The organism is Pseudomonas sp. PvP028 (genome assembly GCF_017832255.1).
Lineage (GTDB): Bacteria > Pseudomonadota > Gammaproteobacteria > Pseudomonadales > Pseudomonadaceae > Aquipseudomonas > Aquipseudomonas syringae.
In genome coordinates this window covers 1815858-1930740 of record NZ_JAFIBL010000001.1, presented here as the reverse complement: position 1 = coordinate 1930740, position 114883 = coordinate 1815858, and the positions used below count along the sequence as shown (strand labels likewise).

The 114883-nt window shown below is 60.1% G+C and carries 102 protein-coding genes (2 of these 102 only partly in view); 51 read left to right on the top strand and 51 right to left on the bottom strand.

Going from position 1 to position 114883, the window contains the following annotated elements:
• Positions 1-15, bottom strand: partial view of a helix-turn-helix transcriptional regulator gene (locus tag JOE34_RS08545; RefSeq protein WP_003316216.1) — the beginning only. It extends 309 nt beyond the left edge of the window; only the first 15 of its 324 coding nucleotides appear in the window; the start codon lies at positions 13-15; its stop codon lies off the left edge, out of view.
• Between the two features lie 310 nt (positions 16-325).
• On the opposite strand from JOE34_RS08545, the gene JOE34_RS08540 reads away from it, so the two are divergent.
• The 11 genes from JOE34_RS08540 (at position 326) to JOE34_RS08490 (ending at position 12954) form a co-directional block, all read left to right on the top strand.
• A complete protein-coding gene (locus JOE34_RS08540; protein ID WP_003422666.1) occupies positions 326-1411 on the top strand; it encodes an FUSC family protein in 1086 nt (361 codons plus the stop codon).
• Positions 1412-1421: 10 nt separating this feature from the next.
• Complete coding sequence (locus JOE34_RS08535; RefSeq protein WP_003395085.1) at positions 1422-1883, top strand: Lrp/AsnC family transcriptional regulator; 462 nt, start codon at positions 1422-1424, stop codon at positions 1881-1883.
• Positions 1884-2034: 151 nt separating this feature from the next.
• Entirely contained in the window at positions 2035-3714 is a 1680-nt protein-coding gene (locus tag JOE34_RS08530) for an NAD(P)/FAD-dependent oxidoreductase (protein WP_209995550.1), read from the top strand.
• Positions 3715-3729: 15 nt separating this feature from the next.
• Positions 3730-4524, top strand: a complete 795-nt coding sequence (locus JOE34_RS08525; protein WP_074909515.1) for a carbon-nitrogen hydrolase family protein — start codon at positions 3730-3732, stop codon at positions 4522-4524.
• Positions 4525-5459: 935 nt separating this feature from the next.
• Entirely contained in the window at positions 5460-7748 is a 2289-nt protein-coding gene (pqqF, locus tag JOE34_RS08520; protein WP_057444936.1) for a pyrroloquinoline quinone biosynthesis protein PqqF, read from the top strand.
• A gap of 135 nt (positions 7749-7883) precedes the next feature.
• Positions 7884-7958, top strand: coding sequence for a pyrroloquinoline quinone precursor peptide PqqA (gene pqqA / locus JOE34_RS08515; protein WP_003422658.1), 75 nt, complete (start codon positions 7884-7886; stop codon positions 7956-7958).
• Positions 7959-8046: 88 nt separating this feature from the next.
• Entirely contained in the window at positions 8047-8958 is a 912-nt protein-coding gene (pqqB, locus tag JOE34_RS08510) for a pyrroloquinoline quinone biosynthesis protein PqqB (RefSeq protein WP_003316206.1), read from the top strand.
• An 8-nt stretch (positions 8959-8966) separates the two neighbouring features.
• Complete coding sequence (gene pqqC, locus JOE34_RS08505; RefSeq protein ID WP_003402120.1) at positions 8967-9722, top strand: pyrroloquinoline-quinone synthase PqqC; 756 nt, start codon at positions 8967-8969, stop codon at positions 9720-9722.
• Entirely contained in the window at positions 9719-10003 is a 285-nt protein-coding gene (gene pqqD / locus JOE34_RS08500) for a pyrroloquinoline quinone biosynthesis peptide chaperone PqqD (RefSeq protein WP_003393568.1), read from the top strand. Before pqqC ends, pqqD begins: the two co-directional genes overlap by 4 nt.
• Entirely contained in the window at positions 9996-11165 is a 1170-nt protein-coding gene (gene pqqE / locus JOE34_RS08495) for a pyrroloquinoline quinone biosynthesis protein PqqE (RefSeq protein ID WP_003393569.1), read from the top strand. Before pqqD ends, pqqE begins: the two co-directional genes overlap by 8 nt.
• On the top strand, positions 11128-12954 hold the full coding sequence (locus JOE34_RS08490) for a S9 family peptidase (RefSeq protein ID WP_046266862.1): 1827 nt from the start codon (positions 11128-11130) through the stop codon (positions 12952-12954). Before pqqE ends, JOE34_RS08490 begins: the two co-directional genes overlap by 38 nt.
• Positions 12955-13009: 55 nt before the next feature.
• Here the strand turns inward: JOE34_RS08490 and JOE34_RS08485 are convergent, their stop codons facing one another.
• From JOE34_RS08485 to bioB, 10 genes are all read right to left on the bottom strand, one after another.
• The gene (locus JOE34_RS08485; RefSeq protein WP_002555565.1) at positions 13010-13171 is read right to left on the bottom strand and encodes a YqaE/Pmp3 family membrane protein; all 162 of its coding nucleotides are present in this window, start codon (positions 13169-13171) and stop codon (positions 13010-13012) included.
• Positions 13172-13574: 403 nt separating this feature from the next.
• Positions 13575-15353, bottom strand: coding sequence for an acyl-CoA dehydrogenase C-terminal domain-containing protein (locus JOE34_RS08480; RefSeq protein WP_004415706.1), 1779 nt, complete (start codon positions 15351-15353; stop codon positions 13575-13577).
• A gap of 169 nt (positions 15354-15522) precedes the next feature.
• Entirely contained in the window at positions 15523-16821 is a 1299-nt protein-coding gene (locus JOE34_RS08475; protein WP_003422647.1) for a GGDEF domain-containing protein, read from the bottom strand.
• Positions 16822-17405: 584 nt separating this feature from the next.
• The gene (locus JOE34_RS08470) at positions 17406-19211 is read right to left on the bottom strand and encodes a phenylacyl-CoA dehydrogenase (RefSeq protein WP_046266863.1); all 1806 of its coding nucleotides are present in this window, start codon (positions 19209-19211) and stop codon (positions 17406-17408) included.
• A gap of 333 nt (positions 19212-19544) precedes the next feature.
• A complete protein-coding gene (locus tag JOE34_RS08465; protein WP_003316196.1) occupies positions 19545-19841 on the bottom strand; it encodes a hypothetical protein in 297 nt (98 codons plus the stop codon).
• A gap of 152 nt (positions 19842-19993) precedes the next feature.
• The gene (bioD, locus tag JOE34_RS08460; RefSeq protein ID WP_046266864.1) at positions 19994-20674 is read right to left on the bottom strand and encodes a dethiobiotin synthase; all 681 of its coding nucleotides are present in this window, start codon (positions 20672-20674) and stop codon (positions 19994-19996) included.
• A 25-nt stretch (positions 20675-20699) separates the two neighbouring features.
• Positions 20700-21509, bottom strand: coding sequence for a malonyl-ACP O-methyltransferase BioC (gene bioC / locus JOE34_RS08455; RefSeq protein ID WP_010413121.1), 810 nt, complete (start codon positions 21507-21509; stop codon positions 20700-20702).
• Positions 21502-22233, bottom strand: coding sequence for an alpha/beta fold hydrolase (locus JOE34_RS08450; protein WP_003422640.1), 732 nt, complete (start codon positions 22231-22233; stop codon positions 21502-21504). The genes bioC and JOE34_RS08450 overlap by 8 nt, the downstream gene beginning before the upstream one ends.
• Entirely contained in the window at positions 22226-23416 is a 1191-nt protein-coding gene (gene bioF, locus JOE34_RS08445) for an 8-amino-7-oxononanoate synthase (RefSeq protein ID WP_046266865.1), read from the bottom strand. The genes JOE34_RS08450 and bioF overlap by 8 nt, the downstream gene beginning before the upstream one ends.
• 64 nt (positions 23417-23480) lie before the next feature.
• Positions 23481-24539 (bottom strand): biotin synthase BioB, encoded by a 1059-nt coding sequence (gene bioB / locus JOE34_RS08440; RefSeq protein WP_003316190.1) that lies wholly within the window; start codon positions 24537-24539, stop codon positions 23481-23483.
• A gap of 90 nt (positions 24540-24629) precedes the next feature.
• Here bioB and JOE34_RS08435 point away from each other — a divergent pair, with 90 nt between their 5' ends.
• The 3 genes from JOE34_RS08435 (at position 24630) to JOE34_RS08425 (ending at position 28267) form a co-directional block, all read left to right on the top strand.
• The gene (locus tag JOE34_RS08435) at positions 24630-25364 is read left to right on the top strand and encodes a ComF family protein (RefSeq protein WP_032659689.1); all 735 of its coding nucleotides are present in this window, start codon (positions 24630-24632) and stop codon (positions 25362-25364) included.
• A 140-nt stretch (positions 25365-25504) separates the two neighbouring features.
• A complete protein-coding gene (locus JOE34_RS08430; RefSeq protein ID WP_024664086.1) occupies positions 25505-26269 on the top strand; it encodes a TOBE domain-containing protein in 765 nt (254 codons plus the stop codon).
• 81 nt (positions 26270-26350) lie between these two features.
• Positions 26351-28267: a PhoX family phosphatase gene (locus JOE34_RS08425; protein WP_029571682.1), complete on the top strand. Its 1917-nt coding sequence runs from the start codon at positions 26351-26353 to the stop codon at positions 28265-28267.
• Between the two features lie 268 nt (positions 28268-28535).
• Here JOE34_RS08425 and JOE34_RS08420 read toward each other — a convergent pair whose 3' ends face one another.
• From JOE34_RS08420 to JOE34_RS08395, 6 genes are read right to left on the bottom strand one after another with little or no spacing between them, the layout of a single operon-like run.
• Complete coding sequence (locus JOE34_RS08420) at positions 28536-29369, bottom strand: phosphodiesterase (protein ID WP_024684126.1); 834 nt, start codon at positions 29367-29369, stop codon at positions 28536-28538.
• Positions 29370-29394: 25 nt separating this feature from the next.
• Positions 29395-30426 (bottom strand): ABC transporter ATP-binding protein, encoded by a 1032-nt coding sequence (locus JOE34_RS08415; RefSeq protein ID WP_032659691.1) that lies wholly within the window; start codon positions 30424-30426, stop codon positions 29395-29397.
• Positions 30423-31217 carry an ABC transporter permease subunit gene (locus JOE34_RS08410; RefSeq protein WP_003316181.1) on the bottom strand — a complete coding sequence of 265 codons (795 nt, stop codon included), beginning with the start codon at positions 31215-31217 and terminating at the stop codon, positions 30423-30425. The genes JOE34_RS08415 and JOE34_RS08410 overlap by 4 nt, the downstream gene beginning before the upstream one ends.
• Positions 31214-32083, bottom strand: coding sequence for an ABC transporter permease (locus JOE34_RS08405; protein WP_046266866.1), 870 nt, complete (start codon positions 32081-32083; stop codon positions 31214-31216). Before JOE34_RS08405 ends, JOE34_RS08410 begins: the two co-directional genes overlap by 4 nt.
• Positions 32083-33084, bottom strand: a complete 1002-nt coding sequence (locus JOE34_RS08400; RefSeq protein WP_209995541.1) for an ABC transporter substrate-binding protein — start codon at positions 33082-33084, stop codon at positions 32083-32085. Before JOE34_RS08400 ends, JOE34_RS08405 begins: the two co-directional genes overlap by 1 nt.
• Positions 33068-34087, bottom strand: coding sequence for a substrate-binding domain-containing protein (locus tag JOE34_RS08395; protein ID WP_024649924.1), 1020 nt, complete (start codon positions 34085-34087; stop codon positions 33068-33070). Before JOE34_RS08395 ends, JOE34_RS08400 begins: the two co-directional genes overlap by 17 nt.
• A gap of 194 nt (positions 34088-34281) precedes the next feature.
• On the opposite strand from JOE34_RS08395, the gene JOE34_RS08390 reads away from it, so the two are divergent.
• The 4 genes from JOE34_RS08390 to JOE34_RS08375 all read left to right on the top strand — a co-directional run bounded on the left by JOE34_RS08390 (position 34282) and on the right by JOE34_RS08375 (position 37266).
• Complete coding sequence (locus tag JOE34_RS08390; RefSeq protein WP_161421587.1) at positions 34282-35256, top strand: serine/threonine protein kinase; 975 nt, start codon at positions 34282-34284, stop codon at positions 35254-35256.
• A gap of 202 nt (positions 35257-35458) precedes the next feature.
• Positions 35459-36346, top strand: a complete 888-nt coding sequence (gene rarD / locus JOE34_RS08385; RefSeq protein WP_046266867.1) for an EamA family transporter RarD — start codon at positions 35459-35461, stop codon at positions 36344-36346.
• Between the two features lie 264 nt (positions 36347-36610).
• Entirely contained in the window at positions 36611-36964 is a 354-nt protein-coding gene (locus tag JOE34_RS08380) for a type II toxin-antitoxin system RelE/ParE family toxin (protein ID WP_046266868.1), read from the top strand.
• Complete coding sequence (locus tag JOE34_RS08375; protein ID WP_003393594.1) at positions 36964-37266, top strand: XRE family transcriptional regulator; 303 nt, start codon at positions 36964-36966, stop codon at positions 37264-37266. Before JOE34_RS08380 ends, JOE34_RS08375 begins: the two co-directional genes overlap by 1 nt.
• 19 nt (positions 37267-37285) lie before the next feature.
• Here JOE34_RS08375 and JOE34_RS08370 read toward each other — a convergent pair whose 3' ends face one another.
• Positions 37286-37804: an ACT domain-containing protein gene (locus tag JOE34_RS08370; RefSeq protein ID WP_046266869.1), complete on the bottom strand. Its 519-nt coding sequence runs from the start codon at positions 37802-37804 to the stop codon at positions 37286-37288.
• Positions 37805-38126: 322 nt separating this feature from the next.
• On the opposite strand from JOE34_RS08370, the gene JOE34_RS08365 reads away from it, so the two are divergent.
• On the top strand, positions 38127-40304 hold the full coding sequence (locus JOE34_RS08365) for a malate synthase G (protein ID WP_046266870.1): 2178 nt from the start codon (positions 38127-38129) through the stop codon (positions 40302-40304).
• A gap of 66 nt (positions 40305-40370) precedes the next feature.
• On the opposite strand, the gene JOE34_RS08360 is transcribed toward JOE34_RS08365, so the two are convergent.
• A complete protein-coding gene (locus JOE34_RS08360) occupies positions 40371-40817 on the bottom strand; it encodes a response regulator (protein WP_003316174.1) in 447 nt (148 codons plus the stop codon).
• Between the two features lie 231 nt (positions 40818-41048).
• Here JOE34_RS08360 and JOE34_RS08355 point away from each other — a divergent pair, with 231 nt between their 5' ends.
• Entirely contained in the window at positions 41049-42983 is a 1935-nt protein-coding gene (locus JOE34_RS08355) for a DUF294 nucleotidyltransferase-like domain-containing protein (protein ID WP_024649927.1), read from the top strand.
• Positions 42980-43693, top strand: a complete 714-nt coding sequence (locus JOE34_RS08350; RefSeq protein ID WP_024961459.1) for a 3'-5' exonuclease — start codon at positions 42980-42982, stop codon at positions 43691-43693. The genes JOE34_RS08355 and JOE34_RS08350 overlap by 4 nt, the downstream gene beginning before the upstream one ends.
• Positions 43694-43718: 25 nt before the next feature.
• Here the strand turns inward: JOE34_RS08350 and JOE34_RS08345 are convergent, their stop codons facing one another.
• Positions 43719-44021, bottom strand: coding sequence for a cell division protein ZapA (locus tag JOE34_RS08345; RefSeq protein WP_003316170.1), 303 nt, complete (start codon positions 44019-44021; stop codon positions 43719-43721).
• Positions 44018-44251 carry a hypothetical protein gene (locus JOE34_RS08340; protein WP_003316169.1) on the bottom strand — a complete coding sequence of 78 codons (234 nt, stop codon included), beginning with the start codon at positions 44249-44251 and terminating at the stop codon, positions 44018-44020. The genes JOE34_RS08345 and JOE34_RS08340 overlap by 4 nt, the downstream gene beginning before the upstream one ends.
• A gap of 411 nt (positions 44252-44662) precedes the next feature.
• Between JOE34_RS08340 and JOE34_RS08335 the strand changes: the two genes are divergently transcribed.
• Complete coding sequence (locus JOE34_RS08335; RefSeq protein WP_046266871.1) at positions 44663-46288, top strand: methyl-accepting chemotaxis protein; 1626 nt, start codon at positions 44663-44665, stop codon at positions 46286-46288.
• Between the two features lie 822 nt (positions 46289-47110).
• Here the strand turns inward: JOE34_RS08335 and JOE34_RS08330 are convergent.
• Positions 47111-47569, bottom strand: coding sequence for a transposase (locus JOE34_RS08330; protein WP_046266855.1), 459 nt, complete (start codon positions 47567-47569; stop codon positions 47111-47113).
• 124 nt (positions 47570-47693) lie between these two features.
• A complete protein-coding gene (locus tag JOE34_RS08325; protein WP_003402189.1) occupies positions 47694-48797 on the bottom strand; it encodes a GlxA family transcriptional regulator in 1104 nt (367 codons plus the stop codon).
• A gap of 782 nt (positions 48798-49579) precedes the next feature.
• On the opposite strand from JOE34_RS08325, the gene JOE34_RS08320 reads away from it, so the two are divergent.
• From JOE34_RS08320 to fdhA, 10 genes are all read left to right on the top strand, one after another.
• Positions 49580-50527: a choline ABC transporter substrate-binding protein gene (locus JOE34_RS08320; RefSeq protein ID WP_209995539.1), complete on the top strand. Its 948-nt coding sequence runs from the start codon at positions 49580-49582 to the stop codon at positions 50525-50527.
• 64 nt (positions 50528-50591) lie between these two features.
• Positions 50592-51440, top strand: coding sequence for a choline ABC transporter permease subunit (gene choW / locus JOE34_RS08315; RefSeq protein ID WP_170855970.1), 849 nt, complete (start codon positions 50592-50594; stop codon positions 51438-51440).
• Positions 51437-52615: a choline ABC transporter ATP-binding protein gene (gene choV / locus JOE34_RS08310; protein ID WP_198705029.1), complete on the top strand. Its 1179-nt coding sequence runs from the start codon at positions 51437-51439 to the stop codon at positions 52613-52615. Before choW ends, choV begins: the two co-directional genes overlap by 4 nt.
• A gap of 260 nt (positions 52616-52875) precedes the next feature.
• Positions 52876-54129, top strand: coding sequence for a serine hydroxymethyltransferase (gene glyA, locus JOE34_RS08305; protein WP_003427686.1), 1254 nt, complete (start codon positions 52876-52878; stop codon positions 54127-54129).
• 17 nt (positions 54130-54146) lie between these two features.
• Complete coding sequence (locus JOE34_RS08300; RefSeq protein ID WP_003316161.1) at positions 54147-55397, top strand: sarcosine oxidase subunit beta family protein; 1251 nt, start codon at positions 54147-54149, stop codon at positions 55395-55397.
• A gap of 15 nt (positions 55398-55412) precedes the next feature.
• Positions 55413-55709, top strand: a complete 297-nt coding sequence (locus tag JOE34_RS08295) for a sarcosine oxidase subunit delta (RefSeq protein WP_003316160.1) — start codon at positions 55413-55415, stop codon at positions 55707-55709.
• Positions 55706-58726 (top strand): sarcosine oxidase subunit alpha, encoded by a 3021-nt coding sequence (locus tag JOE34_RS08290; RefSeq protein WP_024665605.1) that lies wholly within the window; start codon positions 55706-55708, stop codon positions 58724-58726. The genes JOE34_RS08295 and JOE34_RS08290 overlap by 4 nt, the downstream gene beginning before the upstream one ends.
• A gap of 50 nt (positions 58727-58776) precedes the next feature.
• A complete protein-coding gene (soxG, locus tag JOE34_RS08285; RefSeq protein WP_003393613.1) occupies positions 58777-59409 on the top strand; it encodes a sarcosine oxidase subunit gamma family protein in 633 nt (210 codons plus the stop codon).
• 208 nt (positions 59410-59617) lie between these two features.
• On the top strand, positions 59618-60475 hold the full coding sequence (purU, locus tag JOE34_RS08280) for a formyltetrahydrofolate deformylase (RefSeq protein WP_003319123.1): 858 nt from the start codon (positions 59618-59620) through the stop codon (positions 60473-60475).
• 115 nt (positions 60476-60590) lie between these two features.
• Complete coding sequence (gene fdhA / locus JOE34_RS08275; protein ID WP_003393616.1) at positions 60591-61790, top strand: formaldehyde dehydrogenase, glutathione-independent; 1200 nt, start codon at positions 60591-60593, stop codon at positions 61788-61790.
• Between the two features lie 86 nt (positions 61791-61876).
• Here the strand turns inward: fdhA and JOE34_RS25815 are convergent, their stop codons facing one another.
• The 3 genes from JOE34_RS25815 to JOE34_RS08260 form a co-directional block, all read right to left on the bottom strand.
• Positions 61877-62959, bottom strand: coding sequence for an RHS repeat-associated core domain-containing protein (locus tag JOE34_RS25815; protein ID WP_235664503.1), 1083 nt, complete (start codon positions 62957-62959; stop codon positions 61877-61879).
• Between the two features lie 317 nt (positions 62960-63276).
• Positions 63277-64287, bottom strand: coding sequence for an RHS repeat-associated core domain-containing protein (locus tag JOE34_RS08265; protein WP_209995536.1), 1011 nt, complete (start codon positions 64285-64287; stop codon positions 63277-63279).
• 119 nt (positions 64288-64406) lie between these two features.
• The gene (locus tag JOE34_RS08260; protein WP_046265641.1) at positions 64407-70223 is read right to left on the bottom strand and encodes a hypothetical protein; all 5817 of its coding nucleotides are present in this window, start codon (positions 70221-70223) and stop codon (positions 64407-64409) included.
• A 180-nt stretch (positions 70224-70403) separates the two neighbouring features.
• Here JOE34_RS08260 and JOE34_RS08255 point away from each other — a divergent pair, with 180 nt between their 5' ends.
• Positions 70404-70967, top strand: a complete 564-nt coding sequence (locus JOE34_RS08255; RefSeq protein WP_010407119.1) for a DUF2780 domain-containing protein — start codon at positions 70404-70406, stop codon at positions 70965-70967.
• Between the two features lie 403 nt (positions 70968-71370).
• Here the strand turns inward: JOE34_RS08255 and JOE34_RS08250 are convergent, their stop codons facing one another.
• Entirely contained in the window at positions 71371-72264 is an 894-nt protein-coding gene (locus JOE34_RS08250) for an acyltransferase (RefSeq protein ID WP_046265640.1), read from the bottom strand.
• Between the two features lie 193 nt (positions 72265-72457).
• Here JOE34_RS08250 and JOE34_RS08245 point away from each other — a divergent pair, with 193 nt between their 5' ends.
• Positions 72458-72961, top strand: a complete 504-nt coding sequence (locus JOE34_RS08245; RefSeq protein WP_003393621.1) for an ATP-dependent zinc protease — start codon at positions 72458-72460, stop codon at positions 72959-72961.
• Between the two features lie 206 nt (positions 72962-73167).
• On the opposite strand, the gene JOE34_RS08240 is transcribed toward JOE34_RS08245, so the two are convergent.
• From JOE34_RS08240 to JOE34_RS08195, 10 genes are all read right to left on the bottom strand, one after another.
• Positions 73168-73797 carry a glutathione S-transferase family protein gene (locus JOE34_RS08240; protein WP_024664141.1) on the bottom strand — a complete coding sequence of 210 codons (630 nt, stop codon included), beginning with the start codon at positions 73795-73797 and terminating at the stop codon, positions 73168-73170.
• A 69-nt stretch (positions 73798-73866) separates the two neighbouring features.
• On the bottom strand, positions 73867-74049 hold the full coding sequence (locus tag JOE34_RS08235; RefSeq protein ID WP_003316145.1) for a hypothetical protein: 183 nt from the start codon (positions 74047-74049) through the stop codon (positions 73867-73869).
• On the bottom strand, positions 74046-75179 hold the full coding sequence (locus tag JOE34_RS08230; protein ID WP_046265639.1) for a PepSY-associated TM helix domain-containing protein: 1134 nt from the start codon (positions 75177-75179) through the stop codon (positions 74046-74048). Before JOE34_RS08230 ends, JOE34_RS08235 begins: the two co-directional genes overlap by 4 nt.
• A gap of 121 nt (positions 75180-75300) precedes the next feature.
• Positions 75301-76284 (bottom strand): FecR family protein, encoded by a 984-nt coding sequence (locus JOE34_RS08225; RefSeq protein ID WP_024664139.1) that lies wholly within the window; start codon positions 76282-76284, stop codon positions 75301-75303.
• Positions 76281-76799, bottom strand: coding sequence for an RNA polymerase sigma factor (locus JOE34_RS08220; RefSeq protein ID WP_046265638.1), 519 nt, complete (start codon positions 76797-76799; stop codon positions 76281-76283). Before JOE34_RS08220 ends, JOE34_RS08225 begins: the two co-directional genes overlap by 4 nt.
• A gap of 283 nt (positions 76800-77082) precedes the next feature.
• Positions 77083-78789 carry a choline dehydrogenase gene (betA, locus tag JOE34_RS08215; protein ID WP_046265637.1) on the bottom strand — a complete coding sequence of 569 codons (1707 nt, stop codon included), beginning with the start codon at positions 78787-78789 and terminating at the stop codon, positions 77083-77085.
• 140 nt (positions 78790-78929) lie between these two features.
• Complete coding sequence (gene betB, locus JOE34_RS08210) at positions 78930-80402, bottom strand: betaine-aldehyde dehydrogenase (protein WP_003393629.1); 1473 nt, start codon at positions 80400-80402, stop codon at positions 78930-78932.
• A gap of 101 nt (positions 80403-80503) precedes the next feature.
• A complete protein-coding gene (gene betI, locus JOE34_RS08205) occupies positions 80504-81097 on the bottom strand; it encodes a transcriptional regulator BetI (protein ID WP_002555619.1) in 594 nt (197 codons plus the stop codon).
• Positions 81098-81421: 324 nt separating this feature from the next.
• A complete protein-coding gene (locus tag JOE34_RS08200; RefSeq protein ID WP_046265636.1) occupies positions 81422-82810 on the bottom strand; it encodes a GTPase/DUF3482 domain-containing protein in 1389 nt (462 codons plus the stop codon).
• Positions 82803-84182: a DUF2868 domain-containing protein gene (locus JOE34_RS08195; protein WP_046265635.1), complete on the bottom strand. Its 1380-nt coding sequence runs from the start codon at positions 84180-84182 to the stop codon at positions 82803-82805. Before JOE34_RS08195 ends, JOE34_RS08200 begins: the two co-directional genes overlap by 8 nt.
• 109 nt (positions 84183-84291) lie before the next feature.
• Here JOE34_RS08195 and JOE34_RS08190 point away from each other — a divergent pair, with 109 nt between their 5' ends.
• Both JOE34_RS08190 and JOE34_RS08185 read left to right on the top strand, forming a co-directional pair.
• Positions 84292-84804, top strand: a complete 513-nt coding sequence (locus tag JOE34_RS08190; protein WP_003393634.1) for a dihydrofolate reductase — start codon at positions 84292-84294, stop codon at positions 84802-84804.
• Between the two features lie 190 nt (positions 84805-84994).
• On the top strand, positions 84995-86053 hold the full coding sequence (locus tag JOE34_RS08185) for a hypothetical protein (protein WP_010407183.1): 1059 nt from the start codon (positions 84995-84997) through the stop codon (positions 86051-86053).
• Positions 86054-86094: 41 nt separating this feature from the next.
• On the opposite strand, the gene trmB is transcribed toward JOE34_RS08185, so the two are convergent.
• The 4 genes from trmB to JOE34_RS08165 all read right to left on the bottom strand — a co-directional run bounded on the left by trmB (position 86095) and on the right by JOE34_RS08165 (position 88381).
• Positions 86095-86742, bottom strand: a complete 648-nt coding sequence (gene trmB, locus JOE34_RS08180) for a tRNA (guanosine(46)-N7)-methyltransferase TrmB (RefSeq protein WP_213589853.1) — start codon at positions 86740-86742, stop codon at positions 86095-86097.
• Between the two features lie 97 nt (positions 86743-86839).
• A complete protein-coding gene (locus JOE34_RS08175) occupies positions 86840-87634 on the bottom strand; it encodes a thiazole synthase (protein ID WP_003304387.1) in 795 nt (264 codons plus the stop codon).
• 51 nt (positions 87635-87685) lie between these two features.
• Complete coding sequence (thiS, locus tag JOE34_RS08170; RefSeq protein ID WP_003341343.1) at positions 87686-87886, bottom strand: sulfur carrier protein ThiS; 201 nt, start codon at positions 87884-87886, stop codon at positions 87686-87688.
• Positions 87887-88000: 114 nt separating this feature from the next.
• Complete coding sequence (locus JOE34_RS08165; RefSeq protein WP_010407204.1) at positions 88001-88381, bottom strand: DUF423 domain-containing protein; 381 nt, start codon at positions 88379-88381, stop codon at positions 88001-88003.
• 80 nt (positions 88382-88461) lie between these two features.
• Between JOE34_RS08165 and mtgA the strand changes: the two genes are divergently transcribed.
• Positions 88462-89172 (top strand): monofunctional biosynthetic peptidoglycan transglycosylase, encoded by a 711-nt coding sequence (mtgA, locus tag JOE34_RS08160; protein WP_010407207.1) that lies wholly within the window; start codon positions 88462-88464, stop codon positions 89170-89172.
• 351 nt (positions 89173-89523) lie between these two features.
• The gene (locus JOE34_RS08155; protein WP_209995143.1) at positions 89524-90471 is read left to right on the top strand and encodes an IS110 family transposase; all 948 of its coding nucleotides are present in this window, start codon (positions 89524-89526) and stop codon (positions 90469-90471) included.
• Positions 90472-90603: 132 nt separating this feature from the next.
• Here JOE34_RS08155 and rpoH read toward each other — a convergent pair whose 3' ends face one another.
• The 4 genes from rpoH to ftsY all read right to left on the bottom strand — a co-directional run bounded on the left by rpoH (position 90604) and on the right by ftsY (position 94760).
• Complete coding sequence (rpoH, locus tag JOE34_RS08150; RefSeq protein WP_002555629.1) at positions 90604-91458, bottom strand: RNA polymerase sigma factor RpoH; 855 nt, start codon at positions 91456-91458, stop codon at positions 90604-90606.
• A 118-nt stretch (positions 91459-91576) separates the two neighbouring features.
• Positions 91577-92611 carry a permease-like cell division protein FtsX gene (gene ftsX / locus JOE34_RS08145; protein WP_003393643.1) on the bottom strand — a complete coding sequence of 345 codons (1035 nt, stop codon included), beginning with the start codon at positions 92609-92611 and terminating at the stop codon, positions 91577-91579.
• Positions 92608-93279 (bottom strand): cell division ATP-binding protein FtsE, encoded by a 672-nt coding sequence (ftsE, locus tag JOE34_RS08140; RefSeq protein WP_002555631.1) that lies wholly within the window; start codon positions 93277-93279, stop codon positions 92608-92610. The genes ftsX and ftsE overlap by 4 nt, the downstream gene beginning before the upstream one ends.
• Entirely contained in the window at positions 93276-94760 is a 1485-nt protein-coding gene (ftsY, locus tag JOE34_RS08135) for a signal recognition particle-docking protein FtsY (protein ID WP_046266229.1), read from the bottom strand. Before ftsY ends, ftsE begins: the two co-directional genes overlap by 4 nt.
• Positions 94761-95016: 256 nt before the next feature.
• Between ftsY and JOE34_RS08130 the strand changes: the two genes are divergently transcribed.
• From JOE34_RS08130 to JOE34_RS08115, 4 genes are all read left to right on the top strand, one after another.
• Complete coding sequence (locus JOE34_RS08130) at positions 95017-96369, top strand: pitrilysin family protein (RefSeq protein ID WP_003316318.1); 1353 nt, start codon at positions 95017-95019, stop codon at positions 96367-96369.
• A complete protein-coding gene (locus JOE34_RS08125) occupies positions 96366-97856 on the top strand; it encodes a pitrilysin family protein (RefSeq protein ID WP_046266230.1) in 1491 nt (496 codons plus the stop codon). The genes JOE34_RS08130 and JOE34_RS08125 overlap by 4 nt, the downstream gene beginning before the upstream one ends.
• Entirely contained in the window at positions 97856-98446 is a 591-nt protein-coding gene (rsmD, locus tag JOE34_RS08120; protein ID WP_003316320.1) for a 16S rRNA (guanine(966)-N(2))-methyltransferase RsmD, read from the top strand. The genes JOE34_RS08125 and rsmD overlap by 1 nt, the downstream gene beginning before the upstream one ends.
• A 267-nt stretch (positions 98447-98713) precedes the next feature.
• Positions 98714-99748, top strand: coding sequence for a hydrolase (locus JOE34_RS08115; protein ID WP_080341332.1), 1035 nt, complete (start codon positions 98714-98716; stop codon positions 99746-99748).
• Positions 99749-99762: 14 nt separating this feature from the next.
• On the opposite strand, the gene JOE34_RS08110 is transcribed toward JOE34_RS08115, so the two are convergent.
• Both JOE34_RS08110 and JOE34_RS08105 read right to left on the bottom strand, forming a co-directional pair.
• A complete protein-coding gene (locus tag JOE34_RS08110; protein ID WP_046266231.1) occupies positions 99763-100620 on the bottom strand; it encodes a sulfurtransferase in 858 nt (285 codons plus the stop codon).
• A 54-nt stretch (positions 100621-100674) separates the two neighbouring features.
• Positions 100675-101337 (bottom strand): TetR/AcrR family transcriptional regulator, encoded by a 663-nt coding sequence (locus JOE34_RS08105; protein ID WP_003393649.1) that lies wholly within the window; start codon positions 101335-101337, stop codon positions 100675-100677.
• Between the two features lie 368 nt (positions 101338-101705).
• On the opposite strand from JOE34_RS08105, the gene coaD reads away from it, so the two are divergent.
• Positions 101706-102185 carry a pantetheine-phosphate adenylyltransferase gene (gene coaD, locus JOE34_RS08100; RefSeq protein WP_003348749.1) on the top strand — a complete coding sequence of 160 codons (480 nt, stop codon included), beginning with the start codon at positions 101706-101708 and terminating at the stop codon, positions 102183-102185.
• Between the two features lie 98 nt (positions 102186-102283).
• Positions 102284-102535: a YfhL family 4Fe-4S dicluster ferredoxin gene (locus JOE34_RS08095; protein ID WP_003316325.1), complete on the top strand. Its 252-nt coding sequence runs from the start codon at positions 102284-102286 to the stop codon at positions 102533-102535.
• 9 nt (positions 102536-102544) lie between these two features.
• On the opposite strand, the gene JOE34_RS08090 is transcribed toward JOE34_RS08095, so the two are convergent.
• The 3 genes from JOE34_RS08090 to JOE34_RS08080 all read right to left on the bottom strand — a co-directional run bounded on the left by JOE34_RS08090 (position 102545) and on the right by JOE34_RS08080 (position 104651).
• On the bottom strand, positions 102545-102883 hold the full coding sequence (locus tag JOE34_RS08090; RefSeq protein ID WP_003348751.1) for a hypothetical protein: 339 nt from the start codon (positions 102881-102883) through the stop codon (positions 102545-102547).
• Between the two features lie 97 nt (positions 102884-102980).
• Positions 102981-103793, bottom strand: a complete 813-nt coding sequence (gene mutM / locus JOE34_RS08085; RefSeq protein WP_209995533.1) for a bifunctional DNA-formamidopyrimidine glycosylase/DNA-(apurinic or apyrimidinic site) lyase — start codon at positions 103791-103793, stop codon at positions 102981-102983.
• A gap of 45 nt (positions 103794-103838) precedes the next feature.
• A complete protein-coding gene (locus JOE34_RS08080) occupies positions 103839-104651 on the bottom strand; it encodes an HDOD domain-containing protein (RefSeq protein WP_170855983.1) in 813 nt (270 codons plus the stop codon).
• Positions 104652-104890: 239 nt separating this feature from the next.
• Between JOE34_RS08080 and JOE34_RS08075 the strand changes: the two genes are divergently transcribed.
• Both JOE34_RS08075 and JOE34_RS08070 read left to right on the top strand, forming a co-directional pair.
• Positions 104891-105430 carry a type 1 glutamine amidotransferase domain-containing protein gene (locus tag JOE34_RS08075; RefSeq protein ID WP_003348756.1) on the top strand — a complete coding sequence of 180 codons (540 nt, stop codon included), beginning with the start codon at positions 104891-104893 and terminating at the stop codon, positions 105428-105430.
• A gap of 85 nt (positions 105431-105515) precedes the next feature.
• A complete protein-coding gene (locus JOE34_RS08070; RefSeq protein WP_003393654.1) occupies positions 105516-106712 on the top strand; it encodes a class I SAM-dependent rRNA methyltransferase in 1197 nt (398 codons plus the stop codon).
• A gap of 514 nt (positions 106713-107226) precedes the next feature.
• Here JOE34_RS08070 and JOE34_RS08065 read toward each other — a convergent pair.
• Positions 107227-107973, bottom strand: a complete 747-nt coding sequence (locus tag JOE34_RS08065) for a TraX family protein (RefSeq protein WP_209995532.1) — start codon at positions 107971-107973, stop codon at positions 107227-107229.
• A 99-nt stretch (positions 107974-108072) separates the two neighbouring features.
• On the opposite strand from JOE34_RS08065, the gene JOE34_RS08060 reads away from it, so the two are divergent.
• From JOE34_RS08060 to JOE34_RS08040, 5 genes are all read left to right on the top strand, one after another.
• On the top strand, positions 108073-109113 hold the full coding sequence (locus JOE34_RS08060; RefSeq protein WP_003316332.1) for a low specificity L-threonine aldolase: 1041 nt from the start codon (positions 108073-108075) through the stop codon (positions 109111-109113).
• A gap of 123 nt (positions 109114-109236) precedes the next feature.
• Positions 109237-110679: a TldD/PmbA family protein gene (locus tag JOE34_RS08055; protein ID WP_209995530.1), complete on the top strand. Its 1443-nt coding sequence runs from the start codon at positions 109237-109239 to the stop codon at positions 110677-110679.
• Entirely contained in the window at positions 110679-112004 is a 1326-nt protein-coding gene (locus JOE34_RS08050; RefSeq protein WP_024961226.1) for a metallopeptidase TldD-related protein, read from the top strand. Before JOE34_RS08055 ends, JOE34_RS08050 begins: the two co-directional genes overlap by 1 nt.
• A gap of 9 nt (positions 112005-112013) precedes the next feature.
• Entirely contained in the window at positions 112014-113426 is a 1413-nt protein-coding gene (gene mdtD, locus JOE34_RS08045; RefSeq protein WP_003393661.1) for a multidrug transporter subunit MdtD, read from the top strand.
• 250 nt (positions 113427-113676) lie between these two features.
• Positions 113677-114883 carry the 5' end (the start) of a GGDEF and EAL domain-containing protein gene (locus tag JOE34_RS08040; RefSeq protein ID WP_003427484.1) on the top strand. The gene runs 1487 nt beyond the window's last position, so 1207 of the gene's 2694 nt are visible here — the first part of the coding sequence; its start codon is at positions 113677-113679; the stop codon falls past the right edge of the window.

Sequence of the window (114883 nt, the reverse complement as noted above, 5' to 3'; positions counted from 1 at the left end):
GAAAAAAGCCTTCATGAGCAGTTACCAGCGGGCAGGCGCAGGAGTTCGAGAAAAAACAAAGTAACACGGATAGCTACGTGGACCAGAAAATAATAGATCACGAAAGAACACATTAACCCTCATAAAGTGTCATTAAGTGACATCTTAATTACACATAAAAATCGTGATCACTGCCCTCGGCGCTTCATTCCTACACCTTAAGTGCGCAATGCCACGTCACTGATCATCGACATACCCCACCCATACCCCATCAAAATGTGGCTTACTGAGGACTGCCATCATCCAATCAGGGAATCTCTTCCCTACCCTCGCGGTCTCTTAACGCATGACGAATTCGCGCTCTGCTTTCATACCCTCCTGGCTTCGCCCTGTTCTGCGTCCTTTGCTGGACCCGTATCGCCGTTATCGGCATGCGCGGCTGATCCACGCGGCGCGGATTGCGGTGGGCCTGCTGGTGACTATTCTGCTGACCACTGGCCTCAACCTGCCCCATGGCGAGTGGGCGTCGGTGACCATGCTGATCGTGATCGGCGGTTTGCAGCATCACGGCAATATCGGCAAGAAGTCGGTCGAACGGGCCTACGGAACGTTGATCGGTGCCGGTCTCGGTCTGATCGTGGTGGTCCAGCAGGGCTATCTGGAAATGCCGTTGCTGACCTACGCAATGATGTCGGTGATGTGCGGTTTCTTCGCCTATCACGCCATTGGCAAAGGCGGTTACACCGCGCTGCTGTCGGCGATCACGTTGTTCATCGTTGCCGGTCATGGTTACAACCCGATCAGTGACGGCCTGTGGCGTACCGTCGATATCCTGATTGGTATCGCGCTGGCCCTGGCGTTCTCCTTCGCCCTGCCGCTGTATGCGGTGTTTTCCTGGCGCTACAATTTGGCCAGTGGTTTGCGTGACTGCGCCAAGGTCTACGGGCGCATCGTGCAGGGCCAGCCGGTTACCGCTGACGAGCATTTGAAACTGACCGCCAGGCTCAACGGAACGATGCTGCAATTGCGCTCGCTGCTGCCGTCGGTGTCCAAGGAAGTGAAGATGTCCATGGTCGAGCTGGACGCCATTCAGGGCCACTTCCGCATGTGCCTGAGCACCCTGGAGATTCTTGCCAATATTCGCCCGGCGAACCTGAATCAGCTTGCTGACGAGACACTCAAGGCATCGTTGGACGCTGACTACCGCCAGATTCGCCGGCAACTGATCGGCATGGCGCGCGCCCTGCAAACCGGGGCCACCGAGCGTCTGGAACGTACGACGGAAACACCAGAGACACCAGCGACACCTGCAGTGAAGGCCGTCATCCCTACCGAGCTGAAGGGCTACCACTTGATGACTCAGCAGTTGGCGCTCAACCTCGACGGCCTGCAGGCGCGTCTGGCCAAGACCGCCAAACGCTGGAAGTTTTAAGGAACCGCCCGTGCCCGATACCCGCCCGCCTGTACTGGATGAAATTGATCGCCAGCTGATTGCCGCGCTGCAAATCAACGCGCGTGAAAGCGTCGCCATGCTCGCCAGGCAACTGGGCATCGCCCGCACCACCGTCACCTCGCGGCTCGCGCGCCTGGAAAGCAGCAAAGTGATTACCGGTTACGGCGTGCGCCTTGGCCAGCGCGTGGTCAGTGGCGGGTTGCAGGCGTATGTCGGCATCACCGTACAACCCCGCTCGGGCAAGGAAGTGGTGCGGCGCCTCAGTGCCATGGCGCAGGTTCAGCAACTCTGTGCGGTGAGTGGCGAGTTCGATTATGTCGCCTGGCTGCGCACGGATTCTCCCGAGCAACTGGACCAGTTACTGGACCTGATCGGCAGCGTGGATGGTGTCGAGAAGACCACGACCTCGATCATCCTCAGCAGCAAGATCGACCGCGGCCAGCCGGTGTAACTGAACGCCTCGATCGATCAACCATACAAACCGACCAGCATATTCGTCACTTAGCCAAAACAAACAGCATATCGACGACACTTTGCGTCTTATTAACGTGTCCGCCCTTCTCTAGACTGTTGTTTTTCGCCGTTGCCCATCAAGGTCCGTCATGAAGAACAACCGTCACCCCGCCAACGGCAAAAAGCCAATCACCATGTTCGGCCCCGATTTCCCCTTCGCCTTCGATGACTGGATTGAGCACCCGAAAGGCCTGGGCAGCATCCCTGTGGAGAACCACGGCGCTGAGGTGGCAATTATCGGTGCCGGGATAGCCGGTCTGGTGGCGGCCTACGAATTGATGAAGATGGGCCTCAAGCCGGTGGTGTACGAAGCCTCGAAAATGGGTGGCCGCCTGCGCTCGCAGGAGTTCGAAGGCGCCAAAGGCATCGTTGCCGAACTGGGCGGCATGCGCTTTCCGGTGTCCTCGACAGCGTTCTTCCATTACGTCGACAAGCTGGGCCTTGAGTCCAGGCCCTTCCCCAACCCGCTGACTGCGGCGTCCGGCAGCACGGTTATCGACCTGGAAGGCACCACCTACTACGCACAAATGCTCTCGGACCTGCCGGCGCTGTTTCAGGAGGTCGCCGACGCCTGGGCCGACGCACTGGAAAGCGGCTCGCAGTTCGGGGACATCCAGCAGGCCATCCGCGATCGCGATGTGCCGCGCCTCAAAGAACTGTGGAACAAGCTGGTGCCGTTATGGGACGACCGCACGTTCTATGACTTTGTCGCGACCTCCAAGGCCTTCGCCAGCCTGTCTTTCTTTCACCGCGAAGTGTTTGGCCAGGTGGGCTTCGGCACGGGCGGCTGGGACTCGGACTTCCCCAACTCGATGCTGGAAATCTTCCGCGTGGTGATGACCAACTGCGATGAGCACCAGCATCTGATCGTCGGCGGCGTGCAGCAAGTGCCGGTTGGCTTGTGGAGCCATGTACCCGAGCATTGCGCGCACTGGCCCAAGGGCACCAGCCTGTCGTCGTTGCACCGCGGCGCACCACGTCCCGGCGTGAAGCGCATTGCACGCGCCGAGGATGGCAGTTTTGCGGTGACTGACAATTGGGGCGACACCCGGCAGTACGCTGCCGTGCTGACCACCTGCCAGAGCTGGCTGCTGACCACGCAGATCGAGTGCGAAGAGTCGCTGTTTTCGCAGAAAATGTGGATGGCCCTGGACCGCACCCGCTACATGCAGTCGTCAAAGACCTTCGTGATGGTCGACCGCCCGTTCTGGAAGGACAAAGACCCGGAAACCGGTCGCGACCTGATGAGCATGACCCTCACCGACCGGCTGACCCGTGGCACTTACCTGTTCGATAACGGCGACGACAAACCCGGCGTGATCTGCCTGTCCTATTCGTGGATGAGCGATGCTCTGAAGATGCTCCCGCAGCCCATCGAGAAGCGGGTGAAGCTGGCGCTGGACGCCTTGAAGAAGATCTACCCTAAAGTGGACATCGCAGCGCGGATCATCGGTGATCCGATTACCGTGTCATGGGAAGCCGATCCGCACTTCCTGGGTGCGTTCAAGGGTGCATTGCCGGGCCATTACCGCTATAACCAGCGCATGTACGCGCACTTCATGCAGCAAGATATGCCCAGCGAACAGCGCGGCATGTTCATCGCCGGCGACGATGTGTCCTGGACACCGGCGTGGGTCGAAGGCGCTGTGCAGACTTCACTGAACGCCGTGTGGGGGATCATGAACCACTTCGGCGGCAAGACTCACGCCGAGAACCCCGGCCCCGGTGATGTGTTCCACGAAATCGGCCCGATTGCACTGGGCGACTGACATAAGGAAAACCCCATGCGCGTTGCGCTGTATCAATGCCCGCCATTGCCGCTGGATGTCAGCGGCAACCTGACTCGCCTGGAACAGCAGGCTCAGGCCGCCGCCGAGCAAGGGGCACAGCTGCTGATCTGTCCGGAAATGTTCCTCAGCGGCTACAACATCGGCGCTCAGGCTGTCGGTGAGCTGGCGCAGACGCAGGACGGTCCGGCAGCGACGCGCATTGCCACCATCGCACAGGCCAGCGGCATTGCGATCCTCTACGGCTATCCGGAACGTGCTGCCGATCGGCAGATCTACAACGCTGTACAGTTGATCGACAGCCAGGGCACACGCCTGTGCAACTACCGCAAGACACATCTGTTCAGCGATCTGGACAAGTCGATGTTCGCCGCAGGCGACGATCATTACCCGGTGGTCGAATTGAATGGCTGGCGCTTGGGCCTGCTGATTTGCTACGACGTGGAATTCCCTGAAAACACCCGTCGGCTGGCCCTGGCAGGGGCCGAGTTGATTCTGGTCCCCACCGCAAACATGCTGCCTTACGATTTCGTCTGCGACGTGACGGTTCGGGCGCGGGCCTTCGAGAATCACTGCTACGTGGTGTATGCCAACTACTGCGGCAGCGAAGGCGCGATTTGTTACTGCGGGCTCAGCAGCCTCTGCGCGCCGGACGGCAGCCGTCCATTGCTGGCAGGTCAGGACGAAGCGCTGCTGGTCGGCACGCTGGACAAGTCACTGCTGGCCCAGGCCAGAACCGCGAACGACTACTTCATGGATCGCCGCCCGGCGCTTTATACGTCGCTGACTTGATCAGATCAGCCGGATGGATCATTCCCACACCAGAGCGTGCGGAATAATCCTATAACTATCGTGCCCACGCTCCGCGACCATCGTCATACACAAGCCCGCTTTTGATTCTGGCCGGAGCCCGTAGCGAACGTGTTCGCGAAGACGCTCGCTCAGGCGATACATTTTTGGAAACTTTAACGGCCCCTTCGCGGAAAAGTCCGCTCCTACGCCCGTTGGGCAGAATCAAAAACAGCCTCCTGCCCGAGGGGTAGGAGCGAACTTGTTCGCGAAGACGGTCTTTCAAGCGATGCATTTTCGGAAAGCTTAACGGCCCCTTCGCGGACAAGTCCGCTCCTACGCCCGTTGGGCAGAATCAAAACGGCCTCCTGCCCGAGAGGTAGGAGCGAACTTGTTCGCGAAGACGCTCGCTCAGGCGATGCATGTTCGGAAGGCTTGGCGACCCCTTCGCGGGCAAGTCCGCTCCTACGCCCGTTGGGCAGAATCAAAAACGGCCTCCTGCCCGAGGAGTAGGAGCGAACGTGTTCGCGAAGACGCTCGCTCAGGCGATACATTTTTGGAAACCTTAACGGCCCCTTCGCGGACAAGTCCGCTCCTACGCCCGTTGGCCAGAATCAAAAACAGCCTTCTGCCCGAGGGGTAGGAGCGAACGTGTTCGCGAAGACGGTCTTTCAAGCGATGCATTTTCGGAAAGCTTGACGGCCCCTTCGCGGACAAGTCCGCTCCTACGCCCGTTGGGCAGAATCAAAAACAGCCTTCTGCCCGAGGGGTAGGGGCGAACTTGTTCGCGAAGACGGTCTTTCAAGCGATGCATTGTCGGGAAGCTTGGCGGCCCCTTTGCGTCCTCTATTTCGCAGCTTTGAGCAGCAGGCTCGCGATCAGGTCAGCTAATCCGCTAGCATGACGCCTCGCCTCGCACAGCTTTCCGGACGCCCCTCATGCCTGCCGCACACGCCACTGACACTCAACGCCTCACGCTGGCCAACGGTCTGAATGTGGTGCTGTGTCACGAGCCACGGCTCAAGCGCTGTGCGGCCTCGTTGCGCGTGGCAGCCGGCAGTCACGATGCGCCTCGGGCTTGGCCAGGGTTGGCGCATTTTCTGGAGCATCTGTTTTTCCTCGGCACCGAACGCTTCCCGGCCGGGGACAACTTGATGACCTTTGTGCAGCGTCATGGCGGGCAGGTCAATGCCAGCACCCGCGAGCGCACCACTGACTTCTTCTTCGAACTGCCGCAAGCCGCCTTCGCCCAAGGGCTGGAGCGCCTGTGCGACATGCTTGCCAAGCCGCGCATGGACATCGCAGATCAATTGCGCGAACGCGAAGTGCTGCACGCCGAATTCATCGCCTGGCTCGGCGATAGCGCATCCCGCGATCAGGCGCGCCTACTGACAGCGATCAACCCACAGCATCCGCTGCGCGGCTTTCACGCCGGCAATCGCTATAGCCTGCCAGTGCCCAACCCGGCTTTTCAGCAAGCGTTGAAAGACTTTTATCGAGGCTTCTATCAAGCCGGACAGATGACCCTGTGCCTGACTGGCCCGCTGCCGATCGCTGAATTACAGGCGCTGGCGACAAACCACGGCACAGTTTTCGCCAGCGGGATGAAGCTCAAACAGCGCCCGCCTCCAGCATTGATGGCCAGTCCTCGACAGGCTGGCGAGCAAAACCATCTGCTGTTTGCTGTTGAGGACTTGCCGGACAAGGCTGACGAAGCGGTGGCCTTCTTCTGTCACTGGCTCAATGCAGCGCAGCCTGGCGGACTGGTTGCCGAGTTGGTCCGCAAGGGGCTTGGCACTTCACTGCACGCCGCGCCGCTTTACCAGTTCGGCGGGCAGCTTTTGCTGGATATCGAGTTTACGGGCGACCTGGCGAACGCGACCCCTATCAGCAGCCTGCTTTTCAGCTGGCTCGGTTTCTTCAAGGCTCACTGGCCAACGCGAATCGAGGAATACCACCGTCTCGAACAACGCCGTCTGCAGATGTGCGGAGCATTGGCTCTGGCAAACCACCACTGTCGCCAAACGCCCGCGCAGTTGAGCGAGCAAGGCCAAAAAGCCTTAAGCGCATTACTGTCGAAGCTCACCGCTGATGTGGATAACCTCGATCCAGAGCCGGTCACTTGGCACCTGCCAGCGCCGAATCCGTTTCTTGGTACGGCAGCGGACGACCCCGCTGAAGCCGCGCTGTACCTGCGCTGGCAACTGCCGTCCCCGCAACCCGCTTTCTGGCGGAGACTCGATGCCGCGCTCAAGCCACTGGTCGAAGACGCACGTCAGGCCGGGGTAACCCTGACCTTCACTGCGTACGGCCCTTATTGGCAGCTTCAATTGAACGGCTTGCGCGAACCGATGGTGGCGGTCCTGCAACAAAGCCTGCAGCGCTTGCAGCACCCCGATGCACACACGCTGGAACACGACGAACCGGTATTGATCCCGATTCGTCAGTTGCTCAAGCAGCTTGCCGATCACTACCTGCGCAGTGACCCGGAGGTGGCCATAAGCGACCTTCCTGACGTATGGGCGGCTTCGCGCTGGAGCAGTTTAACCAGCGGCTTCGACCCGGCCCGCCAGTCAATGCTGGACGCGGTGTTGAATGCGGCACCCGGCGTTCGGCAAACCTCCCCGCCCGATCTGCCGACCATTCGCGCTGGCAAGCACTGGGCGACGCAAGTATCGTCCTCCTCGGAAGACGCCGTGCTGGTGTTCTGCCCCGCGCCCACGACTTCCATCGAAGATGAAGCCGCCTGGCGTCTGCTCGCGCACCTGGCCCAAGCGCCGTTCTATCAGCGGCTGCGGGTCGAACTGCAATTGGGCTACGCGGTGTTCAGTGGCCTCAGGCAGATCGACGGACGGACCGGCTTGCTGTTCGGCGTGCAATCACCCACCAGCAGTGCCCAACAGCTGTTTGCGCACATCGGGGCCTTTATCGGCAAACTGCCGCAACTGGTGCGCGACGCAGATTTGCCTGAACAGGCAAACGCCCTTGCAGCGCAGTTCGAGCCGTCGAGCCTGCCGCAGCAACAGCGTGCCGACCTGCAGTGGCAGGCTCAACTTGCCGGGCACCGGGGTGACCATGCGCAGACCTTGCAGGGGGCTCTGTCAAATCTGGATACACACTCGTTGCTGGCCTCTGCGGATCAGTTGATCAGCGCCACAGGGGGCTGGCTGATCGTGGCCAATCGCCCTGCCAGCGCGGCCGTTCCGCAATCCTTACCTGAACAGTAATGGTCTTTTCTGCAGATTCCGAACCTGTCCAATTGTGAAATTGAGTAACATAGCTCCCTAAGCATCTGAACGTATGCCTCCAGCGATGCACTAAGATGTAGTCACCCAACGCTGCACTTATCCGAGGAGATTTTTATGTCGTGGACTAAACCTGCTTACACTGATCTGCGTATCGGTTTTGAAGTCACCATGTACTTCGCAAGCCGTTGATTTCAGTGCGCTGTGAAGCCTCGGTTCGCCGGGGCTTTTTTTATGGTTATGGCTGTTTTTTATTTCAGAGCGTGTCCCGGGAGCTGTCATGTACATCCAGATTCTAGGTTCTGCTGCTGGCGGTGGATTCCCCCAGTGGAACTGCAACTGCGTCAATTGCGCAGGTTTTCGCGACGGCAGCCTGCGTGCCCATGCGCGGACCCAGTCGTCCATTGCGCTGTCCGACGACGGTATCAACTGGGTGCTGTGCAACGCCTCACCGGATATTCGCGCGCAATTGCAGGGCTTTGCGCCGATGCAGCCCGGGCGCACATTGCGTGACACCGGCATCAGCGCGATCGTGTTGATGGACAGCCAGATCGACCACACCACCGGCCTGCTCAGCCTGCGTGAAGGCTGCCCGCATCAGGTGTGGTGTACCGACATGGTTCATGAGGACCTGAGCACCGGCTTCCCGCTGTTCGAAATGCTCAAGCACTGGAACGGCGGCCTGACCTGGAACCGCATCGAGTTGCAGGGCAGCTTCGTGATTCCGGCCTGCCCGAACCTGCGCTTTACGCCCTTCCCGCTGCGCAGCGCCGCCCCGCCCTACTCGCCACACCGTTTCGACCCGCACCCGGGCGACAACATCGGCCTGCTGGTCGAAGACACCCGCACTGGCGGCAAGCTGTTCTATGCCCCAGGCCTGGGCAAGGTCGATGAAGCACTGGCCGAGAAGATGCGTGACGCCGACTGCCTGCTGGTCGACGGCACCATGTGGGACGACGACGAAATGCAGCGCCGTGGCGTGGGCACGCGCACCGGCCGGGAGATGGGCCATCTGGCACAGAACGGCCCCGGCGGCATGCTGGAAGTCCTCGAAGGCTTCCCCGAGCAGCGCAAGGTGCTTATCCACATCAATAACACCAACCCGATTCTCGACGAAGACTCCCCGGAACGTGCGGAGCTGGTTCGTCGCAACGTCGAAGTGGCCTTCGATGGCATGAGCATCGAGCTTTAGGAGCTGACATGAGCGAAGCGACTGCGCTGTCCCCCGCCGAATTCGAACAGGCCTTGCGCGCCAAGGGTGCCTATTACCACATCTATCACCCGTTCCATGTGGCGATGTACGAGGGCCGAGCGACCCGCGAGCAGATTCAGGGCTGGGTCGCCAACCGTTTCTACTATCAAGTGAACATTCCACTCAAGGACGCGGCGATTCTGGCCAACTGCCCGGATCGCGAGATCCGTCGCGAGTGGATTCAGCGCCTGCTCGATCATGACGGTGCGCCCGGCGAAGACGGCGGCATCGAAGCCTGGCTGCGCCTGGGCCAGGCCGTGGGACTGGACCCGGACCAGCTGCGCTCGCAGGAACTGGTGCTGCCAGGCGTGCGGTTTGCCGTCGACGCGTACGTGAACTTCGCCCGCCGCGCCAATTGGCAGGAAGCCGCCAGCAGCTCGTTGACCGAACTGTTCGCACCGCAGATCCACCAGTCGCGTCTGGACAGCTGGCCGCAGCACTACCCGTGGATCGATCCGGCCGGCTACGAATATTTCCGCACTCGCCTGGGTCAGGCCCGACGCGATGTAGAGCACGGCCTCGCCATCACGTTACAGCACTACACTACGTACGAAGGTCAGCAGCGTATGCTGGAAATCCTGCAGTTCAAACTCGATATCCTGTGGAGCATGCTCGATGCGATGTCCATGGCCTATGAGCTGAACCGCCCGCCGTATCACAGCGTCACAGACCAAAGGGTCTGGCATAAGGGGATTACGCTATGAAGCACGATCCGCAGTTCCGAGCGTTGACACCCAAATGGCATCAGGGCTATCGCTTCCAGTACGAGCCTGCGCAAAAGGCGCATGTGGTGCTTTACCCTGAGGGCATGATCAAACTGAATGAAAGCGCGGCCCTGATCGGCGGGCTGATCGATGGCAAGCGCACCATCGCCGCCGTCATTGATGAGCTTCATCAGCAGTTCCCCAATGTTCCCGAACTGGGCATGGACGTCGACGAGTTCATGGAAGGCGCCAAAAAGAAAAACTGGATCGATCTTGTCTGACATAGCACCCGTCACCAACACCCCGTACATACCGCCCACTCCCGAGGTCGGCCTGCCACTGTGGCTGCTCGCCGAGCTGACCTATCGCTGCCCGCTGCAGTGCCCGTATTGCTCAAACCCCCTGGATTTTGCCAAACAGGGCCAGGAGCTGAGCACCGAGCAGTGGTTCAAGGTCATGCAGGAAGCGCGGGAAATGGGTGCGGCGCAGATCGGCTTTTCCGGCGGCGAGCCGCTGGTGCGCCAGGACCTCGCCGAACTGATCGCCGAGGCGCGGCGTCTGGGCTTCTACACCAACCTGATAACCTCGGGCATCGGCCTCACCGAAGAGAAGATCATCGCCTTCAAGGAAGCAGGCCTGGACCACATCCAGATCAGCTTTCAGGCCAGCGACGAGCAGGTCAACAACATGCTCGCCGGCTCGAAAAAAGCCTTCGCGCAGAAGCTGGAGATGGCCAAGGCGGTTAAAAAGCACGGCTACCCGATGGTGCTGAACTTCGTCACCCACCGGCACAACATTGATCGCATCGACAAGATCATCGAGCTGTGTCTCGCGCTGGAAGCGGACTTCGTCGAACTGGCGACCTGTCAGTTCTATGGCTGGGCGCACCTGAACCGCCTCGGCCTGCTGCCGACCAAAGATCAACTGGTCCGCGCCGAAGCCGTCACCAACGAATACCGCGCCCGGCTGGAGGCAGAAAATCACCCATGCAAACTGATTTTCGTCACTCCTGATTATTACGAAGAGCGTCCCAAAGCCTGTATGAACGGCTGGGGCAATATCTTCCTGACCGTGACACCGGATGGCACGGCGCTGCCCTGCCACGGTGCGCGGCAGATGCCGATCCAGTTCCCCAATGTGCGCGATCACAGCATGCAGCACATCTGGTATGACTCGTTCGGCTTCAATCGCTTTCGCGGTTACGACTGGATGCCCGAGCCGTGCCGTTCGTGTGACGAGAAGGAAAAGGATTTCGGTGGCTGTCGCTGCCAGGCCTTCATGCTGACCGGCGACGCCGCCAATGCCGACCCGGTGTGCAGCAAATCCTATCACCACGGGATCATCACTCAGGCTCGTGACGAGTCCGAAACCGCTACTCAAACCATTGAAGAGCTGGCCTTTCGCAATGACCGAAACTCACGACTCATCGCAAAATCCTCCTGAACGCCTGAGCGCTGCGCAAGCGGTCGCGGCAGGCGTTGACTTCGCCGAACTGGATGTCAGCTCGGCGGGCCTGTTCTGGAACGAATACCGCCCCGAAGACGGCGCCAGCCGCATCTGGCACTGGTACGCCAACAGCAAGCGCTGCCTGACGCCACAAGGCTTCAGCGTACGCAGCCGGGTGTATGAGTATGGCGGTGGTTCATTCTGCCTCGCCGACGACGCCGTAGTCTTCGTCAACGAGCGCGATCAGCAACTGTATCGACAGGCACTGGACGCCAGCGAGCCGGTGGCGCTGACCGAGGGCGACAAGCGCTACGGCGGCGTGTTCTTCAGCGGCGGCCAGATTCTGGCCGTTGAAGAGGACCGCAACACGCATCGACTGGTGGCTATCGAGCTGACTGACGGCAAGCGCCAGTTGCTGGCCGAAGGCGCTGATTTCTACTCATCGCCGATTGTCAGTGCCGACGGCGGACGCCTGGCCTGGATCGAATGGCAGCGCCCGCATCAGCCGTGGACCAGCACTCGCTTGATGTGTGCAACGAAACAGGACGACGGCAGTTGGGCCACTGCGCAGTGCATCGCAGGCGATGGTGCGCAAGAGTCTCTGCAACAACCGCGCTTCGATGCCCATGGGCGTCTGTATTGCCTGACTGATCGTGCAGGTTACTGGCAGCCGTGGGGCGAATCGCCTTCCGGGTTTGCGCCGCTTCCCGCCCGTCCGGCGGATCATGCGTCAGCGCCTTGGCAAATGGGCAGCTGCACCTGGCTGCCGATCAACGATGGTTACCTGGCGAGCTGGTTTGCAGAAGGTTCAAGTGTTCTGGGGCTGTGCCAGGCCGACGGCAGCGTCGAGGATTTCAGCGCAGGCTACAGTCGCTTTCGCAGCCTCGCCATTGACGAAGAGTTCGTCTATTGCATTGCGGCCTCGGCCATAAGCACCTCTGCGGTACTGGCCATTTCTCGCCACGACGCCAGTGTTCACGTACTTGCCGGAGGCGGGTCGCCGCTGCCGGCCGACCAGATCAGCCGTCCTCAGACGTTGCGTTACCCCAGTGGCGGGGCCGAGGCTTATGGCTACTTCTATCCGGCCATGACCGGCGCAGAAAAACCGCCGCTGGTGGTGTTCATCCATGGTGGCCCGACCTCTGCCTGCTACCCGGTGCTGGACCCGCGCATTCAGTACTGGACACACCGAGGCTTCGCCGTCGCAGACCTCAATTATCGCGGCAGCAGCGGCTACGGTCGCGTGTACCGGCAAGGCCTGCACCTCACCTGGGGCGTGGCGGATGTCGAAGACGCCTGTGCAGTCGTGAAGCATCTGGCCGAGCGCGGCCTGATTGACGAACGACAGGCTTTTATTCGCGGCGGCAGTGCAGGTGGCTACACCACGCTCTGCGCGCTGGCCTTCCACGACGTATTCCGCGCAGGTGCCAGTCTGTACGGGGTCAGCGACCCGGTGGCACTGGCCAGGGCGACGCATAAGTTCGAAGGTGATTATCTGGACTGGCTGATCGGCGATCCCGACAAGGACATAGAGCGCTATCAGGCTCGTACACCCCTGCTGCACGCCGACAGCATCAGCGTGCCGGTCATTTTCTTTCAGGGCGAACTGGATGCCGTGGTGGTTCCCGAACAGACCCGGTCCATGCTCAAGGCCTTGCAGGACAACGGTATCAAGACCGAAGCGCACTTTTATGCGGACGAGCATCATGGGTTCCGCAAGGCAAATAACCTGGCAGATGCGCTGGAGAAGGAATGGCGTTTCTATCGGGATGTGCTGGATGCCTGATCAGGCCGTGTGATCGTTCCCGCATCAGGGAACGATCAGCGAGTGCGACGAGGTATTACTTACGCGAAACGATGATGTAAATCGCGTGGATGATGCCCGGGATATAACCCAGCAGGGTCAGCAGGATATTCAACCAAAAAGCGCCAGCAAAGCCTACTTGCATGAACACGCCTACCGGAGGCAGCAGAATGGCGAAAATGATACGAATGATGTCCATGAAAAGCTCCTGATTGATTGGCTCTGATTGGCCATACAGCTAATCGACCCTGGCCGGCGGTGAGGGTTCAACCGGCTCTGGCACCGCGCCATTATTCTTTAGCGGGAGGGGCTCAGGACAAGCATTGCAACACGGGCACAGCAGCGTGTGCTGCGAGCGGAAAGAAAACAGAATTGTCAAAACGCAAACAAAGAAAACCCCGCCGAAGCGGGGCTTTCCAGACTGTTTCCCTGATTTCCCTTTCACCCCGCCATCCTGGCAGGCTTCCCTACGTGTCCCTGTTATGTCTTGTTGCGCTTCCTGCGCTACGTCCATGAACAAAGATTAACTTTGGATCCCTTTCTTGGGAAGAGGCCAATTGGCGTCACGTAGTGTAAGCAAATGCTTACAAGACTTTTCCGGGTCAGAATTGTGACGCCTTCAACAGGTACAACGACTCGCTGCCCGCGCGCACCGAGGCATCCAGCGAGTGAATACGCGGCAGCAGACGTGCGAAGTAGAAGCGTGCGGTCCCCAGTTTGCTTGCGTAGAACTCCTCCTGCTGCTCTTTACCCAGTGCTGCCTTGGCCATCATGGCCCACATGTAGGCATACGCCGTGTAACCGAACAGATGCAGGTACTCCACAGAGGCTGCGCCAATTTCATTGGGGTTGTTGCGCGACCGATCCAGCACCCAGCCGGTCAGTTCATCGAGCATGTTCAAGGCTTTGCTCAGCGGCTGAGTGAACTCGCTGAGCGCGTTGCTTGAGCCGTTGATGAACTGGCGGACTTCATCGGAGAACAACTGATAGAGCGCGCCATTCGAACCGACGATCTTGCGCCCGACCAGGTCCAGCGCCTGAATGCCGTTGGTGCCTTCGTAGATCTGCGTGATACGCACGTCACGCACCAGTTGTTCCTGGCCCCACTCGCGGATGTAGCCATGGCCGCCGAATACCTGCTGGCCATGGATGGTGGTTTCCAGACCGATATCACTCAGGAACGCCTTGGAGACCGGTGTCAGCAGCGCCGCCAGATCATCGGCACGCTTGCGCGCGGTATCGTCTTCGCTGAACTTGGCAATATCCAGTTGCAGAGCGACGTAGCTGGAAAACGCCCGGCCGCCTTCGTTGAAGGCTTTCATGGTCAACAGCATGCGACGCACGTCAGGGTGGACGATGATCGGGTCAGCGGCTTTGTCCTTGTTCTGCGCACCGGTCGGGGCACGACTCTGCAGACGGTCCTGCGCATACTCAACGGCGGCCTGATAAGAACGCACGCCAGACGCAAGCCCTTGGATACCCACGCCGAGGCGCTCGTAGTTCATCATCGTGAACATCGCCGCCAGGCCCTTGTTCGGCTCACCGATCAGGTAACCGGTGGCGGCATCGAAGTTCATCACGCACGTTGCAGACGCCTGGATGCCCATCTTGTGCTCGATCGAGCCACAACTGACGGCGTTGCGCTCGCCGACGCTGCCGTCGTCACCGACCATGAACTTGGGCACCAGAAACAACGAGATGCCTTTCGGGCCGGGCGGTGCATCCGGCAACTTGGCCAGCACCAGATGGATGATGTTTTCGGTCAGGTCGTGTTCGCCACCGGTGATGAAAATCTTGCTGCCGGTGATCTGGTAAGCGCCGTCCGCCTGGGGTTCGGCGCGAGTGCGAATGATGCCCAGATCCGTACCGGCGTGAGCCTCGGTAAGGCACATCGACCCGGCCCAGACGCCTGAATACATATTGGGCAGAAATTTGGTCTTGAGCGCTTCGGTCGCGTGGGTGTCTATCGACACGCAGGCGCCGGAGGTGAGCATCGCGTACAGACCGAACGCCAGGCTGGCAGAGTTGAGCATCTCTTCGACCTGAGCCGACACCACCTTGGGCATGCCCATGCCGCCAAATTCGGGGTTACCGCCCACACCGACCCAGCCGCCTTCTGCGTAGATCTTATAGGCCTCGGGAAAACCTGCAGGAGTGGTGACGACGGTGTCCTTCCAGTGGCAGCCCTCCTCGTCACCGTTGCGGCTCAGCGGCGCAATGGTCTTGCTGGTCACTTTACCGGCTTCTTCGAGAATGGCTTCGACCGTTTCAGCGTCGACGGTTTCGGCCAGCTCGGGCAGTTGAGCCCAGAGCTTGGACACCTCGAAGACTTCATTGAGGACGAAGCGCATATCGCGCAGTGGCGCTTTATAGTCAGCCATGGCAAACCTCGTGAACACGGATCGAAATGCTTTGGGAAGCCGATCGATACATCCAGCGACGCAGATCAGCAGTCGAGTTCCACGAGTCTAACCGAACAACATTTCAGAGACATAGGGTCGTGTCATGACTGAATAGTCATAACAGGTCACGGGAAGTGCCAGGGTTTGATCAGGTTGCGGCTTCAGTTGTGCGCACAGCGCCGCGTCGGTTCAACTGCCCATAAGCCACCACACAATTGCGCCCGGCACCCTTGGCCGCATACAGCGCCTGGTCGGCGCTCTTGAGCACTTCTTCAGGCGTGCGATGCTCCGGCTGGCGTTCGGCAACGCCGATACTCACCGTCACCGACACGCTGCCTGCCTGCGCGCCACTGCGACGCTGCCGGCCTTGCTGATCGTCCTGGGGACGATCGTTCTTGTTGCGCAGCTGAATCTCGTAGCTGGCGATGGTCTCGCGGATAGCTTCCAGGTGCGGCATGCACTCATCGATACTCTTGGCAGCGAAAACGATGGCGAACTCCTCACCACCGTAGCGATAGGCCTTGCCGCCACCATTGGTGATTTTCGACAGCTTGCTGGCCACCAGACGCAGCACCTGATCGCCCACATCGTGGCCGTGGGTATCGTTGAATTTCTTGAAGTGATCCACGTCACTCATCGCCAGCACATAGTTGCGACCCAGACGCTGCATGCGCTCATTGAGCGCCCGACGCCCAGGTAACCCGGTTAGCTCGTCACGGAAGGCCATCTGATAGGCCTCGTGAGCGACCGCAGCGGCAATCATCAGCATCACCTGACTGCAGAGGATGTTCAGCGTGAACGGCAGGATAAAGGTTTTCGGCAATGCCCAGAACAAACCCAGCAGGCCGACAATCTGGGCCGCATGCAGCGGTCGCGGTTTTTCCAGGTATTGCCAGATCAGCACCGCGAAGGACACCAGAAACATCGCATAAGACAACTGAATCAGGCTCATCCATGCGCCATGCAGGGCAGGCCAGCGGATGTCCGCCAGCCAGACTTGCAGCTCGACCGGATAACTTTGCTCCAGTCCCACCGCCACACCTCCCAGCGCTACAAGCACCGCGAGCCGCGCGACCATGTCCTGGAACAGATGGGTTCGTTCCTCCCATGCCGCATACAGCCCGAACAGCACCGGCAGCAGCAGGCAGACCAAGTGAAAGATCACCGCCGCATCTTCGCGGACCTTGCCATGGTCACGGTAGTAATCGGTCTGAGTGTCCAGCAGGTAGTAGGCGATATACACCGTGAGCATCAGAAACAGCTCGCGCTGACGTCGATAAACAAAGCAGTACGCCCCGCCCAACAGCAGAACCAGGGTCGGAAGCACATTGAACAACGAAGTGAAGAAGACGTTCAGGTCCTTTACGTACGCAGCCGCGAGCCCCGCCACCAGCAAACCCAGTGAAGGCAGAAAATGACTCAAGCGTGCAGCTGATGGACGCAACAAAAGGGGTTATCTCCTACCCGGCATCTGGATGACTGGCTGGGCTGATGGCATTGTGCCCCTCCCCAGCAAACAATGCATCGGCAGGATCAACAAACAACTTAATTTCTGTAACGGCAGGAAGTGGGAAATGTTTATTGCGGGCGTCTAGCGCCCATGCGTTGGCATGCATTGGGCAACGCTCCGCGTCGTGCTGCAGCGCAACGTCATGCTTTGCCTGTCATCACTGCACATAAAAGCGCTTTTTTATCGCGATGTTACTGACGACGCAGATCGCGACGTAAGTGACAGGGGCTTTGGTCACTTTGGCCCCATCAAAGTGACTCGCCGAGGGGCGAAAAGGTGACCTGAGTCGAACCCAAATCCACCTGACAAAGAAAACCCCTGTGTGACGCAGAGCGTCACGAACTGCATTCCCACGCGTGCGTGAGGAACGAGAGGTGTCCTGGAGAACATCGTGACTATGCACGGGGCCTGAGCGCCTTCTCAGGTCTCGCCGGGAATTCGAATACAGCCATGCGCTAAAACGCACCCATAAAAAAACCGCCTGATCAGCGATCAGGCGGTTTTCATGACGCCAGCGAAGCTTAGTAAGCCAGGCCGAAGTCTTCTTCTTTCATGTCCATCAGGTTGGCAGCACCCGACAGAATGGTCGCCACGTGAGTACGAGTACGCGGCAGGATGCGCTGGAAGTAAAAACGCGCGGTCTGGATCTTGGCGCGATAGAACGCCTCGTCCGACGCACCGGCCGCCAGTTTCTCGGCCGCAACACGCGCCATGTCGGCCCAGAAATACGCCAGGCAGGCATAGCCGGAGAACATGATGTAATCCACCGATGCAGCACCCACTTCTTCGCGATCCTTCATCGCCGCCATGCCCACTTTCAGGGTCAGGTCGCCCCACTCCTTGTTCAGCGCAGCCAGTGGCGTCACAAACTCCTGCACAACTTCGTTGCCTTCGTTGCTCTGGCAGAACTTGTGAACGATCTTGGTGAAGCCCTTGAGCGCTTCGCCCTGGGTCATCAGCACCTTGCGGCCCAGCAGGTCGAGCGCCTGAATACCGGTGGTGCCTTCGTACAGCATCGAAATCCGGCTGTCGCGAACGTTCTGCTCCATGCCCCACTCGGCAATGAAGCCGTGGCCGCCGTAAACCTGCACGCCGTGGTTGGCAGCTTCGAAGCCCACCTCCGTCATGAACGCCTTGGCGATCGGAGTCATGAACGCCAGCAATGCGTCAGCGGCTTTCTTTTGCTCCGGGTCTTCGCTGTACTTGACGATGTCGACCTGTTTGGCCGTGAAGTACACCATGGCACGCGTGCCTTCGGCGAACGCCTTCATGGTCAGCAGCATGCGACGCACATCAGGGTGAACGATGATCGGGTCAGCGGCTTTTTCCGGTGCCTTGGGACCGGTCAGCGAACGCATTTGCAGACGGTCACGGGCATATTGCAGACCACCCTGAAAGGCGACTTCAGCGTGCGCCAGACCTTGCAGTGCCGTGCCCAGACGCGCGGTGTTCATGAACGTGAACATGCAGTTCAGGCCCTTGTTGGCCGGGCCGATCAGGTAGCCGGTAGCGCCGTCGAAGTTCATCACGCAGGTGGCGTTGCCGTGGATGCCCATCTTGTGCTCGATGGAGCCACAATTCACCGCGTTACGCTCACCGATGCCGCCATCGGCAGCCGAGAGGAACTTGGGCACGATGAACAGCGAAATGCCTTTGGTGCCAGCCGGTGCGTCCGGCAGGCGGGCCAGCACGATGTGGACGATGTTATCGGCCATGTCGTGTTCGCCAGCAGAAATGAAGATCTTGGTGCCGGTAACCTTATAGGTCCCGTCAGCCTGAGGCTCTGCGCGGGTACGCAGCATGCCCAGGTCGGTGCCGCAATGCGACTCGGTCAGGCACATGGTGCCGGTCCATTCGCCGGATACCAGCTTGGTCAGGTACGCGTCCTGCTGCTCGGGCGTGCCGTGCTCGGAGATCGTGTTCATCGCACCGTGCGACAGGCCCGGGTACATGCCCCACGACCAGTTGGCTTCACCGACCATCTCGCTGACCGCCAGGCCCAGCGACTCGGGCAGACCCTGACCGCCGTGCGCGACGTCATGTGCCAGACTCGGCCAGCCGCCTTCGACAAACTGTTTGTAAGCCTGTTTGAAGCCGGTCGGCGTCTTCACGCCCGACTCGCTCCAGGTGCAACCCTCGGTATCGCCCACGCGGTTCAGTGGAGCCAGAACCTGCTCACAGAACTTGGCACCCTCTTCCAGAATGGCGTCGACCATGTCCGGAGTGGCGTCATGACAGGCTGGCAGACTCTGATAGTGCGCTTCATAGCCGAGCAGTTCATCACGAACAAAACGAATATCACGCAAGGGGGCCTTGTAGTCAGGCATAGCGATAACCTCTGCTGATGAATCCTGGAACGAATGACCGGGCGGTCGCTGGAGAGATACCCTCAAGCGCCAGACAATCTCGTATGCCTCGCGGTCAAACAGGTGTTTGAAACATACGTTTACGCCCAAACCTTGTCAATAGCGAAGCACGCACCATTCGTCCACGGCCCATGCATAAGCCACGCAGGCGTACGTCGTGCGGGGGCGAGAGAAGCGTAAGCAAAAGTCTAGTGGAGGGCGAAACCGGGTGCAGGTGAGATACAGGACAATGATGCGGAGAAATTCAGGAAGCAACGCCGTGCGCGGATGGCACGGCGGGAATTGACGCGAAAATCAGGCGTAGGTGTCGATCAGCGTGCCGAGCATTTCATTGCTGGCTTTCTGCGCAGCCAGCCCGGCTGCAAACTGGTCCTTGCCAGCCTCGAGTTCGACGATGTTGGACGGCAAGTCGGAACGCTGGCTGCGATCAACAGAGCGCAGGTTCTCGAGCTGAAAGTCAGAAGACTGGCTTCTGCCCGACACTTCGATATTGGAGCTGGCAATCTGGGTGGCCGCCTGATCCACACGACTTTGCCCGACCTGCATTGCGCTAAGGCCTGGGTAGAGGGTGTTGTTCATGGTGATTTGCATAAGCCGATCCTCAGTTCAAAAAACGAACACGCCCATTGAAGCAGCATTTGCCCGGAAATACTCGACAAACAGACTAATGGCACTAGGCCTCACGATAGACTGACTCTTGAAAATCCGAAACTGTCTTACCGGTCAGCGACATAGCGGCGCTGTCAGCTCAGTACCTTTAAATCCAGATACTGCGCCACATTTTCGGCACTTGCCTCGTTCAAGCGCGGCACCTGCCCAAGACAAGGTGCAGGCAGACGCTCCACCAGCGTGGCGAGGTTTTCTTCAAGCCGCGAGGTGTCGGCATCCAAGATGTTGGCCACCCAGCCTGCCAGCCGTAAACCGTCACGGGCAATGGCTTCAGCAGTCAGCACCGCATGATTGATACAGCCCAGGCGCACGCCCACCACCAGAATCACCGGCAGATCCAGAGCAATGGCCAGATCGGACAGCGTGCTCTGTCCGGACAGCGGCACGCGCCAACCGCCCGCCCCTTCGATCAGGGTGAAGTCGGCCTGTCTGGCGAGCATATGCCGCATGGGTTGCAGCACCGAGTCGACCGTCAACGCGACGCCAGCTTCGCGTGCTGCCAGGTGCGGAGCGATGGCCGGCTCGAAGGCCAGCGGATTGACTTCAGCGTAATCCAGCCCGACAGAACACTCGGCCAGCAACGCCAGGGCATCCGGGTTGCGCAGCCCGTGTGGCGTGACAAAACAACCGGACGCAACGGGCTTGCCGGCCGCCGTGCTCAGGCCGGACGCTCGGGCAGCATGCAGCAAACCGGCAGCCACCGTAGTCTTGCCAGCGTCGGTATCGGTTCCGGTGATGAAGTAGGCGGCAGTCATCTCAGCAATCTTTCCTGTCAGTCCATCAGCTTTTTTCAAGCACCGCGTACAGCACTTGATAGGTGGCGGGCAGCCCGGCGTCCTGGCGGAAGCCTTCATAGGCCTTAACCATGCCCATGATCCGCTCGCGCCCGGTCAGGCCATTGGGCCGTCCGGGGTTGAGATTGTGCGCACCGAGCGCCTTCAACTCGTGCGTCAGGCTGCGCACATCCGGGTAATGCAGAACCTGCGGGCGAACATCGAGGCTGCGTACTTGCAGGCCGCTCGCCGCGCACAGCTGGCGATAGTCATCCTCATGACGAAAACGGTTCACATGCACCCGGCCGTCCACGGCCTGCCAACTGTCGCGCAGCTCGTACAACGTGCCGACACACAGGCTGGCAAAGGCGAATACGCCGCCTGGCTGCAAAACGCGCTGAGCTTCACTGAGCACTGCGGCGAAATCGGCGCACCACTGCACCGCCAAGCTGGAAAAAATCAGCCCGCAGCTCTGGCCACGCAGCGGCAGGTGCTCGGCGTCACCCGCAATGAAGTGCTGTGCGCCACCCAAGGGTCGGGCATGACGCAACATGCCTTCGGCGATATCCAGTGCAATACCTTCGCTGCCAGTGAACGTCTGCGCCAGCGCCCGGCTGAAATAGCCCGTGCCGCTGCCCAGATCTAGCCAGCGGGACGGCTTGCATTGCGCAGGCAAACGCATGAGCAGCTCATTACCGACGTTGCGCTGCAGTTCGGCAACGCTGTCATAACTGCCTGCCGCGCGGGAAAAGGAAGCAGCGACCTGACGTTTGTCAGGCAAAACAGAAGGTGGTTTGGGGATTGAAAGATCAGTCATCGTCCAGCTCGTGCAGAAAGGCGTGGATCGCGGCCGCTACCCCATGAGGGTTTTCCAGCAGGAATGCATGACTGGCCTGCTCGATCAAACCCACTTCGACATCCGGCAACAAGGCCAGCAGATCACCTGCGGCCTCGGCGGGCACGAAGGCATCCAGCCCGGCGAACAGGTGCAGTTGCGGGCCACGATAGGTTTGCAGCGCGCTGCGGGTGTCGAGTTGCCGGAGTATTTTCAGGCCGTCGATCAACGCCGTTTTCGACAGGTGCGGTGCGCCGGCCTTGAGCAGCCGCGCCAGACCGCGCGGGTCCTCTGCGCCTTGCGTGCATAACAGGCTGAAGCGCTTGAGGGTCAGGTCCGGATCATCGGCACAGCCAGCCAGAAACGCCTCGAAATCCTGCGCGGGCATCGCATTCGGCCACGCCCCTTGGGTGACGAAGCAGGCGTTGCTGGCCAGCGTCAGCAACCCGCAGCAACGGTCGCCGCGACGCGCTGCCAGTTCAGCCGCGAGCATGCCACCCAATGACCAGCCGCCCAGCCAGGCGTCGTCTGGCAGGTTGGTGTCCAGCTCGTCGAGCCAGTCTGGCAAATCGCAGCTGTCGATATCCGGCAATGGCTCGACTTCAACCCGCAGGTGCTCATCCAGCCCGCGCAACGCAGCGGCAAGCGGCTCCAGCGGCGAAACACCAAGGCCCCAGCCTGGCAACAGAATCAGACGATCACGCATGAACAGGCTCCGAGGAGTGGCTGGCATCCAGCAGCGGGTAGCACTGCTCCAGAGTGTTCAATAATAGCTGCACGTCGGCTTCGCTGTGCGCGGCAGACAAGGTCACACGAAGTCGCGCGCTGCCAGCAGGCACGGTGGGCGGGCGAATGGCGGTGACCAGCAGGCCGCGCTCGCGAAGCAATTGCGAGAGGCGCAAGGCGCGACCGGCATCACCGATCATGATCGGCTGGATCGGGGTAAAGCTGTCCATCAGTTGCAGCCCGATCTGCTCGGCACCGCGCCGAAACTGCTGGATCAGCCGGGTCAGATGCTCGCGACGCCAATGCTCGGTACGCAGCAGCTGCAGGCTTTTCAAGGTGGCGCAGGCCAGCGCGGGTGGCTGGCTGGTGGTGTAAATGTAAGGCCGGGCGAACTGGATCAGGGTTTCGATCAGTTCTTCACTGCCGGCCACGAACGCCCCGGAAGTGCCGAACGACTTGCCCAGGGTGCCGACCAGCACGGGCACGTCATCCATGCTCAGGCCAAAATGCTCGATGATACCGGCGCCGTTGGCACCCAAAGGGCCGAAGCCGTGGGCATCATCCACCATCAGCCAGGCCCCTTTGGCCCTCGTCGCCCGGGCCAGCGCGGGCAGATCGGCGATGTCGCCGTCCATGCTGAACACCCCGTCGGTCACCACCAGGGTATCGCCCACGGATTTTTCCAGGCGGGCTTCCAGGCTGCTCACATCGTTGTGCAGATAGCGCGAAAACCGTGCGCCGCTGAGCAGACCGGCATCCAGCAGCGAGGCGTGGTTGAGACGGTCTTCCAGCACCGTATCGCCCTGCCCGGCCAACGCCGTCACCGCGCCGAGGTTGGCCATGTAGCCATTGGAGAACAACAGTGCGCGCGGACGGCCGGTCAGCTCGGCCAGCGCTTCTTCCAGTTCGTGGTGTGGCGCGCTGTGGCCGATCACCAGATGCGAAGCCCCGCCGCCCACGCCCCAGCGCTCGGCACCCGCCTGCCAGGCAGCGATCACCTCGGGATGATTGGCCAGCCCCATGTAATCGTTGTTGCAGAACGCCAGCAAAGGCTGGCCGTCGACGATGACCTGCGGCCCTTGCGGACTTTGCAGCAGCGGACGCTGACGATAGAGGTGGGCGGCGCGACGGGCATCGAGGCGCGTGCGGAGATCGAAAGACATGCAGGCCCCGGTCCGGAAAATGACAATTCAAAACGGGCCGGAACAGTCCGGCCCGTGCAACGAATCAGGCAGAGGCGGCGTCGTAGAACATCGAGCTGCTTTGCTGTTCGACCAGCGCCTGTTCGATAGCGGCCTGGTGCACTTCGTCGGCATGCCCTTCGCCCGCTTCGGGCTTGATGCCCAGACGCGAGAACAGCAGCATGTCCTTGTCGGCTTGCGGGTTGGCGGTGGTCAGCAGCTTGTCGCCGTAGAAAATCGAGTTGGCCCCGGCGAAAAACGCCAGTGCCTGCATTTGCTCGTTCATCGCTTCGCGACCGGCGGACAGGCGCACGTGGGATTTCGGCATGAGAATCCGTGCCACGGCGAGCATGCGAATGAAATCGAACGGGTCGACATCTTCGGCGTTTTCCAGCGGCGTGCCGGCGACCTTGACCAACATGTTGATCGGCACCGACTCCGGGTGCTCTGGCAGGTTGGCCAGCTGGATCAGCAGGCCGGCGCGGTCATCGAGAGATTCGCCCATGCCCAGAATGCCACCGGAGCAGATCTTCATCCCCGCATCGCGCACGTACGCCAGGGTTTGCAGGCGTTCGGCGTAGGTACGGGTGGTGATGATGCTGCCGTAGAACTCCGGCGAGGTGTCGAGGTTATGGTTGTAGTAATCCAGCCCGGCAGTGGCCAGCGCTTCGGTCTGTTCCTGATCGAGGCGGCCCAGGGTCATGCAGGTTTCCATGCCCATGGCTTTCACGCCTTTGACCATCTCCAGCACGTAAGGCATGTCCTTGGCGGAGGGGTGCTTCCAGGCCGCGCCCATGCAGAAGCGGGTCGAACCAATGGCCTTGGCACGCGCGGCCTCTTCAAGCACCTTCTGCACTTCCAGCAGTTTTTCTTTCTCAAGACCGGTGTTGTAGTGGCCGGACTGCGGACAGTACTTGCAGTCTTCCGGGCAGGCGCCGGTCTTGATCGACAGCAGCGTGGAGACTTGCACGCGGTTGGCGTCGAAATGAGCGCGGTGCACCGTTTGCGCCTGAAACAGCAGGTCATTGAATGGCTGTACGAACAGCGCCCTGACCTCGGCTAAAGTCCAGTCGTGACGCAAAGTGGCGGTGGTGCTGGCGCTCATCGGGCGGCTCCTTGGTGTTTCTGGGCAATGCGCGAGGGCGGGAAAGACCCCATGCGCTACACGGATGTCGGGCATATTTAAGGAAGAGCCATGCGCTGTCAACCCAACTACCCGCACGAGGTTTACATCTGGTTAAAAAACAAACAATCCTGTTTGTTATGTGATGAACGCAGTGAGGTGTCCACACCCATCTGCGTGCCGTGCGAAGCAGAGCTGCCGTGGCTGGGCAACGCCTGTGTGTGCTGTGCGCTGCCGTTACCCCGTTCAGGCATGAGCTGCGCGCAATGCTGCAAGCAACCGCCTGGCTTTACTCAGGTCATCGCGCCCTGGTTGTACGATTTCCCGGTCGACGGTTTGATAACCCGCTTCAAACATAACGGTAAATGGCCCATGGGACGCCTGCTGGCGGAACTGTGCGCGCACTATCTGCAGCACCGTTTCGAGGAAGACCTGCCACGCCCCGACTGCCTCATTCCGGTGCCGTTGGCCATCAAACGCTTACGCCAGCGCGGCTACAACCAGGCGGCAATGCTGGCCGGCTGGCTGGGTAAACAGCTGCAACTCCCCATCGACGAAGAGCACGTATTGCGCAGCCGGGAAACAACCGCACAACAGGGCCTGGACGCCAAAGCCCGCAAACGCAACCTGCGCGGCGCTTTCACTCTGATTGATCCCGATTGGGTACAAGGCAGGCATCTGGCGCTGGTCGATGACGTGCTCACCACGGGCTCGACAGCCGACGTCATTGCACGTCTATTGAGCAACGCCGGTGCGCGGCGGGTCGACGTGTATTGCCTGGCACGAACGCCAAAGCCGGGTGACTAATGGCCCCTATGCGTCTGCTTTAATATCGGCTCCCACGCTCCAGCGTGGTAATGCCTTTCGGGACGCTCCGCGTCCGGTTTTCGACGTCATGCACGTGAGCGATCATACTGCCCTCTCCCACTCGACCGCTCTGGATGACCATGTCCCTACCCACCTTGCTGACGCAACACATGGTCCGCCGCCCGCAACGCATTGCGCTGCTGCAGCATATTGCCGAACAGGGCTCGATCACCCGTGCTGCGAAAAGCGCAGGGCTGAGTTACAAGGCGGCCTGGGACGCGATCGACGAGCTGAACAATCTGGCGCAAAAACCGCTGGTAGAGCGCAGTGTCGGCGGGCGCGGCGGTGGCGGCGCGAAGTTGTCGGTCGAGGGCCAGCGAGTGCTGCGTCTCTATCAGCGCGTCCAGGCATTGCAGGCCCAGGTGCTGGAAGCCGCCGAAGACAGCAGCGATCTGGACTTGCTCAATCGCCTGACCCTGCGCACCAGCGCACGTAACCAGTTGCTGGGGCGGATCGTCAGCATCACCCGTCAGGGGCACAACGATCAGGTTCGCCTGCAATTGGCTGACGAGGTGTTTATCGAAGCGCAGGTCACCCATGACAGCACCCTGCGTCTGGAGCTGGAGAACGGCACGGAGGTGGTTGCACTGATCAAGGCCGGCTGGCTGGAACTGCACGCAGACAACGACGAAGAAACAACTGGAAACAATTGCCTGATCGGCCGAATCGACAGCGTGACCGACGCTGAAGATGGCCCAAGCGAAGTACGCATCACACTGCCCGGAGGCCAGACACTGTGCGCCTTGGCGACACCTGAGCACCTGCATGCACAGCAGCTGAAAACCGGCGCAACGGTGCAGGCAAGATTCGCAGCTTCACTGGTGTTGCTGGGCATACCGCTGTAAGCGCTGGCAAGTCATCACCGCGACACATTTTCGTCATATGCGCGCACTAAGGTGGCTGCCATATTCGAGGGAGCCGTGATGATGAAACTATTAGAAGAAAACCAAACCACCGATCTGGAAAACATGGTCGGCGCCGACAAGGTCGGCCTCACCCGCCGCGGTTTCATCAGCGCGGGCGCATTGTGCGGCGCGGCGATGTTCCTCGGCGGCAACCTGCTCAGCCGCACCGTCCTGGCGGACAGTGTCAGCGCGGCGTCTGGCAGATTGCTCGGCTTCCAGAGCATTCCTGCTGCCACCGCCGACAGCATCAGCCTGCCGGCAGGTTACAGATCCTCGGTACTGATCAGTTGGGGCCAGCCTCTGCGCGCGGGCGGTCCGGCGTTCGACCCGAGTGGCAAGGGTACCGCCCAGGCTCAGGAGGTGCAGTTCGGCGACAACAACGACGGCATGTGTCTGTTCCCGATGCGGGGTCGCAAAGACCGTGCTTTGCTGGCGATCAACAACGAATACACCAACTACCGCTACCTCTTCGAGCATGGCAAGGAGCCGCAATCGGCCGAAGAAGTACGCAAGGCACTCGCCGCAGAAGGCGTGTCAGTGATCGAGGTACAGCAGAAAAACGGCAAATGGCAGTTCGTGCAGGACTCGCGTTACAACCGTCGCGTGCATGGCAATACGCCGATCAGGCTGAGTGGCCCGGCGGCCGGTCACGACTGGCTCAAGACTGACGCCGACAAGACCGGCACCCGCGTTCTGGGGACTTTCCAGAACTGCTCCAGCGGCCAGACGCCGTGGGGCACGTACCTGACCTGTGAAGAGAACTTCACCGATTGCTTCGGCAGCAGCAACGCGGAGCAGACATTCGATGCGGGCATGAAGCGCTACGGCGTCGTGGCTGCCAGCAAAGAGATCAACTGGCACCCGCACGACCCGCGCTTCGACGTGGCGAAAAACCCCAACGAGGTCAATCGTCATGGCTGGGTGGTCGAGATCGATCCGTTCGACCCTGAATCGACGCCGGTCAAGCGCACGGCGCTCGGGCGTTTCAAGCACGAAAACGCCGCCTTCACGCAAACCAGGGACGGGCGCGCCGTGGTGTACATGGGCGACGACGAGCGTGGCGAGTTCATCTACAAGTTCATCAGCCGCGACCGGATCGATCGCAAGAACCCGAAAGCCAATCGCGACCTGCTGGACCACGGCACCTTGTACGTGGCGCAATTCGACGCTGGCAACGGCAACCCGGATCATCCAAAGGGCAATGGCCAGTGGATCGAACTGAAACACGGCAAGAACGGCCTCGATGCCGATGCTGGTTTCAATAATCAGGCTGAAGTGTTGATTCATGCGCGCCTGGCCGCCAGTGTGGTCAAGGCCACGCGCATGGACCGCCCGGAATGGATCGTGGTCAGCCCCAAGGATGGCCAGGTGTATTGCACGCTGACCAACAACAGCAAGCGCGGCGAAGAAGGTCAACCTGTCGGCGGGCCGAATCCACGCGCCAAGAACCAGTACGGGCAGATCCTGCGCTGGCGCGAAGGCGGCAACAATGCGTCGGCGATGGCGTTCGAGTGGGACCTGTTTGTGGTCGCGGGCAACCCGACCGTACATGCCGGTACGCCACAGGCCGGGTCGAGCAACATCAACGCGCAGAATATGTTCAACAGCCCGGACGGCCTGAGTTTTGATCGTTCGGGTCGGCTGTGGATTCAGACCGACGGCGACTCCAGCAACAAGGGCGACTTCGCTGGCATGGGCAACAACCAGATGCTCTGCGCCGACCCTGCCAGCGGCGAGATCCGCCGTTTTCTGGTCGGCCCGGTCGGTTGCGAAATCACCGGTATCAGCTTTGCGCCTGACTACCGGACGATGTTTATCGGCATCCAGCATCCTGGTGAGAACGGCGGCTCTACCTTCCCCGAGCATTTGCCCAACGGCAAACCGCGCTCATCGGTGATGGTCATCACCCGGGAAGATGGCGGCGTTATCGGCGCCTGATCGGCAATCAGGAAGAGGACGCAGATCGCTCATCGTTATATAAAGGTCTGCTATTGATTCTGGCCGGAGGCCGTGGGAGCGAACTTGTTCGCGAAGAGGGCTGTATGATCGTCGAAAATGCATCGACTGAAACACCGTCTTCGTGAGCAAGCTCACTCCCACAAGGATCTTTACTCCGCCTGATACTGCGCGTCGAGCCCCGCTTTCCGGGCTCATCAAGACTCGAGTATCACGCCGGGCGCAGAGCGTGGGAGCGATGAGTAATCAATTAATCAATCAACCCGTTCACATCGTAGAACGGGTACGGCCCTTCATAGTCGCCGAACACGGCGTTATGGCTGACAAACCCCTGCTCCGAATGCCAGCGGTGCAGCACGTAGCCTGCCGGTTCCAGATTGAAATGCGCAGGCGCGGCTTCGTCGAGGTCGAGGACAATCTGATGTGAGGTGCCAGGGCAGATGCTTGCCAGGCTGCCTCCGAAACGTCGTTGCATCGGTCGATGCAAATGTCCGCACAGCAAACGCTCCACTTGCGGATGCTGGGCGATCACGCGCTCAAGCGCCGACGCGTTGCCGAAGGGTTCGCGGTCCATGTGCCCTATGCCGGTAATGAAAGGCGGATGGTGCATGACGATCACGGTCGGCACGTAAGGACGACGGGACAGCTGCGCGTGCAACCAGTCCAACTGACAGTAATCCAGTTGCCCGCCATGCTCGCCGGGAATGGTCGTGTCCATGCCGATCAGGCGCACCGGGTATTTCTCCACCACCCAGTCCAGAGGTCCGCTGGCCGACAACGGCAGGTACACCTGCTCGGCAAACGCAGCCAGCAGCTTGTGTCGATCGTCATGATTGCCGGGCACCAGATAAAACGGCATCTGCAGACGTTCCAGCTCTGGCTTGAGTACGGCGTATTCGTCTTCGCGACCGAAGTCCACCAGGTCACCGCTGATCACCACGATGTCGGGGCGCTGCTTGCTGGCATTGATGTGCGCGACAGCGCGGCGCAACGCACCCAGAGTGTCGACCACGCCATAAGTCAGGCGGCCGTCGGCTTTGAGGTGCAGGTCACTGATCTGAGCAATGAGAAACGAACGATTCAAAATAATCTCTCTACGAAAAACGAGTTCACGAATGCAGGGTAAACAGCACTTGCGGGTCGACACTCAAGGTAATGACTGCGTTGGCGGCGTAAATCACGTTGTCGGTGCTGTCCACCAGCAGCGGCTGCGGGCCACCGACATCGACCAGCAAGCGACTTTGCGCGCCCTGAAAAAACTGCCCGACCAGACGCCCATGAAGATGGCCGTTTCCTGACATCAAACGCAGGTGCTCGGGGCGGCAGTAGACCGTGCCCGGTACGTCAGGCCCGTGCCACGGCAGCTCGCCACCGCTCACCTTGAGGCCTGACGGGGTGCGCTCGACCACGCTGAACGCGTTCAGATTGCCGACAAACCCGGCGACGAACGCATTGGCAGGTTGTTGATAGATTTCCCTCGGCGTCGCCAATTGCGAGACGCAGCCTTTTTCCATGACCAGAATCCGGTCGCCCAGAGCCATTGCCTCGCCCTGATCGTGGGTGACGAACACCGAGGTGATGCCCAGCCCACGCAGCAACTGGTCCAGCTCACTGCGCAAGCGCTCGCGCAACTGCGCGTCCAGTGCCGCCAGCGGTTCGTCGAGCAACAGCACCCTAGGACGCGGCGCCAGCGCACGGGCCAGAGCGACCCGTTGGCGCTGCCCGCCAGACAGTTCGTTGACGCGGCGATTGCCGTGGCCGGTCAAACCGACCAGTTCCAGCAACTCATCGCAACGCTTGTTGCGCTCGGCAGCCGACAGACCACGAATCTTCAGGCCGTAAACGATATTGCCGGCCACATCGAGGTTGGGAAACAACGCGTAGTTCTGAAACACCATGCCCACGTCGCGCCGCTCGATGGGCAGCCGTGTCACGTCCTGATCATCGAACAGCACCTGGCCGACGTCCGGACGTTCAAGCCCGGCAATCAGCCGCAAGGTGGTGGTCTTGCCGCAACCGGACGGACCGAGAATCGCCAGCGTTTCGCCGGGCTCGATGGTCAGGTGCAGATCCTTTACAGCAACGGTGCCGTCGGCAAATGCCTTGCGGCAGCCTTTCAGGCGAATGGTGGTTCCGCTCATCGGCTCTCTCCACGGGCAAGACGCGCGCTGATGGCCTGCAACGCAATCAGCAGCGGCACAATCAGCAACAGAAAAAGAAGGGTGTAGGCACTGGCGACTTCCAGTCGCGCCGAGGCGTAACTATCGGCCAGACCGACCGGCAGGGTTTTGGTCATCGGCGTGTGCAGCATCCAGGTCAGGTTGAATTCGCCCAGCGACAGGGTCACAACCATCAGCACACCGGCAAGAATCCCGGCTCGGCAGTTAGGCACCACCACACTGAAGAAACGCTTGATCGGCCCGGCGCCCAGACTGGCGGCCGCCTCTTCAAGCACCGGCAGTTGCTGACGCTGCATCACCGCCATAACCGGACGCACCAGGAACGGCAGGGTGAACAACACGTGGCCGACCAGAATGAACAACCAGCTGCTGCGAAAGCCGCCGAACTGGCCGTAGGTCAGGAGTAACGCGAGGGCGCTGGCCAGACCGGGCATGGCGACGGGCAAGACCATCAATTCCTCGAAGGCCCGGCTGAAGCGATTGTTCATGCGCACCAGTGCATACGCAGCCGGAACCCCTACCAGGCACACGCAGATTGCGCAGGCCACGGCCAGTTGCAACGACAGCCAGACGGTGGGTGAATAGGCCTGCCAGACCTGCACCAGCCAGTCGAAGGTCAGACCGCTCGACAGACCGAGAAAATAATTGCGCGTCAGGCCGGCCAGCAGCGACAGCACCACAGGCACCAGCATGAACGCACAGACCAACAGGGTGAACGCCAGTTGCGCCACGAACAACGGTGAACGTTTCACAGGACAACTCCCGATTTACCGACCATACGACGCGCCAGCAACAGCACTGCCCACGTCACCAGCCCGAGGATGACTGACAGCGCAGCGGCCACCGTGAAGTTGGCGTAATTGGTGAACACGTTGTAGATCGCTACCGGCGTGACGTTCAGGCGCGTGCCCAGGGTAAAGGCCGTGCCGAAGGCGCCCATCGACGTGGCGAAGCAAATCGCGCCGCAGGACACCAGCGCGGGCGCCAGCCCCGGAACGATCACATCGCACACCACCCGCCAATGACCGGCACCCAGCGAATGCGCAGCTTCTTCAAGGCTGCGGTCCAGGCTTTCGCAAGCGGCCATGACTGTCAGAATCACGCGCGGAATCGAGAAATACAGATAGCCGATGAACAGCCCGGTCAGCGAGTAGGCGAACACCCAGCGCTCGCCCGCCAGGTGCAGCCCGAGCGCGGCGAAGATGCCCTGTCGACCGGCCAGCAGAATCACCAGAAAGCCGACCACCACACCGGGAAACGCCAGCGGGAAGGTCAGCAAGGCCACCAGCGCAGAGCGTCCGAAAAAGTGGTTGCGGGCCAGAAACACACCGCTGATGCCGCCGACCAGCAACGCCGCGAGCGTTACCACCAGCGCCAGCAGGCAGGTTTGCAGCAGACTGCCGAGGTACTGAGCACTGCTCAGGACCTGCCAGTAACCGCTGCCATTGCCATCAGATCCTTGCGTACCGAGCATGATCAGGTGGGTCAGCGGCAGCAGCCAGAATGCCAGCAATACGGCCATCGCCGGGGCCAACGCCACCGCAGCGGTCGGGCGCAGCCGCAGCCTGAAAAATCCGCCCTTGCACAGAGGCAGCGCTTGTTCCGGCGAGGCCGACATTACTTCACCTCACGCAGATAACGGGCAGCGAAAGCTTCCTGAACTGCGGCCATGTGCTGGTAGTCCACCACACCGGCGCGGGCGTAATCGCTGTCCGGCAGGAACTGTGCAGCCACTTCGGCAGGCATTTTCGAGCGCACTGGACGCAGATAGGCCTTGGCCCACAGCGCCTGCCCTTCGTCGGACAATACGAAGTCCAGCACCTTCTCGGCGTTGGCACGATGAGGCGCCTTGGCCACCAGGCTCATCACGTACGGAACGCCGATGGTGCCTTCCTTGGGAATCACGAAGGCGACGTTGGCCTTGTCCTTGTAGCGAGCGCGATAGGCATTGAAGTCATAGTCGACCAGAATCGGCAGCTCGCCGGACAGCACGCGTGCATAGGCGGTTTGCTTGGGCACGATGGGCGAGTTTTTCGCCAGTTTCTGGAAGTAGTCGATGGCCGGACCGAAGTTGTCCAGCGTGCCGCCCATGGCCTGGTTGATCGCCACGGCGGACACGTAACCGACGAACGCGCTGGACGGGTCGAGGTAGCCGACCATGCCCTTGTACTCGGGCTTGAGCAGGTCCGCCCAGCTTTGCGGCACCGGCAGACCGCCCAGTGCGTCGACGTTGACCATGATGCCGAGGGTCCCGGAGTGAATGGCGAACCAGTGCCCTTCGGGGTCCTTCAGACCTGCCGGAATCTCGTCCCAGTGCTTGGGTTTGTAGGTGTCGACCACGCCGGCCTTCTGCGCCTGCAAGCCAAATGTCACGCCGTAATAGACCACGTCAGCGACTGGTGCGGCTTGCTCGGCAACGATCTGCACCAGCGCCTGGCCGGAGTTCTTGTTGTCCAGCGGCACCTGCACACCGGTGCTGTCGGCAATCGCCTTGAGCTGCGTTCCCCAGTCGGCCCATTCGGGCGGGCAGTTGTAGCAGATGGCGGTTTCGGCGGCCTGGGCGAGGCTGGCCGCACCGCATAACAGCAGTGCCGCGAGGGTTTTACTGAGGCTGAGCATGAAGCATCTCCTGGTAGGGCTGGGTGCTTTCGCCGGGCCGGATGTGGCACGGCAGACAATGAGAAACAGGTACTGCGCCAGCAATCCGTGCCAGTAATTGGTCGATGACGATGTGCGCCAGCTCGGCGATGGGCTGAACCACGCTGCACAAGGTCGGGTGCATCTGCGTGCCGAGGGCGATGCCGTCGAAGCCGATCACCGACAGGCGCTCGGGAACGCCCCAGCCGTTGCGGCGCAATTCGGCAATCAGGCTGATGGCCAGCAGATCGTTGGAACAGACCAGCGCGCTGGGCGCGTCCGGCCCACGTAGCAGCGGTTCGAGTGCAGCGAAATCGGCGCTTGTATGAGCAGGCATTTCAATCACCGGGCGAGCTTCAAGCCCACACTCGGCCATGGCGTCGCGATAACCTTCATAACGCAGTCGGGCGCGGTCGGACTGCATGGCCGGGCCTGCGACCATGGCGACTCGCTGATGGCCTGCATCGATCAGGTATCGAGTAGCCAGCGCCATCCCCGCGCGGTTATCCACAGACACCGAGCTGTAATCAGGATTGTCGGTCTGGTGATAGGCCAGCACGAACGGGGTGTCTTCACTGATCAGGTCTTGCAGCACTCGGTTGTGCTCGGCGTCGGTCACCGTCAGCACCAGCCCGTCGACCCGTTGACGTAACAATTCCTCAACCACGGCGCTTTCACGCTCTGCGGTGTAGTCGGTGGTTGCCAGCAGCAGGTTATAACCCCGCGCCCGAGCCGCCCGCTCCATGGCCTGAAACTGCTCGGCAAACACCGGGTTGAGCAGGTTGGGCACCACCACGCCAATCAGATTGGTGGTTTGCAGACGCAACTGGCGGCCCAGCCGGTTGGGACGAAAACCCAAGGCGCGGGCCGCGGCGAATACCCGCTCGCGGGTCTCCAAGCGCACGACATCGGGGCTTGCGAAGGCACGTGCCGCCGTGGCTCGGGAAACCCCGGCCAGATGCGCTACCTCTTTCAGATCAGTCATTGTCACTCGCTTGAGATCGATCTCATTGACGGCGACTCTAGGCGCCGAACATGGCTATCTCGCTAACGACTCATGACTTTTTGATGACAAAAGAGAACCAAGGCAGATTAAACGGACGGGGTTTGGCGAAGCGGGACCGGTCTGCGTTACCATCAGCGTTCCGACGCGGCAACCTGCTGCGCGCAGGAGTAGTCATGGCTCACCCGTTTGCAACACTTACTCCCGATCTGGTTCTGGATGCTGTCGAAAGCATCGGTTTTCTCAGCGATGCCCGCATCCTGGCGCTCAACAGTTACGAAAACCGCGTGTATCAGGTCGGTATCGAAGACGGCCAACCGCTGATCGCCAAGTTCTATCGCCCACAGCGCTGGAGCAACGAAGCCATCCTTGAAGAGCACAGCTTCACCGCTGAACTGGTCGAGGTCGAAGTGCCGGTGGTCGCACCCATGGTGCACAACGGCGCAACCCTGTTCGAGCACGCCGGTTTTCGTTTCACGCTGTTCCCGCGTCGCGGTGGACGAGCGCCAGAGCCGGGCAACCTTGATCAGCTGTATCGTCTGGGCCAGTTATTGGGGCGTCTGCATGCCGTCGGCTCGACCAAACCGTTCGCGCACCGTGAAGCCCTGGGCGTGAAGAACTTTGGTCATGACTCGGTCAATTTTCTGCTGGAAAACGACTGCATTCCGCGCAGCCTGCTGCCGGCTTACGAGTCGGTGGCCCGCGACCTGCTCAAACGTGTCGAAGACGTTTACGCAGCCACACCGCACACCAACATCCGCATGCATGGCGACTGCCACCCCGGCAACATGATGTGCCGCGACGAGATGTTCCACATCGTCGATCTGGACGATTGCCGCCTTGGCCCTGCCGTCCAGGATATCTGGATGATGCTGGCCGGCGACCGCCAGGAACGTCTGGGTCAGCTATCGGAACTGATGGACGGCTACAACGAATTCCATGATTTCGACCCTCGCGAACTGGCCCTGATCGAACCGCTGCGGGCCCTGCGCCTGATGCACTACAGCGCCTGGCTGGCCCGTCGCTGGGATGACCCGGCCTTCCCGCGCAGTTTTCCGTGGTTCGGCACGGAGCGTTACTGGGGCGACCATATCCTGGCCCTGCGCGAGCAGATGGCCGCACTGAATGAAGAGCCGTTGAAACTGTTTTGACCTGATGAGCGTGCAGAACGATAACCCCGACTATCGTGCGACGCTCTGCGTCCGATCCTGAGCAAGCGGCGCGGCACAAATCTCGTTAATCAGTCGAACCTGTGTATAACATCGAGCGCTCCAGCGTCAGTACAATCAAAACCACCCACCGCATCACCCCATAATAAAACCGGAATTTTCTGTATTAAAGGGACGACGCTCCATGCAAGCTGCCAATCCACGCCGTGGATACATTCTGGGCCTGAGTGCTTACATCATCTGGGGCCTGTTCCCCATCTACTTCAAAGCCATCGCCGCGGTTCCGGCCATCGAGATCATCATCCATCGCGCGCTCTGGTCGGCGCTGTTCGGCTCGATTGTGCTGATGTTCTGGAAACATCCCGGCTGGTGGCGCGACCTGCGCGACAATCCGCAACGCCTGGCCGTGCTGGCATTGAGCGGTACGCTGATCGCTGCGAACTGGATCGTCTATGTCTGGGCGGTGAACAACGGACGCATGCTTGAGGCCAGCCTGGGCTATTACATCAACCCATTGGTCAATGTGCTGCTCGCCATGTTGCTGCTGGGCGAGCGCCTCAGACGCCTGCAAATGCTGGCGGTCGCCTTCGCCGCCATTGGTGTTGCCCAGCATGTCTGGCACGTTGGCAGCCTGCCGTGGGTGTCACTGGCGCTGGCGCTGACCTTCGCCTTCTACGGGCTGATCCGTAAAAAAGCCCCGGTCGCCGCCCTCCCCGGCCTAGTGGTGGAAACCTGGATGCTTGTGCCACTGGCGCTGATCTGGCTGACGCTCAACCCGACGGCCGTGAGCGCCCAGCCAGAATTCTGGACCACGACTCAAGCGATCTGGCTCGCCGCTGCCGGCCCGGTCACGCTGGTACCGCTGGTGTGCTTCAACGCCGCCGCACGCCATTTGCCTTTCACCACCCTGGGCTTCCTGCAGTACATCGCGCCCACGCTGGTACTGCTGTTGGCCGTGCTGCTGTATGGCGAACACCTGACCACCAGCACCATCATCACCTTCGCCTTCATCTGGACGGGGCTGGCCATCTACAGTGTGGATATCTGGCTGAAATCCCGCAGCCGTCACTGATCAAAAAACAGTCAATACCTCGCAGACCACGCAGCACGTGGGCTGCAAGAGGTTCTCCAAAGGTTATCCACAGGCAGACTGACCTTATCTGTGCACAAGCCCTTGAAACTGTTGAATTTTTGATCAATACACGCCAGGCCACGGCGGGTGTGGTGCGCAAGGCTATTCCCCCAGGTTATCCACAGGCAGGTGCACGATTAACTTGGATAACCCGGATACCTTTCCAAGCATTGAATTATGCACATTTTTTGGTACACTCCAGATATGAGTAATCTCCCACCCACTTTGACCGTCAAGTTTTTCCGGACCGAAACAGGCAATGAACCTGTACGTGAATGGCTGATCGATCTGCCACGCGATGATCGTAAGGCAGTCGGCACTGACATCAAGACGGTCCAGTTCGGATGGCCAATAGGTATGCCTGTGGTCCGTAAAATGGAGCCAGACCTTTGGGAAGTCAGAATTGATTTGAAGGAAAAGATTGCACGAGTACTGTTTACCGTCGAAGCCCGCACAATGGTTTTGCTTCATGGCTTCATCAAAAAAAGTGAAAAAACTCCCGCGTCCGATCTGGAAACTGCCAGACAGCGCAAGTCAGCACTGAAGAGGAAAAGGTAATGAACGAGCACATTGGCTCCGACTTCGATGACTTCCTTGCCGAGCAAGGTTTTGCCGAGGAGGTTTCTGCCGCAGCTCTGAAGCGAGTCATCTCTTGGCAGATCGCCGAAGTCATGAAACAGCAAAAGGTGACCAAGAAGGCTCTTGCCGAGCGTATGCACACAAGCCGGACGGCAGTGGACAGGGCTCTGGATCAAAACGATCCAGGAATGACTCTTGCGACGCTGGCCAGCGCAGCAAGAGCGCTGGGGCAACGTGTAGAAGTCAGGCTGGTACCAGAGCGAGAAGCAGTCCACAACTGAATAAAACCAGTCGTCGGGCTTACTCCTTGGCTCCCAGCACCAACTCCACCATCAAATCATCCGCCAGGGTCTCGAGCGCCATCTGCAGGTCATCCAGTGACAATTCCTGCGGGACGCCCAGCACTGCTTTGGCCTGGAACAGCAGTTCGCTGCTCATGGGCGCAGGGGACACGTCGGTGATCAGGTGTTCGACGTTGACGCCCTGCCCGGCCAGCAAACGGGTGATGTCGCGCACGATGCCGGGGCGGTCGTTGCCGACCAGTTCCATGCTGATCAGGCGGGTGGTATCGGACGTCTCGACCACGCTCTCGGCCAGCAACATGCGGATGCCATGGGCTGACAGGCCGTTCAGCGCTTTGATCAGGTCGTCATACTTTTCGGCCTCGACACCTACCTTGAGGATCCCGGCAAATTGCCCGGCCATGCGCGACATGCGGCTTTCCAGCCAGTTGCCGCCATGCTCGGCAATGCACCGCGCGATGCGTTCGACCTGGCCCGGTTTATCGGGGGCAACCAGCGTTACGACGAGATGATCCACGGTCAATTCCTCTTATGCACAGATGGTTTGGAGACAGCGTCGGTCATACCAGTATAGGCATCCCGGAGAGGCAGCTCGCACACGGTAAATCGTGTACCGTTTGCCACGCTTTATGGAACAATCCTGAATGCTTTTGGGAACACGCTGAATAATCATCGTGACCCGATATGAATATCCAGTCGTTTAGTGACATATTCAGCGACGTTTTCACGCGACGACCGCTCATGTAGTATCCAGAATTGCGCACTACATGACACCCAGATCAATAACAGAGCGCTCCCCGAGTGTGCTCGACCCTGCTGAGCAGAGTGAGGCAAGTGCAATGACTGAGTACGTTCAAGTCGGTGACCTGCAAGTCGCCAGAGTCCTGTTCGACTTCGTGCAGAACGAAGCCACCCCCGGAACCGGCGTCGACGCCACTGCGTTCTGGGCCGGTGCAGACAAACTGATCCATGACCTTGCGCCGAAGAACAAGGCACTGCTCGCCAAACGTGATGAGTTACAGGCGAAAATCGACGCCTGGCACCAGTCGCATGCAGGGCAGGCTCACGACGCCTCGGCCTACAAAGCCTTCCTTCAAGAGATTGGCTACCTGCTGCCAGAAGCAGCGGACTTCCAGATCACCACGCAAAACGTCGATGAAGAAATCGCCACCATGGCGGGTCCGCAACTGGTCGTGCCGGTGATGAACGCCCGGTTTGCGCTCAATGCGTCAAACGCCCGCTGGGGTTCGCTGTATGACGCGCTCTACGGCACCGACGCCATCAGCGAAGCAGGTGGCGCGGAAAAGGGTAAAGGCTACAACAAGGTGCGTGGCGACAAGGTGATCGCGTTCGCTCGCGCCTTTCTCGATCAGGCAGCGCCCCTGTCAGCAGGTTCACATGCCGACTCGACGGCTTATAAGCTGATCGACGGCAAACTGGTCGTCAGTCTCAAGGGTGGCAGCAATACCGGCCTGCACGATGACGCTCAACTGGTCGGTTTTCAAGGCGATGCCTTGGCGCCGTTTGCCTTGCTGCTCAAGCACAACGGTCTGCACTTCGAACTGCAGATCGACGCCGCCAGCCCGGTCGGTCAGACCGATCCGGCGGGCGTGAAAGACATCCTCATGGAAGCTGCACTGACCACCATCATGGACTGCGAAGACTCCATCGCCGCTGTGGATGCCGACGACAAAGTGGTTGTCTACCGCAACTGGCTGGGCCTGATGAAGGGCGATCTGGCCGAGTCGGTGTCCAAGGGCGGAGAAACCTTCACCCGCACCATGAACCCGGACCGCGTCTACACCACGCCAGAGGGCGGCGAAGTCACGCTGCACGGTCGCTCGCTGTTGTTCATTCGCAACGTGGGCCACTTGATGACCATCGATGCGATTCTCGACAAACACGGCAACGAAGTGCCGGAAGGCATTCTCGATGGGCTGCTGACCAGCCTCGCCGCCATCCACAACCTCAACGGCAACACCTCGCGCAGCAACAGCCGCAGCGGCTCGATGTACATCGTCAAACCGAAGATGCACGGCCCGGAGGAAGCGGCATTCACCAACGAACTGTTCGAGCGCATCGAGCAGGTGCTGGGCTTGCCGCGTAACACCTTGAAGGTCGGGATCATGGACGAGGAACGCCGCACTACGGTCAACCTCAAAGCCTGCATTCAGGCCGCCAGCGAGCGCGTGGTATTCATCAACACCGGCTTCCTCGACCGCACCGGTGACGAAATCCATACCTCCATGGAAGCGGGCCCGGTGGTGCGCAAGGCGCAGATGAAAGCCGAGAAGTGGATCGCTGCTTACGAGAACTCCAACGTCGACATCGGCCTGAAATGCGGCCTGCAAGGTCGCGCACAGATCGGCAAAGGCATGTGGGCCATGCCGGACCTGATGGCGGCGATGCTGGAGCAGAAAATCGCTCATCCACTGGCTGGCGCCAACACCGCCTGGGTCCCCTCACCTACGGCCGCTGCGCTGCACGCCCTGCATTATCACAAGGTCGACGTGTTCGCCCGGCAGGCCGAACTGGCGCAACGCGAGCAAGCCTCGGTGGATGACATTCTGACCATTCCGCTGGCACCGAACACTGACTGGACCCCGGAAGAAATCCAGAACGAACTGGACAACAACGCACAAGGCATTCTTGGTTATGTCGTGCGCTGGATCGATCAGGGCGTGGGGTGTTCGAAAGTACCGGACATCAACGACATCGGTCTGATGGAAGACCGCGCCACGCTGCGCATCTCCAGCCAGCACATGGCCAACTGGCTGCGTCATGGTGTCGTCAGCGAAACTCAGGTTCTGGAAAGCCTCAAGCGCATGGCCCCGGTGGTGGATCGCCAGAACGCCAACGACCCGCTGTATCACCCGCTGGCACCCGACTTCGACAACAACATCGCCTTCCAGGCGGCGGTCGAACTGGTGATCGAAGGCACGCGACAGCCTAATGGCTATACCGAGCCGGTACTGCATCGTCGCCGTCGGGAGTTCAAGGCCATCAACGGCCTGTAACGCGTCGCACACCTTCGTTGCAGGTTCTGGTGCTCACCGGACCAGAACCTGCAACGGCTCACTGCCTCAACTTATCCCCAATTCCCGCTTGACCAGCTTCACCAACTGCCTGGTATTGAGCGGTTTGAGAAGGAAGTCCACCACGTTCAGGTGCATGGCATCGATGGCATCGCGCACGTTGGCGTCGCCGGAAACAATGATGATCGGCAGTTCGGCGCGGTCCGACTCACGAACCTTGCGAATCAGATCCAGCCCGTCAAAAGGAGCCATCCGCAGGTCGGTGATCAGCAGTCCGATGGACTGACGCGAGTGGATCATCTGCAGCGCAGTATCGCCACCGGGCGCGGTCATGCAGCTGATGTCATTGAGGCTCAGAATTTCAGCCAGCAGTTCGCGCGCGTCGCTGTCGTCATCGACGATCAGGACCCGTTGCGGGGCGCTGCGGTCGGGCGTGAGCATGACCTCATGGAGGGCATCGCGCTCATCGTCGCTCAGAATATCGTGGTCAATCATTGCAGTCTCATCATTCCCTGAACTAATCCGACAGCAGATACGGGTCAATCTGCGATGCATTTCGTCGGCATCCTGGCCAATCTTCGCTCGCAATCCATTGCGCTCGTCAAATCAGTTATGCCGCAAGCAGCACGGCGGTGTCACGGGGTTCAAGGTAAGACTTACGTCCAATGGGCACCTGGCTGCAAGCGGCCGACCATGAGCACCAATAACAAGAACGCGGAACAGGCCATGAGCAAGGCAGATGCTTTCACCCAGGCAGGCAAGACAGCCGTGCTGCAGAACATACACGGCACCATGCAGTTTCTGCAAAAATTCCCGCCGTTCAATCAGATGGAAAACGCTCATCTGGCGTATCTGGTCGAGCAGTGTCAGCTGCGCTTCTACGCTGCAGGTGAAAGCATCATCAAGCCTGGCGACGGGCCGGTGGAGCACTTTTACATCGTCAAGCAGGGTCGCATCGTCGGCGAGCGTCCGCATTCTGCCAAAGGCGGTACGGAAACGACATTTGAAATAACCACAGGCGAGTGTTTTCCGCTCGCCGCCCTGCTCGGCGAGCGCGCCACGCGCACCGAGCATCTGGCTGCCGAGGACACCTTCTGCCTACAGCTGAACAAGCAGGCGTTCATCAAACTGTTCGCGCTTTCCACAACCTTTCGCGACTTTGCCTTGCGCGGTGTCAGCAGCTTGCTGGACCAAGTCAATCAACAGGTCCAGCAGCGCGCTGTCGAAACCCTCGGCACGCAGTACTCTTTGAACACCCGGCTGGGTGAACTTGCCATGCGCCATCCGGTGATGTGCAGCCCGGAAACGCCCATGCGCGACGCCGTGCGGCTGATGCACGAGCAGCAAGTAGGCAGCATCGTGATTGTCGACGAGCGGCAGTCGCCGCTGGGGATCTTTACCCTGCGCGACCTGCGTGAGGCGGTTGCCGATGTGAATGCCGATTTCAGCGCGCCGGTCAGGCACACCATGAGCCTGTCGCCTTTCCACCTGAGCCCGGACGCCAGTGCCTTCGACGCCGCCATCGCCATGACCGGTCGGCACATCGCCCACGTGTGCCTGGTCCGCGACGGGCGATTGTGCGGCGTGGTGTCGGAGCGGGATCTGTTTTCCCTGCAACGGGTCGACCTGGTGCACCTGGCGCGGACCATCCGCAACGCGCCACGTATCGAAGCGCTCGCCGGCTTGCGGGGCGATATCGTCCAGTTGGTCGATCGCATGCTCGCCCACGGCGCGTCTTCAACCCAGATAACCCAGATCATCACTCTGCTCAACGACCACACCGTATGCCGGGTGATCGAGCTGACGCTTGCAGAGAAAGGCGACCCTGGCATTGCCTTCAGCTGGCTGTGCTTTGGCAGCGAAGGCCGTCGCGAGCAGACGCTGCATACCGATCAGGACAACGGCATTCTGTTCGAAGCGCGTGATGCAGCCGAGGCAGAGCAGATTCGCAACGTACTGCTGCCGATTGCCGAACGCATCAATCAGAACCTCGCGCAGTGCGGTTTTACCCTGTGCAAGGGCAACATCATGGCCGGCAACCCCGAACTGTGCCTGTCCCGACTCGAATGGTCGCAGCGCTTCTCGACGTTTATTCGCGAGGCGACGCCGGAGAACCTGCTGGCCTCGAGTATCTATTTCGATCTGCGCGTGGTCTGGGGTGATGAAAGCAGCGGCGAGCAACTGCGCCGCAGCATTCTCGATCAGGTCGCAGATAACCGGCTGTTCCAGCGCATGATGGCTGACAACGCATTGCGCCAGCGTCCGCCAGTGGGTCGCTTCAAGGATTTCGTGTTGGCCCGCAAAGGCAGTGAAAAGGACACCCTGGACCTCAAGGTCGAAGGCCTGACGCCCTTCGTCGACGGTGCGCGCCTGCTGGCGCTGGCCAACGGTATCGGCGTGAGCAACACGCAGGAACGCTTGCGCCAGCTGGTCGAGCGCGAAGTCATCGACCCGCTTGACGGTGCCGCGTATGAAGAGGCTTATCACTTCATTCAGCAGACTCGCATGCAGCAGCACCAACTGCAGAGCCGCCAGAACCTGGCGTATTCCAACCGCATCGACCCGGACACACTCAACCATCTGGACCGGCGCATTCTGCGCGAATCGTTTCGCCAGGCGCAGCGATTGCAAACCAGCCTGACCCTGCGTTATCAACTATGAACCTGTTCGAATGGCTCAAACCACGGCCGAAAAAGACACCCTTGCACGCGCATCAACTGGATCGCCTGGAGCGGCTGCCGGTGTGCGCGAACCTCAGCGACAGGTCACTGCGTGAACAGCGCTGGGTCGTGCTCGACCTGGAAACTAGCGGCCTGAACATGAACCGTGATCAGGTGCTGTCCATTGGTGCGGTAGTGATTGAAGACGGCGCCATCGATCTGGGCCAGCAGTTCGAGCGCACGCTATTGCGCGTCGACCACAAGATCAGTCCGGCCGTTCTGATTCATGGGCTGGCGCCTAGCGCGATTGCCGCTGGCAGTGAGCCGGTCGAAGCCTTGCTGGACTTCATGGAGTTCGTCGGTGACAGCCCGATTCTCGGCTTTCATGCGCCATTCGATCAGCACATGCTGTCACGCGCCTTGAAGGAAAGCCTGGGCTATCGCTTGCAGCATGCGTTTTTCGACGTCGCCGAAATAGCCCCGATGCTGTGCGAACACGCCAACCTGCGTCATGCCGGGCTGGATGACTGGACCCGTTTCTTTGGTCTGCATGCCGAAGAGCGTCATCATGCCAGCGCCGATGCACTGGTCACCGCAGAACTGGCGCTGATTCTGTTCAGCCATGCCCGTCGTCAGCAGATCGACAGCCCCTTGCGGCTGGAGGAAGCACTCGGGCAGTGGCGCAGGCGCAGACAGTCGCATTCGTTCTGACTGCGACTGCGTCAGCGCATCACGTTCAGTTCGGGGCGATGGTCTTGGCGATCACATCCACCGTCGCTTCGACCTGCTCCCGGTAGCGCTTGAGCTCGACCTTGTGCAGTTGCTCAAGCTCGATCTGCTGCGAACACAGATTCAACGCCGCGAGTACCAGCAGACGGTCACCGATCAACGTCGGGTATTTGCGCTTGGTGTCGGCCAGCGATGCATTGAGCATCGCAGCGGCCTTCATGAGCGTCAGGTCTTCGCCAGCCGGCGCCTTGACCGAGTACTCATTGCCCAGAATGGTGAGAACGGTTACACCGCTGCCATCGACGTTCATGCGCCGACAGCACTTGCGCTGGTCGCGCGATCAACCAGTGCCTGGATGCGCGCGGCAGTGCTGCCATGCTTCTCTTCCTGCTCCATCAGACTCAGTTGCAAGTTCTCGTTCTCGTCCTTGGCTTTTGCCAGCTCGGCACCGAGCTGTGCATTTGTTTCCTGAAGGGCCTGGTTCTGCTGCACCAGATCGCCGACAAGTTGTTCCAATTGGCTAAGGGAGGCTTCCAACATTTTGATTTCTCGAGCAAATTTCAACGGGCGCGTACGATAAAGAAAAGTCGCTGCGCATACCAGCGCTCACCGCTCTGTCATCACATCGACACATCGATAACGTAGACGCGTAGGGGGCTTGTGACTCCTTATTCGGTATCCGGTTCCTGCTGTTCGTCAGACCGTCTGAAACTGCGACAAATGCGCGCAGGCAATGGGCAGACTGCCATCTCGGAAAAAGCCTACGCCCCGTCTTTTCAAGGGCTTGCGCCCGACCCGGGAGAGAAATGAAGAAATCGTCACGATTAAGTCACGCCCAATACGTGCCTATCGGCTCAAGACTTTAGTCGCACGTCCGATAGGCACCCCACTTACGGCTTTATCCCCGTCTCTAAATCGCATGGAACGCGTCAATGACCCTGGAAGCTTTCTATGTCCCTGCGAAATATGAACATCGCGCCCCGAGCGTTTCTTGGATTTGCCATGATCGGCACCCTCATGCTGATTCTGGGCGTCTTTGCGCTGTCACAGATGAGCAAGATCCGCAGCGCCACCGAGGCGCTGGCCGACAGCAATGTGCCCAGCATCAAGAGCCTCGATCGCTTCGCTGAAGTCAGTATTCGTCTGCGGGTGCTGTCCTACCGATTGCTGGTCAACCGCGATCCGGAAACCCAGCAGAAAACCATCGAGCTGATGGCGATGCGCAACAAGCAGATCACTGACGCTCAGGCCGTTTACGAGAAGCTGATCAGTGGCCCCGACGAGCGCGACCTCTATAGCCAGTACGTGCAGCTGCTGGGCCAGTATCGCCAGCTTGAAGACCGCCTGAAAACGCTGACCCGGTCCAACAACATCGACGAATTACAGGGCTTGCTCAACAACGAAATGGTCAACAACTCCGACCAGATGAACGTTGTGCTGCGCAAGCTGGTGGATATCAATACGGCGCAGTTGAATGCGGTCAAAGAACAGGCCTCCGTCGAGTATGACTCGGCATTCAACATGGTGATCGGACTGCTGATCGCCGCCACACTACTGACGATCGTGTTTGCCTGGATGCTGATCAAGAGCATTACCACACCGATCGCCACCGCACTGCTAGCAGCGGAGACCATTGCGCAAGGCAACCTGACCAAGCCGATCAGTATCGACGGCAGCGATGAAGCCGGTCGTCTGCTGCTGGCCATGAAAACCATGCAGGACAAGCTGCGCGATACCTTGCAGGGTATTTCCGGCTCGGCCACGCAACTGGCCTCGGCAGCCGAGGAACTGAACGCCGTCACTGACGAAAGCGCACGCGGGCTGGTGCAGCAGAACGATGAAATAGAACAGGCTGCCACTGCGGTCAACCAGATGACCAGCGCCGTGGAAGAAGTGGCGCGCAACGCCACCAGCACCTCGCAGGCCTCGCGCAGCGCGGCGACCTCTGCAGGCGATGGCCGCGACCTGGTTCAGGAAACCGTCAGCGCCATCGAGCGCATGAGTGGCGACGTGCAAGGCACTGCCGAGCTGATCATCAGCCTGGCCAATGAGTCGCGTGATATCGGCAAGGTGCTCGACGTGATTCGCGGCCTGGCCGACCAGACCAACCTGCTGGCATTGAACGCCGCCATCGAAGCCGCACGTGCCGGTGAAGCTGGACGTGGTTTTGCCGTCGTCGCCGACGAAGTGCGTGCCCTGGCACACCGCACCCAGCAATCGACCAGCGAAATCGAACGCATGATCAGCAGCATTCAGACCGGCACGGAACAGGCCGTCAGCTCGATGCGCAACAGCACTGAACGCGCCGAATCGACCCTGAACATCGCCAAGGGCGCGGGCCAGGCACTGAACACCATCAACAGCGCGGTCGAAGAGATCAACGAACGTAACATGGTCATCGCCAGCGCCGCCGAAGAACAGGCACAGGTCGCCCGCGAAGTGGACCGCAACCTGGTCAACATCCGCGACCTGTCGGCACAATCCACCAACGGCGCCAACCAGACCAGCGCAGCCAGCACCGAGCTGTCACGCCTGGCAATCGACCTCAATGGCATGGTGGCGCGCTTCGCGCTTTGATGCTTGAAAACGGGCGTTTTATTTCCGGAAGCTATGTTGTGTGAAAGCCAGTCTTCGCGAACAAGTTCGCTCCTACGCCCTTCGGGCAGAAGCAAACCGTGATCCCTCAGCTTCTGGCCGCAGGCCGTAGGAGCGAACTTGTTCGCGAAAAACACTCACGCCCTACGGCAGAAGCAGACCGTGAACCCCCAGCTTCTGGCCGCAGGCCGTAGGAGCGAACTTGTTCGCGAAAAACACTCTCACGCCCTACGGCAGAAGCAGACCGTGATCCCCAGCTTCTGGCCGCAGGCCATAGGAGCGAACTTGTTCGCGAAAAACACTCTCACGCCCTGCGACAGAAGCAAACCGTGATCCCCAGCTTCTGGCCGCAGGCCGTAGGAGCGAACTTGTTCGCGAAAAACACTCTCACGCCCTGCGGCAGAAGCAAACCGTGATCCCCAGCTTCTGGCCGCAGGCCGTAGGAGCGAACTTGTTCGCGAAAAACACTCACTCCCTGCGGCAGAAGCAAACCGTGATCCCCAGCTTCTGGCCGCAGGCCGTAGGAGCGAACTTGTTCGCGAAAAACACTCTCACGCCCTACGGCAGAAGCAGACCGTGATCCCCAGCTTCTGGCCGCAGGCCGTAGGAGCGAACTTGTTCGCGAAAAACACTCACGCCCTACGGCAGAAGCAGGCCGTGAGCCCTCAGCTTCTGGCCGCAGGCCGTAGGAGCGAACTTGTTCGCGAAAAACACTCTCACGCCCTGCGGCAGAAGCAAACCGTGATCCCCAGCTTCTGGCCGCAGGCCGTAGGAGCGAACTTGTTCGCGAAAGCTGCCCGTGCCTCAAACCCAGATAGCATCCCACAGCGGGTAATCCCCAAGCTTTTTAACCAAGCCCGCACGTAAAGGGTTGGCCACTATATAACGGGCTATCGGCGCAATATCCTTTTCGTCGCGGATTGCTCTGTCGTGGTACCCGGATTGCCACAAAGCGTGACGACGGACACACCGTTTTCCAACTGCAATCGAGCTTCGAGCCTTTAATTGTTTCATCAGGCTGGGCAAATCACCGGCCTTGAGTTCAAAAAGCCAGTGGAGATGGTCAGGCATGACTACCCATGCCATAGACTTGACCAGCCCCTGCTCTTCGCAACGCTTCATTTCTCGTACGAGCAGCCGTCCCAGCGGCATTTCGGCGAACACAGGTACACGGCCCTTCGTCACTGAAGTGACCACGTAAATCTGACCGACTGCCGAGCATCTGCCTTTGCGCAGGTGTCGTGTCGTTGCGCAATCAGGCATTCCATCGCCCTCCAGAACCGGTTCAACGTTGAACCTTAGCGTCTGTAGGGCGATGAGCAGAGCGAATGTTTTACAGCCTGTGAGAGATGCTTTCTCGTCGTGGGCATTTGCAAACCGGACTTTTTTAAAGCCTCACACTCGCAAACGTCGACTCATTACGCGCCTGACTCAGCGCCGACATCGGCCCGGACAACGGGGCGAGAACCAGGGCCTGCGGGATTGGCATCATCGCGACCTGCTGTGCGGTGTTGGACCCTACGCGCTCGTCACGTGGCGGGATGCCGAAGTATTCGCGGTAGCATTTGGAGAAGTGCGGTGTCGACACGAAGCCGCACACCGATGCCACTTCGATGATCGACATCGGTGTCTGCTTGAGCAGCTGTCGGGCGCGAATCAGGCGCAGTTTCAGGTAGTAGCGCGAAGGCGAACAGTGCAGGTATTTCTGGAACAACCGCTCCAGCTGCCTGCGCGAAACGGCGACATACACAGCCAGTTCGTCAAGATCGATCGGCTCTTCAAGATTGGCTTCCATCAGCGCCACGATTTCCTGCAGCTTCGGCTGATTGGTGCCCAACATGTGCTTGAGCGGCACGCGTTGATGGTCCTGTTCGTTGCGAATGCGCTCGTAGACGAACATCTCGGAAATGGCTGCCGACAACTCGCGTCCATGATCACGACTGATCAGGTGCAGCATCATGTCCAGCGGTGCGGTGCCGCCCGAGCTGGTGAAACGATTGCGGTCCAGCGTAAACAGCCGGGTGCTCATCGACACGCGCGGAAAGGCTTCCTGCATCGAGGCCAGACATTCCCAATGCACGCTGCACTCGAAACCATCCAGCAAACCCGCACACGCCAGCGCCCAACTGCCGGTGCACACGGCGCCCAGACGACGCGACTGACGCGCCTGGCCCTGTAGCCAGCTGACATGTTCACGCGTGACGGAGCGTTGAATACCGACACCGCCGCAGACGATGACAGTATCGAGCAAAGGAGCCTTGTGCATCGCCGCATCCGGCGTGATCTGCAGACCATCGCTGGCCCAGACCTGGCCGCCGTCGACACTCAGCGTGGTCCAGCGATACAACTCGCGGCCCGACAGCTGGTTGGCCATGCGAAGGGGTTCTACCGCCGATGCGAGGGAGATCAGGGTGAAGTTATCCAGCAGCAGAAAGCCGATGGACTGTGGCGCGCGATTCTGGGGTTGAGTCCCTTGATTGAACGATGTCATCACACTATCTCCTCTCATATGGCATACGGTTGGCCCCAGTACAGGCTCTTGTTGTAGCCCTCGTCACTGAAGGCGCTGTGATGACATCGCAAATCCCATGCCGGAATTTGATCGCTCATTCAAGAACACCCGAAAGCGACGTCGCGAAGCGTCTAACCGGCTGCGACCCACTTACCTGTTTGCGACAGCGAGGCCGCGGATCGCGCAGCTCGATGAGCAGTTCGGTAGCACTTGACGGAAACGACCAAAGGGTCTTGTCACGCCGAGTGCTACTCAAGGCACACCTCGAGGAAACGCTGCGCAGGGTAGACGCTCGCGCTAAAAAGTGGCGGACTGCAGGGCGCGTGATCGAAAAGCGCGCAGCCACCAAAAATGACACCTGACATGGCGTGACCACTGCCGGATCCGACCCGATAATGAACTTGTCGGCGTTACTCCCCTCCAAAACACCGCGTTCGCGCAGGCACCGACCTGCCAACCGACCGCTGCCGACCTGCGCAGCGACTGTGTAACGTACTGGCCGTTTTTTCGCAGTTCCGACACTGCAACCGGGCGTGCGTACGATGCAACGAATCTGTAAGCGACCTTGCGCGCACTGGATACGACGCCTCCTGCACTGGATACGACGCCCCCTGTAGGCGTTTGATTTTCCCTGTTACATGATCGGTTCCGACTCGATCGCCCGGCGCAGTGATGGAGCTTCGCGAAAAGCCTCGCCAACCCATAAGCCGCGTCAGCGTTCACCTGCTGATGACTAAAAGAAACTCACAGGAGTCCACCCCATGAAAGGTTCCAAATCGTTGCTGTTGGCCGCTACGCTCTGTATGCCGGTGCTAGCCCAGGCAGCCGAGCCAGAGGCCTGTCATACGGTCAACTTCTCCGATGTCGGCTGGACTGACATTACCGTCACCACTGCGGTAACCAGCGCCGTACTCGAGTCACTGGGTTACAAGACCAAAACCACCATGATTTCCGTACCGGTGACCTACAAGTCGCTGGCCGACGGCAAGAACATGGACGTGTTCCTCGGCAACTGGATGCCGACCATGGAAAACGACATCAAGCCCTATCGCGAAGCAGGGACCGTCGAAACCGTGCGTGCCAATCTGGAGAACGCCAAGTACACCCTCGCGGTGCCGGAAGCGTTTTACGACAAAGGTCTGCATGACTTCGCCGACATCGCCAAATTCAAGAAGGAACTGGGCGGCAAGATCTACGGCATCGAGCCTGGCAATGACGGCAATCGCCTGATCCAGAGCATGATCGACAAGAACGCCTTCGGCCTCAAAGACGCAGGTTTCAAGGTCGTGGAATCCAGTGAAGCCGCAATGCTGTCGCAGGTCGACCGCGCCGTGAAACGCAAAAACGATGTGGTGTTCCTCGGTTGGGAACCGCACCCGATGAACACCCGTTTCAAGATGAAATATCTGACTGGCGGCGATGACTTCTTCGGCCCCAACTATGGCCAGGCGACGATCTACACCAACACCCGCAAAGGCTACAGTCAGGAGTGCAGCAACGTAGGTCAGCTGCTCAAGAATCTGTCCTTCACGCTGAACATGGAAAGCACCCTGATGGGTAACGTGCTGGACGACAAAATGAAGCCTGATGCAGCCGCCAAGGCGTGGATCAAGAAAAACCCTCAAGTACTCGACACCTGGCTCGCAGGCGTGACCACCGTCGATGGCAAGCCAGGCCTGGAGGCCGCCAAAGCCAAGTTGACCCAGTAAGCCGACAGCAGGCGGCGCTGACCCGCCTGCTGCCCTCTTCACCTTCCGCAAGCGGACACCCGAAATCATGCTGACTGACCATAAAATCCCTCTGGGCGAGTACATCGCCGCATTTGTCGATTGGTTGACGGCCAACGGCGCCGATTACTTCGACGCAATAGCCTCGACACTGGAAATGATGATCCACGGGTTCACTTTCGCGCTGACCTGGTTCAATCCATTCGTACTGATCGGCCTTATCGCAGCCCTCGCGCACTTCATCCAGCGCAAGTGGGGCCTGACGGTTTTCGTCATCCTTTCGTTTCTGCTGATCCTCAACCTGCATTACTGGCAGGAAACCATGGAAACCCTGGCGCAGGTGCTCTTCGCCACGCTGGTGTGTGTCGTCATCGGCGTGCCGCTGGGCATCATTGCCGCGCACAAGCCGCTGTTCTACACCATCATCCGGCCGATACTCGACCTGATGCAGACCGTGCCTACTTTCGTCTACCTGATTCCGACGCTCACGCTGTTTGGTCTGGGCGTGGTACCCGGCCTGATCTCGACGGTGGTTTTCGCCATTGCCGCGCCGATTCGCCTGACCTACCTGGGTATTCGCGATGTGCCTCAGGAGTTGCTGGATGCCGGCAAGGCCTTCGGTTCGTCACGTCGCCAGTTGCTGACACGCATTGAACTGCCCTACGCGATGCCCAGCATTGCAGCCGGGATTACCCAGTGCATCATGCTGTCGCTGTCGATGGTGGTCATCGCGGCCCTGGTCGGCGCCGACGGCCTGGGCAAACCAGTGGTCAACGCGCTGAACACGGCCGACATCGCGCTCGGTTTCGAAGCCGGTCTGGCAATCGTATTGCTGGCCATCATGCTCGACCGCATCTGCAAACAACCCGAAGCCAAGGTAGGGTCCGACGCATGAGTATCATCAAATTCGACAAGGTAGACGTCATCTTCTCCAAGGACCCGCGTGAAGCCCTCAAGCTGCTCGACGAAGGCCTCACGCGTGACCAGATCCTCAAGAAAACCGGACAGATCGTCGGCGTCGAAAACGCCAGTCTGGACATCGAAAAAGGCGAAATCTGCGTCCTGATGGGCCTGTCGGGCTCCGGCAAATCTAGCCTGTTGCGCTGTATCAACGGCCTCAACACCGTCAGCCGTGGCTCACTGTTCGTCGAGCATGAAGGCTCGCAGATCAACATCGCCAACTGCAGCGCAGCCGAACTGAAAATGATGCGCACCAAGCGCATTGCCATGGTCTTCCAGAAATTCGCCCTGATGCCCTGGCTGACGGTGCGCGAGAACATCAGCTTCGGTCTGGAGATGCAGGGCCGCCCTGAAAAGGAACGGCGCAAGCTGGTGGATGAAAAGCTCGAGCTGGTGGGCCTGACCCAGTGGCGCAACAAGAAGCCCGACGAACTGTCTGGCGGCATGCAGCAACGAGTGGGCCTGGCGCGGGCACTGGCGATGGACGCCGACATCCTGCTGATGGACGAACCGTTCTCGGCGCTCGACCCCCTGATCCGCCAGGGGTTGCAGGACGAACTGCTCGCCCTGCAAACCAAGTTGAGCAAGACCATTGTGTTCGTCAGCCACGATCTGGATGAAGCACTGAAGCTCGGCAGCCGGATCGCTATCATGAAAGACGGCCGTATCGTGCAATACAGCGTGCCGGAGCAGATCGTGCTCAATCCGGCAGATGAATACGTGCGCACCTTCGTTGCACACACCAACCCGCTCAACGTGCTGTGCGGTCGCAGCCTGATGCGCACCGTCGACGAGTGCACCCACGTCAACGGTTCGGTGTGCCTGGACCCAAGCGGCGACTCATGGCTCGATCTGGCCGACGGCAACGTGATCAAAGGCGCGCGGCAAGGTGCCACGGCCCTCGATCTGCAGAACTGGGCCCCCGGTCAGGACGTCGCCACCCTGGATCGACGCCCTACGCTTGTGCATTCCAACATCGGCATGCGCGACGCGCTGCAGATCCGCTACCAGACCGGCAACAAACTGGTCCTGCAGGATGGCAATAAAGTGGTCGGCATTCTGGGTGATACCGAGCTGTATCACGCGTTGCTGGGCAAAAACCACGGCTGACAAGGCCTGTAACCGACAAGCCCGCTCCACCGCGCTGGACTCATCCAGCCGGGAGCGGGCTTTTTTTCGTCCACAGCCTTGTCCCCCGGGTAACTCCCCTGCCGCTATTTCTGCTCCCTCAGCCCCCATGTCGTAAACGCACCTTTGTGTGGCGTCCATAGGCATTTGGCGTCTTCGGTGCGGCCCTACCATCGCTCTCAGAGGGCTCTGTTCCGCCCGAACGACAAGTCAGGCGCCGCGCCGCCGCTGGGAGATCCGCGATGTTCAGCAAGCAAGACCAGATCCAGGGTTATGACGATGCACTGCTGTCGGCGATGAACGCCGAGGAGCAGCGTCAGGAAGACCATATCGAGCTGATCGCCTCGGAGAACTACACCAGCAAACGCGTGATGCAGGCGCAGGGCAGCGGTCTGACCAACAAGTACGCAGAGGGCTATCCCGGCAAGCGTTACTACGGCGGTTGCGAGCACGTCGACAAGGTCGAGCAGCTGGCCATCGACCGCGCCAGACAGCTGTTTGGTGCCGACTACGCCAACGTTCAGCCACACTCCGGCAGTCAGGCCAACGCAGCGGTCTATCTGGCGCTGCTCCAGGCCGGCGATACCGTGTTGGGCATGAGCCTGGCGCACGGCGGCCACCTGACCCACGGTGCCAAGGTCAGCTTCTCGGGCAAGCTCTATAACGCCGTGCAGTACGGCATCGACACCGCGACCGGGCTGATCGATTACGACGAAGTCGAGCGCATTGCCGTCGAATGCCAGCCGAAAATGATCATTGCCGGGTTTTCGGCCTATTCCAAGACCCTCGACTTCCCGCGCTTCCGTGAAATCGCCGACAAGGTAGGCGCTTACCTGTTCGTCGACATGGCGCACGTCGCCGGTCTGGTTGCCGCCGGTCTTTACCCGAATCCGCTGCCCTACGCAGACGTAGTCACCACCACGACCCACAAGACCCTGCGCGGTCCACGCGGCGGCCTGATCCTGGCCAAGGCCAACGAAGAGCTGGAGAAGAAATTCAATTCCGCCGTCTTCCCCGGTGGTCAGGGCGGCCCGTTGATGCACGTCATCGCCGCCAAGGCCGTGTGTTTCAAAGAAGCCATGGAGCCCGCCTTCAAGGTCTATCAACAGCAGGTCATCGACAACGCGCAAGCGATGGCGAAGGTGTTCATCGATCGGGGCTTCGACGTGGTCTCCGGCGGCACCGACAACCATCTGTTTCTGGTCAGCCTGATCCGTCAGGGTCTGACCGGCAAAGACGCCGACGCAGCGCTGGGGCGTGCGCACATTACCGTCAACAAGAACTCGGTGCCCAACGACCCGCAGTCGCCGTTCGTGACGTCCGGCCTGCGCATCGGTACACCGGCTGTTACCACCCGCGGCTTCAAGGTGACCCAGTGCGTCGAGCTGGCAGGCTGGATCTGCGACATCCTCGACAACCTCGGTGATGCCGATGTCGAGGCCGACGTCGCCAGCCAGGTCGCCGCCCTGTGCGCCGATTTTCCGGTTTATCGCTGAGTCAGGAGTAGCCTCACATGCAGCATTACTCAGGCTTCGGCCTTCTCAAGCATTCCCTCAGCCACCATGAAAACTGGCAGCGCATGTGGCGCACGCCGACCCCGAAAAAGGTCTATGACGTGGTCATCGTCGGCGGCGGCGGGCACGGTCTGGCCACGGCCTATTATCTGGCCAAGGAGCATGGCATCACCAATGTGGCCGTGGTCGAGAAAGGCTGGCTGGGCGGCGGCAACACTGCGCGCAACACCACCATCGTGCGCTCCAACTACCTGTGGGACGAGTCGGCCCACCTCTATGAACACGCGATGAAACTGTGGGAAGGCCTGTCCCAGGACCTTAACTACAACGTCATGTTCTCCCAGCGCGGCGTTTACAACCTGTGCCACACCCTGCAGGACATGCGCGATTCCGAGCGCCGCGTCAGCGCCAACCGGCTTAACGGCGTGGACGGTGAATTGCTCAACGGCCAGCAGGTCGCCGAGGAAATCCCGTACCTGGACTGCTCGAAAAACACCCGTTACCCGATCATCGGAGCAACGGTCCAACGCCGTGGCGGCGTCGCCCGCCACGATGCGGTGGCCTGGGGCTTCGCCCGCGCGGCCGACGCGCTGGGCGTCGACCTGATTCAGCAGACCGAAGTCATCGGCTTTCGCAAGGAAAACGGCGTGTGCATCGGTGTGGAAACCAACAAGGGTTTCATCGGTGCAAAACGTGTTGGTGTGGTAACCGCCGGTAATTCCGGGCACATGGCCAAGCTGGCAGGCTTCCGTCTGCCTATCGAATCACACCCGTTGCAGGCACTGGTTTCCGAGCCGATCAAGCCGATTATCGACAGCGTCATCATGTCCAACGCGGTACACGGCTACATCAGCCAGTCCGACAAGGGCGACCTGGTGATCGGTGCCGGTATCGACAGTTGGGTCGGTTATGGCCAGCGCGGCTCGTACCCGGTGATCGAACACACCGTCCAGGCCATCGTCGAGATGTTCCCGGTGCTGTCCCGCGTGCGCATGAACCGTCAATGGGGCGGTATCGTCGACACCACGCCGGACGCCTGCCCGATCATTTCCAAGACCCCGGTGCCGAACATGTTCTTCAACTGCGGCTGGGGCACAGGCGGCTTCAAGGCCACGCCGGGCTCGGGCAACGTATTTGCCGCCAGTCTGGCCAAAGGCGAGATGCACCCGCTGGCCAAGCCGTTCTCCATTGACCGTTTCCACAACGGTGCACTCATCGACGAACACGGCGCTGCAGCCGTAGCCCATTAACAGGAGAACCCGACCATGCTGCATATCTTCTGTCCTCACTGTGGCGAACTGCGCTCCGAAGAGGAATTCCACCCGTCCGGTCAGGCGCACATTCCGCGCCCGCTGGACCCCGGTGCCTGCACCGATGAGCAATGGGGCGACTACATGTTCTTTCGCGATAACCCGCGCGGCCTGCATCACGAACTGTGGATACACGCCGCCGGTTGCCGCCAGTATTTCAACATGACGCGCAACACCGTGACCTACGAGATTCTCGAGACCTATCCGATCGGTACCAGGCCGCAGTTCACGGATCAGGGAGACAAGGTATGAGCCAGACCCATCGCCTGCCCAACGGCGGCCGTATCAATCGCAGCAAGGTGCTCAACTTTACCTTCAACGGCCAGACCTACCAGGGCTTTGAAGGTGACTCGCTGGCCTCTGCCCTGCTCGCCAACGGCGTCGATATCATCGGCCGCAGCTTCAAATACTCCCGCCCGCGCGGCATCTTCGCAGCGGGTTCGGAAGAGCCCAATGCCGTGCTGCAGATCGGCGCGACCGAAGCGACGCAGATCCCCAACGTGCGTGCTACGCAACAGGCGCTCTATGCCGGACTGGTGGCGACCAGCACCAACGGCTGGCCGAGCGTGAACACTGATGTCATGGGCATTCTGGGCAAGGTCGGCGGCAAGCTGATGCCGCCGGGTTTCTACTACAAAACCTTCATGTACCCGCAATCGTTCTGGATGACTTACGAGAAGTACATCCGCAAGGCTGCAGGCCTCGGTCGCTCGCCGACCGAGAACGATCCGGACAGCTACGATGCGATGAACCAGCACTGCGACGTGTTGATCGTCGGTGCGGGCCCGGCAGGTCTGGCCGCTGCCCTGGCAGCAGGTCGCAGCGGTGCCCGAGTGATCATTGCCGATGAACAGGAAGAGTTCGGCGGCAGCCTGCTCGACAGCCGTGAAAGCCTCGACGGCAAACCCGCCACTGAATGGGTGTCGACGGTCGTCGCCGAGCTGAAAAGCCTGCGCAACGTCACCCTGCTGCCACGTGCCACGGTCAATGGCTATCACGATCACAATTTCCTGACCATCCACGAGCGCCTCACCGACCACCTGGGTGATCGCGCGCCGATCGGCATGGTCCGCCAGCGCATGCACCGGGTACGTGCCAAACGTGTGGTGCTGGCCGCGGGTACTCACGAGCGTCCGCTGGTCTACGGCAACAACGATGTGCCCGGCAACATGCTGGCCGGTGCCGTATCGACTTACGTCCGTCGTTATGGCGTGGCACCGGGCAAGAAACTGGTGCTTTCCACCAACAACGATCATGCTTATCGCGTCGCTTTGGACTGGCTCGACGCCAGCCTGCACGTGGTCGCGATTGCGGATGCACGGCATAACCCGCGTGGCCCGCTGGTTGAAGAAGCGCGGGCCAAAGGCATTCGCATTCTGACCGGCAGCGCGGTCATCGAGGCCCGCGGCAGCAAGCGCGTGACGGCTGCCCGCGTTGCCGCCATCGACCTCAAGACGCACAGCGTGACCAGCCCAGGCGAATGGCTTGAATGCGACGTGGTTGCCAGCTCCGGCGGCTACAGCCCGATCGTGCATCTGGCCTCGCACCTGGGCGGCAAGCCGGTCTGGCGCGAGGACATCCTCGGCTTCGTACCGGGCGAAGCACCACAGAAACGTATCTGCGTAGGCGGAGTCAACGGCGTCTACAGCCTGGCTGACAGCCTGGCCGATGGCTTCGAAGGCGGCGTGCGCGCTGCCAGTGAAGCGGGCTTCAAGGTGGTCGAAGGCGTGATGCCCAAAGCCCTCAGCCGTGCTGAAGAACCGACGCTGGCGCTGTTCCAGGTGCCGCACGAAAAAGGCACAGCACGCGCCCCCAAGCAGTTCGTTGACTTCCAGAACGACGTCACCGCCGCCGCCATCGAACTGGCAACCCGCGAGGGTTTCGAGTCGGTCGAGCACGTCAAGCGCTACACCGCGTTGGGTTTCGGCACCGATCAGGGCAAGCTGGGCAACGTCAACGGTCTGGCCATCGCCGCCCGTTCACTGAACGTGACGATCCCGGAAATGGGCACCACCATGTTCCGCCCCAACTACACGCCGGTGACCTTCGGCGCGATAGCCGGGCGTCATTGCAAACACATCTTCGAACCCGTGCGGTTCACCGCGCTGCACGCCTGGCATGTCAAAAACGGCGCCGAGTTCGAGGACGTCGGCCAATGGAAACGGCCGTGGTACTTCCCGAAAAATGGCGAAGACCTGCCCGCAGCCGTCGCTCGCGAATGCAAGGCGGTGCGCGACAGCGTTGGCCTGCTGGACGCTTCGACGCTGGGCAAGATCGATATTCAAGGCCCGGATGCACGCGAGTTCCTCAACCGCATCTACACCAACGCCTGGACCAAACTGGACGTCGGCAAGGCCCGCTATGGCCTGATGTGCAAGGAAGACGGCATGGTCTTCGATGACGGGGTCACTGCCTGTCTCGCTGACAACCACTTCCTGATGACCACCACCACGGGCGGCGCAGCGCGTGTCCTGCAATGGCTGGAAATCTATCAACAGACCGAATGGCCGGACCTGAAAGTGTATTTCACCTCAGTGACCGATCACTGGGCGACCCTGACACTGTCCGGCCCCAACAGCCGCAAGCTGCTCAGCGAAGTCACCGATATCGATCTGGGCCGTGAAGCCTTCCCGTTCATGACCTGGAAGGAAGGTCTGGTCGCCGGTGTGCCGGCCCGGGTATTCCGTATCTCGTTTACCGGCGAGCTGTCCTACGAGGTCAACATTCAGGCCGACTACGCCATGGGCGTTCTGGAAAAGATCGCCGAGGCAGGCAAGCAGTACAACCTGACGCCTTACGGCACCGAGACCATGCACGTGCTGCGCGCAGAGAAGGGTTTCATCATCGTCGGTCAGGATACTGACGGCTCGATGACGCCCGACGATCTGAACATGGGCTGGTGTGTGGGCCGTACCAAACCGTTCTCCTGGATCGGCTGGCGCGGCATGAATCGCGAAGACTGCGTCCGCGAACAGCGCAAGCAACTGGTCGGCCTAAAGCCGGTGGACCCTGCCAAATGGCTGCCGGAAGGTGCGCAACTGGTGTTCGACACCAAACAGACGATTCCGATGAGCATGGTCGGCCACGTGACCTCCAGTTACGCGCACAACTCGCTGGGCTATTCGTTCGCGATGGGCGTGGTCAAAGGCGGCCTGGCGCGTATGGGCGAGCGAGTCTTCGCACCCTTGGCCGATGGCAGCGTGATCGAAGCCGAGATCGTTTCTTCGGTGTTCTTCGATCCGAAGGGCGAGCGGCAGAACATCGAGTAGCACGCGATGAGTCGATCATCCGCAGCACACAGAATTCAAGCAGGTGAATCATGAGCACAGCCAACGTTTACCAGCAGCGCCCGACCACCGACGTCAAAGCCGAGTCGCCGCTGTTCCATGCAAACCTCGACAGCCTGATTGGCAAGGGGCGCGCCAGCCCGGGGGTTTTCCTGCGCGAGAAGAAGCTGCTGGGGCACCTGACGATTCGTGGCAATGCCCACGATCCGGCCTTCGCCGCTGGCGTACACAAGGCGCTGGGCATGGAGCTGCCCGCCGCGCTGATGCTGGTCATCAACGGCGAAAGCTCACTGCAATGGCTTGGCCCGGATGAATGGCTGCTGATCGTGCCGGGCGGCGAAGAGTTCGCGGCAGAACAAAAGCTGCGTGAAGAACTGAGCGGGCAGCACATCGCGATCGTCAATGTCAGCGGCGGGCAGTCAATCCTTGAACTGAGCGGACCGAAGGTACGCCAGGTACTGATGAAGTCCACCAGCTACGACGTGCACCCGGACAACTTCCCGGTGGGCAAGGCAGTCGGCACTGTGTTCGCCAAGTCGCAACTGGTGATCCGCCGGACCGGTGAAGAAACCTGGGAGCTGCTGGTCCGCCGCAGCTTCTCGGATTACTGGTGGCTGTGGCTGCAGGATGCGAGTGCCGAGTACGGGCTGAGTATTCAGGCGTGAAGCGCCGTGGACCTGGGCTGAAACCTCAGCGTCAGTCTTAATGAGGACTCCTGCTGGAGCATTGGCACGATAGCCGACACGGTGATTATCGTCCCCACGCTCCGCGTGGTGGGAATGCAGTTCCGGACGCTCTGCGTCCTGCTTGAGCATGCTGGCTGACACTGTCAGTCAGATTTGCGGATAACGAATACTCTGGAGCATTCATTTAATGAGCCGCGCGCCCGATACATGGATTTTGACCGCCGACTGCCCCAGCATGCTGGGCACGGTAGACGCAGTGACGCGCTTTCTGTTCGAGCAGGGTTGCTACGTCACAGAACACCATTCCTTCGATGACCGCCTCTCGGGACGCTTCTTCATCCGTGTGGAGTTTCGTCAGCCTGAGGCTTTCGACGAACAGGGATTCAGGGCCGGGCTGAGTGAGCGCGGCGAAACGTTCGGCATGATCTTCGAACTCACGGCGCCCAACTACAGGCCAAAAGTCGTGATCATGGTCTCGAAAGCCGATCACTGCCTCAATGACCTGCTCTATCGCCAGCGTATCAATCAACTGTCCATGGACGTGGTCGCGGTGGTGTCCAATCACCCTGATCTTGAGCCACTGGCTGGCTGGCACGGCATTGCGTACTACCATTTCCCACTGGACCCCAACGACAAGCCCGCGCAGGAAGCCAAAGTCTGGCAGGTCATCGAAGAGTCTGGTGCAGAACTGGTGATTCTTGCCCGCTACATGCAGGTCCTGTCTCCGGACCTGTGTCGCAAGCTGGACGGCAAGGCGATCAATATCCACCACTCGTTACTGCCCGGTTTCAAAGGCGCCAAGCCTTACCATCAGGCTTACAACAAGGGGGTGAAGCTGGTCGGTGCCACGGCGCATTACATCAACAACGATCTGGACGAAGGTCCGATCATTGCCCAGGGCGTGGAAGTGGTCGACCACAGTCACTATCCCGAAGACCTGATCGCCAAGGGTCGAGACATCGAAGGACTGACACTGGCCCGCGCGGTGGGTTATCACATCGAACGGCGGGTGTTCCTCAACGCCAACAGGACGGTGGTTTTGTAGGCGCAAGCTGCAAGCTGCAAGCTGCAAGCGATCCGTATTTCTCGCCGCTTGAAGCTTGCAACTGTTCTTCTCTGCTCTAAATCTGCTTCATCACAATAAAAGCGAGGTGACATGTATGTCTGGTAATCGCGGTGTAGTGTATCTCGGCGCTGGCAAGGTCGAAGTGCAATCAATTCCTTTCCCGAAAATGGAAGATCCACGCGGCAAGCGCATCGAACACGGCGTGATTCTGCGCGTGGTCTCCACCAACATCTGCGGCTCCGACCAGCACATGGTACGCGGCCGCACCACGGCGCAAACCGGGCTGGTGCTAGGTCATGAAATCACTGGCGAGGTGCTGGAAGCCGGTCGTGACGTGGAACATCTGAAAGTCGGTGATCTGGTTTCTGTGCCATTCAACGTGGCGTGCGGTCGCTGCCGCAGTTGCAAGGAACAGAACACCGGTGTCTGCCTGACGGTCAATCCGGCGCGTCCCGGTGGAGCCTATGGCTATGTCGACATGGGTGACTGGGTTGGCGGCCAGGCTGAATACGTGCTGGTGCCTTACGCGGACTTCAACCTGCTCAAACTCCCGGACCGCGACGCGGCGATGGAGAAAATTCGCGACCTGACCTGCCTGTCCGACATCCTGCCCACCGGCTACCACGGCGCAGTGACTGCCGGGGTTGGCCCTGGCAGCACGGTTTATGTTGCAGGCGCCGGCCCGGTCGGCCTGGCTGCAGCAGCGTCAGCGCGCTTGCTGGGCGCTGCCGTGGTGATCGTCGGCGATGTGAACCCGACGCGTCTGGTTCACGCCAAGGCCCAGGGCTTCGAAATTGCCGACCTGTCCCAGGACACTCCCTTGCACGAACAGATCGCTGCCCTGCTCGGCGAACCTGAAGTGGATTGCGCCATCGACGCCGTAGGCTTCGAAGCACGCGGTCACGGCCATGCTGGCGCTCAGGCCGAAGCACCCGCCACCGTTCTCAACTCGTTGATGGGCGTAGTGCGCGTCGCAGGCAAGATCGGCATCCCCGGCCTGTACGTCACCGAAGACCCGGGAGCCGTGGACGCCGCGGCAAAAATGGGCAGCCTGAGCATTCGCTTCGGTCTGGGCTGGGCCAAATCCCACAGCTTCCACACCGGCCAGACCCCGGTCATGAAATACAACCGCCAGCTGATGCAGGCGATCATGTGGGACCGCATCAAGATCGCCGACATAGTGGGTGTCGAGGTGATCAGTCTGGATGATGCTCCGCGGGGGTATGGCGAGTTCGATTCGGGCGTGCCGAAGAAGTTTGTGATTGATCCGCATGGGTTGTTTAGCAGGGCGTAGATCCATCTTCGATCTTTTAAAGCAGCGTAAAGCAGCGCACTTTATGCAGGTGCGCTGCTTCCTGAGAGGTCAGTCGAATTTCCTTTCTAAAACCGCACGGCAATATTCACGGAAGACGTGGGATCTGACTGCCTGAAATTAACACTTACTGAAATACTGTAAGAATGATTTCTCTGCAACATTTCCCCTCTTCTGATTACCTTCAAGGCACGTGCTTGAGAGTGTGAAAGTCTTGGATACTCATAAATTGTATCCATTGGCAGATCTTCAGTGAGCACACGCTGGAATGGCGTTGCGGGAAGCTCGATACGCTTTGGACGGCGCACCACTCCGCTTGGGAGGTGGTAGATATTACGAGGTGCTATTGAGGCCTTAGGGGCGGCCCACCTTGTATGCAACCGCGCGTCGCTTGGTACCGCAGGTAAACGCCGTCGAGTTTTTAGGTGAGCCGGCACATTTTCAGGTTGGGCCAGTTTATTGATGAAATCTGGAACAGCTACGGGCTCTTTAGCCCCTGAAGCGCTTCCTGTACGCGTTAAACCCAACGAGGCTGGCCTGCCAGGCACGAGAACGCTATTGCGGTGCCCGGTGACTTGTTTCGCCGTGACCAAAGCTCGTCTATTTCGGAATATCTGTGCCAGTATTCGAGCACCAGCCTGCCCACTCGGATCAACCCCATTAACAGGATCCCCCCCACAATACCCATACGCATTCACCCCACCCTCGCCAAACGGGCTCAGACTGTCCGGGCTGTTAAACCTCATCAACACCGGGTTAAACGCCCGATACCCGTTACCCAGCAAATAGTGCCCCGTCACCGGGTCAACCCGCTGGCCGGTAAAGCCCGGCAGGCTTGCGGGGCCTGAAGGATGACGATGTCCGTAAGGCGTGTAGGCAAACTCCAACCCCTGAGCGGCGGTCACTGACTGCTGTTGATCCGTTACCAACAACGCGCCGTCGCGCTGATTATTTTCTGCACTCAGGCACGCCAGCAAATGCTCATCCGTGCGCATAAGCGTGTGCTGGACCTGCCCCTGAATCTGCATAGCCAGGTGTGTCTTCTGATAAAAAAGGCGAGTGCTACCCTGCCCCGCAGGCGCGCAATCGGCCAGGCGATCCAATGGATCGTAGCGATAGACACAGAGCACGGACTGCCCGGACGAAGCCATGTTGTCACTCCTTTGAAATCACCCATGGCAGCAAGTCTGGGCTGACTCCGTGCTTGCGCCCAGCTAGCAGAACTACTAGGTGCCAGGCCGAAAGGCGCTGGGCACAGTCACACCGGCACTCAGACCGAAACGCCCGCCATCGTGGAGCCTGATGCAGACGTGACGAAGAAATTTGTAATTGATCCGTGTGGGTTGTTGAGTATGACTTAAACACTGCAACCTTATTATCACCTTCATGATTAAAAGCCCCCCACCTACCCTCTAACCAACTGGGTGGTTGGCCTTTATCGGAATCGACTTGGCACGTCTATCCGCTTCTAGGAAGATTTATTGCCATCCCGATGTTTTCCAACCACCTTCTCATAATATTTTTGATCATTATCCATAACATACGGCACCCGACCATCTCTTTGAGCAACTGACCGATTATCTCGGACCTGCTTACTGAGCAGGCTACTAGCTCCATGAATGTCTGTCTTATTACCACGTGCATCCACGTACTTATAACGACGAGGAACGGGCGGCGTTACATCGTTCAGTTGCCCTTTCTTGGGAGGAAGGGCCGGCGGAATGCCGTTCAGTTGCCCTTTCTTGGGAGGAATGGGTGGTGGGGTAGAAGCGGGTGATTTAGTAGTAACCCCAGGATCAGACACATGTACGCTCACCGAGTTAGTTGAAGCAGTAACCTGTGTGGACCCGGAACTCTCCGCAGAAGTAACCAACGGGGAAGACATAGAATCTTGGCTACCTCTTCGACCAAGTAAACGCTTTTTCACACTGCGTCCTCTTTTCAAAATCTTCAGTAAAAACGTTGGCCAATGCCCGCTCGGATCAACCCGATTAACCGGATCCCCCTCACAGTACCCATATGCATTCACCCCACCCTCACCAAACGGGCTCAGACTGTCCGGGCTGTTAAACCTCATCAACACCGGGTTAAACGCCCGATACCCGTTACCCAGCAAATAGTGCCCCGTCACCGGGTCAACCCGCTGGCCGGTAAAGCCCGGCAGGCTTGCGGGGCCTGAAGGACGATGCCCGTAAGGCGTATAAGCAAACGCCGCCCCCTGAGCCACAATCACTGACTGCTGTTGATCCGTCGCCAACAACACGCCGTCGCGCTGATTATTTTCTGCACTCAGGCACGCCAGCAAATGCTCATCCGTGCGCATAAGCGTGTGCTGGATCTGCCCCTGAATCTGCGTAGCCAAGTGAGTCTTCTGATAAAAAAAGCGAGTGCTGCCCTGCCCCGCAGGCGCGCAATCGGCCAGGCGATCCAATGGATCGTAGCGATAGACACAGAGCACGGACTGCCCAGACGAAGCCATGTTGTCACTCCTTTGAAATCACCCATGGCAGCAAGTCTGGGCTGCCTCCCTGCTTGCGCGCAGCTAGCAGAACTACTAGGCCGTTCCGCCTGCAGGAAGAAAAACGCCGGGGACGCGCCCTACTCCCGCACAGCCCTCACCCATACCGAGTAATAATGCTCCTGCACGTAGGCGTTGCTGTCAGGTTCCGGCGACCCGCGCATGCTGTCGATTGACGGGAAAAGACCAAGGTTCCAGTTCCGTCTGGCGGGCAATTGCGGCGTGACTCCATTTTGATCAGGCTCACGTGCAGGCTCGGACAAATCCGAGGCCAGCACGCCGGTAATCTGCCCGTTCTGGTCCAGCACTTTCCCGGCCACGAACATGAAATGAAACGGGTAGTCAGAGGACGGGCTGCCCTCCAGCCCACCTCGCTCGATGAAACCGATACCTTCGCCGATCTCGGGAAATGACTGCTCGCCGACAAAGTAGTCAGAGTGGTCGCGTGCACTTATCCAGTCATCGAGCGCTGTTGTCGTGATATTCAGGCTCACCGGCTGGCCATCCTGCAGGGCGACGACCTCGACATTGGGCACCAGGGGCGTCGGATCGCCCAGGCTCTCGCCCCGGTAATCGAACGCGACTTGCCCACCGGCATATTTCGAGACCAGAAATTCGGTGCTGGAGATGCAGCTTTCAGGCACCGCTGCCTTGGCTTCAAGCCTCACATAACCGTCACGATCCGCTGCGATGGAGTGGAACAGACTCGATGGCACATTGAGCTTGCCGGGCACCAGAACGTCGTCGTTCATGATGTGCAGGTCTTCATGGTGAACCTGAAGCGTTCCGCTCGCCGTGTCATGAGCGGAATGGGACTCGTGGGTTGCCAAACTACCGGCCGGCCGCCGGGTGCGGATGCTGCAGATCATCTGATCGATGACATTGCCGCCCTTGAGCGCTGGCCGGTTGATCAGCGTGAACTCATGCCCGCCGATGTGACGCACCCAGGGCAGTGCCAGAGTCTCGGCGCGCGACCGGCCTTGCGGCGGCACCAGCAGAAACACCCCGCTGCGCTCATCCCAGTCGGCCCGGTAGATCCTGCCATTATCCAGCTTGACGTAGTCACGCCCTTCAATCGAGTAACTGCCGCGCTTTGGCCCGCTGCTGATCGCCTCGGCACCGGTCAGGTCGACAGCCGCGCTGGCAATCCCCACACCTCGGGTGCGCTCGGGATAAAGGGCGTCGTCGATGTGCAGTTGCAGTTGCGCACCGCTCAGATGTGCATGCTCGGCCGGCTGCTCCAGGCTGGTGACCGACTCATAGGTATAGCCGCGCTGCGAGGAGAGAAAAATGCGTCGCGCATCGGTTTCCGAGACATCATCAAGGGACAGCACCGCGATACTTTCGATTCTCGACGGGTCGGTAAAACAGGCTTCGATATCATCGATGACAGACCCCGAATGACTCAGGTAAAACTCGTCGTGGAGATGCCCCGCCAGCATGCCGAGATGCCTGGCAGGCGAATGGGCGAACCAGGCTTTCTCGCCTGACTTCAGGCTGACTTCTGCCATCATCAGGTTGTTCCGGGCCAGCTTCTCCTGAAGCTGACTGACGAAGCCGCTCCGCTCGCTGGCGAGCGGCGGAATGTTTTCCTGTGCAGCCAGAAGCGGCTCGTTCAAACGAAGCTGTTTGAGGATATTTTCCCCCAGGCTCAACTCCCGAGATCTCGATGCCGCCCCCCACTCAATGGTATGGCCCAGCAAGGTGTTGGCCAGCGCCGCCTGGTTACGCGCAGCAAAAAGAATGGCCAGTTCTGCGGGGGTATCGAGTACATAAAAGGGATTTTCCAACGTGGTAATGGACGAGGGCAGCCGCGATTTGATTTTGGCCACAGCGTCGATGTTCCTGGCAACCCACTGAGGGTTGCGTGCGTAGGCTTCGTTCGCTGCCTTCGAACCGTAGAACAGCTCCAGCGCAAAGTCATCATGGGCAATCCCGTTGCGATAATCCGACTGGTCGCGCCACAGGTGGGGCAACGCTCGCTTGGGATCTGCTTTCGGACTGATTTTCTGCAAAGTCAGAGCAACAGGTGGCTGGTCGTGCAACGTCTCGCCCGGCGCCAGCGCCAGGAAGTTCTCGATGGGCACAGTGCCGCGGTAGTGAACACCGCGATCCGCTTCGATCACCAGTTCCTGTCCGCTGCCATCACTGAGCGTCGCCAGGACACCCGCCACGGTCTTTCTGCCGACCAGACCTTGCAGCGTGTCGCTTATCCGGACGGTCACGAACATGCCTTGAGCCGCGATAATCTCTGCCTGGATTTCAGGCTTGTAGGCCGGTATGGCAGGCAACATTCTGGCGACTTCCATGCGGCTGCCGTCAGCGCGAATGAAGGCGGTCGTCTCCACTTCAGTACCTGCATGTTCGAGCACCTCGACGTGGCCATTACGCTCGGTAACGTATTTGTGCTCGATCACGCCAAGCGCTGTGGTCTGCAGTTTCGCATTGCTGTCCGAGTCGATGATCTGAGCAGGGACTGTTTCAAGCGTCGCCACACAGTTGTCATACCAGCTGACCGTGTTGGCAGGAGCCAGAAAACGCTCCGGCTTGCCGCTGAAACCGACCGGAAATGCTTCGGTATGGGCAAAACGTGAAAGCTGCGGGGCGTCGACCGTTGACTGCGGGCGCCTGCGCCATTGTCCTGCTTCCAGGTCCAGCGCATGCAGAGGTCGCAATTCCGTTCCTGCCACCCCGCTGACCGCCCGGCAGGCAAAGCCGTTGAGCATGTAGATCTTCTCGCTTATTCCACCCAGCAACACCGCCCGCGCGCCGCCCTCGACCATCGCGTTGCCGTTCCAGTCGATGCGCGTGACCTTCCTGCCCGTTTGCCGCTCGGATATCTGCCCATCCTCGGAAACCCGCCAGTGAGAGCTGCTTGTGGACGGCCGACGCCGCGCGAGGTGTTCGCCCTCGATGGCATCGCTGTGCTCAGGGTGTCGAACCGTTTCGGTCAGATCAGACCGGTCAGGCACGGCGCGCTGGCTGACGGTCTGTTGATCATGCGGTCTCGCGGACCGGAGCCCCTTCACCGCTGATATGCCGCAATGCAGCGCCGAATGCAGACCGACCAGCATAAAGCCGAAGTTCTTCACAGACTCCTCGTAGTCGTTGGCCTTGATCGACTCGCCGAGGGCCTGGACCTGCTGGCTCATCGTCCAGATATTGGTGCCTTGCAGCATCAGTACACCCAGCACCCTGGGAGGGACCGTGCGCATTTTGCACAGCACCAACTCGGCAATGATGTTGAGTGCATCCATCGCGATGCCTTCATCATTGCCGTCGTAAATATCGAATCCCAGGTTGATGAAGTTGCCCAGCACAGGAATCAGTCCGCCGACCTGATGCACCAGTTGCAGCACATGCTGTGCGCTGGTCGACATGTTCTGAATGTCATCGTCGTTCGCCCGGGCGCTCAACATCTGCCTGAACGCCAGAGCACTGGCTTCAAGCCGGACCTTCTCGTCGGCGCTCAATAACTCGATGCAATGAACCGGTCTGTCACTGTCCGACAGCGCAGCCCCTTCCAGAGTCTGCAGGCGCTGGGCGGCCGTACCTGAAACCAGCACAAGCCGCTCGGCCTCCAGCGTCTGGTAGGTTTCGGTCGCCTGAATGGCGTAGTTCTCGGCGTCTAGCCTGAAGGCTGCCTGTGGCGCGGTCAGTCGAGCAGGCAGGTGGCCGTTGTTGACGAAGGCAATGTTCGCGTCGAATAAGCCGGTCAGCTTCGCTTGCAGGGCATCCAGACTTGCTGTGTAACGGGTTTTATCGGCGAGCGCCTGAGCCAGTCGCCCGAGCCGTTCATCACGATTGTCGGCAAGCGCCAGCTCGCGGCGCAGGTCTTCGTCATACACCACACTCAGCAGTGTTCGATAACCGGCCGACTCTTCATGCTTGAAAAACGTGCCGGTATTGATCCAGCCGGCCTGGTAACTGATATCGAACGAAGACCGCGCAATCACCGGCCAACAGGATTCGTTCAGCCCCAGATAACGACACAGTTCACGCGCCACGAACTCCGGCTGGGTAGGCTGCAGAACGACTTGCAGTCGCTGTTGATCCTCGAGGTCCTGCGCAATCACTCTGTAGTAGGTGTTGACTGCGTCATTCAAGCGCCGCGCATAGGCCGCCTGACGCTGTGCTTCCGGCAAAGCCGGCAGGTCCTCCTGGTAATGGGCCAGCAGATAACGGACCGCGCGCTGCAATGTAACCGAGTGGCCGACGTCCCATTGCACCTCGCGCAACTCCTCGGTCAGTTCCACAAACCGCGACCTGATGACGTCATAAGCCCCAAGCGCAAGGGGATCCACGTACAGAAACGGAGGTTCTTTGCTGCGGATATCGAAGGCTTCGATGTCGATATCGCTCAGCGAATGGCGACGCTGGACAGGATTGGGCACGATCACTTCCACGATCAGCCGTTCGATATTGATCGCCCCCTCGGCTTCGCCATAGCGAATGGTGTTGATCATGTAAGACGACAGTTCCTGGCGCGCCGCGTCGAAGTATCCGGCAAGATCCTTCGCGCGCCAGGGATTGACGGTGTGCTGCTCGCGGTAGACATCGTGGTGGCCGTCGCTGTCGTAGACAACCAGTTTCAGGGTGATGCCACCGGCTTGCTGGAACATTGCCAGCAGCGCGTTTTCGTTGTCTTGCAGCGATGCACCGAAATGCCGGTAGCTGTTCAGCAAAGTGCGACATCGATCAAGATGCCACCGCATCTCCTTCTCCAGCTCAAGGTCGATGACACCGTAATCGTCAGTTCCATGCGCCTGGACCTTGTGCTGCCGAAAGGTGTAGACCTGCGACGTATCGAGCATAAAACGCTGGTGTTCTGCGAGGGTGAAAGGCAACGCGCGCGCAAGCATCGCGAGATGGGCTTCGCGCTCTCCGGGCAACAGCGCAGTGATCGCCTGCAGCAGATCGTCTCGTGTGGCAGCCAAGGGAATGTCGACACCGTAGTAATCGAGCAGACCATGCAGTGAAACGGCTTGATCGTCGCGAATGGCCAGAATGCACCTGGCATCCGCCGACTGCAGATGCGGCGCCAACGGGGTCAGGCTGTCCGTGAAACGGATGACCCGCAGGTGCAGGTCTGACAACGTGGCATACGCAGGTTGCCGCCCCAGGGAGACGCCCTGCAGTTGCAGCGAGTGAACCGGCCGGCCTTCATTCATCCTGACATGCAGCACACAGGTGAAAGGCTGTCTGAAGTCCATCTGAGTCTTGTCGACCAGATCCAGAACGTAGCGCAGGTCTTTACGGCGTACCCCGGGCAACAGATCTTCATCGATATCGCCAGCCGGATCCACGCGGGCGATAACCCGCAGCAACGTCTTGAACTGCTGCAATATCGAACTGCCAAAAGCGACGCCGGCAAACAGCGGCGAGTCGTCAGCTACGGCCATGAACACGCTGTTGGTCATACAGGTGCCGGTCTTCACGTCCCGCAGGCGTGCGCGCAGCGTATTCAGCAACCTGGGGTAATCGCCCCGGGCGCGATCAATGCGCTCGGCTCGGACGCTCGGCAAATGGGACTCGCGCTGATGACTCTGCGCAATATCGAACGCCGCCTTGGCCAGTTCGTGCTCGGGGCCCGCATCCGATACTGGCGAATCGACGGAACGGGTAACACGTTCGGTGCTGTCGCCAAGCGCGTTAAGCTCATCGTCAAACAGCACTGATTTCAGGGTATTCAGGAGTTCGATGTCGTCGGCCCATCGCCCGAACGAGCTGGCTGCCCCGAGTACCTGGATCTCGTCCAGAAGCGTGAAACCTTCAGGCCGGGGCCGTTGGAGAATGGCGGCCAGCTGCTCGCTACCCTCAGTTGTCAGCATGTGCTGAAGACTTTCCCGGCCGGCAGCTGATATGGAAGGAAGTGATGCGGTGTAGGTGTCGGTCATTGCTGATGCTCCGTGCATTCCAAATGACCGACACCATGCTGTTTCGCGGAAAAAGCCGGGTAATACATAGATGTTCTATGACAACGCCGGGCAGACCGGGAACAAGCTTCTGTTCCTCCAGTCAAACCCTCTGCTTCATCGCCCACTCACGGGCGGTTCCGGTTCGATAAAGGTGACGCAATGAAAACTGCACGCGCAATGGCTTTGGCAACGTTGATGGCGGTGGGTGCAAGCCCTGCATTCGCCTTCAATCTGAATGACGCCGCGAACGCGGTCTCCAATGCCACCAATGGCAATCAGAAAGCCACGGCGGCACCCGAAGTCGCGGGGCTGCTCAATACCCTCGGTACGCAGCTCGATGTCACCCCGAAACAGGCGGTTGGCGGGACGGGCGCATTGCTGGGGCTGGCGAAAAACAAACTGACCAGCACCGATTATTCGCAGTTGGCCAAATCGGTCCCGGGCCTGGAGCAAATGTCCGGAACGTCCGCGCTGGAAAGCCTGGGCGGCGCCAACGGGCTGGGCAGCCTGCTGGGCGGCAAATCGGGCAATAGCTCGATGCTCAACAGCGCGCTGGGCAATGTGCAGAGCATGGGTGATGTGAATAACGCCTTCAAGGCGTTGGGCATGGACAGCACAATGGTCAGCCAGTTCGCCCCGCTGATTCTGCAGTACCTGGGACAGCAAGGTGCCAGTGGTTCGGCGTTGCAGAGTTTGAGTGGGTTATGGGGTGCCGGGAGCTGAACCGGACCTTATACGCGTAGCCGCCCTCAATATATCTCCGCTTTTGTACTGCTTTTTTTGCATAGCGCCTGAGATCAACGCACCCGCTGAATTGAAGGCCGCGCCAACCATGGCAGTGCTGCGGTCTTCAGGTAATTGCCCAGCAAGTAATATCCAGTGATCGGATCAATCGTCTGCCCTGTAAAACCGGGTACGCCCAGTGCAGATGTTTGCAGGGATCGCATGCCATAAGGGCTGTAGACAAACGCATGGCGGCGCAGGGGCCAGGCTTGCCAGTCGGTCCAGTGCGTCGTAACGGTATGAGCCGATCAGCGAAACGTCGGGCGATGACATGAGAGCGGATTCCGGCAATATTAAAGGCCAGTCTCATCCGCCAGTTCGCCTCGTCTATCTGTCAGAACTGTCAGTGCCCGGGCAACTCCAGCCGCAACGCCGCAATGCGCGCATCTTTCTCGACCCAGAGCTGATTGACCCAACCCTGCACTTTCTCGCGAAACACAGGGTCGTTTTCGTAATCGCCCTGCCACAGCGCCGGGTCCAGCTCGCGGGTCCGGATGTCGACGATCACGTTGGAAACCCGGCCGCAGAGCATGTCCCAGAAACCGGGAATGCCTGATTCGGGATACACGACCGTGACGTCCAGGATGGCATCGAGTTGCTCGCCCATTGCCGCCAGCACGAAGGCAACGCCGCCGGCCTTGGGTTTGAGCAGATGGGTATACGGCGAGCCCTGCGCCGCATGTTTGGCTGCGGTGAAGCGCGTGCCTTCCAGGTAATTGACGATGGTCACCGGCTGGCGCTTGAACAGCTCACAGGCGGCCTTGGTGATTTCCAGGTCCTTGCCCTTGAGCTGCGGATGCTTCGCCAGGAGCGCCTTGCTGTAGCGCTTCATGAACGGGTAGTCCAGCCCCCACCACGCGAGGCCCAGCAACGGTACCCAGATCAGTTCTTTTTTCAGGAAAAACTTGAAGAACGGTGTGCGCCGGTTGAGTGCCTGGACCAGCGCGGGAATATCCACCCACGACTGATGATTGCTGATGACCAGGTAGGAGGTGTCACCACGCAGCCCTTCATCGCCACGAATGTCCCACTGCGTCGGTATGCAGGTGGCGAAGATGACCTTGTCGATCTCGGCCCAGGTTTCGGCGATCCACATGACCGCAGCCGAACAGCGATCGCGCATCCGGCCTCTGAACAGCAGCTTGAGCAGCGCAAAAACCAATAGCGGACCGATCAGCACCAGCGTATTGATCAGTAACAGCAAGGCAACAAAACAGCCGGTGAGCAGACGGCGCATAACGGACTCTTGAAGGTTCAGGGGCGGCAATAATAAAGATCCTCGCGTTTTACGCCAATTACACAGGTGCTTACAAATGTTTCACGTCTCGGCCTTTATGCTGACGTCATATTTATCCTGACGAACCTACCGCAGGTTCGCTGTCTAAACCCGGGCGCCAATCAGGCGCTGACTATTGCGAGGAACCTCTCACGTGAAACCGATCCTGGCGCTATTGTCTTTGCTGGCCCTGCCGGTCATGGCTGCTGAACCGACGTTGTATGGTCGCTACGAGAACATCAAGGTTGCGGAAATAGGCCAGACCTTCAAGGCCAAGATGGACACCGGCGCACTGACCGCCTCGCTGTCGGCAAAGGACATCGAGTTGTTCAAGCGCGATGGTGATGACTGGGTACGTTTCCGCCTGGCAACCAAGGGTGCGGACGACAAGGTGTATGAGCACAAGGTCTCGCGGATCAGCAAGATCAAGGGACGCGCCGAAGGTGATGACGATGATGACGAAGGCATCAACCCTGCCAAGCGTCCTGTCGTTGATCTGGAACTGTGCCTGGGCGACAAGAAGCGTACGGTCGAGGTCAATCTGGTGGACCGCAGCCACTTCAACTTCCCGCTGTTGATCGGTGCCAAGGCACTGCGTGAATTCGACGCCGCGGTCAATCCGGCCCGTCGCTACACCGCTGACGAGCCTGATTGCTGAGATTGTTCATAGTCCCCAGTATCGTGTGACGCTCCACGCCGGCGCAGCGCAGATCTGTGACGCAGAGCGTCACCCACGGCATTCCCACGCTGGAGTGAGGAACGATAGGTGACCGTAAGAACACCATCGTGCCCATGCTCCGCGTGGGTATGCCGTTCAGGACGCTCTGCGTCCTATCCTGAACATAGGGCGCGGCGCAGATTGACTCAAACCGGCGGCTGGGTCGCGATCATCGATGGCCGTTGACTGACGTCCAGGTACCAGGCGGACAGTCGCGGATAAGTACTGCGCCAGTTGAGATCCGGCTGACGGAAATCCAGATATCCAAGTGCAACGGCGACGCTGATCGATGCGACATCGAAGGACGTGCTGAGCTCGGTGATCGCGTCGCTATCGAAGTAATGCAGCGAGCGTTCAATCTTCTGCTGCTGGTTGTCCAGCCACTGGTCCCAGTGTTTTTCCTGCGGACGCAAGGCGGTTTCGTAGCGGATCAGCACCGCCGCATCCAGCAACGCATCGGCCAGCGAAGCCAGGGTCAGGCGCCTCCAGCGGGCCGAGCCTTCCCGGGGGATCAGTGGCAGGCCCACGTGCTGATGGTCGAGATAATCAAGAATCACACGGCTGTCATGAATGACATTACCGTCGGCCAGCCTTAACGCGGGAAGCTTGCCGGCCGGGTTGTCTTCGTTGAGCTCGGCAGACGGGCTGACCGGTGTCAGTACTGTGGTCTGCAACTCGACGCGATCGAGCTGAGCCGTTTCATGCAGCATCACCATCACCTTGCGGGCGAAGGGTGAAGCCGCGTTGAAGTACAACGTCATCGTGGGCGCTGACATGGGTATTCCTCGAATGAGACAGGATCCTAGACTAGTCAGCCTGTGACGCGTCTGCAATCAGCGTTTCAATCAGCCCCGCCGCACCAGCAAGCCCTTGATACTCAACAGGGCTGCCGTCCCCATGCCCAGCCACGCCAGCGTATCCCACCAGCCGTCACCCAGCAGCGCGGCGAACAAGCCGACGCCGATAAGCAGCGCTATCACGGTGGGTATCGCAAAGGTCTTCCAGAATCGCGATGGCCTGGAGCTCATTGCGCCACCTGAGCCTGAACAGTGCTCACCGAGCGCGCGGCACGACGCCTTACCCACCACAGATAAACGCCGCTGCCGAGCACGATGATGGTCAGCACGTCCAGCACTGCCCAGAGAATCTTCATCGGCATGCCGCCGTAATCACCGAAATGCAGAGGTTGCGACATGCCCAGTGCGTCCATGTACCAGGGACGTTCGACCACGGCGGTGACTTGCAGGGTCCGGGCGTCGATCAGCACCGGGGTGGCGAGGTGCGCAGTCAGGTGCGTATTGCCTTTGAGGAACACCGCGTAATGATGCTCGCTGGAGAAGCGCGTGCCGGGGAAGGCAATGAAATCGGCCTGCATGCCGGGCGCAGCGGATTCGGCAATCTCCAGCAATCGTGTCGCCGGGGCGCGCTGGCTCAATGGCGGCGCGTCCTTGTAAGGAGCGATCATGGTGGCCAGCGCGTCATTGCGCCAAGAGGCAATCAGCAGATCGGCACAGGCGCTGATCACCCCGGTCACGCCGACCACCAGCGCCCAGGTCAGTGTCACTACGCCGATCAGGTTGTGCAGATCCAGCCAACGCGTACGCCTGGATTTATTGACCCGCACCTGGCCGAACTCCAGCTTGCGCATGAACGGCGCATACAACACGGTCCCGGAAACGATCGCCACCACAAACAGCAAGCCCATGAACGCCAGCAACAGTTTGCCGGGCAGGTTGGCGTACAGGTCTACATGCAGGCGCAGCATGACCATCATGAAGCCGCCGTTGGCAGAAGGCATCTCCAGTGCCTCACCGGTGCGCGCATCGAGGGCGAAGGTGTGCGAGGAGTTGGGCTCGGTGCCGGCGGTTGCAGCGGTGATTGCCATTACGCCATTGGGGTCTTCGTCGTCCCAGCCGAAGTACTGCATCACCTCTCCAGGGCGATGCGCTTCAGCAGCCCTGGCCAGTTGCTCCAGGTCCAGGCGTGGCGTATCGGCAGGCATCTGTTTGTAATGCGGAGCGTCGCCGAGCAGATGATCGATTTCATGATGAAAGATCAGCGGCAGGCCGGTGACAGCCAGCATCAACAGGAACAGGGTGCAAATCAGACTGCTCCAGGTATGCACGATGGACCAGCGGCGCACGGTTTGGCTTTTCATGGTTTATCCACAGACGAAGGGACGCAGCGCTGAGCGCGTCCCCGAAATGACTTGTAAGACTAAGCCGCTCGAAACCGAAAAAGTGTCAGGGCGATACGCTGTCTGCATGAATGGGTATGTTTCAGAGTTTTGCCGGAGGATTACCGGGCTGTTGATCCCTGGACAGCACGGACACCCACCACGCTGTGTGTTGTTCTATCTGCACAGGCAAGGTCGGCAGCAGCGCCTTGAGCGCCAGGTCTGTGTCATTCAACGGGAAGGTGCCGGTCACCCGCAGATCAGCCACCTTCGGATCGACGCCCAGATGTCCTGTCCGGTAGCGCCCCAGTTCAGCGAGCATATCCGCCAGCCGCGCGTTGTCCACCACCAGCATGCCGCGCGTCCAGGCATCGGCGCCGGAAGGCATGCCAAGCAACGGGCCAAGTCCGTTGCGGCTCAGCAGCACCTGTTGGCCTTCGCGCAGAACCTGTTCGCCGGGAGCATTGCGCGGGTGGGCGACAACCGCCGATTGCAACACGCTGAGCAGGGTTCCATCGGACTCGCGCCGAACCAGAAAACGCGTTCCCAGGGCGCGCATCTTTCCATCCGCCGTCTCGACGATGAAGGGCCGCGGGTCGTCATGATCGCCGGTCTGCACCAGTATTTCACCGTCCTGCAGAATGACCCGGCGTTGCTGCGCATCGAAGCGCACATCGATTGCGCTGTGGGTGTTCAGACGAATCAGGGTGTTGTCCGCCAGACGCACGTCGCGCTGTTCACCGGTGGCCGTGCGCTGGTCGGCAAGCCAGTAATCTATCGGTAGATAGCGGTCGCCGACGAACAATGCCAGGCCCAAGGCCATGAACACTCCGGCCAGACCGCCACCGAGCTTGCGCAAACTGTGTCGCAGGGCACCCGGTGACTGTTGCAACGCCTTGCGTGCCGGACCTGCGGGCAAAGCAAAGCGCTGATTGACCATGCCCAACTGGCTCCAGGCCCGGGCATGCTCTTCGTCGGCGGCCAGCCAGCGCGCCAGCTCGGCGTCATTGCCGCCGTTGCTGTCCATGTTCAACTGCCACTCGATGGCCGCATCGAGCACACGGGCAGAGACCGGTCTGGTGTTCACGTCGGCTCACCGTAGAGCGCCACGTAGCACTGCCGCATGGCCTGAGCCAGGTACTGCCTGACGCGCGAGACCGAAACGCCCAGCTTCTCGGCAATCTCGGCGTGACTCATGCCGTCGAGGCGACTGTACAGAAAGGCCGCCCGCGCCTTGCTGGACAGCGTGCCGAGCATGCGGTCGATGGCCTTGAGGTCTTCCAGAATAAGCATCTGCTTTTCCGGAGAGGGCTGCTCGGCCTCAGGCACCAGCATCAATTCCCCGAGATAGACCTGCTCCAGCGCAGCGCGCCTGAAGTGATCGAACATCAACCCTTTGGCGACGGTTGCCAGGAAAGCACGCGGCTCTCTGGGCGCAAGCAATTCATGGCGCCCCAGCAAACGCAAGAACGTGTCCTGACTCAAATCCTGAGCACGTTGCGGGCAGGCGACATTGCGTCTGAGCCAGGCCAGCAGCCAGCCGCGATGATCGCGATACAGCGCACCAACGATCTCGCTATGAGTGCTTGGGACTGACGACACGAATGGCCTCGATGAGAAAGTTCTAACTAAAGAGAATCATTCGCGATTGTGGCAGAGCGGAGGGGTAGTGGCAATTCGCGTCTGTCGGGAGGAGGGTCTGAATCGAGTCGGCGCTCGTAACTATGCTCCGCGCCCATTGCGACGCGGAGCGTAGGAAAATGCATTGCTGGAGCGTGAGGAACGAGAATCTCGTAACTATCGTGCCAATGCTCCAGTGTGAAATACATTCCACGCTGGAGCATGCACAACCAAAGGCGTCCCGGGAGGACGCCTGGTCGTCGGATCAACCCTGGTGGCTGATCTCGCGCAGCGGCTTGCCGCGTGCCGGCTTGTCGCCTGCGACGAAGTAGTCGGCCGTGCTGCGTGGCAAAGGCTGGCGACCACGAATCTTGTCGGCGATTTTCTCGGCGATCATGATCGTCGGTGCATTCAGGTTACCGGTGGTGATGATCGGCATGATCGAGGCATCGACCACACGCAGGCTTTGCAGGCCATGCACGCGACCCTGTCCATCGACAACCGCCATCTCGTCGGTGCCCATCTTGCACGAGCAGGACGGGTGATAAGCCGTTTCGGCATGCTCACGCACGAACTGATCCAGCGCCTCGTCGGACTGCACGTCGATGCCGGGGCTGATTTCGCGGCCACGGTACGGGTCCAGTGCCGGTTGCTGCATGATCTCGCGAGTCAGGCGGATGCCGTCACGGAACTCCTGCCAGTCCTGCTCGCTGGCCATGTAGTTGAACAGGATGCTCGGGTACTCGCGCGGGTCTTTGGATTTGACCTGCACGCGGCCACGGCTCGGCGAACGCATGGAGCCGACGTGAGCCTGGAAACCGTGTTCCTGAACGCCCTTGGTGCCGTTGTAGTTAATCGCGACCGGCAGGAAGTGGTACTGAATGTTCGGCCATTCGAACGCTTCACTGGAGCGAATGAAACCACCGGCTTCAAACTGGTTGCTCGCACCGATACCTGTACCGAGGAACATCCACTCGGCACCGATAGCAGGCTGGTTCCACCACTTCAGCGAAGGATACAGCGACACTGGCTGGGTGCAGGCGTACTGCAAGTACATCTCCAGGTGATCCTGAAGGTTCTGGCCAACGCCCGGCAGGTCATGAACCACCGGAATATCCAGCTTGTTCAGCACTTCGGCCGGGCCGACGCCGGACCGCTGGAGAATCTGTGGCGAAGCGATCGCGCCGCCGCACAGCAGCACTTCCTTGCGGGCACGGGCCTGGATGCGGGTGTCGCTGTCGCCCACCAGATAGGCAACGCCTACGGCACGCTTGCCTTCGAACAGAATACGATCGGTCAGCGCGTGAGTGACGATGGTCAGGGTCGAGCGCTTCTTGGCCTCGTCCAGATAACCACGGGCGGTACTGGCGCGACGGCCATTAGGCGTCACGGTGCGGTCCATTGGACCAAAACCTTCCTGCTGGTAACCGTTGAGGTCGTCAGTGCGCGGGAAACCGGCTTGTACGCCGGCCTCGACCATCGCGTGGAACAGCGGATTGTTGCCCGCCTTGGGTGTGGCCACGCTGACCGGACCTTCACCACCGTGGTAGTCATTCGGGCCGATGTCGCGGGTTTCCGCCTTGCGGAAGTACGGCAGGCAATCGAGGTAGCTCCAGTCTTCGAGACCCGGCTCCTTGGCCCAGCCGTCGTAGTCCATCGCGTTGCCGCGGATATAGCACATGCCGTTGATCAGCGATGAGCCGCCCAGGCCTTTACCACGACCGCATTCCATCCGGCGGTTGTTCATGTGCGGCTCTGGCTCGGTCTCGTAGGCCCAGTTGTAGCGACGGCCCTGCAGCGGGAATGCCAAGGCGGCAGGCATCTGGGTACGGAAATCCAGACGGTAGTCCGGGCCACCGGCTTCGAGCAGCAGAACAGTGACGCCTGCGTCTTCGGTGAGACGGGCTGCCAGGGTGTTACCGGCCGAGCCGGCACCAATGATGATGTAGTCGTATTCGGATTGAGTTGTCATAGAGGCTCCCTCATAGAGCTGCGAGTTTCAAGCCTTGGCCGCAAGCAGAAGCAGCCAGGCGATACTCGTGAAAATGGGGTGCGGCAGGCAGCTTTTGAGTGCGTCTGCTTGAGGCCTGCCGCGTGCCACTGAAAACGTGTTTAGAAAACCGAGGCGTAATCGCCCAGCTCGATCTGTACCGACTTGATGCGCGTGTACTGGGCCAGCGAGCTGATGCCGTTCTCACGACCAACGCCCGACTGCTTGTAACCGCCGACCGGCATTTGTGCCGCCGACTCGCCCCAGGCGTTGATCCAGCAGATACCGGCTTCCAGCAGATGAATCACGCGGTGGGCGCGGTTCAGGTCGCGGGTCACGATGCCAGCGGCCAGGCCGAAGTCGGTGTCGTTGGCGCGGCGCACCACTTCATCTTCGGTGTCGTAACCGAGGATGCTCATCACCGGGCCGAAGATTTCTTCACGCACGATGGTCATCTCGTCGGTGCAGTCGGTGAACACGGTCGGGGCAACGAACGCGCCCTTGTCGAACACACCGCCAGTCAGGCGATCGCCGCCGCACAACAGACGTGCGCCCTGCTCTTTGCCCTTGGCGATATAGCCCAGCACGCTTTCCATGTGCTCGAAGCTGACCAGCGGGCCGAAATTGATGTTTTCGTCTTCCGGGTTGCCGGCGCGGATGCGCTTCACACGCTCGAGGATCTTCGCTTCGAACTCGGCCTTCAGGGCGTTCGGCACGAACACGCGGGTGCCGTTGGTGCAGACCTGGCCGGAACTGTAGAAGTTGGCCATCATCGCGATGTCAGCGGCGCGGTCCAGATCGGCGTCATCAAACACGATCAGCGGTGACTTGCCGCCCAGCTCCATGGTCACTTCCTTGAGCGACGAGCTCGAGGCGCTGGCCATGACTTTCTTGCCGGTGTCGGTGCCGCCAGTGAATGAGACTTTCTCGATGCGCGGGTGCTCGGTGATCCAGGTGCCGACTTCACGGCCGCTGCCGGTCAGCACGTTGAATACGCCGTTCGGTACGCCTGCTTCGGTGTAGATTTCTGCCAGCTTCAGGGTCGTCAGCGAAGTGACTTCACTCGGCTTGAAGATCATCGCATTGCCCGCCGCCAGTGCCGGGGCGGATTTCCACAGTGCGATCTGGATCGGGTAGTTCCAGGCGCCGATACCGGCTACCACACCCAGCGGCTCGCGACGGGTGTACACGAAGGAAGAATCGCGCAGCGGGATCTGCTCGCCTTCGATGGCGGGCACCAGACCTGCGTAATATTCCAGCACGTCGGCGCCGGTCACGATATCCACGTAGCGGGTTTCGGAGATGGCCTTGCCGGTGTCCAGCGTTTCCAGAGCAGCCAGTTCATCGTTGCGCTCACGCAGGATGTCGACGGCACGGCGCAGGATGCGCGAACGCTCGACCGCCGTCATGGCGGCCCAGATTTTCTGACCCTTTTCGGCCGCGACGACGGCGCGCTCGACATCGTCCTTGCCTGCACGCTGGATCTGCGCCAGGACTTCGCCGTTCGCCGGATTGATGGCGTCGAAAGTTTCAGGGTTGCTGGCATCGACATAACCGCCATCGATGTAGAGTTTCTGCAGTTCAAAACGGGCCATAAAGTCCTCGCAAATTCAGTGGGGGACGATGACTGTTTTCAGTGTGCCGGGGTGGTTCGGCACGGGCTTATACAGTCGTTCGGTGAGGCGCTTCGAAAGCGTCAGCTCGCCGATTTCGCCAATTGAAAGTCCATGTACTCGTAAGCGATCCGTTGCGCTTGCTCGGTGTCGAATGCATCGCCTGACAGCGCGCCTCTCAGCCACAACCCGTCTATCAGGGCTGCCAGCCCGCGGGCGGCGCTGCGTGCCTGTTCCAGTGGCAAGGTGCGGCGGAACTGACAGCACAGGTTCGAATACAAACGGTGGTCGTTGATACGCTGCAATCGGTGCAGCGAAGGGTGATGCATGCTGGTCGCCCAGAAGGCCAGCCAGGTTTTCATGGCCGGGCCGCTGACCTGACTGGCGTCGAAGTTGCCTTCGATGATCACTTGCAGGTGAGCCCTGGGGCTGTCTTCGGTCAGCGCCTGACGGCGTTCGCGGACGTTCTGGATCAAGGCGTTCATCAGATGCCGCATCGTGGCGGCGATCAGGCCGTTCTTGTCCTGAAAATAATGACTGATGATGCCGTTTGATACGCCTGCCAGTCGCGCGATCAGCGCAATGCTGGCATCGCCCATACCGACCTGATCGACCGCAGTCAGCGTGGCCTGGATCAACTGTTGGCGGCGGATGGGTTGCATTCCGACCTTGGGCATTGGCGCGATTCTCCCGGGTGTCTGCAGTGATCGTTGTAACGAAAAGACGAGACCAGTCTAAAGATTTTTTATTGAACGATCAATCAATAAAAAATCCGTGCCCAGTTTTAGCGGCAAGCGACACGTTGAAAAGCGCCTGAATGCGGGTGTGCTGGAGGATGCGTCAAGGCGCATATGTGTGACGCGGAGCGTCACGACAGGCATTGCCACGCTGGAGCGTGAGGAGCGATGACCTCAACTATCGTGCTCTTCAACTATCGTGCGACGCTGCGCGTCGCATGCCGTTCTGGACGCTCTGCGTCCGGTCTTCAGCGCCGGAACAGTTCAATCCTGCAAAACCACAGCCGCCAGCTCATCAATCGCTTCCTGCCGCTCAGCCTGATTCGGTTTGGGCTGCGGGTTGAGTGTCGACCACTGCGGGTGGGCGCGGGCGCGTGACAGGGGTTCGGGGATTTTGCCTTTGCGCCAGGTCTTGTCCTGCGGTGTGGTCAGTTCGATGCTGTGCAGGGCAGCGTGGCCCCTGACACCCAGCGCCAGCAGCAAGTGGCGCTGACGCAGGGCGAGCAGGCGCAGTACCGCATCGTCGACGGTCAGTTCTCTGCGCCCCTTGAGCTTGCCGAGCAACCGGCCTCCGTAGCTGCGCGCTGTGGATAACGCACCACCGGCAATCGCCCCGACCAGCGCCGCCGCACCCAGCGTCACGCCGCCAACCATCAGGTCGACACCTGCTCCGGCCGCCGCACCAGCCGCTACACCGCCGCCAACGCGCACGCCCATCAACTTCAGGGTTTCCGGGTTGAAAAGGTCATCGCCCCAACGGCCGTCCATCAACGGCAAATCGCCGCTGGATACATCATCCTTGCGAAACGCATACAGCTTGAGCAGCGCCTCGACACACTGCTGTTCGCGCTGGCGAACTGCCTTGCGCAGCGCTTCCACCGCCTGCTGCTCTTGGTCGACGGTGGTTTCGACACTGCGCCGGCAAGCTGCGCAATCAATCAGCAGTTCGGCGATCAGGCGAGCGGCGCTGTGGCGTTTGGCTGTGCGCTGTTTTTCCTGATCGTCAATCAGCCGCTCGAGCCGCGGCCGCGCGCTTTCCAGCAACAGTGCCAGGCTTTCATACAGACGGCGGCCGCCGTCTTCCGGGGGCGCCACGCTGTCGAAACGCACGAGCGCATGCAGGCCCAACCGTGAAAGCGCTTCGCGCCACTCCGGCTCGCGATGCTGCTGCGCACTGACGAAATTCAGCACCGGCAGCAGTGGCTTGCCGCAGCTTGCCAAAACCGCCAGTTCGTCACGGTATTTGGCCAGCACCGGCTCACGCGCATCGATCACATAAAGACCGGCGTCCGAGTCGAGCAACTGGCGCATGACCTTGGCCTCCTGCTCAAAACGCTGGCGTGCCTCGCTGCCCTCCAGAAAACGCGTCAGTCGCGCTGGTCCGTCCAGACGCTCGCCGGGACGGTCCAGACGCTCCAGATAATCGAGCAGCGCGATAGCGTCTTCCAGGCCAGGCGTGTCGTACAGCTCGACCAGCGCCTCGCCGTCCACAGAAAGGCGCGCTCCCTCGACATGACGCGTCGTGCTGGGACGATGGGAAACTTCGCCGAAACTGACATCACCCGTCAGGGTACGCAGCAGCGAGGTCTTGCCGACGTTGGTATGACCGACCACCGCCAGCCTGATCGCACGAGTGCTGTCTGCTTCAGTCATGGCCTGTCTCCAGCCAGTTCAAGGACGCACTGTCGGCGTGCGGCAACTGCAATTGATCCAGCGCGAGGTGCCAGTCACCGAGACGCTCAGGGTCAAGCCTCTGCCCGGCAGGCGCGGGCAGCAGCCAGATGCGCGCTGCACCGGCGCAGCGTGCCAGTTCGGCGATCAACGCCAGACTGCCACGGTCCGGCGAGCGGCGCGGGTCGCAGGCGATCACCATGCGCGCAGGCGGATACTGGGTCAGTTGCTCCAGCAGTTTGTGGCGCGACTCACGGCTGTCGAGAATGCCTGCATCGGCCACACCCGACGGCAGCGCTGGCGGCCAGACCTGCTGATCATCCAGCTCGATGGCCACTAACAAGGCGCCATTGCTTTCAACAGCCCCCAGGCCGGACTGCACCTGATGCAGCGCAGCAGGCTCGGCATCGTTGACACCCAGGCGCTCGCTGCTGGGCATCAGGCGCTCACGCAATTCAAGGTATTCGGGTAAATCCAGATCGAGGCGTAGCGCTGCCCTGCCCTGCTTCCAGCGCCACAGGCAGAACCCGGCCAGCAACAGCCGCGGCACGATGCCGTACACCAGCAGAACACCGACCAGCCAGGCCGCCCAGGCCTGACGCGCATTCTCGATACTCAACGCGCCATTGCCGCTGGCACGAATCATGGTTTCGTCCGGCACGCTGAACCCCAGCCACGCCGGGATCGTACTGAGCGTCTGGGTAAGGCTGACGAACGTGTCGCTGCTCAGAATGGTGGTTTCCCAGACAAACCCGTAGCGTCGGGTCGCCATCAGCATCAACAACAGCACCAGCGCAGTGAGTAACGCCAGCAGCCACAGGCTGTGAACCACCAAACCGAGCGCCCAGCGATTCAGGCGCTGGCGTTGCAGCAGCAAAACCAGCGCCGGGGCGAGCTGCGCGGCCTGGGCGTCACGGGCGAGCTTTTCACTCAGCCACAGCCACACTCGACCCAGCCCGCTATTACTGCGCCCGGCGAAGATCAGGCCTAGCGCCCAGGTCAGCAAAAGCACAAGGTTCAGCCCCAGCAGGCTGCCCAGCGCCCAGAACACATTGACCGGTGCCTGCCCGTCGCCCATTGCGGCGAACGCCAGGCCCGCGCCACTGATGACCGAGAGCACCGCCAGCGCAATCAACGCCAGCCGCGCGCCCTGCTTCCAGTGGTGCAGTGCGCCAAGCATGCCGTCGCGCTGCGCCAGGCCGAGGGCTCGGTGGGTAATGCGCGCCGTCAGGTCGCCTCCGGCAGCGCGGGCACGGCGATTGGCTTCCTGATCTTCCAACACGCCAGCCTGTTGTTCGCGCAGGCGTACGGCTTCGGTCAGCCAAAGGGTATCGAGGGGGGTCAGTGCAGTCACACAGTGTCTCTTGATTGAATTCAGCGGTGAGCATAACCGCAGTCATGGGACTGAGCACGGCGCATGTCAGTTCATTCGCCTGCCCTGCGACCTCTGATATCCTCGCGACATGAAAACTCATCTGCCCCTCAGCCTGATTGCCGCCCTCGGTGAAAACCGAGTGATTGGCGTCGACAATTCCATGCCCTGGCATTTGCCGGGGGATTTCAAATATTTCAAGGCAACGACACTCGGCAAGCCGATCATCATGGGTCGCAAGACCTGGGATTCGTTGGGCCGCCCGCTGCCCGGCCGCCTCAATCTGGTGGTCAGCCGCCAGACCGACCTGCAGCTTGAAGGCGCAGAAGTCTTCGCTTCACTGGACGCCGCCGTCGTGCGGGCCGAGCAGTGGGCGCAGGAACAGGGTGTCGACGAGGTGATGCTGATCGGCGGCGCGCAGCTTTACGCCCAGGGCCTCCCTCAGGCAGATCGCCTGTACCTGACTCGCGTGGCGCTGAGCCCTGATGGCGACGCGTGGTTTCCGGAATTCGACACGACGCAGTGGGCGCTGGTATCCAACGCCGAAAACGCCGCCGTCGATGACAAACCGGCTTACAACTTCGAAGTGTGGGAACGCGTCTGATCAGCAATTTCTGGAGCAATTGCGGCCGCTGACGAAAAACTGCAACAAAAGTGTCGTTTTTGGTTTCACTGTCGCAAATAAAGGGGCAAACGGCGTCATTTGGCCTTTTTCGGGTCGCTGACGTACTTTTGCCTTCACAATAATTTGTTACGGTCTGCCCCTTCGTTTTTTCGACAAGGGGAAATCGCCTATGAAACTCGTGCCAAAACTGTTGGCCGCGGCCGTCTGCTTCGGGCTTGCCAGCCAGGCTATCGCGGCCACCGAACTGAAGCATTGGCCCGAGCCTGCCGCCAAGGCGCTCGACGCGATGATTGCGGCGAATGCCAACAAGGGCAATTACGCCGTCTTCGACATGGACAACACCAGCTACCGCTTCGACCTCGAAGAGGCGCTGCTGCCGTTCATGGAAAACAAAGGCCTGATCACCCGCGAAACACTCGATCCCTCGCTGAAGCTGATCCCCTTCAAAGACACCGCCGAGCACAAGGAAAGCCTGTTCAGTTACTACTATCGTCTTTGCGAAATAGACGACATGGTCTGCTACCCGTGGGTCGCGCAGGTGTTTTCCGGCTTTACGCTTCAGGAGCTCAAGGGCTACGTCGATGAGCTGATGGCCCTGAAAAAGCCGATCCCTGCGACCTACTACGAAGGCGACACCGTCAAGCAGCTCAATGTCGAACCGCCGCGGGTATTCACCGGGCAGACCGAGCTGTACAACAAGCTGATGGAAAACGGCATCGAGGTGTATGTGATGACCGCGGCGTCCGAAGAGCTGGTACGCATGGTCGCTGCCGATCCGAAGTACGGCTACAACGTCAAACCACAGAATGTGATCGGCGTAAGCACGCTGCTCAAGGACCGCAAGACAGGCGAACTGACCACCGCACGCAAGCAGATCACGGCGGGCAAATACGATCCGAAAAGCAACATGGGTCTGGAGCTGACGCCATACCTGTGGACGCCGGCAACCTGGATGGCGGGCAAGCAGGCGGCCATTCTGACCTACATCGATCAGTGGAAAAAACCGGTCCTGGTCGGCGGCGATACCCCGACCAGCGACGGCTACATGCTGTTTCACAGCGTCGATGTGAGCAAGGGCGGCGTGCACTTGTGGATCAACCGCAAGGACAAGTACATGACCCAGCTGAACGGCATGATCAAGGACAATGCCGCAGCTCAGGCAAAAGAGAAGCTGCCGGTCACGGCGGACAAGAACTGGGTGATCGTCAAGCCGGACGAGATTCAGTAAGCGACACAACATTGCGGGTTGTCAGCAACCCGCAAGCGCGGTCAGTCGACTTTCTCGAACTTTAGATCCCAAACGCCGTGCCCGAGCTTCTCGCCACGGCGCTCGAACTTGGTGATCGGCCGTTCCGCAGGGCGCGGGACGTACTGGTTGTCTTCGGCCTGGTTGCGATAACCGGGCGCCACGCTCATCACTTCCAGCATGTATTCCGCGTAAGGGCCCCAATCGGTGGCCATGTGGAACACCCCGCCGACCTTCAGTTTGCTGCGCACCAGTGCGGCGAATTCAGGCTGCACGATGCGGCGCTTGTGGTGACGACTCTTGTGCCACGGGTCCGGGAAGAACAGCATCAGGCGATCCAGGCTGTTATCCGCGACGCAGCGGTTCAGCACTTCGATGGCGTCGCAATCGTAGACGCGCACATTGGTCAGCCCCTGGGTCAGGACGCCGTTAAGCAGCGCGCCTACGCCTGGAGAATGCACCTCGACACCGATGAAGTCGTGTTCGGGGGCCGCAGCGGCCATTTCCAGCAGCGAGTGGCCCATGCCGAAGCCGATTTCCAACGTACGCGGCGCAACGCGACCGAACACCTGATCGAAATCCACCGGCGTGTCGGTCAGCGACAAACCGTACAACGGAAGGCCTTGATCGAGGCCGCGCTGCTGACCTTCGGTCATACGGCCAGCTCGCATCACGAAACTCTTGATGCGGCGGTGCGGGCGCTCTTCGCCTGCTTCGACAGCAGGCGACTCTGGGTGCGGAACGTGCGAATCAGTCATCAACGGGCTCTTACTTGATCAGGCCATCCAGCGGCGAAGACGCGCTGGCATAGAGTTTTCGTGGCATGCGCCCGGCGAGGTAGGCCAGACGGCCGGCAATTACGGCGTGCTTCATGGCTTCAGCCATCATCACCGGCTGCTGGGCGTGGGCGATGGCCGAGTTCATCAATACGGCTTCACAGCCCAGTTCCATCGCGATGGTGGCATCGGAGGCGGTACCGACACCGGCATCGACCAGCACCGGCACTTTGGTTTCTTCAAGAATGATCTGCAGGTTGTACGGGTTGCAGATCCCCAGACCGCTGCCAATCAGGCCGGCCAGCGGCATGATCGCGATACAGCCGATTTCGGCCAGCTGGCGTGCGATGATCGGGTCGTCACTGGTGTAGACCATTACGTCGAAGCCGTCCTTGACCAGGATCTCGGCGGCCTTGAGGGTTTCGATCACATTCGGAAACAGGGTCTTCTGATCGGCCAGCACTTCGAGCTTGACCAGATTGCGCCCGTCGAGCAATTCGCGGGACAGGCGGCAAGTGCGTACGGCCTCGGTCGCATCGAAGCAGCCAGCGGTGTTCGGCAATATGGTGTAGCGATCAGGCGGCAGCACGTCCAGCAGGTTCGGCTCGCCGGGGTTCTGGCCCAGGTTGGTGCGGCGCACGGCAACGGTCACGATCTCGGCGCCCGAGGCTTCGATGGCCAGACGGGTCTGTTCCATATCGATGTACTTGCCGGTGCCTACCAGCAGGCGCGACTCGAAAGTCCGACCGGCCAGGACGAAGGGCTTGTCGCTGCGAACATTGCTCATCGGAAATCCTCATAACGTGCAGATTGGGTTGGGCGCAGTGCGGATTGCGAACTAGCCACCGCCAATGGCATGAACCACTTCGACCTGATCGCCTTCGCTCAAGACGGTCGTCGCATGCTGACTGCGCGGCACGATATCCAGGTTCAGTTCCACCGCGACCCGGCGCCCTGCAAGGTCCAGACGGGTCAGCAATGCCGCGACGGTTTCGCCATCGGGCAATTCATGGGGTTCGCCGTTCAACTGAATGTGCATGCGAGAGCAGCCATCATTTTTGGGGGGCCAGCATTCTAGCCCGATCAGCCGGTATGACCAAGGCAAAGCCACGCCATTCGTCTCAAGCGCGCCTGCTTTGCGAGGAGCAGACACTCAAGGAGGCGAACCCAGCCTCCAGGCCGCCAGACCCAGCATCGACCAGCCGAACAGAAATGCCAGACCACCGAACGGCGTGATGATGCCCAGCTTGCTGAACCCGGTAAGGGTCAAGGCGTAGAGGCTGCCGGAAAACAGCAAAATACCGACCGCGAAGGAGAATCCGGCCCAGGTTATCAGGCGTCCGGGGATCTGCGTTGCCAGGATCGCCACGCCGAGCAGGGCCAGCGCGTGAATCAGTTGATAAAGCACACCGGTGTGGAACACCGCCAGGTACTCGGCACTCAGGCGTTCCTTGAGGCCGTGGGCGGCAAATGCGCCCAGGGCCACACCGGTGAAGCCGAAGAAAGCGGCCAGCATCAAAAAGCTACGAAGCATCAGGAACTCCAGTGAAAAATCGTCGGACGGCGCACGGTCTGTATAATGGCCCGCTCAACGGGTTCGGCCAAGCCATCTCTATGCTGCAGTCTATTCTTCGTCGCCTCTTCAAAGCCCTGCTGTGGTTCGCCGCAGGCAGTGTTCTCGTGGTCCTGGTTTTGCGCTGGGTGCCGCCACCGGGCACCGCGCTGATGGTCGAGCGCAAAGTCGAATCCTGGTTCGACGGCGAGCCTATCGACCTGCAACGCGACTGGGAACCGTTGGACAAAATCTCCGACAACCTGAAAATCGCAGTCATTGCCGGCGAAGACCAGAAATTCGCCGAGCACTGGGGTTTCGACGTCGACGCGATTCAAGCGGCCATTCTGCATAACGAGCGTGGCGGCTCGATACGCGGCGCCAGCACCCTCAGCCAGCAGGTGTCGAAAAACCTGTTCCTGTGGTCCGGCCGCAGCTACCTGCGCAAGGGGCTCGAAGCATGGTTCACCCTGCTGATCGAGCTGCTCTGGTCCAAGGAGCGCATCCTTGAGGTGTACCTCAACAGTGTCGAGTGGGACGAAGGTGTATTCGGCGCCCAGGCCGCGGCGCAACACCACTTCCGCACCAACGCCAGCGCGCTGTCGGCGCAGCAGGCCAGCTACCTCGCCGCCGTCCTGCCCAACCCGCGCCAGTGGAGCGCCAGCCACCCGAGTAGCTACGTCTCTCGCCGCGCAGGCTGGATTCGTCAGCAGATGCGTCAGCTGGGTGGGGATGAGTATTTGCAGGGGCTGAATAGCAGCCGTCGCTGGTGATGTTTGCGCTCGGTTTCAATGGCCTCTCGCTACCTACGTTCGAGCATGAGAACGGGCCTTTGTAGGAGCGAACTTGTTCGCGAAGGCTTTGTTTTCAACGCCAAATCTTCTGCGACTGTACGGGTCCTTTCGCGAACAAGTTCGCTTGTATGGTAAGACTTGAAGGGAGGAGGAGGGACTTAGTTCGCTTCTGACTGTTCGCGCAGTACAGACCCGTAGGAGATTTCACCCCTCCTCCTTTCACCCAAGCGCCGATAAAGAATGCTTAAGGCTCACAACCTACGATAGAAACAAGCCTGCGCCTCTGGGTGGCCCCTTCAAGTCTGTAAACCTTATCCCCGAGGAGGCGTTATGGCAATGCGGGTTACTCTGGAAAAACCGATCATCGGTGTAGATGTCGCCAAGAATGAGCTGGTGATCTACCACGATCAATATGATCGACTTGAGGCAATCCCCAATACCAAAGTCGCCATCACACAATGGCTGAAGGCCTTGGCGAGCAGCTGCGCCATCGCCATCGAAGCCACTAACGTCTATCACGTCCTGTTCGCGGATGCGGCCCACGAAGCAGGCTGTGACGTTTATATGGTGGATGGCTATCAGCTCAGTCATTACCGTAAAGGCGTCAACATACGCGCCAAAACCGATGCCCAAGATGCTCGTTTGTTGGCCCGATACCTGAAAAACGAGCTTGATGAGTTGCGGCCCTGGATACCTGCGAGCCCGCTTTATCGGCAGCTTCTGAGCCTGTTCCGACGTCGTGCAGCCTTGGTTCAGGCTCGTACTGGCCTGGTGCAAAGCTGGACCAACGAGCCTTTTCTGAGAACAGCGTTCGCCAATCAGGTCAACTCGATGAAACGATTTGAGGCGCTCGTTGAAAAGAAGATTCGCGATGTACTGCAGGAAGCCGGTCTGATGAGGCAGGTCAACCGCTGTATGAAAGTAGAAGGGATCGGCTTTCTGACTGCAGCTCGTTTGGTCACTTCTTTTCAGCGAGGCGAGTTCAGCGGAGCGAACGCCTTTATCGCGTTTCTTGGGCTGGACCTGAAAGTATCCAAATCAGGGCAAAGTGATGGACCTCGTCGATTGACCAAACGCGGCGATCCAGAAGCCCGACGGTTGCTGCACAACGCGGCTATGTCCGGGAGCCGTACGCCGGCCTGGAAGCCTTTTTATGAAGAGCAGAGAAAGCGTGGCTTTAGTACAACTCAAGCGCTGGTCATGCTCTCCCGAAAGTTGGCTCGAGTAGTCTTCGCTCTGTTAAAGAACCAGAGCGAATATCAAACAAAAGTGGCTTGAGGGCTTTCCCAAAACCATAGAATCTCCTACGTTTGGGCATGGGAGCGCAAACGCACAGCATCGACCCGGTAGCTGTCACCAGAAACAAAAACGCCCCGATCATCTCGGGGCGTTTTTCGTTGCCGGGTAGCCTTACGCAGCTATCGACGTCTTGAGCTTGTTCATCGCGCTTTTTTCCAGCTGACGAATACGCTCGGCGGAGACGTTGTACTTCTGCGCCAGGTCGTGCAGCGTGGCTTTTTCTTCTGCCAGCCAGCGCTGGTAGAGGATGTCACGGCTGCGTTCGTCCAGCACGTCCAGCGCCTGATGCAGATTGGCGGTGGAGTTGTCGGTCCAATCGGAGTCTTCCAGTTGACGCGCCGGGTCGTAGCGGTGGTCTTCCAGGTAGTTGGCCGGCGACTGAAAGGCGCTGTCGTCGTCCGCTTCGGCTGCCGGGTCGAAGGCCATGTCGTGGCCCGTCAGACGGCTTTCCATCTCACGCACTTCACGCGGCTCGACGCCCAGGCTTTCTGCGACACGATGCACTTCATCATTGTTCAGCCAGGCCAGACGCTTTTTCTGGCTGCGCAGGTTGAAGAACAGCTTACGTTGCGCCTTGGTCGTGGCGACCTTGACGATGCGCCAGTTACGCAGGATGAACTCGTGAATTTCGGCCTTGATCCAGTGCACAGCAAAAGACACCAGACGCACGCCCATTTCCGGGTTGAAACGCTTCACGGCCTTCATCAGACCGACGTTACCTTCCTGGATCAGATCGGCCTGAGCCAGACCGTAACCCGAATAACTGCGCGCGATGTGCACGACGAATCGCAGGTGGGCGAGGACCATTTGACGGGCCGCGTCCAGATCCTGCTCATAGTAGAGACTCTCAGCCAGTTCACGCTCCTGCTCGGGCGTCAGCAAGGGAATGCTGTTGACCGTGTGCACATAGGCCTCGAGGTTCGCACCCGGGACTAGAGCATAAGCAGGTTGCAAAGAAGTGGTCATACGAAAAAACCTCCAGCGCACAGGTAATGTGCAGTTCAGCATTAGCCAGATTGACCCGGAACCGCTAACCAAGTTCCTTGATATTCAGAGGCCAGTCTGGTGAAACAATAATGTGGCTCTACCGGGGCGCCAGTTCACGAAGATGTCGGGCCACCGCAATCCAGGCACCGATATACCCTAACAGAACCGCTCCAAGCAAGAGGGAAAGACCATCACCCATCGGCACACCGGCCAGCGCAAAGTCACTTCCATAGAGACCTGCCAGTCCGACAACCGCGCCGTTCAGCCAGTTCAGGCCGTAAGCCAGAACGCCCCAGGACAGGATGCCTGCCCCGAAGCCGTACAGCGCGCCCATATAAAGGAAAGGCCTGCGCACGTAGCTGTCGGTACCGCCGACCAGCTTGATGACTTCGATTTCGATGCGGCGGTTTTCAATGTGTAGACGAATTGTGTTACCAATTACTAACAGCAAAGCCGAGACCAGCAAAACCGTCAAGCCGAAAACGAAACGGTCACCCAGTTTGAGGATCGCGGCCAGCCTTTCAACCCAGACCAGGTCCAGTTGCGCCTGTTCTACTTTAGGCAATTCGGCCAGTCGCGTACGCAAGGCTTCCAGCGCAGGTTTGTCCACTTCGTCCGGCGTCACCAGCACCACGCCCGGAAGCGGGTTCTCCGGCAATTCCTTGAGCGCCTCGCCTAACCCGGACTGTTGCTTGAACTCACCCAACGCCTGTTCGCTGCTGATGTACTCGGCATCTGCCACACCGGGCATTGCCTTGATCTCATCGCGCAAACGTGTGCCATCAGCGGTGCTGGCATCCAGGTTCAGGTAGATCGAAATCTGCGCCGCGCGCTGCCACGAACCGCCTAGACGCTCGACGTTGCTCAGCAGCAACGACAAGCCCATCGGCAGGCTCAAGGCTATCGCCATCACCAGACAGGTAAAGAAACTGCCAATCGGTTGCTTGCCCAGACGTCGCAGGCTGTCCAGCAAACTGGAGCGATGGCTTTCCAGCCAGGCGGACAGCAGCGCGCTGAAATCAGGGCCGTCGTCATCGTGGTCATGGCGCTGCTTTTTCTGTTTCGGCGGCACCGGATCGGCGGCTTTTGGCGCGACGCGCTCTGAAACCTTGGGGCTGCGTGTGGCACTCATACTCCGGCCTCCCCGTCACCGATCAGACGACCGCGCTGCAGGGTCAGCATGCGATGGCGCATACGGGCGATCAATGCAAGGTCGTGACTGGCAATCAGCACGCTGGTCCCCAGTCGGTTGATATCTTCAAACACCCCCATGATCTCCGCCGCCAGGCGTGGATCGAGGTTACCGGTCGGTTCATCGGCAAGCAGCAGGGCCGGACGGTGAACAATGGCGCGGGCAATGCCGACACGCTGCTGCTGACCGGTAGAGAGGTCACCCGGGTACAGCTCGGCCTTGTCGGACAACGCCACCCGCTCAAGCGCCGAGTCGACCCGCTTGGCGATCTCGGGCTTGGACAGGCCGAGGATCTGCAAGGGCAACGCGATGTTGTTGAACACCGTGCGATCGAAGAGCAACTGGTGATTCTGGAACACCACGCCGATCTGACGACGCAGAAACGGGATTTGTGCGTTGCTGATTTGCCCAAGGTCCTGACCGGCCAGCATCAGTTTGCCGGTGGTCGGACGCTCCATGGCCAGCAACAGGCGCAGCAGCGTGCTTTTGCCGGCACCGGAATGACCGGTGACGAACAAAAACTCGCCGCGACGTACTCGAAAGCTCAGTTCATGCAACCCGACATGTCCATTCGGGTAGCGCTTACCGACCTGCTCGAATCGAATCATGGACGCTCCCGCTCCGCAAACAATGCCTGAACAAAGGGTTCGGCCTCGAAGGTACGCAGATCATCGATACCTTCACCGACGCCGATATAGCGAATCGGCAAGCCGAACTGCTTGGCCAGGGCGAAAATCACGCCGCCCTTGGCGGTGCCATCGAGCTTGGTCAGCGCCAGCCCGGTCAGCGTGACGGTCTGGTTGAATTGCTTGGCCTGATTGATAGCGTTCTGCCCGGTGCCCGCATCGAGGACCAGCAGGACTTCATGAGGAGCGTCTGCGTCCAGCTTGCCGATCACACGGCGAACCTTCTTCAACTCCTCCATCAGGTTGTCCTTGGTGTGCAGACGACCAGCGGTGTCGGCGATCAGCACGTCGATGCCACGAGCCTTGGCGGCCTGGACGGCATCGAAGATGACAGAAGCCGAGTCGGCACCGGTGTGCTGGGCGATGACCGGTATGTGATTACGCTCACCCCAGACCTGCAATTGCTCGACAGCTGCAGCGCGGAACGTGTCGCCCGCCGCCAGCATGACCTTCTTGCCTTCCAGTTGCAGCTTCTTGGCCAGCTTGCCGATGGTCGTGGTCTTGCCCGCGCCATTGACGCCGACCACCAGAATCACGAACGGCCGGTGTTCGGACTTGATCACCAGCGGTTGCTCGACAGGCTTGAGCATCGCGGCCAGCTCGCCCTGCAACGAGGTGTACAGTGCCTGGGCGTCGGTCAACTGCTTGCGCGCGACCTTCTGGGTCAGGCTCTTGATGATGACCGAGGTGGCCTCAACGCCGACATCGGCGGTCAATAGACGGGTTTCGATTTCTTCCAACAGGTCGTCATCGATGGCCTTCTTGCCCAGAAACAGGCTGGCCATGCCCTCGCCGATGCTGGCACTGGTCTTCGACAGGCCCTGCTTGAGACGTGCAAAGAAGCCGACCTTGCCGGTTTCCGGCTCAGGTGTCGGCGCAGGCGCCGGCACTGCAAGCTCTTGCGCGGCAGGCTGAACCGGCTGCGGCTGTGGCTCCGCAACGGGTTGAACCAGCAACGGCTCAGGCATGGCCAGCTGCGCGATATCCGCTACTGATTCCGCTACGACGGGTTCAGGCTCCAGCGGTTCGGGCACAACCTGGGCATGGTTTTGTTCAGGAATGGCCGGCGTGACATGCGGCTCGCGCTCGTCGCTCAAGGCCACCGGCTCTTCAGTCACCGGCAAGGTCAACCAGGGCTGAGGCGACGGCGCGCCGGGCTCCACATGCAGTTGCGATGCAGGCGCAGCTGCTTCGACAGTGACTTCGGGCACCGATTGCGAGGCAACATGAGGCTCAACCTGCGGCGTCGCGGCAACCTGATCGGCGATCGGGTCGGGTTGCGTCGGGGATGATTCTGCTGGCTTCGGCTCGGCTTGCTGCGGCTTCTTGCGCAGCCATCCGAACAGGCCTTTCTTCTCTCCAGCCTCGGCTGGGGTCTTCTTGTCGTCGTTGGAACCAAACATGGATGACGGCTATCTCAAGGTTGCGGGGCGCCAGAGGGCGACCCGGAAAAATTCTGACATGCAAAACAGACTGCGTTTAGGACTTCTTGTTCACTCAACGGCCGCTTGTGCAGCTACCTTTACCTGCGTTTCAGACAGGTTTCACTCGCAATCGGCCAGTGAAGGCTGTCTCTGAAGCAAACGGATCAGTATCCTAACACCCCCGCGCCCGCCGACGCTAAGTTCAAGCGGGCCGTCCTACAGGTTCAAACTACGAATGAATGCTTTAGCCCGCCGCGCCGCAGGCCTGCTGCTCAGCACAATTTGTCTGCCTTTGACAGCATTGGCTGCCGATCCGCAACCGACTCACGAATTCACCCTCGACAATGGCCTGAAGGTTGTTGTCCGCGAAGACCACCGCGCCCCGGTAGTTGTGTCGCAGATCTGGTACAAGGTCGGCTCCAGCTACGAAACGCCGGGCCAGACCGGTCTGTCCCACGCGCTTGAACACATGATGTTCAAAGGCAGCAGCAAAACCGGACCGGGCGAGTCTTCGCTGATTCTGCGCGATCTGGGCGCTGAAGAGAATGCGTTCACCAGCGACGACTACACCGCCTATTACCAGGTGCTGGCGCGTGACCGTCTGAGCGTCGCGCTGGAGCTGGAAGCCGATCGTATGGCAACCCTGAAATTGCCCGCCGACGAGTTCAGCCGCGAGATCGAGGTTATCAAGGAAGAGCGTCGCCTGCGTACCGATGACCAGCCAATGGGCAAGGCGTTCGAGCGCTTCAAGGCGATGGCCTACCCTGCCAGCGGCTATCACACGCCGACCATCGGCTGGATGGCGGACCTGGAGCGCATGAAGGTCGAAGAACTGCGCCACTGGTACGAATCCTGGTATGCGCCGAACAACGCCACGCTGGTGGTGGTCGGTGATGTGCAGCCGGACGACGTCAAAGCCCTGGCAGAACGCTTCTTCGGATCGATCCCGCGCCGCGATGTACCGCCTTCGAAAAAACCGCTTGAACTGGCCGAACCCGGTGAGCGCAAGATCACCCTGCACGTCAAAACCCAGTTGCCGAGCCTGATCTACGGTTTCAACGTACCGAGTGTCGCAACTGCTGAGGATCCACGCTCGGCCAACGCACTGCGCCTGATTGCAGCGCTGCTCGACGGTGGTTACAGCGCACGCATTTCCTCACGCCTGGAACGTGGCGAAGAGCTGGTCTCCGGTGCCTCGTCGCGTTACGACGCGTTCGCTCGCGGCGACAGCCTGTTCATGATCAGCGCCACACCCAACCTGCAGAAGAAGAAAACCCTGGCCGACGTGGAAGCCGGAATCTGGCGCCTGCTCGATGAGCTGAAAACCAAGGCACCGTCCGCCGAGGAGCTGGAGCGTGTCCGGGCTCAGGTAATTGCCAGTGTGGTCTACGAGCGCGACTCGATCACCAGCCAGGCAACCATGATCGGAGAGCTGGAAACCGTCGGCCTGTCCTGGAAGCTGATGGACAATGAACTGGAGGCGCTGCAGAGCGTAACCCCGCAAGACATCCAGAAAGCTGCCAACACCTATTTCACCCGTGAGCGCCTCAGCGTTGCGCACGTTCTGCCTGAGGAGAAAGCCAAATGATCACGCGCAATGCTCCACGTCATGCGCTGCTTGGCCTGATCCTGGCCGGTTCGCTCGGTGCCTTTGTCGCGCTGCCAGCCCTGGCCGACGACGCCCCTGCCGAGCCAAGCCAGGCCGCTCCCGCGCTGGGCAGCAACTTGCAGACTCTCAAGGAACTGGACGGCAAGGCTCCGGCCCGTCGCGCCCTGAATATCCAGACCTGGAATACCGCCGAGGGCGCTCGCGTGCTGTTCGTGGAGTCCCGCGAGTTGCCGATGTTCGACATGCGTCTGACGTTCGCTGCGGGCAGCAGCCAGGACCAGAAATCGCCCGGCATTGCCCTGCTGACCAACGCCATGCTCAACGAAGGCATCAAAGGCAAGGACGTCAACGCGATCGCCCAGGGTTTCGAAGGTCTGGGCGCCGACTTCAGCAACGGATCCTACCGCGACATGGCGGTGGCTTCGTTACGCAGCCTGAGTGCTGCGGACAAGCGCGATCCGGCCCTGAAGCTGTTCAGTGAAGTGGTGGGTAAGCCCACCTTCCCTGCCGATTCTCTGGCCCGCATCAAGAACCAGTTGATCGCCAGCTTCGAGACTCAGAAACAGAACCCAGGCGCTATCGCCAGCAAGGAACTGTTCAATCGTCTGTACGGCGATCACCCCTACGCTCACCCGAGCGAAGGCGACGCCAAGAGCGTCAATGCCATCACCCTGGCTCAGCTCAAGGCATTCCACGCCAAGGGCTATGCGGCGGGCAATGCAGTGATTGCTCTGGTCGGTGACCTGTCGCGAGACGAAGCACAGGCCATCGCGGCACAGGTCTCGGCCTCGTTGCCCAAAGGCCCGGCGCTGGCCAAGGTCGCTGATCCGGTCGAGCCCAAGGCCGGCACTACGCACATCGAATTCGCCTCCAACCAGACGCACCTGATGCTCGCGCAGCTGGGTGTCGACCGCAACGATCCGGACTACGCGGCGCTGACCGTGGGTAACTCGGTATTGGGCGGTGGCGGCTTCGGCAGCCGGCTGATGACCGAAGTGCGGGAAAAACGCGGCCTGACCTACGGCGTGTCTTCCGGCTTCACCGCCATGCAGGTGGCGGGGCCATTCATGATCGGCCTGCAGACGCGCGCGGAAATGAGCGAAAACACCCTCAAGCTGGTGCAGGATATCGTTCGCGACTTCCTCGCCAACGGTCCGACCCAGAAAGAAGTCGACGATGTGAAGCGCGAACTGACCGGCAGCTTCCCGCTGACCGCAGCCAGCAATTCGGCCATCGTGGGTCAGTTGGGTGCCATCGGCTTCTACAACCTGCCGTTGACCTACCTCGAGGACTACATGGCCGCCGCCCAGAACGTGACCGTCGAACAGGTGAAAGCGGCCATGAGCAAGCACCTGAGCGCCGACAAGATGGTCATCGTCACCGTGGGTCCGACCGTTGAGCAAAAACCATTGCCGGCGCCGACCGACAAACCCGTCCGCCAACCTGCAGGGGTCCCGGAACACTGATGGCCAATCCACGTCCGAAGGGCCACAACGGCCTGGGTCAGCTTCGTATCATCGGCGGAGAGTGGGGCAGCCGCCGCCTGACCTTCCCCGACGCCCCAGGCTTGCGCCCGACACCTGATCGCGTGCGCGAAACCCTGTTCAACTGGCTGGCCCCCTACATCGCCGGTGCCAGGGTGCTGGACGTTTTCACGGGCAGCGGCGCGCTGTATTTCGAAGCCTTGTCGCGTGGTGCCAGCATGGGCCTGGCCCTGGACAGCAACGCGGCAGCCATCGCCAGCCTGCGCCAGAACCTCAATGCACTGAACTGCACCAGCGGCCAGGTCTCCCAGACCGACGCCCTGCGCCATCTGGAAACCGCCACCGCGTCGCCCTTCGACGTCGTGTTCCTCGACCCGCCCTTCCATCAGGGCCTGCTGGCATCAGCCTGCAACCTGCTGGAAAGCCACGGCTGGCTGGCCGACACCGCCTGGATCTACACCGAAAGCGAAACACCGCCATCGACCACCGGCTTGCCGGGCAGCTGGCGATTGCACCGCGAGAAAAAGGCCGGGCAGGTGTATTACGCCTTGTGGCAGCGGGGCCAGGGCTGACAGCTCACGTACCAGTGCTCCGCGTTTGGCATGCAGCTCTTGACGACGCAAAGCGTCATGAACGGCATTCCCACGCTGGAGCGTGCGGAACGAGACTCTTGTAACTATCGTGCCGATGCTCTGCGTCGGCATGCAGTTCTGGACGCTCTGCGTCCTCGTGGTCATGCAGAGTGTCATGAATACATTCCGGCGCTCCCCCCTTACATCCCGGACTGCTTAGTGGCAACGTATAGCCAGTCACCCCTGAACTGATCGTTGAGCAAGCACGTGTCCACACGCCCTACCTTTCTGTCCCATGCCAATCCATTCGTCCCGGCCGTCGGCATGGGCAATCCGCATTTGCAGACGCTTTGGGGGCCGCTGCTGCGCAAGCCGACTTTGCTGGCGCGGACGCGCGAGCGGTTGTGGTTGCAGGACGGGGACTTTCTGGACATGGACTGGCATGGTCCGGATGAGTCCGATAAACCCTTGGTGCTGGTATTGCACGGCCTGACCGGGTCGTCCAACTCGCCCTATGTTGCCGGCCTGCAAAAGGCCATGGCAGCGCTGGGCTGGCCGAGTGTGGCGTTGAACTGGCGCGGTTGCTCGGGAGAACCCAACCTGCTGTCGCGCAGTTATCATTCCGGGGCGAGCGAGGATCTGGCCGAGGTGATCGCCCATTTGCGTTCGCTGCGGCCATTGGCGCCGATTTATGCGGCGGGGTATTCGCTGGGCGGCAATGTGCTGCTCAAGTACCTCGGCGAATCCGGCGCTAGCAGTGATTTACAGGGCGCCGTGGCGGTGTCTGTGCCGTTTCGTCTGGACGAATGCGCCAACCGTATCGGTCAAGGCTTCTCGCGGGTTTATCAGCGCCACTTCATGCGCGAAATGCTGGCCTATATCCGTGACAAGCAGCATCGGTTCCAGCATGAAGGCATCAGCGAGGGCCTGGCCGAACTCGCCGCGCTGGGCTCACTGGAGAACATGCGCACCTTCTGGGACTTCGATGGCCGGGTGACTGCGCCGCTGCACGGTTTTACCGATGCCACGGATTATTACCGCAGGGCGTCCAGCCGCTACTACCTGGGCCAGATTCAGACGCCGACGTTGATCATCCAGTCCAGCGACGACCCGTTCGTGTTCCCTCACAGCCTGCCCGAGCCCAGCGAGCTATCGTCCTGCACCGAATTCGAACTGCACACCAAGGGCGGGCATGTCGGCTTCGTCGAAGGCTCGCTTCGTAATCCGCGCTATTACCTCGAACGTCGCATCCCGCTGTGGCTATGCGCCACCCAGGAGCGCGACGGCTCGCCCACCAGTTGATAACTGATAAAGAATCAATCGGCGCCCGTGGCGATTTCACGCTCAGGATCGTTGATCCACTCGCTCCACGAACCCGCATACAGCGTTGCCAGCGGATAGCCGGCCAGACACAGGGCGAACAGGTTGTGGCAGGCGGTGACACCTGAACCGCAATAGGACACCAGGCTCTCGGGCGGGCGGCCCTGCAGCTTTTCAGCGAAACGCTGCCTGAGCTGCTCCGGCGGCAAAAATCGTCCATCCGCGCCAAGGTTGTCAGTGCAGGCCGCACACTGCGCCCCGGGAATATGCCCGGCCACCGGATCCAGAGGTTCTACATCGCCTCGAAAGCGGGCTTCGGCGCGCGCGTCGATCAAGGTCATTTCCGGGCGTCCCAGACGCCCCTGTAAGCGACTGCCGCTGAGCACCATGGACATGTCCGGCTCACCGCTGAAATGACCGGGTTCACGGTTGGGCGCATCGAGGCTCAACGGCAGCCCCGCGGCGTGCCAGGCCTTCAGCCCGCCATCGAGCAGGTAGACGCCTTCACGCTTGCCCATCCAGGCCAGCAACCACCAGGCCCGTGCGGCATACATTCCCGGACCATCGTCATAGAGCACCACGTCGCTGTCGGCGTTGATGCCCCATGCCTGAAAGCATTGCAGCAAAGCGGCGGGATCGGGCAGTGGATGACGTCCGGTCTTGCCCTTGATCACAGGCCCGCTGAGGTCGCGCTTCAGATCGGCAAAAGACGCGCCCTCGATACGCCCCTGGGCATAACTGCGTTGACCATAGTCGGAATCTTCGAGCGCGTAGCGGCAATCGAGAATCGCCAGGCCTGGAGTTTTCTGGCGTTCAGCCAGTTGCTCAGGGTTGATCAGTTGCGCAATGGACATGACACTCTCCCGTGGCAGAGAACCGACAAGCTGGCTGCTCTTCGGTCCCGGAATTCACATCAGAACCTCTGGCAGCGATGCGTGAAACGTTTCGCACAGTGCATCGAACGCTTCGCGAGCCTGAGGCGCGACAAAAACAGATTCGAGCATAAGTACCTGATAGACGCCACGTCGAATAGCCGATTGGTTGATCTCAGTAGAGTTTTCCCGATTGGTGCACAGAAAACGCACCCACGAGGTCAGGACGATCCAGGTGTTGAGACTGGTCCATTCGATCTGCGACTCATCCATCTTCAGGATGCCTGCCTTAATGAATCCCCGGTAGATGGTCATCGCCTGCATCAGGCAGCGGTATGAAAAACGCCGATAACGCCGCGCCAGTTCCTCATCCGACGTCAGCAGGTGCTCAAGGTCACGGTGCAGAAAACGATAGCGCCACATGGCGTCGATGATCGCCAGGAAGTAATCGCGCTTGTCCTCGATGGTCGGCGTACGGTCGGCTGGCAGGGTCAGGAAACTGCCGATCAGCACCTCGTATTCAGAGAACAGTTCGGCGATGATCGCCTGCTTGTTGGCGAAGTGGTAATAGAGATTGCCGGGCGAAATTTCCATGTGCGCAGCGATGTGATTGGTGGTCACACTACGCTCGCCCTGCTGATTGAACAGTTCCAGACTGGTTTGCACGATTCGTTCACGGGTTTTGGTACGCGGTGCCATGCTGGGTCAGACCACTCTATGCTGATCAGATGATGGCAATCTTAGCGCAGGCTGATGCTGCAATGGTGGCAGAATCGTTGCGTTGAGAGTGTCAGGTCGACGCAGGCATACACATCTGGGTCAACACCGGACGGATCGAAAAGCCCGAGAACACCCCGCTCGTCAATCAGCGTCCGTCTTACAAACTTTTTCATCCGCCGACCAGCCATCTGTGACTGCGCCAAATAGCCCCAAAGTCAGGGATTTCAGCAGAAACATGGCCGATAATCGGCGCAATACGACGTTTGATACCTGCCGCGCAGCTTGGCCCATCGGGAAGGCTGCGATACCATCCGAGTCCCACAACGGACTCCGACCAGGACGACGCGATGAACCGAGTGTTGTACCCAGGCACCTTCGACCCGATTACCAAGGGCCATGGAGATTTGGTCGAGCGCGCCTCGCGCCTGTTCGACCAAGTGGTCATTGCGGTTGCCGCCAGCCCGAAGAAAAACCCGCTGTTCCCTCTGGAGCAACGCGTCGAGCTGGCCCGCGAAGTCACCAAGCACTTGCCCAATGTGGAAGTGGTCGGTTTTTCGACCCTGCTGGCGCATTTTGCCAAGGAACAGAATGCCAATGTCTTTCTGCGCGGACTTCGTGCCGTGTCGGATTTCGAATACGAGTTTCAGTTGGCCAACATGAATCGTCAGCTGGCACCGGACGTCGAAAGCCTGTTCCTCACACCTTCGGAGCGCTACTCGTTCATTTCCTCGACGTTAGTGCGTGAAATCGCCGCGTTGGGCGGTGATATCACCAAATTCGTACATCCTGCAGTTGCCCAGGCGCTGACCGAGCGCTTCAAGCGCTAGACTCGCTGCATGTGAAGGTGCATCCCGAAGCCTAATGCGGCACAATTCGCCGCATTGGTTTTAATGTGCCCCGGCGTCGGCCGCGGCAGGAGCAATTCATGTCCCTTATCATCACTGACGATTGCATTAACTGCGACGTCTGCGAACCTGAGTGCCCAAACGAGGCGATTTCACAAGGTGAGGAGATCTACGTGATCAACCCGAACCTGTGCACCGAATGCGTAGGTCACTACGACGAGCCTCAATGTCAGCAGGTTTGCCCGGTCGACTGCATCCCTCTGGATGAGAATCACGTCGAGAGCAAAGAGCAGTTGATGGACAAGTACCGGATCATCACCAGCAAGGCCTGATAACGGCCTTTACTGCTGCTTGCCGTACCCGTCGCCCGTGCAACCCAGACAACGCACGAAGGCTGCCTTGCCCGGATCCACCACCAGCGCCTTGCCCGTTGCCCCAAGGTTGCCGCCTGCCGCTGCAAAAGGCGCGGCGATCACGAACAGGCCTGTGCCGATAACGGTGGCCGCGATCAACAAGGGTCGGGCAATCAGCAAGTCACCGATCATGGCAAACGCCGGCGGGTTCTGGATGGTGTAGACCGGATCGCCGCTGCCTGTGGTGACATCGGCGGCAACCGCTGGCAGCGCCTGCAGGCCGGTGAACAACACCAGCGTGGCAGCGAGAATACGAAACGGGCTCATGGCTTGATCCTTCAGGCGTCGCAAATAATTAAGGTGCCATCACTATAAACAGGGCTGTGGGTTAAGCAAATGGCCCAGAGCCCCTGTCATGCGTATTTCAGCGCTGACATTTCGGGCAGTAAACGCTGGCGCGCTGGCCCAGCTTGACCTCACGCAGCGTCGTACCGCATACCTTGCATGGCTGACCGCCACGCCCATACGCAAACAATTCCTGTTGGAAATACCCGGGCTTGCCGTCGCCGCCAATGAAGTCACGCAGGGTGGTGCCGCCACGCTCTATCGCGTAGGCCAGAATGCGCTTGATCTCGATGGCCAGCTTCAGGTAACGCGCCCGGGACACACTCCCGGCTTCGCGGCGCGGGTCGATGCCCGCGGCGAACAGCGCTTCGGTCGCATAGATATTGCCCACCCCGACCACAACGGCGTTGTCCATGACGAACGGCTTGACCGCGATCGACTTGCCACGCGAACGCTCGTAAAGACGTTGACCATCGAACAGATCGGTCAGCGGCTCCGGCCCGAGGCGAATCAACAGTTCGTGATTATGCGGATCAAGGCTCCAGAGCATCGCGCCGAAGCGACGCGGGTCGGTGTATCGCAAGGCCAGCCCGGACTCCAGTTCGATATCGACGTGCTCATGCTTGAGCGCCGGAAGCCCGGCTTCGACCAGACGCAGATTGCCGGACATGCCCAGGTGGCTGATCAGGGTGCCCACCTCGGCCCGGATCAGCAGGTACTTGGCGCGCCGATCAACCTGCACGATACGCTGGCCGGACAGGCGAACGTCCAGATCTTCGGGAATGGGCCAGCGCAAGCGGCTGTCGCGCAAGATCACGCGGCTGACGCGCTGACCTTCAAGATGCGGCGCAATGCCGCGACGGGTGGTTTCGACTTCAGGTAATTCAGGCATGGACAACTCGGTCGTGCAGAAAGGAAAGGCCGGGACGGCGCCGGATCAGCGCGCGCCCAGCTCGCGAATGCTTTCCCTCAAGTATTCAAAGTCATATTCGGACAGCGCGACGTAATCCAGCACCAGCGGCCCGACACTTTCCCACTCGTGATCAACATCCTGACTGCCCAGCACACGGTAGGACTGGCAGATATGTTCAGCCATTTTCAGCGGAGCCAGCAGATTCTTGAGCGTGGGATCGCGGCTTGAGTCGTCCTGAAAGATCGCCAATGCGTTGTGATGATTGGCGATGGCGTTGGTGACGTGCTCCGGCAAACGCCAGGATTTGGCCGTGTAATAACCCACCACAGAATGGTTGGTGTCGAACGCACGGTTTTCAGTGTCGACCACCCGACAGTCAGGTCCGGCATTGGCGTAGGCCTCCTCCAGCACCGTCATGTAATCGGGAAAGCGCTTGAGCATCAGCGGGATACCGCAGTCATGAAACAGACCCAGCGCATAGGATTCATCCACCGTTTGCGAGCCGATGCGCTTGGCCAGCGTCAGACTGGTCATCGCCACATCTTGGGCCGTGTCCCAGAAGCGGTTCAACGTCACAATGGCCTCGTCAGTCATCTCGCCTCTGATCGACTGTGCGTTGATCAGATTGATGACGGTACGACTGCCGAGCAGATTTACCGCCTTATCGATCGACGCGATCTTGCTGGACAGACCGTAATGCGCCGAGTTAACGATCTTCAGCAGCGCCCCGGACAACCCCGGATCCTGTGCAATCAAGCGCGCGATGGCACCCAGATCCGGATCAGGCATGTACTGCTCCATCTGCAGATCAACCATGATCTGTGGCTGGGGAGGCACGCTGATGCCCTGCAACGCTAGCTGTATCTGCTCGGAGGTAAGCTCTTCGGACATAGGTATTCACTCGCAGTAATGGCTGGATTCTCCCCTCTTGGACGTGAACGGTCCATCACTCCGGACGAAGATTTTCTCGGAACTTTGCCTTGTATATAGCTTCGGACCCTAAGTACATGGCGTAGACGGCAGCCTCAAAAAGGCCTGCCGTGCGTCATTCATCAAGCCTGACACTGGAGGATCCCATGTCCAAAGCACTGACTGGCAAGCGCATCGCAATACTTGTAACCGACGGTTTCGAACAGGTTGAATTGACCGGTCCGAAAGAAGCGCTGGAGCAAGCAGGCGCCACTGTGGAAATCCTTTCCGCTGAAGAAGGCAAAGTCAAAGGCTGGAATCACGACAAGCCAGCTGACGACTTCAAGGTCGACCGGACTTTCAAGGCTGCCAATGCCAGCGACTACCACGGCGTAGTCCTGCCGGGCGGCGTACAGAATTCCGACACCATTCGCGTCGACACTGACGCGCAGCAAATCGTCAAAGACATAGACGCTTCCGGCAAACCGCTGGCCGTCATCTGTCATGGCGGCTGGCTGTTGATTTCTGCCGGCCTGGTTAAGGGCAAGACGCTGACGAGCTTCAACTCCCTGAAAGACGACTTGGTCAACGCGGGCGCAAAATGGGTCGATCAGGAAGTCGTCACCGACGGCAAGCTGATCAGCAGCCGCCAGCCCGACGACATCCCCGCCTTCAACAGCAAACTGATTGAAGCACTGTCTGCCTGACAGATTCCGTCAGTTAATTGCAGTCATCCCGGCCCAGCGCCGGGATGACGCGCTATAATCCCGCTCTTTTTTCAGGAGCGACGTCATGTCCCTGCCTAGCTTGCGCCTCAAAGCCAACGCCGACCGCCGCCTGCGCGCCGGTCATCTGTGGGTCTACAGCAACGAGATCGATGTAGCCGCCACCCCACTGCATGGTTTTGCAGCCGGTGATCAGGCCATCCTCGAAGCTGCGGGCGGCAAGCCGCTGGGCATCGTCGCCATGAGCCCCAACAACCTGATCTGCGCACGCCTGCTGTCCCGCGACATCAAGCTGCCGCTCGACAAGTCTCTGCTCGTCCACCGCCTCAATGTTGCGCTGTCGCTGCGTGAGCGTCTGTTCGACAAGCCCTTCTATCGCCTGGTCTACGGAGATTCCGACCTGCTGCCGGGTCTGGTGGTCGATCGTTTCGGTGACATTCTGGTCGTTCAGCTGGCCTCGGCCACGATGGAAAACCACAAGGAAGACATCATTGCGGCGCTGGTCCAGGTCATCAAGCCAAGCGGCATTCTGTTCAAAAACGATTCGGCGGCTCGCGACGCGGAAGGCCTGAATCGTTACGTCGAAACCGTGTTCGGTCTGGTACCGGAATGGGTCGCGCTGGAAGAGAACGGCGTGAAGTTCGAAGCACCGGTCATGGCCGGGCAAAAAACCGGCTGGTTCTATGACCACCGCATGAACCGCGCGCGCATCGCCCCTTACGTCAAAGGCAAGCGGGTGCTCGACCTCTACAGCTATATCGGTGGCTGGGGGATTCAGGCAGCGGCTTTCGGTGCCAGCGATGTCACCTGCGTCGACGCGTCGTCCTTCGCCCTAGATGGCGTGGAACGCAACGCAGCCCTGAACGGTTTTGCAGAAAAGATGACCTGCATCGAAGGCGATGTCTTCGAAGCACTCAAGGAACTAAAAGCCGCTGAAGAACGTTTCGACGTGATCGTCGCCGACCCGCCGGCGTTCATCAAACGCAAGAAAGACATGAAAAACGGTGAAGGCGCCTACCGCCGCCTGAACGAGCAAGCCATGCGCCTGCTCAGCAAGGACGGCATTCTGGTCAGCGCGTCGTGCTCGATGCACCTGCCGGAAGACGACCTGCAGAACATCCTCCTGACCAGCGCCCGCCATCTGGACCGCAACATCCAGCTGCTGGAACGCGGCGGCCAGGGCCCGGACCATCCGGTACACCCGGCCATTGCCGAAACGCGCTACATCAAGAGCATCACCTGCCGGCTGCTGCCCAACAGCTGACACCGAAGCGCCCGGCCTCGTCGCGCCTACAAGCGCTCGCTGTTCCTGACTATCGTGCCAATGCGCTGCATTGGCATGCCGTTCCGGATGCGCAGCGCCGCTAAAATAAGCGCTTTTTTATCACAGTGGCACTGACGACGCAGAGTGCGACGTCAGTGACGGCTGAGTCCTGGCGCTGATCCGGGGGTAACTCGGCAGGACGCCGAGTTAGCCGCACCGGGCCATGGAGGGCCCGTTGCGGCGACCCCCGGATCAGTGACAGGGCGAAGGAACCCGACGAAGTCGGGCCGGAAACGGAGCCAGGGGCTTTGGTCACTTTGGCCCCATCAAAGTGACTCGCCGAGGGGCGAAAAGGTGACCTGAGTCGACCCTCAATCCACCTGACAAAGAAAAACCGCCGTGTGACGCAGAGCGTCACGAACTGCATTCCCACGCGTGAGGAACGAGAATCTCGTGACTATCGTGCCAATGCTCTGCGTTGGCATGCCGTTCCGGACGCTCTGCACACTCCCGATCAAACCCTGCCCAACACTCCCCGCACGCCCAGCAACAGCAGAAAGTGCAGCGGATAGATCGCATAGGCCCAGCGCCGCATCGGGATCACTGCGAACCCGGGCTTTGCCCGCAGCAGCGCGATGCCCAGTACAGGCGCCAACACGCAAGCCACTATCGAACCGATGGAAATCGGATCGCCCCAGCTCGCACCGGCAAACATCTGGGGCCAAGCATTACCCGCCAGACAAAAGACCGCCGGGAACAACGCATACCAAAGTCGCTTTTCCAGCACCAGCACAAAGACCAGCGGCAGCAGCACACCGGCAAAGCCAAACATCAGGTATTTCTGGAAGATCGCCGTCAGCAGCAAGGCGACAAGGGCCATCACTCGGGTTGTCGGATTGCGCTGCTGCCAGCCCTGAGCAATCACCAGCCCCAGCAGCAGGGTCGGCATCACATTCAGCACGCTCGCGTCAGCCATGAACAGCCGATACGGGATCTCCGACAACCCGGCAAACACCAGCAGCCAGCCCAGATAGCGCCATTGCACCCGCGGGGCCACAATCGCTGCGCTGCGCCGGGAAAGATTCACGGCAATTGCCAGGCAGAACCAGGGAAAGGCAAAACGCCCCGGCACGTAAAGAAAATCGACTGACCAGCCCACATAGCGAAGGTGGTCAAGCACCATACTCAACATCGCCAGCCACTTGAGCAGGTCCAGCGCCTTGTTGCGTCCGAGCAGAAAAGGCGGGTTGGAAAGATCCATAGTGCTCCTGAATGGGGAATTGCGTCATGCAGCCAACACATGACCGAACCTTATATTGTCGCTACAGTGCGCACCATAATTGCCCATAAGGAATCGGCCATGACAGACCAAAGCCAACAGTTCGCCAGCGACAACTATTCCGGTATCTGCCCTGAAGCCTGGGCAGCCATGGAGCAGGCGAACAAGGGCCATCAACGCGCTTATGGTGATGATCAATGGACTGCACGCGCTTCGGATGATTTCCGCCGACTGTTCGAAACCGACTGCGAAGTGTTTTTCGCCTTCAACGGCACGGCGGCCAACTCGCTGGCGCTGTCATCGCTGTGCCAGAGTTACCACAGTGTCATCTGTTCGGAAACGGCTCACGTCGAAACCGATGAATGCGGTGCGCCGGAGTTTTTCTCCAACGGCTCCAAACTGCTGACCGCACGCAGCGCGGGCGGCAAGCTGACCCCGGAATCGATTCGTGAAGTGGCGCTCAAGCGTCAGGACATTCACTACCCCAAGCCGCGCGTGGTGACCCTCACCCAGGCCACTGAGGTGGGCGGCGTCTATCAGCCGGAAGAACTCAAGGCGATCAGCGCGACCTGCAAAGAACTGGGCCTGCATCTGCACATGGACGGTGCCCGCTTCTCCAATGCCTGCGCCTTTCTGGAGGCCTCCCCGGCTGAACTGACCTGGAAGTCCGGCGTTGACGTGTTGTGCTTCGGCGGCACCAAAAACGGTATGGCGGTGGGCGAAGCCATTCTGTTTTTCGACCATGATCTGGCTGAAGACTTCGACTATCGCTGCAAGCAGGCCGGGCAACTGGCGTCGAAAATGCGCTTCCTGTCTGCACCGTGGGTCGGCCTGCTGGAAAACGACGCCTGGCTCAAACACGCCCGCCACGCCAACCGCTGTGCGCAACTGCTCGCCGAACTGGTCAAGGACATTCCTGGCGTGGAGCTGATGTTCCCGGTGCAGGCCAATGGCGTGTTCCTGCAGCTGTCGGAGCCGGCCATTGCTGCATTGACCGCGCGAGGCTGGCGCTTCTATACCTTCATCGGCAACGGCGGCGCACGTTTCATGTGCTCGTGGGACACCGAAGAAGAGCGCGTGCGTGAACTGGCCGCCGATATCAGGCTGGTGATGCAGGGCTGAGGCGTCTGGATCAAGCTTGCAGGTGCAGCCTGACGAGCGACGGGGTAATCTCCTTCTCAATGGCAAACGGCCCGCAAGGCCGTCCGGACCTTACCGACCGCCCTCAAGAAGGAGCTTGTCTGCATGTTCGATTTCTCCGCCCGGCTCAAGCAGCATTTCGCTGCCCTGCAGAGTGAAGCGCAATTCTTTTCCGTACGTTACGTGCACCGCACCGGCCAACGCCTCTGCGTGCGCAAGAATGTGGCCGAGCCGCCGTCACTGATCAGCGACGAGGGCGCCATGCTGACCGTGCGCCTGAATGGCGTTGAAACCTACGCCGCCACCAACGACATTTCCCTGAAGGGTTTGCAGGCTGCCTTGCAGCAGGCCGAAACGCTGGCCCGCCGTCTGGCGCCGCATGCGCTGCTGGACCTGAGTGATCAAGCTGTCTCGAGCGCCAAAGCTGACTACCTGTCGCCCAACATGGATCGAGCCTTCCCGCCGCTGAGCGACTGCATCGGCCTGTTGATGGACGAGTGCAGCGCGGTCCCGGCAGACGAACGCCTGGTCAACTGGCAGGCCATACTGGGGCTGGAAACCGTCGAGCAAATCTACCTCAACAGCGCGGGCGCGCAATTGCGTCAGGCGCAGCGCTTTGTGTTTCCGGGCATGAGCGTGACGGCCTACGACGGTCGCGACAGCCAGACGCGCACTCTGGGCGGGCATAACTTCGGCCAGCAAGGTGGCATCGAAGTGCTGAGCAGTTGTGGCCTGATCGGGTCTGCCGCCAACGTCGCCGACGAAGCGTTGCAGCTGATCCTCGCCCCCAACACGCCATCAGGCCCACGCGACCTGCTGCTGATGCCCGATCAGATGGTCCTGCAGATTCACGAGTCCATCGGCCATCCCCTGGAGCTGGACCGGATTCTCGGTGACGAGCGCAATTACGCAGGCACCAGTTTCGTCAAAACGACTGACTTCGGCACCCTGCAATACGGCTCCAGCCTGCTGAACGTAACTTTCGACCCGGAGATTCCCGAGCAACTGGCCAGCTACGCGCACGATGACGATGGTACGTCAGCCAGCAAGCAGTTCCTGATTCGTGACGGCCTGCTGCAACGCCCGCTCGGCGGTGCCCTGTCGCAATACCGCAGCGGCCTGGCGGGCGTCGCCAACAGCCGCGCCTCCAGCTGGAACCGTGCCCCCATCGATCGCATGGCTAACCTGAACATCGAACCGGGTGACCAGTCGCTGGACAGTCTGATCGGCAACATCGAGCACGGCATTCTGATGTCGAGCAATCGCTCCTGGTCCATCGACGATGCACGCAACAAATTCCAGTTCGGCTGCGAATGGGGCCAACTGATCGAGAACGGCGAGCTCAAGGGCGTGGTGAAGAACCCCAATTACCGGGCAATCTCTGCGCAATTCTGGAAAAACCTCAGCGCAGTCGGTGATGCCAGCACCTTCCAGGTCCTCGGCACACCGAATTGCGGCAAGGGCGAACCCAACCAGGTGATCCGTGTAGGTCATGCCTCTCCGGCGTGCGTGTTTGCCAATGTCGATGTGTTTGGAGGAGATGCCTGATGTCGCACCAACAGCAGTTCGAGGCGCTGGTCGCCGTGCTCAAGGCTGCCATCAGCCCAACGGAACACTTCACTCTGGCCTACGACGCCGAGGCGTCTGACTTCATCCGGTTCAACCACGGCCAGGTTCGACAGGCCGGGAGCGTCCAGCAGGTCATCGTGACGTTCAAACTGATCGATGACGGCCGGCATGCCAATCTGGAACTGACCTTGTCCGGCGACGCCGAGACCGACCAGCAGCGCCTTGTCGACGCCCTGCAACAACTGCGCGAAACACTGCCGTCGCTGGCCAGGGATCCCTATCTGTTGCCCAACACGAATGCCTGGCAAAGCAGTAACGTTCAAGACTTGCCGCTGCCGGACAGCGCCCGGGTCGTCGAGCAGATCAGCGAACTGGCAGGCGATCTGGACCTGGTAGGTTTCTATGCGGCAGGCCCGCTTTACCGCGGCTTCGCCAGTTCCTGGGGCGCGCTGGGCTGGCATCAGGCCAACAGCTTCAATTTCGACTGGAGCCTGTTTCACGAAAACGGCCAGGCAGTGAAAGCCAACTACGCGGGTCACCACTGGAGCGACGAAGCCTTCGCGCAGCGTTTTCAGCAGGCCCGCGAACAGCTGGAATTTCTCGGCCGCCCGCTGCATGCGCTCAAACCCGGTCAATACCGCGCGTACCTGGCGCCAGCGGCTCTGGACGAAGTCATCGGCATGCTCACCTGGGGCGGATTTTCCGCGCAGTCACTGGCCAGTAAACGCAGCCCGCTACAAAGGCTGTATGACGGCGAGACGCTTTTCAGCCCGCTGGTCAACTTCGACGAGCAAGTCAGCGGTTCGCTCTCGCCGGCGTTTTCACGCGAAGGCTACCCACGCAAGGACCTGAAACTGATCGTCGATGGGCAAGCCCGCGATCGACTGGTGGATTCGAGCAGCGCTGCCGAATACGACCTGCCTGCCAACGGCGCGGATGATGGCGAAGGTCCAAGCGCGTTGAGCATTGCCGGCGGTTCGCTGGAGCTGGATCAGATCCTTGCAAGGCTCGGTACCGGTCTTTACATCAGTAACCTGTGGTACCTGAACTTCTCCGACCGCGCCGCTGCGCGCCTCACCGGAATGACACGTTTCGCAACGTTCTGGGTCGAAGAGGGCAAGATCGTCGCGCCGGTGAGCACCATGCGTTTCGATGACAGCGCCTACAGCCTGCTGGGCAGCGCACTGGAGGACCTGACCAAAGAAAGGGAACTGATTCTCCAATCGAGTACCTACAGTCAGCGCCAGACTGGTTCAATCCAGTTGCCTGGCGCATTGATCAGCCGACTTACCCTCACGCTATAGCAGGAGCCTATGCAGAACTCAGCAGCGCCGATCATGGACGAAAAGACCCTGCGCTGGATGCCCTGGGTCATCGCCATCGCATTCTTCATGCAAAGCCTGGACGGCACGATTCTCAACACTGCCTTGCCGTCCATGGCCCGCTCGCTGGCAGAAGACCCATTGCGCATGCAGTCGGTGGTCATCGCCTACATGCTGACCATTGCGCTGCTGATCCCGGCTTCGGGCTGGATCGCCGACCGGTTCGGGATCAAGCGCATCTTCTTCAGCGCCATCCTGCTGTTCAGCTTCGGATCGTTGCTGTGTGCGCTGTCCTGGTCATTGAACGTATTGGTGGCCGCCCGGGTGATTCAGGGGCTGGGGGGCGCGCTGATGCTGCCCATCGGACGCCTGATCGTATTGCGCGCCTATCCGCGATCGGAGCTGGTGCGGATCATGGGTTTTATCACCGTGCCGGGCCTTTTGGGTCCGTTGCTGGGCCCGACGCTTGGCGGCTGGATGGTCGAGTACCTGAGCTGGCACTGGATTTTCCTGATCAACATTCCGGTCGGCATCCTCGGTTGCTATGCCGTCAAACACTTCATCCCTGATCTTCCGGGAGGCGGTCGAACGCGGTTTGACGGCGTCGGCTTCATCCTGTTTGGCGCGGCGATGGTATTGATCACCATTGCCCTGGAGGGCCTGGGCGAGCTGCACCTGCCACACATGCGCGTGGTGCTGCTGCTGTTTGCCGGAATGGGCTGCCTGGCAGCGTATTGGCTGCGTGCCGGGCACATAGAATCGCCGTTGTTTGCCCCGTCACTGTTCCGTACCCGGACGTTTGCGGTCGGCATCATGGGCAACCTGTTCGCCCGCCTGGGCAGCGGTGCCCTGCCGTTTCTGGTGCCGTTGCTGCTGCAAGTAGCGCTGGGATATTCGCCATCTCAGGCGGGTATGAGCATGTTGCCGCTGGCGGCCGCGGGCATGTTCGCCAAGACCGTCGCCCGCTGGCTGATCGAGCGGCTGGGCTATCGCACGATTCTGACCGGCAACACACTGCTGCTGGGCATCCTCTTGGCCAGCCTGGCGCTGGTGGATGTGCAAACCCCCTACTGGGTATTGCTCGTGCATCTGGGACTGCTCGGCGCGGTCAACTCCTTGCAGTTCACGGCCATGAATACGGTCACACTGATCGATCTGGACGATGCCAGCGCAGCAAGTGGCAACAGCCTGCTTTCGGTGGTGGCGCAGCTCTCGCTGAGTCTTGGCGTGGCAAGCGCAGCAGCCTTGCTGGGTGGTTTCAGCGAAGAAGTTGCCACCGGCGAGGTCAGCAGCATGTTGGGGGCATTCCAGCTGACCTTCCTGAGTGTCGGGGTGCTGGCGATGTTTGCAGCAGGTATTTTTCTGCAATTGCCAGCGAAGGAACACCGCGTGGCCAAAGCCTGATTGACAACGGCACGTGACTAGAGCAAATCTGCAAAGCGAATTCCCCTGAAAAATGGGGGGTTCGCCCGAAAAATCAACGAATTTGAGTATCCGACCAGATACACTGAAGAACCTGGACAACCGGCCGACACTTTTATAGCACTAAGCCACTGTGGTCTCTTGTAAGCACGGGCCGCATGATGCAACCTTGCCATACGCGAAAGTGGGTTTTACCCCCGTAGCGACTAGTATTTCGGAAGCGAGTTTGTTCATGAAAAGCCAAACCGATGCTGCCGGTAGATCCGCAGCCGAGGTAGTGACGCAATTGCCAGTGCCTTCGCGCCTGGGAATGCTGCGTTTCGAGCGGCTGAATGAAGCCAATTGGGCGCTATTGTTTCTCGATCCAAATTGCGAAAGGCAGTTCGGACTGGCAGCCGTTGACCTTTGTGCCTTGATTGGATCCCCTTACGCCAGCCTCATGGAGCCGGAAGCTCGTTATCAACTGCACGATGACATCCAGCAGCAACTGGCCTCTTCCCCGAATTACCTGATCCGCTACACCCTTCACACCCCCAAAGGCCCCCTTGGCCTGCTGGAAATCGGCGAAGCCTACAAACAGCACAACCGCCATCTATTACGTGGTTATTTTCTGATCGTCGAAGGCCTTGTCACGACTGGCGAACCCGTCACGGACTCCGATCTGGAAACCCGCAACCTGCGCCTGCAGATTGCTCTGGAACTCAATCAGCGCGCCCAGCGCGACCAGTTTGCCCACCTGGAGCGCGTGCGTGCCCAGCAGGATCTGATCCTGCGCCTGACCCGACATCGCTACACCACGGCCAACACCTTGCTCGAAGCGGCAGAGCTGATCACCAAAAGCGCCTGCGATATTTACGATGTCGACCACGTCAGTATCTGGAACCTCAACGACAAGCGCCTGGAGCCGATCACCGACTACAGCCGCGAAACCGGCGACTACCAGTCGCGCACGCCGGTGGATATCAGCCCCTACCCCACCTACCTGCAAGCGCTGAATACCAGCCGGGCGATCGACGCCAGCAATATCCAGACTGACCCGCGTACCTGCGAAATGGCCAAAATCCTGAACCCGGGAGAAACCAGGGCGGTTCTCGATGCCAGTATTCGCATCGATGGTCAGGTGATCGGTGTGCTGTGTCTGGAACAGTCCGGCTCGACGCGCGAATGGCAGTCCGACGAGATCGCCTTCGCCGGCGAGCTGGCGGACCAGTTTGCCCAGGTCATCAACAACCATAACCGTCGCGCTGCGACCAACGCACTGCACCTGTTCCAGCGCGCGGTAGAACAAAGCGCCAACGCCTTTCTGCTGGTCAACTGCAACGGCGTGGTTGAATACGTAAACCCGAGTTTCACGGCGATCACCCAGTACAGCTCGGAGGAAGTCTCCGGTCACAAGCTGTCGGAATTGCCCGCGCTGGAAAACCTCAACCAGTTGCTGC

What these genes read in the sequence shown, in the direction of transcription:
- bioB (WP_003316190.1), bottom strand. Translation starts at nt 24,539, where the DNA reads ATGAGCGCCAGCACCACCGCCACTTTGCGTCACGACTGGACTTTAGCC.
- JOE34_RS08065 (WP_209995532.1), bottom strand. Translation starts at nt 107,973, where the DNA reads ATGGATCTTTCCAACCCGCCTTTTCTGCTCGGACGCAACAAGGCGCTG.
- JOE34_RS08345 (WP_003316170.1), bottom strand. Translation starts at nt 44,021, where the DNA reads ATGAACGTCGATGGCAGCGGTGTAACCGTTCTCACCATTCTGGGCAAT.
- JOE34_RS08295 (WP_003316160.1), top strand. Translation starts at nt 55,413, where the DNA reads ATGCTGCATATCTTCTGTCCTCACTGTGGCGAACTGCGCTCCGAAGAG.
- JOE34_RS08070 (WP_003393654.1), top strand. Translation starts at nt 105,516, where the DNA reads ATGTCCCTGCCTAGCTTGCGCCTCAAAGCCAACGCCGACCGCCGCCTG.
- JOE34_RS08125 (WP_046266230.1), top strand. Translation starts at nt 96,366, where the DNA reads ATGATCACGCGCAATGCTCCACGTCATGCGCTGCTTGGCCTGATCCTG.
- mtgA (WP_010407207.1), top strand. Translation starts at nt 88,462, where the DNA reads ATGCTGCAGTCTATTCTTCGTCGCCTCTTCAAAGCCCTGCTGTGGTTC.
- JOE34_RS08390 (WP_161421587.1), top strand. Translation starts at nt 34,282, where the DNA reads ATGGCTCACCCGTTTGCAACACTTACTCCCGATCTGGTTCTGGATGCT.
- JOE34_RS08130 (WP_003316318.1), top strand. Translation starts at nt 95,017, where the DNA reads ATGAATGCTTTAGCCCGCCGCGCCGCAGGCCTGCTGCTCAGCACAATT.
- JOE34_RS08380 (WP_046266868.1), top strand. Translation starts at nt 36,611, where the DNA reads ATGAGTAATCTCCCACCCACTTTGACCGTCAAGTTTTTCCGGACCGAA.
- JOE34_RS08395 (WP_024649924.1), bottom strand. Translation starts at nt 34,087, where the DNA reads ATGACTGATCTGAAAGAGGTAGCGCATCTGGCCGGGGTTTCCCGAGCC.
- JOE34_RS08095 (WP_003316325.1), top strand. Translation starts at nt 102,284, where the DNA reads ATGTCCCTTATCATCACTGACGATTGCATTAACTGCGACGTCTGCGAA.
- JOE34_RS08290 (WP_024665605.1), top strand. Translation starts at nt 55,706, where the DNA reads ATGAGCCAGACCCATCGCCTGCCCAACGGCGGCCGTATCAATCGCAGC.
- JOE34_RS08360 (WP_003316174.1), bottom strand. Translation starts at nt 40,817, where the DNA reads ATGATTGACCACGATATTCTGAGCGACGATGAGCGCGATGCCCTCCAT.
- JOE34_RS08255 (WP_010407119.1), top strand. Translation starts at nt 70,404, where the DNA reads ATGAAAACTGCACGCGCAATGGCTTTGGCAACGTTGATGGCGGTGGGT.
- fdhA (WP_003393616.1), top strand. Translation starts at nt 60,591, where the DNA reads ATGTCTGGTAATCGCGGTGTAGTGTATCTCGGCGCTGGCAAGGTCGAA.
- choV (WP_198705029.1), top strand. Translation starts at nt 51,437, where the DNA reads ATGAGTATCATCAAATTCGACAAGGTAGACGTCATCTTCTCCAAGGAC.
- JOE34_RS08405 (WP_046266866.1), bottom strand. Translation starts at nt 32,083, where the DNA reads ATGTCGGCCTCGCCGGAACAAGCGCTGCCTCTGTGCAAGGGCGGATTT.
- JOE34_RS08300 (WP_003316161.1), top strand. Translation starts at nt 54,147, where the DNA reads ATGCAGCATTACTCAGGCTTCGGCCTTCTCAAGCATTCCCTCAGCCAC.
- JOE34_RS08240 (WP_024664141.1), bottom strand. Translation starts at nt 73,797, where the DNA reads ATGTCAGCGCCCACGATGACGTTGTACTTCAACGCGGCTTCACCCTTC.
- JOE34_RS08260 (WP_046265641.1), bottom strand. Translation starts at nt 70,223, where the DNA reads ATGACCGACACCTACACCGCATCACTTCCTTCCATATCAGCTGCCGGC.
- bioC (WP_010413121.1), bottom strand. Translation starts at nt 21,509, where the DNA reads ATGACTGATCTTTCAATCCCCAAACCACCTTCTGTTTTGCCTGACAAA.
- JOE34_RS08435 (WP_032659689.1), top strand. Translation starts at nt 24,630, where the DNA reads ATGCGCTGTCAACCCAACTACCCGCACGAGGTTTACATCTGGTTAAAA.
- coaD (WP_003348749.1), top strand. Translation starts at nt 101,706, where the DNA reads ATGAACCGAGTGTTGTACCCAGGCACCTTCGACCCGATTACCAAGGGC.
- JOE34_RS08415 (WP_032659691.1), bottom strand. Translation starts at nt 30,426, where the DNA reads ATGAGCGGAACCACCATTCGCCTGAAAGGCTGCCGCAAGGCATTTGCC.
- thiS (WP_003341343.1), bottom strand. Translation starts at nt 87,886, where the DNA reads ATGCACATTCAGTTGAACGGCGAACCCCATGAATTGCCCGATGGCGAA.
- JOE34_RS08350 (WP_024961459.1), top strand. Translation starts at nt 42,980, where the DNA reads ATGAACCTGTTCGAATGGCTCAAACCACGGCCGAAAAAGACACCCTTG.
- JOE34_RS08050 (WP_024961226.1), top strand. Translation starts at nt 110,679, where the DNA reads ATGTCGCACCAACAGCAGTTCGAGGCGCTGGTCGCCGTGCTCAAGGCT.
- JOE34_RS08400 (WP_209995541.1), bottom strand. Translation starts at nt 33,084, where the DNA reads ATGCTCAGCCTCAGTAAAACCCTCGCGGCACTGCTGTTATGCGGTGCG.
- JOE34_RS08525 (WP_074909515.1), top strand. Translation starts at nt 3,730, where the DNA reads ATGCGCGTTGCGCTGTATCAATGCCCGCCATTGCCGCTGGATGTCAGC.
- ftsY (WP_046266229.1), bottom strand. Translation starts at nt 94,760, where the DNA reads ATGTTTGGTTCCAACGACGACAAGAAGACCCCAGCCGAGGCTGGAGAG.
- JOE34_RS08480 (WP_004415706.1), bottom strand. Translation starts at nt 15,353, where the DNA reads ATGGCTGACTATAAAGCGCCACTGCGCGATATGCGCTTCGTCCTCAAT.
- JOE34_RS08330 (WP_046266855.1), bottom strand. Translation starts at nt 47,569, where the DNA reads ATGCCTGATTGCGCAACGACACGACACCTGCGCAAAGGCAGATGCTCG.
- JOE34_RS08365 (WP_046266870.1), top strand. Translation starts at nt 38,127, where the DNA reads ATGACTGAGTACGTTCAAGTCGGTGACCTGCAAGTCGCCAGAGTCCTG.
- JOE34_RS08060 (WP_003316332.1), top strand. Translation starts at nt 108,073, where the DNA reads ATGACAGACCAAAGCCAACAGTTCGCCAGCGACAACTATTCCGGTATC.
- JOE34_RS08165 (WP_010407204.1), bottom strand. Translation starts at nt 88,381, where the DNA reads ATGCTTCGTAGCTTTTTGATGCTGGCCGCTTTCTTCGGCTTCACCGGT.
- JOE34_RS08425 (WP_029571682.1), top strand. Translation starts at nt 26,351, where the DNA reads ATGAAACTATTAGAAGAAAACCAAACCACCGATCTGGAAAACATGGTC.
- mdtD (WP_003393661.1), top strand. Translation starts at nt 112,014, where the DNA reads ATGCAGAACTCAGCAGCGCCGATCATGGACGAAAAGACCCTGCGCTGG.
- JOE34_RS08470 (WP_046266863.1), bottom strand. Translation starts at nt 19,211, where the DNA reads ATGCCTGACTACAAGGCCCCCTTGCGTGATATTCGTTTTGTTCGTGAT.
- JOE34_RS08200 (WP_046265636.1), bottom strand. Translation starts at nt 82,810, where the DNA reads ATGACTGAAGCAGACAGCACTCGTGCGATCAGGCTGGCGGTGGTCGGT.
- JOE34_RS08430 (WP_024664086.1), top strand. Translation starts at nt 25,505, where the DNA reads ATGTCCCTACCCACCTTGCTGACGCAACACATGGTCCGCCGCCCGCAA.
- rarD (WP_046266867.1), top strand. Translation starts at nt 35,459, where the DNA reads ATGCAAGCTGCCAATCCACGCCGTGGATACATTCTGGGCCTGAGTGCT.
- JOE34_RS08235 (WP_003316145.1), bottom strand. Translation starts at nt 74,049, where the DNA reads ATGAGCTCCAGGCCATCGCGATTCTGGAAGACCTTTGCGATACCCACC.
- mutM (WP_209995533.1), bottom strand. Translation starts at nt 103,793, where the DNA reads ATGCCTGAATTACCTGAAGTCGAAACCACCCGTCGCGGCATTGCGCCG.
- JOE34_RS08450 (WP_003422640.1), bottom strand. Translation starts at nt 22,233, where the DNA reads ATGCGTGATCGTCTGATTCTGTTGCCAGGCTGGGGCCTTGGTGTTTCG.
- JOE34_RS08185 (WP_010407183.1), top strand. Translation starts at nt 84,995, where the DNA reads ATGAAACTCGTGCCAAAACTGTTGGCCGCGGCCGTCTGCTTCGGGCTT.
- JOE34_RS08075 (WP_003348756.1), top strand. Translation starts at nt 104,891, where the DNA reads ATGTCCAAAGCACTGACTGGCAAGCGCATCGCAATACTTGTAACCGAC.
- bioF (WP_046266865.1), bottom strand. Translation starts at nt 23,416, where the DNA reads ATGTCTTTCGATCTCCGCACGCGCCTCGATGCCCGTCGCGCCGCCCAC.
- rpoH (WP_002555629.1), bottom strand. Translation starts at nt 91,458, where the DNA reads ATGACCACTTCTTTGCAACCTGCTTATGCTCTAGTCCCGGGTGCGAAC.
- JOE34_RS08325 (WP_003402189.1), bottom strand. Translation starts at nt 48,797, where the DNA reads ATGACATCGTTCAATCAAGGGACTCAACCCCAGAATCGCGCGCCACAG.
- JOE34_RS08355 (WP_024649927.1), top strand. Translation starts at nt 41,049, where the DNA reads ATGAGCAAGGCAGATGCTTTCACCCAGGCAGGCAAGACAGCCGTGCTG.
- JOE34_RS08190 (WP_003393634.1), top strand. Translation starts at nt 84,292, where the DNA reads ATGAAAACTCATCTGCCCCTCAGCCTGATTGCCGCCCTCGGTGAAAAC.
- JOE34_RS08155 (WP_209995143.1), top strand. Translation starts at nt 89,524, where the DNA reads ATGGCAATGCGGGTTACTCTGGAAAAACCGATCATCGGTGTAGATGTC.
- pqqF (WP_057444936.1), top strand. Translation starts at nt 5,460, where the DNA reads ATGCCTGCCGCACACGCCACTGACACTCAACGCCTCACGCTGGCCAAC.
- JOE34_RS08090 (WP_003348751.1), bottom strand. Translation starts at nt 102,883, where the DNA reads ATGAGCCCGTTTCGTATTCTCGCTGCCACGCTGGTGTTGTTCACCGGC.
- JOE34_RS08055 (WP_209995530.1), top strand. Translation starts at nt 109,237, where the DNA reads ATGTTCGATTTCTCCGCCCGGCTCAAGCAGCATTTCGCTGCCCTGCAG.
- soxG (WP_003393613.1), top strand. Translation starts at nt 58,777, where the DNA reads ATGAGCACAGCCAACGTTTACCAGCAGCGCCCGACCACCGACGTCAAA.
- ftsE (WP_002555631.1), bottom strand. Translation starts at nt 93,279, where the DNA reads ATGATTCGATTCGAGCAGGTCGGTAAGCGCTACCCGAATGGACATGTC.
- JOE34_RS08105 (WP_003393649.1), bottom strand. Translation starts at nt 101,337, where the DNA reads ATGGCACCGCGTACCAAAACCCGTGAACGAATCGTGCAAACCAGTCTG.
- betA (WP_046265637.1), bottom strand. Translation starts at nt 78,789, where the DNA reads ATGACAACTCAATCCGAATACGACTACATCATCATTGGTGCCGGCTCG.
- JOE34_RS08335 (WP_046266871.1), top strand. Translation starts at nt 44,663, where the DNA reads ATGTCCCTGCGAAATATGAACATCGCGCCCCGAGCGTTTCTTGGATTT.
- trmB (WP_213589853.1), bottom strand. Translation starts at nt 86,742, where the DNA reads ATGCGAGCTGGCCGTATGACCGAAGGTCAGCAGCGCGGCCTCGATCAA.
- JOE34_RS08230 (WP_046265639.1), bottom strand. Translation starts at nt 75,179, where the DNA reads ATGAAAAGCCAAACCGTGCGCCGCTGGTCCATCGTGCATACCTGGAGC.
- glyA (WP_003427686.1), top strand. Translation starts at nt 52,876, where the DNA reads ATGTTCAGCAAGCAAGACCAGATCCAGGGTTATGACGATGCACTGCTG.
- ftsX (WP_003393643.1), bottom strand. Translation starts at nt 92,611, where the DNA reads ATGAGTGCCACACGCAGCCCCAAGGTTTCAGAGCGCGTCGCGCCAAAA.
- JOE34_RS08175 (WP_003304387.1), bottom strand. Translation starts at nt 87,634, where the DNA reads ATGAGCAATGTTCGCAGCGACAAGCCCTTCGTCCTGGCCGGTCGGACT.
- JOE34_RS08375 (WP_003393594.1), top strand. Translation starts at nt 36,964, where the DNA reads ATGAACGAGCACATTGGCTCCGACTTCGATGACTTCCTTGCCGAGCAA.
- pqqC (WP_003402120.1), top strand. Translation starts at nt 8,967, where the DNA reads ATGAGCGAAGCGACTGCGCTGTCCCCCGCCGAATTCGAACAGGCCTTG.
- JOE34_RS08465 (WP_003316196.1), bottom strand. Translation starts at nt 19,841, where the DNA reads ATGCAAATCACCATGAACAACACCCTCTACCCAGGCCTTAGCGCAATG.
- JOE34_RS08340 (WP_003316169.1), bottom strand. Translation starts at nt 44,251, where the DNA reads ATGTTGGAAGCCTCCCTTAGCCAATTGGAACAACTTGTCGGCGATCTG.
- JOE34_RS08250 (WP_046265640.1), bottom strand. Translation starts at nt 72,264, where the DNA reads ATGCGCCGTCTGCTCACCGGCTGTTTTGTTGCCTTGCTGTTACTGATC.
- betI (WP_002555619.1), bottom strand. Translation starts at nt 81,097, where the DNA reads ATGCCCAAGGTCGGAATGCAACCCATCCGCCGCCAACAGTTGATCCAG.
- pqqB (WP_003316206.1), top strand. Translation starts at nt 8,047, where the DNA reads ATGTACATCCAGATTCTAGGTTCTGCTGCTGGCGGTGGATTCCCCCAG.
- pqqD (WP_003393568.1), top strand. Translation starts at nt 9,719, where the DNA reads ATGAAGCACGATCCGCAGTTCCGAGCGTTGACACCCAAATGGCATCAG.
- bioD (WP_046266864.1), bottom strand. Translation starts at nt 20,674, where the DNA reads ATGACTGCCGCCTACTTCATCACCGGAACCGATACCGACGCTGGCAAG.
- JOE34_RS08320 (WP_209995539.1), top strand. Translation starts at nt 49,580, where the DNA reads ATGAAAGGTTCCAAATCGTTGCTGTTGGCCGCTACGCTCTGTATGCCG.
- purU (WP_003319123.1), top strand. Translation starts at nt 59,618, where the DNA reads ATGAGCCGCGCGCCCGATACATGGATTTTGACCGCCGACTGCCCCAGC.
- betB (WP_003393629.1), bottom strand. Translation starts at nt 80,402, where the DNA reads ATGGCCCGTTTTGAACTGCAGAAACTCTACATCGATGGCGGTTATGTC.
- JOE34_RS08490 (WP_046266862.1), top strand. Translation starts at nt 11,128, where the DNA reads ATGACCGAAACTCACGACTCATCGCAAAATCCTCCTGAACGCCTGAGC.
- JOE34_RS08540 (WP_003422666.1), top strand. Translation starts at nt 326, where the DNA reads ATGACGAATTCGCGCTCTGCTTTCATACCCTCCTGGCTTCGCCCTGTT.
- JOE34_RS08110 (WP_046266231.1), bottom strand. Translation starts at nt 100,620, where the DNA reads ATGTCCATTGCGCAACTGATCAACCCTGAGCAACTGGCTGAACGCCAG.
- rsmD (WP_003316320.1), top strand. Translation starts at nt 97,856, where the DNA reads ATGGCCAATCCACGTCCGAAGGGCCACAACGGCCTGGGTCAGCTTCGT.
- JOE34_RS08265 (WP_209995536.1), bottom strand. Translation starts at nt 64,287, where the DNA reads ATGGCTTCGTCTGGGCAGTCCGTGCTCTGTGTCTATCGCTACGATCCA.
- JOE34_RS08530 (WP_209995550.1), top strand. Translation starts at nt 2,035, where the DNA reads ATGAAGAACAACCGTCACCCCGCCAACGGCAAAAAGCCAATCACCATG.
- JOE34_RS25815 (WP_235664503.1), bottom strand. Translation starts at nt 62,959, where the DNA reads ATGGCTTCGTCCGGGCAGTCCGTGCTCTGTGTCTATCGCTACGATCCA.
- JOE34_RS08485 (WP_002555565.1), bottom strand. Translation starts at nt 13,171, where the DNA reads ATGGACATCATTCGTATCATTTTCGCCATTCTGCTGCCTCCGGTAGGC.